Here is a 115,343-nt window from a genome sequence, read left to right as displayed (position 1 = left end):
TCTCTGAACGGTAACTTTCAGAATTCCTCCTTCATCGACCGTAAAAACAGATTTGAAAACGCAGTTTGAGCCTCTATCTTTTTCTGCAGTATATCATTCAGTGACTGGCAGATTGGCATCTCAATACCGGACGTTTCAGCTAAACGGCAGAGCGCTTTAACCGTATAAATTCCTTCACACAGTTTATTTGTCTCTATACCGTTTATAAAATTTTCACCAAACAGCCTGTTATTGCTGTACTTCGAGAAAAAGGTGGTTTCACATTCTCCCAGAAAGCATAAACCATAAACGCTTCTAATGGAACCGCCCAGACTTTCCACTAAACGCGATACTTCAACCGCAGAACGGACAATCATCGCGCCTTTTAAACTGCCATACCCCAAAGCATCCAGCATGCCTGCCGCAATACCATAGGCATTTTTTGCTGCTGCTCCGATCTCATTTCCGATTACATCAGTCCCAATATAGATGCGAATTAACCTGCTGTTTAGTAATTGAGCGAGCTCCTTTTTCAGCGAATCATTGTATGCGTCAACAAGCATACAGTTGGGTATACCAGTGACAAAATCCTGTATGTGTCCCGGTCCCACCCAGATGGCAACAGAATTTATATTTTCTACATATTCCGCCGCAACCTCTGTTAAACGCTTTCCTGAATATTCTTCTATTCCCTTCATACATAATACAATCGTCTTATCTTTTAAATCGTATTTTGAAATTTCCTGCATTAACATGCGCAGATTTTGCGAATTAATAGAAATGAATATATATTGATTTTTCAATGCCTCATCAAGCTCGCTGACAAGCCGGATCGCAGGGTCGAGCTTTACATAACTGTTTTGTCTTGTTTTAACCAGCTGCGCGAAATTGTCTGATGATTTCCTTCCATATAATGTGACATGATGGCCAATAGAATTCATATACCATGCCAAGAAACTGCCCCAGCGCCCATATCCTAATACCGATACATTCATCCTGTCTCTCCAATCCTTTAATTTAGAACTGTTCTTGGAGTTTTTATTTAACTGCTCCTGAAGTTCCTTTATGGTCTGGTTAAGAGATTCAACAGTTGCATTTAACTGAGCAAGCTGTTCAGATAAGTTTTCCCGTTATCCGCAACTTGTGCAAAATTTGCACAAGTTGACTCCTCTGATAATTCGCCACTTTCGTAAATGTTTTTGAGGTGCTTTGTAACAACGCTTCTATCCACATCAAAAAGCTGGCCAATCGCTTTTTGCGTTAGCCAAACATCGTGATCCTGCACACGGACTTCAATGCCGTCCTCATGGGCATCCTTTGTAAATACAAGAAAATCCACGGTGCTGTTTCGGATTTGCAATTTGTTATTTTCAGCCACTATCATTCACCCTCCCATCAATCATTATCCGATTTATTTTTCTTTGCCCTGCTTTTATAAACTTTATGCTGGTTTTTGCACTGTGGACTGCAAAATACAGGTTCAAGCGGGTCATAAATGCTCGGATGCGCCGTTTCCGTCGGGGTCAGGTGCAGTGTACCTTCCGCTTGTTTAATAAATGAGCAAATCCGTAAACTGTACAGTACTGCCCTCTTGAGGCCAGTGACCTGTACAGTATTCAGATTTGCTCATCATAAATCTTTTATTTGTTTCCATCCCTGCCAAATAGTCTAGAGTATGGTCTCAATTTAACTGATGCATAAGTTGACCCTACGGCCGTTTTTGTTCCACTCCACTAATTATCGGGCTTTACAGGGAGTTCCCGGAAACATTCGATGTTGTGCTCTCCGCCGGTGTGGAAGACTCTGTGGGAGCCTCGGTCACCGGTTCTGTGGAGGAAGGCTCTGTAGATTGTGTAGGCGCTGTGGAGGACTCTGTCTCGGAGCTGGATTCCTCAGTGGATTCCGTTTCAGTCTCAGTGGAAGAATCTGTCACATCCTCTTTTACCTCACCGCATACGGTGCACTTATAAGTACCGTCACTCTGCTTCTCCCACTTATGGGTTTTGCCCGGAGCCGGAATCACCTCTGTCTTAGTGGCGCCGCACTTGGTGCAGGTATAGGTCTTTACGCCATCCTTGCCGCATATGGCAGCGGTGGTCACCTTGCCGTCATCCCAGGTATGGTTTTCCGTCACAGCCGCGTCTTTAATCTCCTCTTTGCAGACCTTACAGATATAAGTCACCTTGTGGGTCTTATCATCCACCTTGGTATAGGTCGGAGTATCCTTGGTATGTCCGTTAACACAGCTGCTGCTTTCATCCACAAAGGTCACATAGTCCCTGCTGACATAGCCGGTCTGGCCGTTGTATTCAACCTGAATCCAGCTGCCGCTTCCTGTAGCTGTACATTTTAATACGGTATTCTTGGTCACCTTACCGAGCACTCTGGACGAAGTATTGTTAAACTCCCGCACATTGAGCGTGCTTGCGGTTACCTTCACCTGCTTGTTCACCCTGGTAAAGGTTTCATCGCCTACCGGGAAGGTGGTGCTGTCGTCCTGTCCGGGTTCCAGCACAAAGCTGGTGCTGTCCACATATTCGGCCTGGTACTTGGAGAAATTGACCTGTACGATCTTGCCTGTCTTTTTATATCCGTTCGGCACACCGCTGACCGTCACTGTATAATCGCCGAATGGCACATACGTAAATACGGCCGTACCTGTCTCATCCGTGATCGCGGAATTGGTGGTCGCGCCTGCCATCTGCACAGTTGCCCCCTTTACCGCCTTGCCGGAATTGTCTTTCACGACAAATTTCACATTCGTTACGGATGCGTCCGGGGTGCCCGTATATTTGAAATAGGCCACATTCATATCCACATTTCCGCTGATTCCCGGAACACTGCCCTTGCTAGTATACTGCCACATCTGATGCTTGCCTGTATAGGAGCTCTTATCCGTTACCGGATTCACAGATCCCGGATACTGCGCCACCCAGATCTTATAACGGTTGCTTAAACGGTCGGTTTCCCAGTTATTAGCATAGCCGTTCTTGCTGGCATACATCATCGGTGAATAACCGGCGCTCTTCACAGTCTCCATAAACGCGATCGCATAATCCGTTCTCTGGCTCTTCGTTACACCTGCCGCAGCCGTACGGTACTGGCCGATGTATTCACAGTCATATACAATCGGATAAGTAATCTGATACTTGCTCACATAATTCACTACCCAGGAAGCTTCTTCCACGGCTTCATACTCGTTGATCGCCTGTGAGAAGAAATATACACCGACCTTCAGACCGGCCGCAAGCGCGCCCTTCATATTGGCAGCGGCCTGACGGTCCTCATAGATCGTACCTGTATCGCGGCTTCGGTAACCTACGCGGATCATAGCGAACTCAATCCCGCTGTCCTTAACCTGCTGCCAGTTAATGCTTCCCTGATGATGGGATACATCGATGCCAAGAGACATGCCCTGGCTCTCATAATCGCCCTTGGCAATGTCGCTTATATCCACATCCGCAGCATTACCTGCATCGTCCGCACCGTCTCCCGGATCGGCCGCGTCATTTACCGGCGCTTTATCAACTTCCGGCAGTTTTTCCTTTTCAATTACTTTATGTTCCACTTCCACCGGTTCCTCGGCTTCGGTAGGAGCCTCGGTAGCGCCGATCACTCCCACGCTGTGAACCGTGGTGGGGTTAATCACCTTCATCGGCTCAGCCAGGTTGAAATCCGCCAGCTGGCGCGGGGACTCCTGTATGTTCTCCACCTGGGTATCCTCTGTGGGATCCGTATTCGCTCCCGCCACGGCCTGCGTGCCGTCTGTCCCTGCATTCATGGCGATGGGCACCGCTATTACAGCCGTAACGCCCAAAACAACCACCAGCACTCCGCAGAGAATCGGGATCTTATACGGTGCCATCTTTGCCAACAAAGAAGTAAGTTTTTCCTTCATGCCTGTCCTTTTTCCTTCCCTTTTACAACTCTCATCATTCTGTCAGCGGGACGCATTCGTCCCTGTTACCTGTATCTTTATTTCCATATTGTACCTGAATACCGGGCAAAAATCAACCTTCTGGGAATGGTAAATATTACAATTTGCTTACAGCGTTGTAACGGCATAACAGTCACTCCCGGACAAATCGAACAAATCCCTAAGCCAATGGGACTTAAAGCCGTAACTCATGCTTCAGCCCCATCGGTTCAGGGATTTACCGTTTTATTCCGCTGCCGGTGCGAGCAGCGCTGTCTTTAAGTTTGCGATATCCCGCTTATTGACCAGCAGCTGAGTGACTCCGTTTACCGTCATCTGATAGAAGCTGCTGTCATAAGGCGCATAGGATATAGTGATTTCGGGAAACGTCTCTGTGTTACGGTGGAATGTGAAGGTCAGCTCATCCGTGTTCTGGCTGGGAGCGGCATCCTCCGCCAGCACCTGTTCGGCTTTGATGCCGATGATCTGCTGGTACAGGGACTTGAATTCGTCTTCCGCCATTTCCGTTCCGTCTTTGTAATAGGTTTCTGTTTCCTCCGTCACCGCTTCACCGGTCTCGCTGTCGGTGCCGGCAACTGTCTCGCGTTTAATCGAGTATTCGATCGTGGTTCCGTCCACCACCGCCGTGATGCTGTCCACATCCTTGATATTGATAAGTGCCGCAGATTTATTGATGAAGGTGCGGTCTGTCAGGTTCAGGAAATATTCCGCCGTGGTCTGCGCCATCAGGCTGACACGGTTGGAAACGGATGTTTTTACATAATAGTCCCCCGATTCGGCCTGCTTCCCGATATACAGGATCAGCGTTTCGTTGACAGTGACTGTTTTCGCTTCCGACGTCTCTTTTGCTGTCTCCGCCGCAGCATCGGTGCTTTGAACGGATTCGGTCTCCTCCGCCTGTTCCTCGTAGGTCTTCACATAATGGACGGTAATCTGTGCGGCGGGCGCATCCAACCCATATGTTTTCAGCTCCTCCTCCGCAGGCTCATAGCTCACAAGGCTGCCCAGCGTGAGGCTTGTCACCTTTTCAATCAAATCGGACTGTGCCGTTTCATCCATGGGGATCCTGATGCCGTCCTCTTTTAATAAAAACCAGCTGTACATGCCGCTGTAATCCGCCTCTGTGTCCCCTGCCGATTCAAACAGCGCCATCATATGTCCGTTAGGAACTGAAAGCTCTATGCCGGTGAGTTCTGTCTGTGAAATCGCAGGCAGCGACTCCGCCTGCAGCAGATCATAAAGGCCTGTCGAAAAATCATCATTAATATAGGTAGAAACTGTGTATACAGCGCTGCCGCCTTCCACATACAGATAATAGTCTCCGGTCACTTCATTCTTGATTCCGAGATAGAGAGTCATCTCGCTGTCCGCAGTTTTAAAATGAATGACATTGGAAGGGGCATCCAGTCCGTAGGTACTTAAATGATCCAGGTTCTCTTCCACCACTCTTTTAGCCGTCAGCCCGGCAAGGGAACCGGTCATGGTGGTGAATTTGGACTGATTCAGCTCCATATCCTTGTTATCCTTATACTTCCAGGTATCGTCCTCCTTTACAAAGGTCAGTGTTTCACCTTCGCACTGATAGGAAAATTCCGTAATATCCGTGGATTTGATATCCCGGCTCACTATATATGTTTTCTCCTCTGCGGTTTCTCCGTCCGCCTTCTCCTCCTGTGCTTTATTCAGCGCCCGCAGACCAAAGAGCCCTCCGATAAGCACCGCCAGCAAAAGGAGCAGCAGACCAAGTGTGAGTCCCTTCTTCTTTTTCTTTTTTGCCATTATTTCTTACGCCTCCACAACCAGATAATCAAACCGGCGATTAAGAGGGCAGCCGGCAGAATGATGATGCAGACAGAGCTCCAGAGGTTCACCTGTGCGGCCGGCACCATGATGTATTCGATGCTCGTGGATTTCACAGGGATATTCACCGTGCTCTCCTGTTCACACATCCATCCCAGTGAATTTGCAAACAGATCCGTATTGGATATGTTGAATTGCGAAAGCAGAGTATCCTGAAGCAGCCATGCGCTGGTGCAAAGTACGATCTGCGTGGTATTGCCGTCACCCAGATCTTCCGAAATTGCCACTGCTACGGGGAAGCTTCCGGTGCGGTCTCCGTCCTCTTTTTCATAGGTGGTAAGTTTTCCGTCCACCGGAGTCTTTTCATAGGAGCTGTCCGATGTGGTCAGCAGATCCTTGATCGTTACGGTGCTTCTCACGGTTTCATTTTTATTGACCGCCTGTGCGTTTAAAATCAGGATCGGCGTCTGGCCTGACTTGATATCCGAGGTGATATCATGGGAATTAACGGTGGGCAGGATCGTCAGAGGGTCCATATAATAGGCTGACTGATCGCCTTCTACCACCACACCCTGGGACAGGGATACGCCGTAATTGTCCAGTATGCGGTTGAAGTTTGTCATATCCTCCGTGGTATAATTGGTCATGATAAACGCTGCTCCTCCCGCTTCCAGATAGGAGATCAGCATATCGGCCTCATCCGAACTGTAATCGGAGGTGGGCGCATAGATTAAAACCGCATCGGCGTCTTCCGGCACCGCGCCTTCCGACAGCAGGTTCAGATCCTTGACTTCCACGTTCTGCTTAAGAGCCACATCCGACGCCACCGTGCCCAGGGAAGACTCCCCATGGCCGGTAATGCTGTATACCATCGGCAGCGTTTCGCTGGTCACATAGGCGATCGCGCTGGTCAGCTGGCCCTCTCCGTCAAAATTCTCCTCAGTAGTGCCGGTCGAATAATAGCTGCTGTAATCCACCACATAGATATCGTTGTAGCTGACCACCTTATGGCGCTTCTCGCTTTCAACGATCAGGCTGTTGCTCGCTATGGAGGTTTCACCGTAATTGGAAGCGAATCCCGGTGACAATACCGGATCGACGTACTCCACGCTGATGTGATCCGACAGATCTTTATAACGGTTCAGGAGCTCCGATATCGTGCCGTCCGCGCTCTCTTCAGCAGCCAGAACATAGATTTTCACATCGGTATTCAGGTTTTTCACCACATTTTTAGTCTCATCCCCGATGGAATACATCTTGTTGGGGCTTAAATCCACGTTGGTATATTTCGAGGGCAGCTCTGCGACCACCAGGTTCACAATCACGGCGATAGCGATCACAATCACGGTCAGCAGAACGCTATAGGATCCGCTTTTTGATTTTCTGGTCTTAAACTGACTCTTGATTTCCGGTTTTTTCAGTTTTAATTTGCTCACGTCCGTTCCCTCCTAGCTCCATCTTCTTTTCTGGACTGCCTGCGCGGACAAAAATACAAAGACCGCTGAAAATGTGATATAGTAGACAATCGCAGAGAGATCAAATATCTGGTTGATAAAGTTATTGAAGCGGTCCGCCAGGGACAGACTGTTTAATACAGTCTGGAACAATCCTGAAAACAGCGCCGGTTTCCACAGGTACAGACCGGTCAGCAGGCCGATCCCCACCACACAGACTGCAGCGGAAAGAACCCAGTTTTTCGTAAGCAGATAAATCACCAGCCCGATCACCAGCATCATCATGCAGAAACCCAGAAACGTGCCCGCACTGGCGGAGGGAAGCAGGCTGCTGATATTAGACATCAAAAACAGCACGAGAAGCGCGCCGAAGGTGCCCACGCTGGCGATGATCTGGCTCTCGGTCAGTGAGGATATAAACATACCCATGGCAATGGCTGCGCAGCCCATCAGGAAAAATGCCAGAATGCTGCCATAGTCAGCCAGCTGCACTGAACCGCCGTAGGCAGACATGATCAACGGACAGAAGCAGGTCAGAAGGCAGACGATGCCGAATACCGTGATCATTGCCAGGTACTTGCCCACCACCACATCGGCCACTGTGACCGGCGCAGTTAAAAGCAGCTGATCCGTCTTGTTCTTCCTCTCTTCTGCCATGGAACGCATGGTGAGAATCGGCACGGACACAAGAAATACAAAAGTGATATTGGACAGCGTATACGCGAAATACGGCAGCCCGTTGTTGAGATTCAGAATAACAAAATAGATGCTGATGATCGCTACCATAAAAGCGACAAAAATATATCCGGTCATGGAGGTAAAATAGGACTGTACCTCTCTTTTATAAACTGCTTTCATCTTCGGATACCTCCTCGTTTTCTGCTGCTTCCTTCTCATCCTCATTCAGATCGGACTCATACGCCTCATCCGTCTGTTCCCCAAGCTGCGGTGCATGATCGTTCTCCGTCAGTTCGAGGAATACATCCTCCAGCGACATATCCGCAGATTTCATCATCAGGATCGGCAGCCTTGCCTCCGCAAAGGCATAAAACAGGCATTCCCGCAGATCCGTATCCTTGCCGGTCTGCACGGATACTTCCACAGTGCCGTCCTCCTGCCCTTTCTTCACCCGGTACTGATTGATATCCGGCAGTTTCTTAAGCACTCCTTCCGTTTCTGTTTTTCCGCCTTTAACCAGCAGCGTAAGGGAATGGGAGCCTTCCATCAGTCTGGACAGATTCTCCGGCGTATCGCTGGCCACCAGCTTTCCTTTGGAAATAATCATGATGTGGTCGCATACGGCGCTGACTTCTGACAGGATATGGGAACTTAAGATCACTGTATGTTTCTTGCCCAGATCCTTGATCACGTCACGGATCTCTATGATCTGTTTGGGGTCCAGTCCTACCGTGGGCTCATCCAGTATGATCACCTCCGGGAATCCCAGCACGGCCTGGGCCAGGCCGACTCTCTGCTTGTAGCCTTTGGACAGGTTTTTGATCAGCCGGGCGGATACCTCTTTAATCCTGGCTGTTTCCATCGCCTGCTCAATGGCCTCTTCCCGATCCTTTCTGGGTATTTTCTTCAGCTCGGCTGCAAATTTCAGATACTCGGTCACCGTCATGTCCATATAAAGGGGCGGCAGTTCCGGCAGATAGCCGATACATTTCTTCGCTTCCTCTGGCTCTTCAAAAATGTCATGGCCGTTTATTATGACATCGCCTTCAGTAGCTGCCAGATATCCCGTCATAATGTTCATGGTAGTGGATTTCCCGGCTCCGTTCGGCCCCAGGAAGCCATAGATCTGCCCTGTTTCCACAGTAAAGCTCAAATGATCTACCGCGATATGATCGCCGTACTTCTTGGTCAGATTCTTTACTTCAATCAATGGTGGACCCTCCTTAAACAGTTAAACTCATTTGTTAGTCAATTCTAGCACCTAAATGTGTTCTGTCTGCAAAAAATTTGTGAAAAAACTGTGTTCTGCAAACAACGGTCAAAAGGCTCACACAGGGAATTTCAACGCATAAATTAGAATAAAGCATGTTATTTGGGAGGAAAAATGCGCTCTTTTCTTTCGGTATTCCTGTTTGTGCTCTCGTCAAACCTTGACACTTTTGTCATCGTTCTGGCTTATCAGATAAATCGTATCCGGATCAGCTATTTAAACGGCCTTGTCATCGGAGCTGTGACCGCCGTTTTTACCTTTGCGGCAGTCCTGGGCGGCGATCTTATTTCCAAAACCTTTTTCTCCAGATACTCCGACCTGTTTGGCGGCAGTATCCTGATCCTGTTCGGATGTTATATGGTTCTTAAATTCTTAAAAGAAAGGAAGAAACAAGACACAGCGGATTCCGGATCCGCCCTTTCATCCGAAAAACGTCTCCCGCTTGGCGCAACCCTGGCTCTTTCAATGGCTCTGTCCATCAACAATATCGGGCTTGGAATTGCCGCCGGCATCGCTGACATCCCGGCTTTTACCACTGCTGTTTTCACATTTATCTGTACCTTTCTCTGCATCTTTCTGGCAAACCTGCTCGGAAAAACGGTACTGAGTAAATGGGTCCGCGGTTATTCATTATTGATAACGGGGATTCTGCTCGCAGTGCTGGGAATCTTTGAGTGTATATGAAAGAGAATTCCGCTCGCGGGATTCTCCGCCTGCGGCGGGTCGCTTTAGCGACATAATACCTTCCCGCCGCAGTGCGATCCTAAGCGGAGCGTTTTTATTCAATAGGTCGTATTTTCCTATTGAATAAAATATAGAAAAAAGGACGGTCCCGCACGCCGATTTTCGCAGCGGGACCATCCTGTTTCATATGCTATATAAGAGTAAATCCGGCGAATCCGCAGCGGCTGTATCAGGCATCCGAATCCTTCGGCACCCACACGCCGGCTTTATAATATCCGGCCGACAGGGCGGTTCCAATAACCCAGCCGATGGGCCAGGACAGCCATATACCCACGCTTCCCATTCCCAGGCCCTTTGCCAGTACATAAGACAACAGCACGCGCAGGATCAGATCAGAGAAGGTTGCCACCATAAAGCTTTTCATGGCTCCGGCGCCTCTAAGCACTCCGTCAGCCATCAGCTTGACCGAAATCACCAGATAAAACGGAGAAACGATCCTAAGAAACAGTGTTCCCTCCTTCAGCACAGCGCTGATATCCTCTTTGCTTGACAGGAAAAATTTCATCGCAGCAGAACTGAATCCAAAATACACCACAATGAACGGTATGCTTACGATGAAAATCATCTTCAGCCCCGCCTTAAAGCCCTCTCTCACACGGCCGGGCAGCCCTGCCCCGATATTCTGTGCCGTAAAACTGCTAAGTCCGTTGGCCAGTGTCGTAAAAGACGTGATGACAAAAGTATTCAGTTTGATAGCCGCAGAATAGCTGGCCATCACCACAGAGCCGTAGCCGTTAACCAGCCGTTGGATGAACAGATTGCCGATAGATATAAAGCTCTGCTGGAGGATGCTCGGTACCGCAATCATGCTGATCCTGCCAAGCATAGTCAAGGAAAAAACCGTATAGTTTCCTTCGGTTTTAACCGTCCGCAGCCGGATCAGCAGCGTAACCGCCGCCAAAACCGCCGCGATCCCCTGACAGAGAAACGTGGCCCAGGCTACGCCCGCAACACCCATATGAAATGCGCAGACAAAGACCACATCCATAATCATATTGCCAACGGAAGATGCGATCAGAAAATACAGCGGCGTCCTGGAATCTCCCAGCGCCGTAAATACGCCCGTACATATATTATATAGGAAGAGAAACAGCAGGCCCCATATGTAAATTCTAAGATACAGCGCGGAATCCGCAAATACATTCGCAGGCGTATCCAGCATGCGCATCAGCCAGTCGCAGGCGATGGCGCCTCCAACCGTCAGAACCAGCGCCACACCGATGACGGCCAGTATGGAGGTATACACCGCCGTTTTCATACTCCTGTAGTCTTTCGCTCCAAAGTACTGCGATATGACCACGGAGCTCCCGATGTTGGCTCCTGTTGCGACCGCGATAAAAATCATCGTAATCGGGTAGGAGGCACCCACCGCCGCCAATGCATCCACACCCACAAACTTTCCGGCAACCACGCTGTCCACGATGCTGTAGAGCTGCTGGAATACCACGGAAAACAGCAGCGGCATAGAAAAGCTCCATAGAATCTTATCCGGCTTACCCACTGTCATATCCTTTACCATATAATTGCCCTCTTCTTTCCTTACATTTTAGCCTCCGCAATTATACTATAAATTTTATTATTTATATAATGTTTCTTTTTTCCTTAACCATACGTTTTTTGCATGATTAAAATGGATATCCGTCTATATCCCGTATCATTCCTGCAGTTCGCCGTCAACGATCCTCACAACCCTGCTGGCGTTTTTCGCCACTCCCAGATCGTGTGTGATCATCACAATCGTATTTCCCAGCCTGTTCAGCTGACTAAAGAGCGCCAGAACTTCCTTACCAGTGCTGCTGTCCAGCGCTCCCGTCGGTTCATCAGCTAAAAGGATGGCAGGACGCCCAACAAGTGCCCTGGCGATAGCCACTCTCTGCTGCTGGCCGCCTGAGAGCTCGCTGGGCTTGTGCTCCATGCGGTTTTCCAGGCCCAGCAGGCGTATGGTATCCATACAGGATTCTGCTGCCTCCTGGTAGCTCATCCCCCTCATCAACAGCGGCATCACTATGTTCTGCATAACCGTATAGGTGGGAATCAGATGATATTTCTGGAATATGAATCCGATTTCCTGATTGCGGATTCTGGTCAGCGCCTTTTCTTTGGTCCTGTGAATGGCTATGCCGTCCAGATAGTACTCTCCGCTGTCTGCCAGATCCATGCAGCCGATCACGTTCATCAGTGTGCTCTTGCCGGATCCGGAGGGGCCGAGTATAGCCAGAAATTCTCCCTTGGACACCTCGAGGGAAATGTTTTTCAATATATGAAGCTCCTCCTGGGCCATGTGATAACTCTTATTCACATCCCTCAACCGAAGCATCGTACCGTCATCTATGCCCGCTTCTTCGCACTGTGGATTTTTCATTTTCCGCTCTCCTTCCTCACAGGCCGTAAGCCTATTGTTGATGACCTGTGCGCGCTTTCGTGCGCCTCCTTTATGATTCCTTATGTATTTTTACTCCACAATCCAGATAGCGGTAACAGTCTCGCCGCCTTCTATATCTTCCTCCACCACAAGCTTCAGCATATCATCCACCGCGATGCTGGAAAAAGTGGTCTGTGTTCCCAAAGGGGTAGTCACTGCGGTTCCCACAGGTATCAGCAGTGTTTTTTCTTCTCCGATGAGCTGATAGAAGGTGCGATTCTGCCCATTGGCCTCCTGTATGCCGCCTCGAAAACCCTGCCCTCCTCCGCTCCCATTTTGAACGTTCCCGCCAAGGGCTTCTCCTTCTGCGAAACTCGGCATCTCTCCTTCCGCAAAGCTCGGCATTTCTCCCTCCGCAAAACTCGGCACCTCTCCTCCTGCGAAGCTCGGCATCTCTCCTCCCGCGAAACTCGGCATCTCTCCCTCCGCAAAGCTCGGCATCTCTCCCCGGCTGTTTTCCTGCATATCAGTCTCCTCTGCTAACGCCAACACTACCTCATTGCCGTTGATTGCCGTCACCTGGCCGATGATCAGGGACTGCCCTTCTTCCAGATTTATCTCCGATTTTGCCGTACTGTCTGCATCCGCGGTTTTTCCGGAACAGGCGGTTAACAGCATGCTTGCGATCACAGCGGTCAATATCATATATCTCTTCATCCGTCTTTCATCCTCCCTCTGACCCGTTTTGATTTCAATATCTTATTCCTGATTCAGCGCTTCCACAGGTATCAGTCTGCTGGCCTTCCAGGCCGGATAAAAACCGAATACGGTTCCGGTAATCACCGCGAAGCATACCGCCATCACCGCTCCCATGGCAGAAAGCTCCACCCGTACCTGCAGCCGCTCCACAACGGGAGTGATGCCAAAGGAGAATCCCACTCCCAGCAGCCCGCCGATCACGCTGATCGCCGCGGCTTCAAACAGGAATTCCAGCAGAATATCCTTTTTTGTACAGCCCAGCGCCTTGAGTATACCGATCTCATTGGTTCTTTCCTTTACGGATACAAACAGAACATTCATGATGCCGATACCTCCCACGATGAACACGATGGCCGCCATAGCCACCAGAAGCATGGTCAGCGTATCGTTGGATGCGGATGCGGCTTCCATCTTGCTGCCGGCATCGTTGACCGTAAACTCCGCATTGGGATAGCTGTCGGCCAGCACGGTTTCAATATTGGCAATCACTGTTTCCACATCGCTTACATCCTCCGCAATCACCGTAACCGTAGGATTCGGGTTATCTCCTGCGATATATTTAATTCCGGTGCTGTAGGGTATAAAAATGGCCTGATCCGGACTTATGCCGGAAGAGACGGAACCCATCTCACTTAAAATCCCGTTCACCACATACGGCCTTTCATCTATATAAAGTATGCTGTCATAAGCATCCAGGGCGCTTCCGAAAATCTCTTTCGCTGCCTGGGCGCCCAGCACGCATACCTTCTCCGTATTCTCATCATTGCTGTCGGTGATGAATTCCCCCATCTCCAGCGTCAGATTGCTCATTTCGGCATAATTTTCCTTTACACCGGCCACCGTATAGGTCACAGCCTCCTCCAGCTCACCGCCTTCTACGGAGGTCCTGGAAGAATAGGATATGGATACCGCTGAAATCCCGGGCACAAACACCTCGATATCCTCCACATCCGCTTCCGACAGCGTGATCTGCTCCTGATTCATCCTATCACTCATGTCAAAGCCGCCGCTCATGATGAAGTCCGAGCCAAAGTTTCCGAAATCGCCAAAGTCCGGCCTTCCTCCGCCGTCCTGGCTTCCGCCCGGAAAGCCGCCTTCGAAGTTTCCCATATCCGGCAGGCCGCCCCCGCCAAAGGTGCCGGCACTTCCGCTGTCAGCACTTCCCGTGGCAAAAGCTCCGGGAAATCCTCCGCCCATATCCGGCACAGCCCTCTCCATACCGCCTCCCGCAGTCTGCCCGGATCCTGACTGCCTGCTCTCTCTGGCGTCTGCAGAAAGTTCATAGCTGATATCGATCGCACCGGCATTCAGATTTTTAAACTGTTCCGCCACCTCCATCTGGCCGCCGCGGCCGATTGCGATCACCATGACGATCGTGGCCGCCCCTACCACTATGCCGATGGATGTAAGCACCACTTTAAACTTATTCTGGATGATATTGATCCAAACAATGCGCAGCAATTCCTTCAGTCTCATGACGCTTTCACCTTGCTTTCGATAACCACGGTCTCCCCTTCGCTTAAGCCGGATTGTATCTCCACATTCACTCCGTCCGAAAAGCCGCAGGTGACCTCTGTCTTGATCAGGCTTCCGTTCTCCGCTTTCTTTTTCACATAAGTTCTGGTTCCTTCCGTTATGACTGCTTTATTGGAAACATAAAGGACATCATCCACCTCTTTTGTTACAAAAGTGACATTGCCGGTCATGCCATCAAATATTCCGGACACATCGCCCGCGAGGGTGACCGTCACGTTATAGCTGACCGTAGAAGAGGAGGAGGCCGCCGTTGCGACGGATGTGACGCTGCCCTCCCACTTCTGATCCTCATAAGCCAGCAGTTCCACCGATGCGGCTTTGCCGACAGGCGCAGCCGACACGTCTTCCTGCGCCACGGATACCGTAACCGTCACATTGGATGCATCCGCGTAATCCGCCATAGCGGTTGATGCGGACAGCGTATCGCCCGCGGCATATCCCACACTCATGATCTTGTCTGCATATTCGGTCAGAATAGTGCCGTCTCCCACAAACGCATCAAATTCGTCCAGCGCTTCCTGTGCATCATCCAGCGCATCCTGAAGATCCTGAAGCGTATCGTCCAGGCCATTGGTATCAATCGCATAAAGATTGGCCGCATTTTTATAGTTTAACATGGCCTCTTCGTATTTCTGCCTGGCGGTTATAGATTCCGTGGTCTGTTTTCTTTTTGCCTCATCCACATTCAGCTGCAGTGTGCTGTAGTTGTCATTCAGCTTTTCCAGTTCCTCATTCAGCGTATCGATTTCCTTTTGTATGGAAGTCTTTTGACTGTCATCCTCCGTATCAGAGAGTTCCTGCATCTTATCACTGATCTCCACAGGCAGCTCGGCGATTCTTTCCGCCGCTTCAGCCAATTCTTTTTCCGCATCGGTCACAGACTTTGCCAGCTTAGCGATGGCAGCGTCATATTCCGCCTGGGCGGTGGAACCCGATGTCAGATTGGACTGATACGTATAGTCAGCCTTCAGTTCCTGTTCCTGCAGGCTAAGTTCCTCCTGCTTCAGATTCAGTCCGGCCGTGGTCACCGCGTCCGAAAGCTCCTGCCGGTAGTCCGCAACACTGTCATCCGTCAGCTTCAGCAACGGTTCCCCTGCCTCCACCTCCTGTCCGGTGGTGACATATACCTCTTCCACCGTCAGCGTCTTAGAAGTGCTGCCGGCACTGCTCTGTCCCATCATCGCCCCACCGGCGTTTGCCGCCTGGCTGCCGCCGCCCAGATCAAAAGTTTGGGAGAGGATGCCGATGCTCATACTGCCGCTCTCCGTCACACCTACCACCAGATCACCGCGCTGCACGGTTGTTTCCTTATATACGGTCTCCTCTTCTTCTGCTCTGCCATTCATCTGAAAAAGCACCGTTCCTGCTATGCAGACCGTCAACAGCGCACATATGAATACTAACTGTTTATGCCCGCTTTTTTTCTTTTTTTCTTTCATCACAGTCTCCTTATATGATCTTTCCTGTCAGCCGTCATTCCTCTGCTGCAGAGGATTCATTCCTGCCATTTGCAGCAGCGCTGTCTGATTCCGGATTCCGTACCGCACCCGGCTGCATCAGAATCACTGCAGCCTGGTATCCCGCGCCTAAACTTCCGCTCTCATCCTCTATCGCAACTGTAACTGTATAATTTACCGATGATACGCTTCCTCCGGAATCCTTCTGACCGGCGATCTCACTGACCGTACCGCTGAAAGAGGCTCCGGAAACGGTTATCCTGGCTTCGTCTCCCACCGCCACTTCCGCAATCCGATCCTGAGCCACTGAAATGGATACTTTTATGTCGGACAGGTCCAGATAACTCACCAGCACGGCAGAACCGAATACACGGTCCGAGGCTTCATAGGCCACATCTGTCAGCTGTCCGTCATATTCCGCAGTGACAGTCCCCGTTTCGGCTATGCTTGAGATTCGTTCCAATATCCCGGTCACCTGATCATACGTTTCCTGCGCCGCATCCACCGCTTTCTGCAGTGACGCCACTGTCAGCTGATAGACGGTATCCGCGTTCTGGCCGATGAGCATGCTGCCATCATAGCTTTCCTTTAAACTTAAGTTCTGGCTGATCTGCCGGATCAGCGCTTCCTGATAGGCGGCCGTCAGATTCGCGTAATTATTCTGAAGGGATTCCAGCTCTGTTTTAGCTTTTTCCGTTGCCTGGGAACAGGCGCTATATGCCTGGTTATAGGCGTTGACCGCCTTCTGATATTCCAGCTTTGCCGTCTGCAGTTCCTTTTCTGCATTTAAAACCTCTGTCTCCAGGTCTTTCAGCTTCGCATTCTGTTCCTGCAGCTCTTTCTGCCTGGCTTCATATTCCGCCTCAAGAGTTTCCACTGTTCCCTTTGCATTTTTTACGTTTTCCACCAGCAGTTTCAGATCCGCATCGGTTGAAACCTGATTGTCCGAAACCGTGTTTCCCGACAGAGAACTGCTTTCCACGGTGTTGCCGGATACATCCGGCTGCTGCGTATTCTCCTCAAGAACTGCCGCAAACAGCGCGTTTAAGGCATCGTCATACACTCCCTGTGCGTTCTCCTGCTGCTGTTGACAGGAGGCGATCTCCTGCTTAAGCGCCTGTATGACCGGGTCCGCCTCCGCTTTCGCCGCTTCATAGCTGCTCTGCCTGGCCGTCAGGGCATTCTCCTTATCTGACGCAATGCTGCCTTTTTCCGTCTGTGTCTCCAGCAGCTCATCCAGCTTATATTCGGAAGCATAGGTGTTATTTTCCAATTTTTCGGTATAGGAGGCTATTTTTTCGTCCGCGCCGGCAATCGCTTTGGCTGCTGATTCCACCTGCTGCGCTAAGGCCTCCGTTTCGGCATTGTATGTAAGCTCCGCCGTAGTTTCCTGCATCCGGTCGGACTGTCTCTGATATTCCGCCTTCAATACACCGGCATCATAGTCGGTCCTGGCCGTATCCAGAGCGGTTTTATCACTCGCCTGCTCTTTCTCAAGCCAGGCTATGGCAGCGCTTAGGCTCTCATCCGTAAATTTATACAGAGCATCCCCCTCACTCACCGTGTCTCCTGAAGCCACATAGACCTCCTCCACCACAAGCGCCAGATTGTAGGCCAGGTCGGTCTCAAGTATCTGATCCTTCGTACCCGCCTCTGTCACGCCGCTGCCGTTTATCAGACCCGACTGCCCGCTATCCGTGCCGGAGGCCTGTAGTGTACTCCCGTTCTCCTTCTCCGCATTTTTGTTCTGCTCGGCATTTGCATATACGATCGGTACGGTAATGGCGCAGACAAGCGCCAGCACAAAAACGGCAGCGGTCACTTTCATCCATTTTGCCTTATGCGGACAGAATTCTTTCCACTTTTCCTTTAATAAACCAGCCATCCTAAACCTCCTGTCAATTAAGCTCATAGTAAGCGGCTAAAAAGAGCACGCGACACATCACTTACTAAAATGATAAAATCGCCAGGTGATTCCAACGTGATGAATTTGTGAATTTTTTTTGAACATCCATCCGTCTGTGCATCTGTGCCGGTTCCTGCACGGACTGAATAGTTTTTTTACGTCTGCATATACTCTTATTATATTTCACAGCTGTTTGCACAACTGTCAATCTATTCAAAAACAGGGTATAGAGACATTCTTACCCCCAAACGGAGGAAAACATGAAAAATAATCATTATCCTTTTGACCTGGAACCGCTGCCCTATACTTATGACGCGCTGGAACCCCACATCGATCTTGAAACGCTCCATTTTCATCATGATAAGCATCTGAAGACCTATGTGGATAACTTGAACCACGCCTTAAGCACTCTGCCGGAATTTCAGAGTATGACCCTGGAAGAAATTCTGACCAACCTGGATCAGGTTCCGGAAGCCGCGCGCACAGCGGTTAAAAACAACGCCGGAGGAGTCTACAACCATCAGATGTATTTCGCATCCATGAAGTCCGCTCCTTCCGAGCCAAAAGGCCCGGTCCTTAGTGCGATTGAGGAGCGTTTCGGTTCTTATGACGAATGGAAGGATATCATGAAATCCAAAGCTCTGGCCCAGTTCGGTTCCGGCTATGCGTGGCTGGTCAGCAGCCAGGACGGCCATCTGGAAGTCATCAACCTTCCCAATCAGGACACGCCGCTGGCGCTTGGACTGATCCCGCTGCTGCCGTTAGATGTCTGGGAGCATGCCTACTATCTTAAGTACCAGAATCTCCGCGGCACTTACGTGGATAACTGGTTTTCCATCATCGACTGGGACGCTGTCAACAGACGTTATGAAGAAAGCCAGTAACGCACTTTTTCTATGAAACGGGCGCACTGAAAAAAGCAGAGTACAGAAAGGTCAGTTTTCCTTTTCTGCACTCTGCTTTTTCTCATATCTCGGCCAGGGGCAGTTCAAACCAGAAAATGCTTCCCTCGCCCGGGCTGCTCTTCACTCCGTAGTCCGCTCCGTGGAGTATCAGTATATTCTTTACAATGGACAGCCCCAGCCCACTGCCGTTTACCGATCTCTTATGTGCCTTGTCCACCTTATAATAGCGCTCCCATATATAAGGAAGGTCTTCCTCCTTAATCCCTTCCCCGTAATCCTCCACTTCAATCCGCACGCGGTCCGGTATAAGCATCTGGCGCACTACCACCTTTTTATTGTCACCGGTATAGTGGATGGCGTTATTGATAAAATTATAAATGACCTGATATATTTTATACTCATCCGCCCTGATCCATACATGGCTTCCGTATTCAAACCGGATCTCGTATCCTTCCTGCTCCACCAGCTTCGCATACCGTTTTAATACTGCCTGAATGCTTTCCGTCAGGTCATAGGTCTGCATCCGGACGGACTCCGCCCCCGACTGCAGTTTGGACAGCTCCAGCAGATCGTTCACGAGCGCGGTGAGCCTTTTCCCTTCATCGATCACAACCTGGAGGTTTTCCGCCGTATTCTCCTCCGGGAGATCCTGTATGGCTTCCGCATAGGCGATGATCATGGTGAGAGGCGTCCGAAGATCGTGGGATACATTGGCGATCAGCTCCTGCTGTATCCGCTCCGCCTTTTTCAGCTCTGCGGCGGTGTGGTTCAGGGTAGTCCCAAGCTCCGAAATTTCCTTATAACCGGCCTGCGGAAATCTCACATCATAGTTGCCCTTTCCCATTTCCAGCGCCATGCTGTTAATCTCTACGATCGGCCGGGAGATCTTTTTCGCCATAAAAAGTGCGATCAGCAGGGACAGCAGAAATAAGATCAGGGCGATACATACAAACTGCACCCGGAGCGTCTGAACCGTCGCATCGATCGGCGTCACAAGGCTGCGCACGATCAGCAGCGCCTCTTCCCCGTTCCATTTCAGCAATTCCAGCGCTACGATACTCTCAGCCCCCATGCGCATATCAAACGGCATCATGAACCGGCCCGGGCCTTCGTCATGGGGCGGCTGTGCTTTTTCATACTGCGAGGGGTCCATGCCGCGCACATCCCCTTCCATTTCGATCTGGGCGCTGCCGCCGCCCTCTCTGGCCGCCTGCAGATACTCCCCAAACATCTCCGCAGTCAGCAGCGCGAACCGGCCGTTTGCAGGAGCGCTCTCCATGATGCTGCCCTGCATGTCGGCGAGGAGCACCTCCAAATCCGATTTTCTGGCCGCTTCTTCCATGGCCTCTGACAGGCTGCCTGACTGCGCCGATTTTAAAAGCTGTGTGCAGACTTGCTGCAGCTCATTCTTTTTGATGCCTTTATAGAAGGTATTCAGGTAAACAATCTGCATGAGCCAGAGCAGCGCCAGCAGTATGGCGACAAACGCCAGCAGGTACATAAATATTTTCCAACGGATGCCGATCTTACGGTTCTTCAAAGCGATATCCCACCCCTCTAAGCGTCACCAGGCAGTCCCTGTAGGGGCCCAGGCTGCCCCGAAGTTTTTTAACATGTGTATCCAGCGTACGGTCGTCCCCGTAATAGTCATACCCCCACACGCCGGTGATCAGCTGCTCTCTGGACAGCGCAATCCCTTTGTTCTGAATCAGGAAGGACAAAAGCTCGTATTCCTTCAGTGTAAGTTCTGTGCGCCTGCCGTCCACACTGACCTTTCTGGCGGCAAAATTGACATGCAGCCCCTTGTAGCTGTAGCTTTCCTTATCCTGACCGTTTTTTCTCTGATTGCGCGTAATTACCACCCGTATGCGCAGCATCAGCTCCCTGGGGGAAAAGGGTTTGACCACATAGTCGTCCACCCCCAGCTCAAAGCCGTGTATCCGGTCATACTCCTCTCCCCTGGCTGACAGCATGATCACCGGTGTGTCACAGTATTTATGTATTTCCCGGCAGGCCGCAAAGCCGTCCAGCATCGGCATCATCACATCCAATACGATGCAGTCAAAACTGCCTGCCCGGCAGAGGTATACCGCCTCCTGCCCGTCCGCCGCTTCACTCACCTCATATCCTTCATGCTCCGCATATTTTCGTATGATACTTCTGATTTTTTCTTCATCATCCACGATTAAAATCCTGGCCATCGCCTTCACCTTTGGAGGTCAGCCTCACCGCCGTTACCCCCTTACCTTTTTCAAAAATGCGCGCACTCTTTCTGTGCAGTCACTTTTCCTGTCTTCCGCTTTTCTCCAGGAATCAGAGCGGGGAAAATAAATCCCGTCATTCGCTTTAGCTCCAAAATCCCACTTACCGTTTTCATCTCTGTTTTCCTCTAACCAGTCCGCGGCAAATTTCAGCTTCGTTTTTGCCAGATCATATTCAGCCAGGACCTCAAGAGCGGCCAGATAATCACTCGCATCCCTTGAGGCAAAAACATCGGGCAATTTATTAAGCGGCTTTGCGTAAGTATAAAACATACCGTCGTTCCTTGATAAATAATAATCGAGAAACAGACTCTCTGTCTGATACTGCAAAACACCTTTGAGCAAAGCCGCATGATAAAACATGCCAAAGCCCGTTTCAAAACCGCTCTTTGGTTTTCTTTTGTGCTGTTCGGCGAATGCTTTCATGTCGCTGTCACGGTCATACCGGCCGTGCTCAAACGCCTTTTCCACCAAAGCTGCCCAGCTGTATGCAACTTCCAATGCGGCTTTATTTTCCGGTTCTATGATCCGGATCCAGGCCGCAAGCATCAATTTTTCAAACAGAGGCCAATCATGCGTTTTTTCATAGTAGCCGTCAATCTTTTTTTCGCCTTTAATGCACATTTCCATACGCTTTACAATTGTTTGAATTGGTTCATCTTCAATTGTATAACCTAAAATCAGCAATCTGCGCAAAGCTTGTTCTGTCGAATACTGTTTTTGGCCGACCGGACGGCTTAACGCGTGGAAATTTCCCCACATGCCGTCCTCGTGACGGCATTCAAGGATCTGTTTCGCCCATTTCCCGTTTTTATGGTCTTTTCCATCGCACATGACAGTCACCTCACAAATCTTCTCAATGTCTTAAGATATGATTGTTATTCATTATAAAGGCACAATGTGATCAATCTGTGAATAAAACGGATGATATCTATCTTCTCCGGATCCTTTTTTTCAGGTTTCTCCTTAAGTCCTTGTAAAAACCGGTGCCTTCCGTCACCTGCTCGGGCAGCGGAGGAACCCGGTCATAGAGCAGGCCATACAGCCTAAGCCGCTGCGGCCGGGATATCTCCACAAACGCGATACCATAACGCCAACCTGCTCCCTCCCGGTTTCGATAGACCGGCTTCGCCTTCATACGGCATTCATACCGTCCGCCGATCCCCAGCCTTACATTAAAGATATCGGGCAGCGTGATACAGGTGTTTAGCAGGAAAGCAGCTCCGCCTTCTGATAGGTCGCTGGTAACCGCATGGATAATCTGATCTTCCATTTCAAGGGCGATCTGTTCGGCGGCGCGGATCCGTTCCGATACGCGCCTTACCTGTCTGCCGGACAGAAAAAACAGAGCCATCAGCATATGATACGCATTCAGAACCAGCCAAAACAAAACCACAACCCAGCCGTAATTTTCCTGTAAAGCGGGAACAGCAAAAAGGCGGTACACTCCGGCCAGCGTAAATCCCAGTAATACCAGATAAACAGCGCGGCTCCATCGGATAAGCCCTTTGTCCCGCCTTTTTACTTCTCCAGTTCCTGCACCAGCCGGCATCTTCCCTTTTGCCGTGACAGAGAACTGTTTCTTTTGTATCCCCAGAGTTTCAAGGATCACGCCCGGTAACAACGCAGGAAACAGGATCGTGTCATAGATATTGCTAAGCCTTGCCGTCCGCATATCGCCCGCCAGCTTCGAAAGGGCAAAATAGTACAGCAAAACGGAAGGCAGCCACAGACAGATCAGGGGCAGAAGGCCGCAGCGGATCACCGGTATGCCAAACACAAAATATAGAATGGGGGACAGGATGAACATCAGCCGGCGCAGCGGCGTATACCAGTACAGCAGCGCCATTCCGTAATCCCTCTTCTGTCCCGCTGTCAGATCCTTCCGGCGAAGCAGGCGCAGTCTGCGGAAGGTCTGGATACAGCCTCTGGCCCACCGTTCTCTCTGTTTAAACAGACTTGTCAGATCCTCCGGCGATAATCCGCTCGCATGCACCTCGGATACGGCATAGCCTTTGTAACCTGCCGCCTGAATCAGCAGGCCGGTGGCCAGATCCTCCGTGATGGAGCCGGTGTAAAAACCTCCCGCGTCCATAAGCGCCTTTCGGGACAGGACCGTATTGGAGCCTCCATATATGGCTGCATTATTGCGGTTTCTGGCAAGCTGTACATAGCGGAAAAAGAAATTCTGCTCATTGGGCGCGCTTTCCTCCAGATACAGGTTATACTGAAACAGGTCATGGTTGTAGAAGCTCTGCGGGCTCTGAATGAAACCGATCTCGGATCTTTCCATATCACTTCCTGCTTCCGCAAAAAAATAGGGGACCAGGGCGGTGAGAAAATCGTGCATTGGAATCATATCTGCGTCAAAGGTAACGATCAACGGCGAACTGCTGTTGCTAAGAGCGTAGTTTAAATTGCCGGCCTTGGCGTGTTCTCTGCTGCCCCTTGCCAGGTAACGGATGCCCATACGCCCTGCCAACTCCCGCACCTGTACCCGCCCGCCGTCATCGCACAGATAGATATGCACTTTTCCTTTCTCCGGATAATCCATCTGCAGGCAGCCCTGGACCGTTTTTTCCAGTATGGGGACAGGCTCATTATAGGTTGCGATAAATACATCGACATCCGGAAAACGCTCAGCTGGAAGATCCGCTTTTGTGGGAAGGTAGATTTCCGAAACCAAGTGCGTGATATGCAGTATTTCCAGAAAACCGGCAGCCTCCGACAGGAGCAGCAGGATGCCGGCCGTTATGGCCATCCACCCTTCACCTGCGGGCAGCGTAAAAAACAGCCGCCATATGAGATAGACCGCTGAAATTACAGTCAACAGATAGAATAGGCGTATCTTACGCTTCAGCATAGTTATTCACTCACCTGCCTTTGAATTGATTGCGGAAACACTTACATATAGTCTGGGCGGATTGCGCATTACTATCCTTCTTTATCAGCAGATTCCTGCATATTTATGGTGCATCTTTTCTTTTCATTCTGTGGAATAATTTACACTCCAATGGTATAATATCGACAGATATTATACCCGCGTTGATTTCCTTCCGCGAAGCGGACAATTTCCTTAGGAAATCATGCGCATCCCCTTGAGGGGGCATGTCAGCCTGCTGATATGGTATAATATCGATAGATATTATACCCGCGCTGATTTCTGTCCGCGAAGCGGACAATTTCCTTAGGAAATCATGCGCATCCCCCTGAGGGGGCATGTCAGCTTGCTGACATGGTACAATGTTGGCAGACATAATGCCTGTTCACAAATATTAGAAATGAGGAGAATACGATCATGATGCGTGATGCGGAAAAAACAATTAGTAATCTCATTGATAAACAAGGCGTATCTTTTATAGCCTCTATTTCGGAGGATGGTTTTCCTAATATGAAGGCCATGCTTCCGCCCCGCAAGCGGGTGGGGATCCGGGAATTTTATTTTACAACGAATACATCATCCCTGCGGGTGGCCCAGTTTCGGAAAAATCCAAACGCCAGTATTTACTTTTACGACAAACGCTTCTTCCGGGGAGTCATGCTAATCGGCCGTATGGAGGTGCTGGAAGACCCCGCCAGCAAAGAAATGATCTGGCAGGAAGGCGACACCATGTATTACCCGGAAGGAGTGACTGATCCGGACTATTGTGTCTTGAAATTTATTGCAGACAGCGGGCGATATTATGCGAACTTCCATTCGGAAATCTTTGAGATAATTTAGAAATGGGTGAAGCTTTATGACCAGGCTTTTATTCATACAAGTACATATTTCTCCATTCGAGAACACGATGGAAAAATTATAGAAACCGTGCTGCAAAGAGTAAAATGGTGCCCGATTGGTGCCCAAGCGAACAAACAGGGGGATGAAAAGTAGCATGAAGTAATGAAACGAAATAAGCTGTTTCACATTTCCATATACTCATACTAAAATAAAAAAGCCAGTTATGGGTTTATACGCATTAGTGGAAAAAGACGAATATACGGTGAAAAATACGGAGGAAATAGAATGGAACATTTTGGATTTGATACAATGCAGAAAATTCAGAAAGAATTGCAGGAAAAGTATAAAAGTAAATGGGGGCCGCTTACTCCCCAAGGAGGACGGGACTCATTACTATGGATGATGATTGAGGCAGGCGAGGTAGCTGATATCATTAAAAAGCAGGGCGATGACAGGATTATGAACGATCCGGATGTGAGAGAGCACTTTATTGAGGAAATGTGTGATACACTGATGTATTTTAATGACGTTATGCTTTGCTACGGTATTACGCCAGAAGAACTGAAAAAAGTGTATTTGGATAAGCATAAAAAGAACATGAACCGATGGTAATTGCTCGCTTTCAGCTCTGATTTTCCCATTTTCCGTCTCCGCAAAGACCCAGTTTATCAAGGGCTTTAAGGATCTAACATACTCAGACACACATAAACCAGGAGCAAAACCATATCAGAACCGCCTGTTATGGTTTTGCTCCTTTACTTACTGTAATAAACTATTTCACATCTGCAGTTCTTCCACAATCTCCCGGATCAGCTTCACATACTCGCCGGAATGGGATCGTGTGATGTTTTCCAGCTCGCCCGGAAACAGGATTTCTCCGGATCCCTCCGCTTTCCTGCACGCTTTCAGCTCCGCCATGCGGTCAGAAAGTTCCTGATAAAACCGGCCGCTGTTTCCAAAGGCTTCGATATCCAGGGCTATAAAGAGCTGCGCCGGCCCCTGGCAGTCATCTCCTGCCCGCTCGCCTGTTGCGCCGCCAAACAGTATGCCGGAAAGGATATCGATGATGAGCGCCAGGCCGAATCCCTTATAGGTCCCAACCGGTATCACCGAGTAAACCTTTGACACATCTGTGGTCTCCCTGCCGTCTTCATCCAGAGCCCAGCCTTCCGGTATCTTGGGGATTCCCTGTTTGGCCAGGTTGGTGATCTTGCCGAAGGCGACCACACTCATAGCCATATCCAGAAGTATTGGTTCACCGTCCTTTACAGGTACCGCTACCGCCAACGGATTGTTGCCAATCATCCGCTCGGCGCCTCCCCAGGGAGCCATGGTGGGCGACCCGGTGGATACGGTGATGCCGATCATGCCCGCATCGGCCGCCAGTTCCGAATAATAGGCGCCGGCGCCAAAATGATTGCTGTTTTTAACGGCGACGGCCGCCATCCCATACTCCCTGGCGCGCTCAACCGCGTGCAGCATGGCGGCCTTTCCCAGCACCTGCGCATTGCTGCGCAGTCCGTCCCATACGCTGACTGCTCCGCTGTCCGTTACGGTTTCATACTCCATCTTTCGTTTCATGATCCCGCGTTTGATCAGGGATATATACCGTGGGAGGCATACCACACCGTGGGAATGCACTCCCCGCTGATCCGCTTCCACCAGAATATCCGTGATAATCCGCGCTTCTGTATCCGGCACGGAAACCTCCGCCAGCCGCTTCAGACACAGCTGCTTTAATTCGTCCACCGCTATCGTTACGATTTCTTCCCTCTGATCCATAATCTCCTCGCTTTTGCAGCCAATCTGCTGCTGTCAGTCCACACCGCTTAAGTTCAGATCGCCGCTGTAATGGCAGGCGCAGTAATGCCCGGGCGCAATCTCCTTATATTCCGGCACCTCTTTGCTGCATTTCTCCGCAGCGTACATACACCTCGGATGAAACGGACAGCCTGTGGGCACGTTAGCCGGATTAGCGGCCTCTCCCTCCAGTATGATGCGTTTTCGTTTCTCATCTATATTCACGTCGGGAGCGGCGCTTAAAATCGCCTCCGTATAGGGGTGGGCCGGATGGCTGTACAGCTCATCTGTGGGTGCCAGCTCCACAATCTTTCCCACATACATCACGGCTACTCTCGTGGAAATATGACGCACCACGCTTAAGCCATGGGATATGAAGATATAAGTCAGGCCCATGGTTTCCTGCAGCTCCTGCAGCAGATTGATGATCTGCGCCTGTACGGATACGTCCAGCGCGCTGACCGCCTCGTCACATACGATCAGCTGCGGGTCCGTGGCCAGCGCCCGGGCAATGCCGATCCTCTGCCGCTGCCCTCCCGAAAAAGCGTGGGGATATCTGCGGATGTATTTGGTCTCCAGCCCTACGATCTGCATCAGGTTCTGCACCTGCTCCTGGAGCTTATGCCCCGAGCTGATTCCGTTTACCTTCAGCGGCTCTCCCACGATATCCAGCACCGTCTTTCTGGGATTTAGAGAGCCGTAGGGATCCTGGAAAATCATCTGTATCTCCCGGCGCACCTCCCGCAGCTGATGATAATCCAGCTGTAACAGATCAAATTTACGGCCGCCCAGATTGTAATTCACCTCTCCGCCCGTTGCCTCATAGGCGCGCAGCAGCAGCCGCCCCAGCGTGGTCTTGCCGCAGCCGCTCTCCCCCACAAGGCCCAGCACCTGGCCCTTTTCCAGCGTGAAGGAGACATCGTCCACCGCCTTCAAGTCCCCGGCGGACTTTCCAAAAAAGCCCTTGTTCATCGGAAAATACTTTTTTAAATGGCGCACATCCAGCAGAATATTGTCCGCATGTTCAGTCTCCGTTCCCATCGCTACCGCCTCTCCTTTTTATGCTTATTCCCGGCATCTGTCTCCACCGGTTCCTCCGCCTCTTCACCGTAGAGAAAGCAGCTGACATAATGGCCTTCCCCCCGATCCACCAGCTTCGGATACGCCTTCTCACATAAGCCGCACAGTTTTACCGGACACCGGCTGCAGAATCCGCAGCTGGCCGGCAGATTGATCGGAATCGGCACAGTGCCGTTTATGGATTCCAGCCTGCCGCCATCCCGCTTCTGCTTCAGGGAAGGGATGCTTTTCATCAGGCGGTCGGTATAAGGATGGAGCGGATTTTTAAATATCTGTTCCCGCGTTCCCATCTCCACAATCCTTCCCAGATACATCACGGCCACATGGTTTGCCACGTCCGCGATGACCCCCAGATCATGGGTGATATACTGGATGCTCATGCCCAGCTCCTGCTGCAGGTTTTTCATCAGCTCCAGCACCTGGGCCTGGACCGTCACATCCAGCGCGGTGGTGGGCTCATCCGCGATCAGGAGGGACGGATGGCAGGACAGCGCCATGGCGATCATCACTCTCTGGCGGATGCCGCCGGAAAGCTGATGGGGGTATTCCAAAAGCCGCTGGCGCGGATTGCCGATGCCTACCTTGACCAGCATCTCATAGGCCAGTTCCTCCGCCTCTTTCTTATCCTTTGTCTGATGCAGCAGTATGGCTTCCATGATCTGGTTGCCCACTGTATGCAGCGGAGACAGACTGGTCATGGGCTCCTGGAAGATCATCGAGATCCTGCTGCCGCGAATCTCCCGGATTTCCTTCCCCTTGGGATCCATTTTGACCAGATCCACCGGCGGCTCTTTTGGCCGCTTCGGATCGTAGAGCAGGATCTGTCCGCCCACAATCCTGCCGGGCGGAGGCACAATTCTTAGGATACTGTTGGAAGCGGCGCTTTTGCCGCAGCCGCTTTCTCCGATGATCCCCAGAGTCTGCCCCTGGCCGATGGAATAGCTGATATTGTCCACCGCCTTTAAAACACCCTCATAAGTGAAGTAATATGTGCGAAGATTCTTCACTTCCAGCACTTTTTCCATAGTCGTCCTCCAACCCTACCGGTCCAGATATACCGCATACAGCCTCACATCCTCCGGCCGTATTCCTTCAAAATCCACCCGGATGCGCACCGGCTGACCGCAGGATACCGCCAGTTTCCGCTGCCAGCTGACCGGTATGCGATAGCCGTTTTCCATCACTTCATTGCATTCCTCTCTGCCGTAGCCGGGCAGCGTTTGAAAATTTTCATCCAGCACGGACACGCTGATCCTGCTGTAATCGCTAAGCCCGCTGACATTCAGCCAGACCTTGGCCGGCGCGTCCTCCAGATAGACCAGATCGCTGATGACAAAGCTGTCCTTGCCCGGACCCACATAGCTTTCCATATGCCCCAGACGGTCGCGCCCCCAAGTGGCGGCTCTGACCCCGTTGGAGTCGCTTTCCGGCCACAGTCCGAACCATACAACGGTTTCTCCGCCGATATTCTCCGCCCCCTGCCCCTGCATCAGCGCCGGGAAATGTCCGGCGGCCGGAGAATCATTTTTCATCTCTCCACCCAGAATGATGGGAAAATTGGGTACCGGTTCGTGATAATGCAGCCCGTCATGGCTGACCACCAGGCCCAGATTCATATAGATCAGGTGCCGGTCATTGGAAGGGTGCCCTTCCCACATGCCGTAAAATCCGAGAATCACATTGCCCCTGTCCCAGAGCCCCGCCCCCAGATGGACCTGTGAACCGTTGACACCCCCGTAATAAGTGGGTTTGGGCGGCAGCGACTCCCTGGTAAATCCCATACAGGCTGCCGGTGTCCAGTGAATAAAATCCGATGAGCAGTAGGTGGCCAGCTTACGGCTGCCCTTAGGGCTGTAGTGTCCGGTATCTCCCTGCCCTGTGACATAGTATACGCCGTCAATCTTAACTCCCCCGGACTGCTCGTAAAATACGCTGCCCACAGGATTCTTCCCGTACTCCTTCCAGTGTATACCGTCGCTGCTGAAGGCCACACCCATACATTTCTGATATTTGGGGGACTCAAAGCTCATCTTGAAGCGTCTCTCCTCTGTATCCTCCGGATCATAGAAGATCACACAGGCCTGGAGATGTCCGTCCAGAGGAAAATCGCAGACATTGTTATGTGTGCTCCCGTTATACTCATACACCCCGAGATCCGGTTTTTCCCAGTTCTTCCCGTCTTTGCTGACGGCCAGACAAAGCCGCTGATACCAGCCCGGCGTATCGTCATTGCCCAGGTACCACATCCAGTATTCATCCCCTACCCTGCGCACTGTGCCGTAATATGCGATGTTTCCGGAATCCGGAGCCCCGGGCTCTCCCAGCGGCACCACCACCCGCGTGCGGTAATCCAGATTGGAGGGAAACGAATGCAGCTTCAGCCGTACGCCGGTCTGAAACGGGAACGCGTAATCGTCGAAGGGAAACAGCACCAGTTCCTTTTGTCCTTTGCGTGAAAGATTATATTTGATATTCAATGATTTTGCACCTCGCTTTTTTCAGTTCAGGATATATGGTAAAATTCCATGCAGGCGTCCACCATGCAGGAGAATATGTAAGACCGCTCTCTAAGCAGCGCGCCGCCCATATGGGGAAGCAGAAGTACATTTGGCATGCCAAAAAATTCCTTGGAGACTTCGGGTTCAAATTCATACACTTCTAATGCCGCGCCGCCTATTTTTTTCTCCTGCAGCGCCTTAACGAGCGCTCTCTCATCGATCATACGGCCTCTGGCGGTGTTAATCAGTATAGCATCCTCTTTCATCTGATCCAGTTCCTGTTCACCGATAAAATGACGGTTTTCATCCACATCGGACAGATGCACAGTCAGATAATCGGAACACGCAAACAGCTCCTCCTTTCCCACCAGTCTGGCACCCATGCCTTCTATCTCCTCATTGGCCGCGATATCGTAATAAATCAGGTTCATACCGAACCCGCCGGCCCTGGCCGCCACCGCCCTGCCGATTCTCCCGGCTCCCAGGATGCCCAGCGTCCTTCCATGCAGCCCCTGCCCCAGCAGCAGATGATTGCTCTGCTCTGAATGGGAAAACCGCCCGTCTCTGATAAACCTGCTGCATTCCTGGAACCTCCTGCCTGCGTTTATCATCATACCCCAGACAAGATCCGCCACACCGTTTACAATCCAGCCATAGCTTTCAGGAACCCGGGCGATCGTGATCCCGTGACCGGCCGCCGCTTCTCTGTCAACGGCCCCGCCGCCCCAGTGATCCACAATCAGTTTCAGCCTGGGCGCAGCATCCAGAAGCCCGCTGTCGATCACGTCATTATAAGTGAACAGCACCTCTGTATCCTCCAACTGACGCAGCAGCTCTTCACGCCTGGGGGCCAGCCATGAGAAATTGCCTGCAACCTCAAAATGCTTCTTAAGCCGCTCCATCCCTTCTCCGGGAAAATTTCTGGTCAGATATACCTTCGTCATATTACCCGCCCCTCTCTTTTCTCATTTTTCATCCATTCCATGATCTGCGTCACCACTGACAGATAGATCCGGCTGCGTTCTTCTAGCAACGCTCCGTCGGAATGAGGTGTCAGCACCACATTGTTCAGCTTGATCAGTTCCGGATCGGCCTCCGGTTCCTTCTCAAATTTATCGAGGCCCGCACCGGCAAGCCTTCCGTCCTTAAGTGCCTCAACCAGCTCCGCCTCATGGATAAAGCGTCCGCTCGTCACATTTACCAGGAAAGCGCCCCTCTTCATGCGGTCAAACTGCGGGCGGTCCAGGATATAGCCGTCGCAGCCATTGGCCATCAGTATGATAAAATCGGAGACCGCTAGGAGCTCATCGAAATCCGTGTAAACAGCGCCGAATTCCTCCATCGCCTCGCCGCGGGCCTGATCCCAGTACCGGACCTCCATGCCGAAAGCCCGCGCTCTCTGCACCATCTCATCGCCGGACCAGTGCGTTCCGCCGATAATGCCCAGCTGTTTCCCGTGAAGCCCCGTGCCCAGCATATCCCGGTTTGCCTGCTCCGGCTCAACGAACCTGCCGGCCCTGACAAAGGCGTCCGCCTCCAGCAGCCTTCTGGTGACCGCCATCAGGAGCATGAGCGCGTGCTCCACCTCAGAGTAATTGATCCATTTCAGGGTGATCGGGCTGGTAAATACCGCGATATGTTTCTCCGCACAGTATTCTCTGTCCACATTTCTGGCCTTTCCCCATATGTCTGCAATCACCTTAAGCTTTGGCGCCGCGTCAATCACCTCCCGGTCCACGGTATCCTCCGAGATAACCAGAATCTCCTTATCCGCCGCCAGGGCCATCAGTTCTTCTTTAGGCAGTTTACCGATCTGGCCGCATTCGGTCACCTCACAGCTGTCCCTAAGAAGATCAATCGCGTCTCCGGGGAAAAATCTTGTTACAAGCAGTTTATATTTTTTCATATGCTTCCTCCTCTCCTGTCACCAACCGAAGGTTGATGACCTACGCACGCTTCAGCGTGCTTCCGCTTCTCCTGTCACCAACCGAAGGTTGATGACCTGCGCACGCTTCAGCGTGCTTCCGCTTCTCCTGTCACCGTCCAAAACCAATGACCTGCGCACATTTTTTATGCGTTCATCTGTTTTTATTATCCGTCTTATCATCCGCTGTACGGATCCGCCGCGTCCCTTAATCCGTCACCGATAAAGTTAAAGGAGAGTACGGTCAGAATCACAAAGATGCTCGGCAGAAGCAGCCAGGGCATAGTGGCGATGGAACGGAAATTCTGCGCGTCCCTAAGCAGCACGCCCCAGCTGACCGCCGGAGCCTGCAGGCCCAGCCCCAGAAAGCTTAAGGTGGTTTCGCCTATGATCATGCCCGGAATGCTTAAGGTAAGGCTTACAATGATATAGCTGATAAAAGACGGGATCAGGTGGGAACGGATCACATAAAAATCCGTCGCGCCGCATAGTCTTGCCGCCAGCACATAGTCCTCTTCACGCAGGCTTAGAAATTTGCCCCGGACCACTCTGGCTATATTGGTCCATCCGAAGAAGGACAGGATGATGGTGATGGCAAAATATGTCTGTGTGGTGGACCAATCCCTCGGTACCGCAGCGGCCAGCCCCATCCACAGCGGGATGGTGGGCAGAGACATGAATAAATCCACGACCCTCATGATACAGCTGTCGATACGTCCTCCGTAAAATCCCGCGATGCCACCCAAAAGCAGTCCGAACAGCATGCTTAAGAATACGCCCACCAGGCCTATGGACAGCGACAGCCGTCCTCCGTTCAATATCCTGGAAAACAGGTCGCGGCCCATGGAATCCGTGCCCATCAGGCAGACCGTGCCTTCTTCCACTCCGAACAGATGGACATCCGTCTCAATAAAACCCAGCAGCTTATAGGGTTCTCCCCGCTCAAACAGGCGGATCTTTAAGATCACTTCTCGGTCCTCTTCATAGATCTTCTGGAACGTTTCCGGATCCCTGACTGATTTCACCCCATAAACAAAGGGCCCTATGAGCCGTCCCGTATTGCTGTCATAAATATGCAGGGACTGGGGCGGCATGGCAGAGTATTCGGTAAAGCGTTCCGAAGGGCCGTACGGGGCGAAGAAATCGCTGAAAATGCACAGCAGATACATGAGGATCAGCAGGACCAGCGCCACCATGGCCAGCTTATGGCGTTTAAATTTCGCCAGCACCAGCTGTCTGTGGGTCATGAGCGACTGGGTATCACCGTCATATTTTCGTTTACTTTTTTTCGCTTCTTTCATTTCGTAATCCCCTGATATCTTATTCTAGGATCCAGCACCGCCAGCAGAATATCGGAAAATACCGTTCCGATCACGGTCAGCGTGCTAAGCAGAAGGATAAAGCTGGCCGCCAGATACATATCCTGGTTCAGCAGCGCATTTAACAACAGCGGCCCTGTGGTCGGCAAATTCAGCACGATGGCCACCACGCTCTCGCCGGATATGACGGAAGGCAGCACCCACCCGATGGTGCTGATGATGGGATTGATGGCCACGCGCACCGGGTATTTCATCAACAGCCTGACCTCCTTCACGCCCTTCGCTCTGGCAGTCACCACATACTGTTTCTTCACTTCATCGAGAACGCCGCTCCTCATGATTCTTATGATGGATGCCGTGCCGCTAAGCCCGATCACAAGCACCGGCACCCATACCCTCTCAAGCATATTTTCCAGTTTGGCTAAGGACCAGGGCGCATCCGCGTACTGTGCGGAAAACAGCCCTGTAATGGATACGCCCAGCTTGGAATAACTAAGCCACATCGCGATCATCGCGATTAAGAATCCGGGAACGGCCACCCCAATGAATCCGATCAGCGTGAACACATAGTCGAACAGCGTATTGGGCCGGACCGCCGAATAGATTCCGATGGTGATGGCCACCACGTAGGTGAACACCATGGTGATGAGCGAAATGATCAGCGTCAGTCCCAGCCGTTCCCAGATCAACTCACTGACGGGGCGGTTATACTGGAAGGATCGGCCAAAATCTCCTCTTGTTACAATTTTCGTGATCCAGTTCACATAACGGACCGGCACCGGCTTATCCAGGTCATACATGGCCCTAAGGCGCAGCGTATCCTCCTCTGTAACCTTCATGCCTTTCATTTCCAGGTCTGCGATGTACCGGGTGACATAGTCACCCGGCGGCAGTTCGATAATCAGAAAGGAAAGTACGGAAATGATGATCAGCAGCGGAATCAGCGCCAGCAGCCTCTTTCCTATGTAGCGCAGCATAGCATTCCCTCCCGTTCTATCTTGTAAGCAGATACGCGTATGTCATATTCATATTGGATACGATCATGTATCCTTCTTCTGTCACATTGGCGATCCTGTCCGAATAGATCACCGGTTTACGCACGTTTTCCACCGGTATGAACCAGATGCAGGAGTCATAGAGAAGCTGTGAAATCTCCTTCCAGCTGGCCGCCATCTCTTCCACCGATTTGGAGTTTTTCAGTTCAAACGTCTTCTGATAAATATCCAGCAGATCTCCTGTGGGCGCGTCTCCCGACTGACCGGAAGTATTGTAATAGGTCAGGTATTTGGAGCTGGCGCGGATTGGGATGGACCAGTCCCACATGACCGGATTGCTCTCACATACCGGGAAGTCACACCAGAGCATACGTACCTGCAGCTCATTGGCATCATATTTCTGCGACCAGAGGGAGCGGTCGATTTCCTTCGGTATCATGCGGATTCCAATGTCCGCCCAGTTCTGCCGGATAATTTCCACAAAATCGGAAAATTCCGTCCCGAGCTTCGCATATTCAAAATCGATCTGGAACTTGCTTCCGTCCGGCCTGGTGCGAAATCCCTCACTGTCTGCCTGATCCATGCCAATGCCATCCAGCAGGCTCTCAGCCTTTTCCAGGTCATACTCGCTTGGAACATGATAAGAAAGTTCGCCCTGATCCAGGTACAGGTTGCTTAAGATTTCCTGCCGGTTGATCGCCAGGTTGAGCGCCTGCCTGAATTCCCTGTTATTGACGATTTCCATCCATCCCTCATCTTCATCAAAACCGAAATTGAGATTGAAGTACACTGCGTCATGGGAATACAGCGGCACGGTGCGGTAACCGCCGTTGCTTTCATTTTCTTTTAACACCGGAATATCCAGCGTGGATACGGACTCCCGCAGATAATCGACTTCACCGGCCATGGCCTTCATAGTCAGCATGCTGGTTTCCGCCACCTGTTCAATGCGGATGCGGTCGATATAGGGCAGCTGACGCCCCAGCTCATCCACTTCAAAGTAATAGGGATTTCTCTCGGCCATCCATACCGTGGGGGACGGGTGATCCGTCACCACATAGGGCGTCAGAACCGGACACCCCATCATGGCGGTGGTCAGCTCATTCGGACCGTTGGGCCCCCAGCCGTAAGCCGTGAAATACTGTCCCCAGTCCTCTTTAGAATATCCTGCATCTGCCAGCGCCTTTTCGTAGGCGGAAGCTTCCGCGTAGTCCACATGGAACTGCTTCAGATAATGGGCAGGAAGAAAGAATATGGTATTGCTTCTCCAGGCCAGTGACAGCTGCCAGGGGAACAGCAGATACGTGGTTTTGAATTTACACCGAAAGGTATACTCATCCACAATCTCCAGCTCCATCAGCTCTCCGTTGGAGGTCCACATCGCGTCTACCGTGGGCGTAACAGCCGTATTGTTGATCACGTCCTCCCACCAGAAGCGCACGTCCTCTGTTGTCAGGGGTGCGCCGTCGCTCCAGCGCATCCCTTCCCGCAAGTGGAAGGTATACTCCGTGCAGTCATCGTTGATGTCGTAGCTCTCCACCGCATTGGCGTAGGGCAGTTCCTCCATGCTACCGATCCCGGGCTGATTTAAAACGCTCGCCCTGTTCATCCAGCCGTACTCCGAACAGCTGCTTCCCTGAAACGCCAGCTGCATCTCCCCGCCGTACACCGCATCGGCGCTTCCCAGCTCCGTAACTCTGGGCGTCTTAGGAAGCCGTTCCTCAAGTGCCGGCAGCTTGCCAGCTTCCACCAGCTCGGCAAGCATAGGCGACTCTTTGGCTGCTTCGTCAGTACCGCCTGCAGTATCTGTCTCTGCCGCTGAAGTCCCGCCGGATGCAGTGGCTTCGGTCTCTGCACCGCCCTTAGTCCCGCTCTCATCCACCGGATCGTAGGCTGAACTGCACCCTGCTGCCGTTACCGCAAGGGCCAGTAAAAGAGCCAGCATCCCGCCCCAGCGTCGCTTACCATGTTTCCACATATCCACTCCTCCTTTTCTTGTCACCAACCGAAGGTTGATGACCTACGCACGCCTCAGCGTGCTTCCACTTTTTTCTTGTCACCAACCGAAGGTTGATGACCTACGCACGCCTCAGCGTGCTTCCACTTTTTTCTTGTCACCAACCGAAGGTTGATGACCTACGCACGCCTCAGCGTGCTTCCACTTTTTTCTTGTCACCAACCGAAGGTTGATGACCTACGCACGCTTCAGCGTGCTTAAATGTGATCTACCGTGATGGTTTTATTTTATAAAAAAGCCATTTCCGATACTTGGATAGAATTGCCGCATGCGGCCAACTAATAAGACAATATTGCGTTTTATGCACTTTTAACTTATATATGCGGAACTTGTCCTACTAATTTCTGCATTTTTACTTTTATAAGGATTTTTTTCTGTCCATTGACAGTGACATTTTCGGATGTTATCATTATAGCGGAAGCCATGTTTTGTATATTCTGCCATAACAGTTCAGACGGTTTTTCCGGTCAGGAAGATGCGCCGTCTAAGCTGTTACATTCTGTCATTTAAAGAGGGGGCTTTATTATGACACAGCACAGAAATGCGGCATTTCCCATCACCGCTTTTGACAATCTGAACGAAAGCCGTCCGGCCAAACTGGGAATATCCGATCATCATCACGATGCCTGCGAGCTCTTTATGCTCCACCAGGGGCAGGTCCTGATGATAGTAGACGGCACATCACACTACCTGGAATCCGACCAGTGCATCTGTATCCTCCCGGGCACCGTGCACTGCGTGCGGTCGGTATCCGGCCATCCATTCTTTTACAGCACAATCCAGTTCCGGCTGGACCATCTCATGTCGGATGCCTGCGGCCTGCAGGTTTCCGTCTATTATCAGCGGCTCATGGATCACAGCTATCCGGCAGAAACTGTAATTCGAAAAGATACAGAATCAGGAGCACTGATCCTTGATCTTTACCAGAAGCTGCTTCTGCTTCTTAAAACCAGGCCTTACGGATATGAGCTCGGCTCAAGAGGGTATCTGGAGCTGATCCTGTTCCAGATCTATCAGAGCGAGGCTAAAACAGAACGGGCAGGTACGCACACAAAAGAGCTGCAGATGGTTTACGAATTCATCGACAGCAATTATATGAATAATATTACGGTGGATACGCTGGCCATACTCTCCAACATGAGCAAATATTACTTTATACGTTACTTTCGCAAGGCCACCGGTCAGACCCCGGTAGAATATGTGAACTATGTGCGGATACAGAAAGCTTGTGAATTTCTAAAGGAACATGATATGAAGATATTGGATATCGCGATGGCTGTGGGAATACAGGATTTGTCTTATTTCAACCGGATGTTCAAGAAAATTATCGGAGTCACTCCGACAAAATACAGGATGCAGCTGCAGCAGCAGCGGACAGAACAGAGAGCATTGTATTACGAAGAAGAGGAGGAAGATATTCCGTTTTACTCGTATACTTATTAATATGAAGGGATGATTTTATGAATCAAAAATTTCCGCTATAGCGTGTTTGAAAAAGATAAGACCGAGAGGGATTCATATCTTCCCTCTCGGTCTTTTACCTTTTCTGCTATATCAATCAAAAATCAATCTCTTTATCATAGAAGCATGCGGTCAAAAGCTTCTCCATCTCTTCCTGGGTAGGAATCCTGGGATTGGAGCCCGTGCATGCATCGCTGATCGCCAGAGCGGCCACATCATGCAGCTTCTCATTGAACTCTTTCTCGTCAATCAATCCGCCTTCATACTCCTTGATGCATGCAGGAATATTTAAAGAGGCATTCATGCTTCTGATCTCTTTGATCAGTTCATCGGTAAGCTCGGTATCCGTCTCTCCCTGCAGACCGATAAAACGGGCGATCTCGGCATAGCGTTTTTCTGCTTCCGGATTTTTGGAATTATATTTGATCACCTTCGGCAGATACATCGCGTTGGCACAGCCATGAACAATATGACCGCCGGAGTAAGCAGCGCCGGTCTTGTGCGCCATGGAATGCACGATTCCAAGCAGCGCGTTGGAGAATGCCATTCCGGCCAGGCACTGTGCGTTGTGCATGCGGTCTCTGGCGTCCATGTCCCCGTCATAGGATTTCTTCAGATCCGTATGAATCATCTTGATGGCATGCAGTGCCAGCGGATCGGTGTAGTCACAGTGCAGTGTGGAAACATATGCTTCAATGGCATGGGTCATGGCATCCATACCGGTATGCGCGGTCAGCTTAGCCGGCATGGTCTCAGCTAATTCAGGATCGACAATCGCCACGTCCGGCGTGATATTGAAATCAGCCAGCGGATATTTGATTCCCTTTTCATAGTCTGTGATTACTGCAAATGCGGTCACTTCCGTTGCCGTGCCGGATGTGGAGGGAATCGCGCAGAAATGAGCCTTGGTCCTAAGAGTGGGGAAGCTGAAAGGCGTGATCAGATCCTCAAAGCTCACCTCCGGATATTCATAGAAGGTCCACATAGCCTTTGCAGCATCGATGGGTGATCCTCCGCCCATGGCCACGATCCAGTCCGGTTCAAATTCTCTCATGGCCTGTGCGCCCTTCATAACCGTCTCTACAGACGGATCCGGTTCTACATTTTCAAATAATTTCACTTCCATACCAGCCTGCTCAAGGTATCCCACTACTTTATCCAGAAAACCAAACCGCTTCATGGAACCGCCGCCCACAACCACGATCGCTTTCTTTCCTTTTAAGTTAGCCAGCTCTGCCAGAGAGCCTTTTCCATGATATAAATCGCGCGGAAGCGTAAAACGTGCCATAATGAAACCTCCTGTATATGTATTTTTAACTTTGTTAATATTTTATCATTTATTTTTCCGGCGGAGTAATGTATAATACATATGCCGGCCATTACTTTTCTATATAGGTATGGCATACACCTATTGAATACAGCCAACAGCAGACATTGCGGAAAGGATACCATGAATTTTCAGCAGCTTCAATACGCGGTGGAAATAGCGAAGACAGGCTCCATATCGGCGGCCGCCAAGAATCTGTTTATGGGGCAGCCCAACCTTAGTAAGAGCATCAAAGAATTGGAAGAAGAAACCGGAATTGTCATCTTTCACCGGACCAGCAAGGGAGTTCAGCTGACCAAGAGCGGTCAGGAGTTCATCGGTTACGCCCAGACGATCCTCAAGCAGGTGGAAAAGCTGGAAAGCCTGTACAATAAGCCCAGCCAGTCCCTGCCCTTCGGATTTTCCGCCCCGCGGGCGGCATATATCTCTTCGGCATTCTGCAGCTATATGGGCAGCACCGCCGACCGGCCACGGCACATCTATTATCAGGAGACAAACCCTGCCTCTGTGATCCAGGATGTGGCCAGCGGGATCTCAGAGCTTGGCATCGTGCGGTTCGAGCCGATTCACGGGGACTATTATATGGGGCTTATAAAGGAAAATCTGCTGGAGCACATGCTGATAAAGGAATATCATATGGTAGTCCTGATGAGCCGGAACCATCCGCTTTCCGCCATGGATATAATCCCTGTATCCATGCTCCACTCCTGCACAAGGATCCTGCAGGGAGATATAAATCAGGACCGCCCGGAGCTAAGAGCCTCCAGGGAAACTTCGGAGCACCATTCCTGCATCAGCGTCTATGACCGGGGCAGCCAGTTTGACTTTCTAAGGCATATACCGGGAAGCTATATGTGGGTCAGCCCTGTGCCGCAAGAGGAGCTGGAAAGGCATGGGCTGATCCAGCGCCCCTGCAGCCTGTCGCCAGTCTGCCGTGATATCGTGGTTTACCACGCCGGTTCGCGTTTTCTCTCACTAATTCGGGAGCTGACCGAAGCGCTCCGGCAGGCCGCGGGAGAATTTACATAAATTCGTTTTTTACTTCTTTTTTTCCGTTTATATAGCGGTCGTTTTTATTGACAAAGGAATGCGTTCTGGCTGCCAGAAGCACCTTGCGGCCTTCCGGCGTCCTGGTATATACCAGACGGCAGCGCCCCAGCACCCCGCTCATGCAGTCCGCAAACAGGCCGGCATCCTCCTTCTTGCGTCCAAAGGCTTCCGGAACAGCAAGATACTCATTGGCGCCTACGGGCCCCCTGGTCTGCATCAGCAGATATCTGGGATTGTCTATCACCCCCCACAGCTGGGACATGCATACAGCGAACAGAGTTTTGTCCCTCACCGTGCCGCCCTTCAGATAGGAAGAGACCACAACGCCCTCATATTCCTTGGTTTCCGCCCGGACCGAAAGGCCGGTGCTCTCGATCTGCCCGGTGCGCTTCAGCGCTTCCAACAGCGCTTCTCCGGCGGCTTTCATCCGGCGGACCGGAGTGCACAGGCGCAGCACTCTGGTGCCGAACTTCGCTGTGCCGAAAACACCGGCAAATGCCAGAACACCGATCAGTATGAAAGCGGCTCTTCCGCCATGGCCCGCGGCTGCCAGAGCCAGTTCAAACACAATGGCCAGCACGGATATAATTCCGGACAGAATGGTCAGTAAGACCGCATTGAAAAATACGAATCCCGGCTCTAAAAGCTCCTGGTCCATCTCACTGACTTCTTCCACCGCTACGGTATCCCGGATCACATCCAGGGACTGCTTCCATCTCCGCCTTAGGGCGTCCCGATCCGCCGCTCTTGCGATCATCCTGCGGTTAATCCGTTCTATGCTCTTCTGCGAATAGAAGTCCTCTCCGATTCCCAGACGCTCAATGCCGTTTTCGATGGTATCTTCCTCAAAGGAAACGCCCAAAAAAGCTCTGAAGCGGCGCTTTAGCATTTCATAATCCTCTGAAGAACAGGGTTCTCCTTTCTTTCCCGGCGACACGCAGACCAGATGCCAGATATTGCTGGTTTTGTCCGGACATCCTTTTACGGTGCGGATCGCCCTTCCGCGCATCTGATTGCTTAACATGAATGAGCCCACAAAGGTGGCCAGAATCAGAGAATTGATGCAGGGGGAATCCCAGCCCTCCCCCAATAGAGCCTTTGTCCCGATCAGCGTGTTGATCCAGCCCTCCGCAAACAGCTCTGTCATCATCGCCACCGTATCATGCCCGCTTCCCTTGACATTGACCCTTACATAGCCGGACCCATTGATCGTAACGAAAGAGGCTTCTCTTTCACGTTCCCGCAGTCTGCTCCGAAATGCCTCCATCGCCGGTTCCGGCACCACCACCACGCTGCCGCTTAGAATGCCCAGACGCAGGCCCGCCAGATTCTTTCTGCGAAGATATTCAAACACCGGCACCGCGCCGATTTCATTGACCGGGCGCTCTTCATCGCCGATCAGCGAAAGGCTTTCCTTTTTTATAAAATCACACAGGATAAGGAGCCGAAGCTCCTCCCCCAGCGATTTGCTCTCCACTTCCACTATATCCGCTATGCTGTCAAGCTTGCCCCTGCTGTTGATCAGCAGCTTTGAAATTTTATCATTGCTCATCAGGCATACCTTGTTTTTCTGAATGCAGCCATAGGATTTCAGCTTTTCGATCAGCCTCTCACGGTATACCTTATAGCTTGCATAGGATTCGAAATCATCATACAGAAATCCCTGCAGCAGGATTTCCATCCACTTGGCCTCCATTTTGGGCAGACGCTTTCCCGTCCCTGTCAGCTCCTTTAAATACGGAGAAAAGGGGATCTGTTTTGCATTCAGGAAGATCAGCAGGGAGGAGAAATACGCCGGATGGTCCAAAAAGAACTCCGCGTTTTCCTCCTGAGCCGACAGGCCTTTGTGGCTGGCGACGGTTCGGGCAAATTCCTCATCCGTCATCAGTTCCTCCATACACCGACGGACTCCTTTCTTATACTCTTCCACGGATGCAAGCTCCTGTGCGGTGGGCCAGTTGAAATAGACATAATCCTGATGGGGACACAGGCTGTTCTCCTTCACCAGTTCCGGAGTGAATATCTCCTCATCGATCGGGCCGCACAGATCTATGTAGCGTTTCCACTGCGCAGGCGTGCTGTCATAGGGCGGGGTGGCAGTCAGCGATATCAGTGTGGCGTCCGGCAGATTCTTCATCAGATCCTCCAGCGCCTTCCACCATTCGCTTCGCAGATGATGGGCCTCATCCAGGCACACGGTGCGGATCCCCGCCTCTTTCAGCGTCCGGTACAGATCGAAATCGGAGAAATCCACTTCCTCCCGTTCCTCATCCTCCTCATCTTCCAGAGCACCGGCAAACCGTTTTTCAGCGCTGTGAAGCGCCTGATAGGTGACCGCGGTAATTTTCCCCGGTTCTTTCAACGAATTGGACAGCCAGAGCGCCGGATCTGTTCCCGGGTTTAAAAAACCCTCCTCCACGCGCTCCAGCCACTGCTGGCGGATTGTGATGCTCGGGGACAGGATCAGGCACGGTTCCCCCAGCCTCAAAATCAGCTCGATTCCCAATGTCGTCTTACCTGACCCCGGCGCCGCTACAATATGCAGCTTTTTGTCCTTAAGATATTGCGGCGCGCGGTCGAGTATGCGCTTCTGGTATGTGCGCCATGTACCTTTAAAGCAGAAATCGGATGCGTATAGGTTCATTTGAATGTTCTCCCTGTTCCACCGCAGCTTATGAAACGCTGCCTTATATTTTTTAGCAGGCGATGCTAGAATCAGCGCGGGTATAATATCTGTCGATTTAAATTATACCAAAATACACTCTGTTTTAAAAGATCCGGCTCGAAAGATCATTCAATTCTGTATTTCCAGATCCCCGCTGTACTTTCGCTCCATCTGGTGGCGTTTTTTGCGGTTTTCCACCGAATCAAACACGATGGAAAAATCATAATCCGGCGGATACAGCCGGCTGGCCGGAACATGGAGGCGCAGCCGTTTATGGCTGCAAAGCTGCTTTTCTTTCCTGATCTGTACCAATATCCTGCCCTGGTCATCCGCCGGTTCTACAACGATGCCGATCTTCTTTTCCGGATACACCATGACGCTGTCCCCCCTCACAAAGGATGCAGCCCGGTCGGATACCTTCTTTTTGTCCGGGATGCGCTCTATGCCTGGCACATGCTCTCTTTTAATTCTGCCTTTTCCGTACGCCTCAAGCGCCAGATCTCGGATATTCTCTTCATATGCCTCACCGTACGCCGCCTGTGCCGCCCGGCGCAGCATATCATCCGGCAGGCCCAGGCGTTTGGCGATGTAAAGCGCGCAGCTCTCTCCCTCCCTCCCGATCTCCAGCCGGTACAGGGGCCTAAGCGACTCCCGGTCAAAGGCCATTCTGGCATTTTGGATTCCCGGCCTGTCTTTTGCGTATTCTTTTACCTCCGGATAATGGGTGGTCACCAGGAAAAGACAGCCGCATTCCTTCAGCTGTTCCAGAATGGAAACCGCGATGCCCATGCCCTCTGCCGGATCGGTTCCCGACCCAAGCTCGTCTAAGAGCACCAGGCTTTCCGGTCCCGCCGACTTCAGTATCCGGATGATATTGGTCAGATGCGCGGAAAATGTGGAAAGATTTTCCGATATATTCTGTCCGTCTCCGATGTCGCAGAGCACCTGATTGTTCATACAGATCTTTGCGTAATCACAGGGGATATGCAGGCCGGAGCAGGCCATCAGGCAGAGCAGGCCCACCGTTTTGATCGCCACTGTCTTGCCTCCGGTATTGGGACCGGTGATGACAATGCCCTGTACCTCCCCTCCGATCTCAAAATCCAGCGGAACGCACTCTTTGGGGTCCAGCAGGGGATGGCGTCCCTTGCTGATCCTGATACAGCGGTCCGTGCTGATCTCTGGCTCCGACGCCTCCATCGAGGCGCTTAGCTTTCCCTTTGCAAAGACGAAATCCAGATTGACGATTGTCCTCTGGCTGTTTTGCATCCGCTGCGCTTCATCGGCAATCATCCCGGTCAGCGTATAGAGGATCCTTCTCTCCTCATTCTCCTCATCCAGCTTTAACAGGAAGAGCTCTTCGCTCATTTTCGCGATGGAAGCAGGTTCAATAAAGAGGGTCGCGCCTGTGGATGACTTGTCGATCACGCTGCCGGGGATTTTGGATTTCTGATCCTTTTTCACCGGCAGGCAGATATGGCCGCTGCGGTTCACCACAAAAGCTTCTGCCATACAGGACTTATTGTTTTTTAATATGGCATCTGCCCTGGCACGGATTTTATCTTCTAAAAACGATATCGACCGGCGGATATCCTTCAGCACTTTGCTGGCATAATCATCCACTCTCCCGCTTCTTATGCAGCGTACAATCTCCTGGCGCAGTTCCTCCATCTCACATAAATTCTCACTGTAATATGCGATTCCGATCTGAAGCTGCTGCCCTCTGATCAGGTAATCCCTCAGGCGTTTCACAGCGGCCAGGAACGTGCCCACATACTCAATCTGTTCGGCGGCAAGAAGTTCCCCCCGCACAGCGCTGTCTAAATACGCCTCCAATAGATCCATGGCCGGAAGGGAAGGTGATCCGAACGTATCCAGCATCCGCCTGGCCTGCGTGGTATCCCTCATAAGTCTGGTCAGTTCCAGTTCTGACAGGCAGGGCGTTAAACTGCGGATTCTCTCCCTGGCTGTTTCCGTTACGGCAAAATTTGCAAGTTGCTCCAGTATTGTATGATATTCCAGCGTTCTGTAATCTGTATTCAATGATGTTTCCTCCAATTATATTAATATTCATCCGTTATAATCTATGTTTTATTCATAGGCCATTCTTATTGATGAAACAGGATCCCATTCAATAGGTCGTATTTTGGACGCACCTCATTGAACAAAAAAACTGCACGCACTTCAGGTCCTGCATGGCCTGGTACGGGCAGCTTATCGGAAAATAAAAAACCTGTGCGCATCCGTAAACGGACTGATTGCGTCACAGGTTTGTTCTATACTGGTTGCAATGGGTCTGTTATGGATGCAAAATGGCGCGTCAACAAAACACCTCTCCTTTAACTCACAGAGAGCGTGCCTGCTTCACTGACGGGTCCACAGCAATCTCTGCACAGCGCCGCGACCGTCACAAGGCCATATTCACAGATTAGTTATTTTCCACAACAGATACAATTAACATACAACAATTCTCTTTTCATTTATTTACTGACGAAATTTTACCACAGGTCCAATGATATGTCAACCTCATATAATCGGCACGGCAAGCGTAAGATGCGCACCGCCCTGCTCCTCGTATCCATCCGTCAGTCCATAAACCTCATACTCGATGGGAAAATCCTGGCGTTTCAGCCCCTGTTCGGCGATATACCTGCGTGACCAGCCGAATACACAGCCGGTCACATACGGCATATCCTCATTCAGCTCTTCCGGCGCCAGCCCCTTTACGGTCTCATCGTCATAGCGGACTGGTATATACAGCCATCTCGATGCCGGCACCGCAAGGGATTCCATGTCGTCGGGCAAATCGGTGAGATCCGATACCTCTGCACCGATCATATAGGAACACAGGCCCCTCTCTCTTTCCGCGTGCCAGAAATCCAGGCTGATGCCAAAGAAATTCTGATCCACACGGTTGGGAATCGCTTTTAATATCTGGTCCATCTCTTCCCACAGCATCCCGATCTTTCCCACATCATCTCCCATAAAGGAAACTCTTTTACCGATAATCCTTATGATATCTTTTTCTACTATATACGGTTTCAGCATCAAATCCACCCCATTATCTGTATTTGGCATATATCCCATACTGACTAATTCCGGCAGCTGCTTTAAGAGCCTCATGGACAGTTTGGCTCTCGCCGCACGCTTCTTGAGCATTCCCAAAAAGGACGGCGGATACCCCATCTTATTACGGTAAGCTTTCGCAAATCCGGAATGTGTATCGAATCCGCATTCCAAAGCCGCGTTGACGATGGTCTCTCCTTCAAGGATCATTTTTGCCGCTTGGTACAGTCTCTGTTCCGTCACATACTCCTTCACGGACATTTGGGTCTGTTCCTGAAAAATATGCGCAAAACGTGAAACGGAATACCCTGTGACAGCCGCCAGCTTCTCCACAGAAAGATCTCCGCCAAGATTCTGGTCAATATAAGCTTTCGCCGTTTCTACCGTTGCCTGATAAACCCCGTTCAACCGATGCCCCTCCTTCTGTTTGATGTCAGATCACAGTTAAACTATACCATAGCTTAAGGCAATACGGCTATTCCATTTCTGCTGATATTTTACCCGTTTTCCGCTTAAACCTCATATACAAAAGGATATCCAGGGAAACAAAAATCAGATTCGCGATATAAAAAAAGAATACATAAGTGATGGAATGCCTCACTATTTTGCTGGCGGTTCCGAAGATATAACCGATCCAGATCAGAATGGAGAAGAGGATGCTCTTGCCCTCCACGCTTTTGCTTTTCAAAGTCTTCATGATGGAAATCGGCCACGATATGCCAAAGCTGATCACCATCAGCATTTCTAAAAATTCTCCCATTGCATTTCTTCTCCCGGGGTTCTCAAGTAATGTAAACCTTTTTTTCAAAATAATTTTTAACAAAGTCTAAGAACAGATAGCCCTGTTTCGTTATGTAACGGTTCTGCGGCCACGCGATAAACAGAGACCGCACGCACACGGGCCTCTTGATATGAAGATAGCTGATCCGGTTGTCGTCATCCGCTATGTTCCAGGAGTTTCTTGGCACAAAGGCCACTCCCAGCTCCGCCGCAATCAGGCTGCGTACCAATGCCGGATTGTCACATTCAAACACAATGTTGGGGCTAAAGCCTACGGCCCGGCAGAAGGTGTCTGTCAGCATCCGGAGCTGCTTGCCGATATCCAGACTGATGAAGCTGTCATCTCTAAGCTCACCGAGATCCACGGCCGTTTTCCCGGCCAGACGGTGGCTGTGCGGTACGGCGATGCATATCTCCTCATCCAGCAAAAGCGCGCCGTTTACAGGCTGTATATTATTGTAGGTGCTTGTGAAGCAGAAATCGTACTCCTCACTTTCCGCGCTCTGTACCAGCTTGAAATTGATGCCGGTATAGAGCGTCCGAAAGGAGGAGAGGAGCTCCGGAATCAGGCTGGAACCGCAGAGAATCTGTATGCGCAGCAGACCGGTTTCCCGTTTGATATGATCCTGCAGCTCCCCTTTGGCGCTCTCCATCAGGGCCAGAATCTGGCCGGTATATTTAAGCAGTATGCGTCCGTTGTCATTGAGCCGTATGCTTCTGCCGATCCGGTCAAACAGATTCACCCCAAGCTCAACCTCCAGCTTCCGTATGGACTGGCTTAATGCAGGCTGTACTATATTGAGTTTATCCGCCGCTTTCGTTATGTTTTCCAGATTAGCACAAACTTCAAAGTATTTAAGCTGGCTGATATCCACAAAAAATCCCCCCTCATTTCTATGCTATAGCGCCGCCCGCATGCCAATTACCGATATAGCCGCTGTAGTACATTGTCAGACTAAACATAAGCGCGTCAGCACACTAGTCTGCCGAATATCTTTCATACCCTTTCTGGACATACCCCATGAACTCATCCAGGCGCAGATTCTCAAACTCCGCCACATAGGCGTCCCACTCCTCGAGCGGACGGGTGCCCGTGATAAAAGCTGCTGTCATCTCATCCACATACGACTGTATATCTGTCTGCAGCGCTGTAATCTCCTCGTTCTCATCATAGGTGTAGTTAAAGGAGGACCATACATCCTTCGGTATATAATCAATATAATAGGGCAGTCCTTCCACCGCTGTATGATAGGTCTCAGCGCCTTTGAAATATTCATCCGACATGATGCCAGGGCCGGACTGGAAGGAAATATACTGTGCCCGGGCCTGTGTGAGCGTCAGGCCGTCCGGATTGTTCAGCAGCTCCTGGGTATAGGTCAGCTCTCCGTTCTCATCGTACTCATAGGTCACGCCTTCAAAACCCATGTTATACATAATCTGGCCTTCCACGCTGTAGAAATAGTCCGCCCACTGCAGTGCGCGTTCCGGATGCTCTGTCTTAGCCGAAACCACAAACGCGCCTATGCCATCCACCATGGGAAGCACACGGTTCCAGGTCTTCTCACCGTAGGCGTTTGTAAAAAGCGGCAGCGCCAGGAATTTGTCCTGAAGGTTTCCGGCATTGGTGGTATAATCCGCATGAACGCCCACAATATCCTGAGTAAGCTTCGCTACAATATCCCTGGAACTGCTCATGGTAAACACTTCGTTGTCCAGCAGTTTTTCTTCATAGAGCATATGCAGATATTCCAGCATATCTTTATACTCGGATGCGGAAGGGATAAAGCGCAGCGCATTGTCCTTTTCATTATAATCCACCAGAGTCTGATTGACACTGCCTCTGTTTCCCAGACCAAAAAAGCTCATTACGGTGGGAAGCAGATGGGATTTGCGGAAAGACAGCGGAATTTCATCCGAAGGGTCACCGTTGCCGTTCGCATCCTGATCCCGGAACGCGGTCAGCATATCGGTGAATTCATCTAACGTCTCCGGATAATCCATTCCAAGATTATTCAGCCAGTCCTGATTCACATACATTTCCATCAGGCGCACATTATCTCCCATCTTCAAAAACGGCAGGCTGTAGATATGACCGTCCGGCATGGTGATCGCCTGGCGGATCTGGGGATACTGCTCCAGCAGGCTGCTGAAATTCGGAGCATTTTCCAGATATTCATCCAGAGGCAGCAGCAGGCCCTGACTGCCATATCTGATCAGCTCTGAATTGCTGAAGGACAGGCCGTACATGATATCCGGCAGGGAACCGGATGCCATCACCGTGCTCTTTCTCTCCGCCAATATGTCATTGGGAACATTCTCCCACTCCATGTGCACATTGCTTATTTTCTCGTACTCATCCCATCCATAGCAGTCCGTATTGTCGCCTCCCTGGGGCGAAGCCCAGGCCAGACCGGTCATGGTGATTTTCCCGTCATCCGCAGCCCTGGTGCTGCTAGTGGATTCCTGCGCGCTTCCCGCCGTAGGAGCCGCCCCAGTTTCCGCCGCCTGTTTCCTGCCGCATCCGCACAGGCCCGTTAAAATCAGGCACAGCGCCGTCAGTACAGCCAAACATCTTTTCATCTTCATCATTCATCCTCCTAATCCTGTCACCAGCCGCAGGCTGATGACCTACGCACACATCAGTGTGCTTCCTATTATCCTGTCACCAGCCAAAGGCTGATGACCTACGCACACATCAGTGTGCTTCCTATTATCCTGTCACCAGCCAAAGGCTGATGACCTACGCACACATCAGTGTGCTTCCTATTATCCTGTCACCAGCCGAAGGCTGATGACCTGCGCACACATCAGTGTGCTTCCTGTTACTGCAACAGTTATCCTTTCACAGCTCCGACCATCACGCCTTTGACAAAATACTTCTGAAAAAACGGGTACAGCAGGATCATCGGAAGGCTGGAAATCACAATTGTGGAATATTTCATTCCCTCCGCAATCGCTAATCTCGACTCACTGTTGAGCTGATTCACATTGCCCATCATTTCCGTCAGCTCATTGGAGATCAGTATATCCCTTAAAACCACCTGCAGGGGCTGGGCCGATTTTTCCGTTATATACAGCAGCGCATTGAAATATTCATTCCAGTGGCCCACGCTGTAAAAGATCACCATAACCGCCAGGATCGGCTTGGAGAGCGGCAGCACTATTTTCAAAAAGATTCCGATATCGGAACATCCTTCCACACTGGCCGCTTCCTTCAGCTCATCCGGTATGCTGTTTTCAAACGAGTTTTTCATAATGATAAAATTGGTCACCCCGACCGCATTTGGCAGCACTATGCTCCACATCGAGTTAAGCAGATGGAGATCGCTCACCACCAGATAGGTGGGAATCAGCCCCCCGCTGAAAAGCATGGTGAACAGTATAAATTTTGTAAACACCCCTCTGCCCTTCAGTTTTCTGCAGGACAGGGCATAAGCGCCCGTAGCGGTCAGGGATATATTGATCGCCGTGCCCACCACCGTATAGACAATCGTATTAACATAGCCCCCTGTCAGACGGTTTTCCTTGATGACCGATACATAGGACTCCACATTGAATCCTTTGGGAAACAGTATGATGTCGTTTGTCAGTATGCGGGCGGGATCGCTTAAGGAACAGCTCACCACATACAGCAGCGGATAAGCGATCAGCACCAATATCACCGCCAGCAGAGCATACACCACGCCGTCAAACACGCGGTCGCTGTTTCCGGTTACGCTCCTGTCCTCCCTGTTATTTTTATGCTTCATTTTTCTCCACCCTTTCCTCCTGATCGTTACCATAAACTCGTATCGCTCACTTTTTTGCTGAATTTATTGACGATGATAATCAGCGCTGTGTTGATTACGGAGTTAAACAGGTTCACCGCCGTTGAAAAGCTGTACTGGTTATTGAGTATGCCCACCTTATATACATAGGTGGAAATCACGTCGGAAGAGGCGATATTCAGATCATTCTGCATCAGATACACCTTTTCATATCCGATGTTCATAACTTTTCCGCAGTTTAATATCAACATGGTAATCATAGCCGGAAGAATTGCCGGTATCGTAATATACAGGATCCGCTTCATACGTCCGGCTCCGTCCACCTTGGCCGCTTCATACAGCTGCTGATCCACGCCGGCCAGCGCTGCCATATAAACCACGGCCCCCCATCCCATCTCCTGCCATATCCCGGAGATGATGTAGAGCGGTTTGAACCACCCCGCTTCCGTCAGAAATTCTATAGGTTCTTCTATCAGGCCGGCTGACAAAAGCAGATGGTTGATCAGGCCGTTTCCCGTATTGAGCAGCGTCGACAAAAGTCCCACAAGAACAACCGTGGAGATAAAATGCGGCGCATAGGTGACGGTCTGTGCCAGCTTTTTAAATCTTTGGCTGCGCGCTTCATTTAAAAGCAGCGCCAGAATCACCGGAAGCGGAAATCCCAGTATCAGCTGCCCGAAGCTCAAAACCAGCGTATTGACGATCAGACGCTTCGCATAATATCCCTGGAAAAAACGGGTAAAATGCTTGAAAACAGGAGCAGCCCATGGGCTTTCCACGATGCCCAAAGCGGGCATATAGTCCTTAAACGCGATCTGAATGCCAAAAATCGGCACATAACGGAAGATGATAAAGTAGAGGAGGGTCGGAAGCAGCAACAGATACAGCTGCCAGCTTTTTAAATAGGAAAGATACTTGTTTTTCTTCACACCCTGTTTCATCGTTCCTCTTCCTCCGGGAAATGATACAGCCTGCGCGCATTGCCAACGAGCAGCTGCTCTGCCGTTTCATAGGCCTGTTCCTCGGATATGATCCCCTGTGCCGAAAGTCCCTCCATAATATGTTCCAGGCTCCTTCTCGCCAGATGCGCCGCCATCCAGGACATCTCCGGTATGCCGTGCTGTCCGGTTCCCAAAAGCACCCTGGAATGAACAGCAACTCCCAGAACCGCCTGCAGAATGTTCTCATAATCCATGGAGGTCCATGGGGATACCCAGGACAGATCCATCCAGATATTTGGAAACATATGGGTCATCAGTGCCGCGTTTCGGATATCCGGATAGCTTCCGTGCAGAAATACGATTTTTGTTTTCTGAAATTCCCTGTCGTTTAGAAATTCCGCCATCAGAAGCGGATTCAGCTCCCCGATCCGGCCGTTGCCGCTGCCGCCCGTGCATCCTGTATGGATATGGATCGGGATATCCTTCTCACCGCATAGCTTCATCATTTCGCAGAATATCGCGAAGTATACCAGTTCACTGGCCTTGGGGTCTCCCAGAATTGCGGAAGCGTACGCCTTTTCCGCTTCATACTCCGTCACGTAACGCACCTGAAGCGTATGTATTTCTCCGATATGACATTTGATTCCCGCGTAGCCTTCCCCCACCGCTTCACAGACTCTGTCCAGGAATGTCTTTTTTAATTCTGCATATGACTGGCATTGCCGTTTAAGCTCTGTCAGCACCGGATCCATGCGGAAAAGCCGGAAGGTTCTGCACGGAAATCTGGTTCTTAAATCCCCCATGGGGAAGCCGCTGTCAATCATGCAGCCGATGATGCCGGCCTCCCGGTAGAGTACTTTGGCATATTCTTCCTGCCCGGACAGAGTCAGGCTGTTTCGGTATTCCGTAACCGCATCCAGATTCGGAGCACATCCAAACCGTTTCGCCATCATGCATACCATGGTCTTTACCACACCGAGATTACGCAGATCCTGTGCCTGTCCTGCCGAGATCCAGTCCTCACCGTTTCCGGCAGCTGCCGGCATATCCCTGAATCCGTGCAGAAACGAAATACTTAATTCCTCCGGCGTGTAACCGGTTCTGTCATAATCCAATTCATGGGTATGGTTGTCAAAATAGGGGATCGCGCTGTAATCATATTTCACCATAACCGCCTCCTTCATTTCATCTGTTTATTGATCACTTTCTATAAACAATGTTAGCATCCGGGAGCTTTTTTGTGAAATACGAATAACTGATCAGCTAATAAGCAGTTTTTATATACAGTCAAATATTTAACATAAAAGAAGAAAAAAAGAGCAGCTTCAGGCTATCAAGCCCAAAACTGCTCCACACTGTACGCTCTATTTAATTATTTACAGGCATCTCTGCCCATATACCGCCAGCTCATTGTCCTCTTCTCCGGTCCCGCCGCTGACCCCCAGGCCGCCGATGATATGTCCGTTAGAATACAGCGGAACACCGCCTCCCAGCACGGACAGTTTTCCGTTATCCAGATTTTCCAGTCCGTAAAAAGTCTGTCCGGGCATTACCAGTTCCTTCAGCTCGATGGTGGGCATCTTGACCGCTACCGCCGTATAGGCTTTTTTCACCGCTACATCATAGCTGACCAGAAAGGCATCATCCATCACGTGGACCGCCACCGGGTTGCCCTGGTCATTGCAGACCGCCACAACCGCCCGCATTCCTTTCTCCAGAGCATGTTTCTCCACCGCTTCGATCAACCGTTTCGCAACATCCAGGTTCATGGTCAGAGGCGCTCCTTTGGATGATAACACCGCAGCATTTTTTGCCGCGGGCGCTTCCTTTGCCAGGGCGTCGGTATAACGGGCCAGCACATACAGATAATCGGACAGCCGGTTCATATACTGCCGGATCACCGGGTCACTGCCGTATTTTCTGTCCACAGGGGCCAGCCTGCGTTCCGCTCTCCTCGCAACCGTGCGGGCTACATCGATCTGGGCAGATCTTTGACACCCTCCCGGCAGTATGAACTGATGCTCTCTTAAAAAGGAGTTCTCCAGCCGGTCAATTTCTTCTTCCAGGACTTTTACTTCATCCGGTCCCAGCCGGTAACTGCGGTTGGAGAAATCAGCCTCCCTGGCCATCACAGTCATGAGGTTCTGCTGAATCCGTTCCAGAAACTCTTTGAGCCCGGCGTCATCGCTCGCAGCTTTCACGATCCCCAGATGGCTGGTGAGTTCATCGATGGTTCCCAGCAACTCTATCCGGTCATCGGACTTCGATATATGATTGGCATTGACCAGCGTCGTTGTTCCCTGATCGCCTGTTTTTGTATAGATTCCCATTTATAATGACCTCCTGCTGTGCCGTTTATATTCGAAAGGGCAGTCTTTTCACAGCCCGTGCGCTGTTGGCGCCGATGTTTCTGCACTCGAATTCAGCAGCGTCTGTATATGTAAAAACGTTTTTTCCTTTAGGACAGCCGGCAAGCTGCAGGGCAATGTCCTTTTGTATCATGCCGATGCCGGAGCCCAGCACGGATTCCTGTGCCGCCTCATAAGCCAGATTATCCAGTGTATCCTGCGACTGCAGCAGCACTTGCACAGGCACGCCCTCTTCCTCGATCCCCGCACAGACCTGTTTTAAGGCTTCCGCATCCGGACTCCATGCATAGATCAGTATCCTGGGTTCTTTCGCCGTCATCTAATTACCTCCCAGATGGGACAGGACCAGTCCTGTGGCCACCGCATTTCTCGGGCCCTGGGTCTTTCTGATATTGCCCCGGCCGCACACGATCTGATAATCGGCCAGGCTTTCCATCAGCATCTCCGGTATCTCGAAATCCTCGGCACAGCCGCCTACCAGCACTACGTTCGGTATCCTGCGAAGCTCGCCGCCGGGGGCGACTTTGGACAGCGCGCGCATAGCATTGGGCATAAAAACCTTGCGCTTGGCCTCACGCCGCACCGCCGCTATCTTTTCCATGGGAATGCCTTCGTCGATGCGGATCATCTCATCTCCGGCCAGCAGCACCACATGGCCGAAATACCGGGGATCGACCGCTTCCTCAAAAAACCTCATCAGGCCGTTTTCCATACGGATATGATAGAGGCTCTCCACCTTAGCCAGCGGGTAGCGTTTGATCTGCTCCGCCACCGCCCGCTCCGAAAGCCCCAGCTCCGTGCCGATCAGCATGGTCACCAGCTCGCCGGCGCCCGCCTGATGGGTCATGCGGATACTGCCGTTTTCATCAATCAGCGCGGCATCCGTGGAGCCGCCGCCCATATCCAGAATCGCCAGCGGCAGCTTTGTTCCCGGCGTAGTCAGCGCGCCCAGCGATGCCATCACGGCCTCCACACCGGCCACCTTGACTGCCACGCCCAGCTCCTGTGACAGGCGCGAAGCGATCTGCTGCATCGGCAGCTTCTGTGTCTTAACCATTGCGGCAATGCCCACGGCCTTTTCCATACAGGTTTCCCCCGCCAGAGCGCCGCCCACTTCCACCGGCGCCAGCGTATCCACTGCCAGAATATCTGTTATGCGGATCTCTTTCTCCGGTTCATGGCTGACTTTTGCCATGCCTTTCTTAATGCCGCTTAGCATATTGCCCACATTGGTATCCGGCTCACCGTCTATATCCGTTACCGCGCCCGCCGTCTTTAACAGCTCCATGATCCGATCCGCGCCCTCATCGATATCAATTACATGGCGGCGGTCGGATTTGATAAACAGTTTGCCTGCAGGCAGTTTATTTTCCTGTACATTTCCGTGAGGCGTCTTTATTACCACCGCGCTCTGCTTGCCAATCAGGCTTTTCGCGATAGGGATGACGGTCTGGGTCTCTTCCGGCGTAAGCTCCAGAAGGGTTGCGATTCCGTAGGGATTGGATAGCATGCGCACCGGCTGTCCCGGCAGCGCCACCTCGATGGCCGCCAGCTTTCCTTCCGGGACCATACCGATCTCCCGCACCTCATCCAGTATGGGGATCTTTTTGTTCAAACGGTTTTCCACCAGTACCGCTTCATCGGCCTGCAGGATCATCCCCTCAATCTGAAGAACGCCCTGTAAACGGTTGATTTCTCCCGCCACCTCTTCATAACCGTGCTTTGCAGAGGCCGTCACAATATAGGGGGTACCCTGTTGCCCCTGCATAAGATGCTCCAGGCTGATCAGATACCCCACCGCCTGACCCGCTCCCGCGGGGGTAGAGGGGTTATGGCCGATCATGGACGATTCGGTTATGACAGTCTGAGTGATGGTCTCCATCGCCGTATCCCCGATCACCGGCGCAGCTTCATTGATCCGAATCAGCTCCAGATCCGACACCGGATAGCCGGCGCGGCTCATGGCATCGTCCAAAGCCGCCTTTATGCCGTGTACATTCGCCTCCGTACCTTTGGTGCCGGTGGTCCTGCGAGAGGCTTCCGAAAGGAAACGTATCCTGCCGTCTCCGGCCGCTTCGCCCACACAAACTTCAGTTGTAGAATTGCCTATATCAACGCCTGCAATCAATCGCAACGAAGGATTCCTCTTTTCTCATAGATCTCTGCGGCTTCCATAACCAGTTTCGCACAGTTTTTCGCGTTATACTTCGACAGCAGTTCATCCGCCATCATCACCAGCTCCAGTTTAGTGGAACGGTGAGGGCGCAGTTTATTATACATGGACAGGATGACCTCATCCGGCACGTCCACCAGTTCAGCGGCCCGTTCAAAATTTTTAGCCATGGGCTCATTGCCGGAAGCTAAGGATACCTCTCCCTGCTTCTTCAGCACGTCCTTGGATATCTTAATATCATCGGCCCTGATCTCTCCTCTTTTCACCGCGTCCAACGTGATATCGGACAGTTTCTTCCCGGTTCTGGATGTGATCTGCTCCGCTTCGTATTCTCCTAAGGGATAACGCATCTTATTTTCCCTCCCATTCAATGATTCCGGTCTGCTCGTCCACCTGTTCTGTCTCAATGATATGAAGCAGCGCCGCCTTCACCTGATACTTGGCCCTGACCATGGGGTCATTGGTGCTGGCGATGGGGGTTACCGGCTCGCCCTTCACATATTTCGCCGCGTTCTGGCCGATCTTGCGGTACACCTCAAGCGTCATCAGAGGGGCCTGGGGAAACAGCTCCAGATTGGACAGCGGATAGAGATCCTTCTGATGGATCACCGTAGTACCCTTGGACTGGATTCCGATGCCGATGCCCGATCCTGAGAGCTTGGCCGCTTCCAGCGCCATGAAGCAGACATCCGAGGTCTTTAGCACCTTCACCACTCTGGGCACCATGCCCTCTTCCTCAATCCCTGCCTTCAGATTATCCAGCACCTCTTCCAGGCGGATGCCGCAGATGGTTTTAGTGATCTCTTTTTGAAACGCGGGTCCAACGCCGATCACAACTTCCTTCGGGTCCGTCCCCTTTTTCGCCCGGGGGTAGGAAGCATAGGATGTTTTCTCCGCATTGATCCGCTCGCCGCCTGTAACGGCGGGCCGGCCGGATTGCCCTTCCTTAGGACTCTGTATCTGTTTAACGACCGCCTCCGTAATACGGCGGACCAGTTCTTCATTTATATTCATAGGAGCCTCCCTCGTATACTACAGCTCATCGGGATTGATCCGGTGAGGAATATTTTTAATCTCTTCCCATCGGCTGCCTTCCACCCGGTACCCTGTTCCGGGGCCCATATAATCATTGGGTGTATTGACGCCGCTCATCACGCGGAAATGGGAATCCAGAATCGCCGCCGTCTGCATATAATCTCCTACCACGCGCTGTTTCAGCATGTTGAGAATGCTTTCAGCCAGTTCGGTAAAACCGCTGTCTAAAAGCGCTTTCACCACGTCCACACCTGTGATCCCGCGCTTCATCAGCTCTTCCGCTGCAATCAGATCCGCAGCCACATCCCTGGAGAGAGTGTCTTTGCTTCCGTGGGCATAGGTTACAGCCTCCACCTGCTCGTCCGTCACCTCTGTAAGTCCCAGCTGACGGAAAACCGCCTGCACCGCCCTGCCGGCCTCCCGGCGCACACGGATCACATCCTCTTCCTTCACCGGTTTTAAGCCGCCGTCCACCTGCATATCCCTCTGCAGGACGTTATAATCGTCGAAATCTTCCGCATCAAAGTTGGAGCCCGCGAACAGGTTGTCATAATTGGGTTCTGCCGCATACCCGGAAAATATGAAATCCGTCCCCGGGAAGAACTGCAGCATGGTTCTGGCCGTTCTTCTCATATCGGAATGTGAAAAACTCTGATCGTTGGAGGATGCGCATTCCAGGCCAAGCAAAGCAGCCACCAGATTTTCTCCCAGCACTTCCCTAAGGCCGGCCGGCACGGATGCTGCCACGCCGATACAGCTTACAGACCCGTTCTGGATACCTTGGGAACCGGCTCCTTTGGTTACATAGAGGCAGCGGCACTCCAAATAGAGCATAGATTTCTTCTCACTGCTGCCCATCAGCACCTCAGAACCTGCGCCGGAAGTAAAACGCACTTTCAGCCCCCTGGAAGCGTAGGCGGAATTGAGAAACGCCTTGGAATAGGGGGTGTCGTCTCCGTCGATAAATACTTTTTCCGTACCGTATACGGAAAGGGTCTCCGCGTAGGTAGTGAGTCCGCGGATTCCCAGCTCCAGCTCCGTAGCCTCTTCCACCGCACACTGTGTCAGCACGCCCTTACGTCCCACCTGGGAACCGATCAGTAAAGCGATGGCGTTAAACGGCGCATATCTCGCGATACCCGTGGTCGTCTCTTCCTCCGCAAAGCCGCGCAGCGCGCCTTCCGCCGCATCCGCAGCGATCTGCACCGGATCGTCCTTCAGATTTGTGATATGCGCCTGATTGCCGGGCACCTTTCTGGCGCGCATCTTCTGCATGCCCATCATCATTTCCACCACATTCAGGCAGTTGATGACTTCCGCCATCTTCGCCGGAGTGATGCCGGATATCACCTTTAATACCTCCTGCCTGGAGACATGGATATCCACCACCATCCTGGCTATCTCCACGGAATCCATCGCCATAGATGTATCGGCCTGAGCCAGATCAATGGCATAGTCCGCGATAAACTGATCCAAAAAGTCAAACTCTTCCCTCTTCTTACCATCTAATTCCGTCACTCTGCCGTTTTCCACAAGCAGGGATGGCGCCGGGTCATAGGGACTTTTCATCGCGATAAAGCCCATCTCCGGCCATTCGTCAATATAGCCGTCCTGATTGACAGGGCGCCTGTCAAGTATTTCCATTCTCTTTGATTTTTCCATGTTCTCACCCATTACCGATCCTGGACTCACCGTGCCATAAATTTAAAACCAGCGCACAGTGCCGCCATATGTATTCAGATACTTATAGGATAGTACAAAACCATAAAAAAGTCAATCCAATCCACACACTTTTCGCAACAATCTCACATAATTCAACACTAATTTGTGTGGTTTTTATTGATCAAACGCCGCAGAGACTAAAAAGTCCACAAACGGTTTGAAGTGAATCTCGTGTGCGGGATTCTCTTTCGAAAAACAAAATCCACCGGCAGCCGTGTGTTCCCGGGATTATCAGTGTGAGACCGGACACCGGCTATACGCTTCGTGAACGCACTCTTCCCAGAACCGGTGGATTCATACCTTATTATAAATCTGATGAAGGTATTTGGCAAGGGAACGGCTGCGGTTATGTCCGTCTGCAATGTTCAGGGCAGCAGCTTTCCTTTCACGGAATCCCACAGTTCTTTCCTCTGTGCATATTGCTCGTTCAGCCATTCTATTGCCTGGGCATATCCCTCTTCGGAAAAGGGGAATTCTCTTGTGACGATCTTCTCTTCCGGGGTTTTTTCATAATTAAACGGTTCCGGATATGTATGGGCGGCCATCCGGCCATCTTTTTTCTCCAGCATGTAACGCATGCCGCAGTAACTGCCGGTGTAGTTTAATTTTTTGATCGCGTTGATGGATACCGGCTTTTCTATAACGTTCATATATAATGCACCTCCGTATATCGCAGGATTTTTCTGATACCTGCTGGTTCGAAATACGCCTTACTTTCTTATTATAATACAGCCGGCAATTGGAGTAAACCTTACGTTGCTGTTCATGGCAACCGATAAAGCAGCGCAAGACAGGGCAGGGTATATTCCTCATGGGGATCCTTGAAGCCCGCCGGTACTTATGCTGTGTATTTTACAGCATTAGTGCCGTTGCGCGCTTCACGGAGCGAGAGCGCGTCCCAATGAGGACCATACCCTGCCCTCTCATACGCGGGAATTTTACGGTAACTGTAAAGCGGTAACTGTAAACAGTTCAGACAGCTTCCATTTATATATGTACTGATGTATAATAGGGATGCCAGTACATACAACAGGAGGTTTTAACGATGAACTCTGAAGAAGCGAAAATAAGAATGGCCGAGGGCCGGATCTACCAGCCGGGCGATGAAGGGATACTGAAAGAACAGTTTGTCTGCATGGAGAAACTCTATGACTTTAATGCCACAAGACCGTCCGAGCAGAAAAAACGTCAGGATATGTTAAAGGACATGTTTGCTGCAATAGGCGCAAACTGCTATATTGAACCGCCTCTGCATGCCAATTTCGGCGGAAAACACGTGCATTTCGGCCGAAACGTGTATGCGAATTATAACCTCACCCTTGTGGATGACGGTCATATCTATGTAGGCGACTATGTGATGATCGGCCCCAATGTGACCATCTCTACTGCCGGCCATCCGGTGGAGCCGCATCTGCGCAGGCAGGGCCTGCAGTACAATATCGATGTTCATATCGGCAGCAATGTCTGGATCGGGGCGGGCGCTGTCATCCTGCCCGGTATCTCCATCGGTAACGATACCGTTATCGGAGCCGGGAGCATTGTCACTAAGGACATTCCTGCAGGCGTGGTGGCTGTGGGAAACCCCTGCCGCATACTCCGGGAAATTGGGGAACACGACCGGAAATATTACTTCAGGGACCGTTTCATCGACGTGGAGATACCGCAGGAGTAAATATCCTGCGGTTCTTCCCGCCGCCAGACCGGCCTCACAGGCTCTCCTGATTCACTTTCCGGTACACCCCGTCCTTTCTTGTCAGCAGACCGTCGCCGATCATATCCCGCCGGAGCGTGCAGAAATCAGCATAAAAATCAGCGATAATGAGATTTACTTCCCGCTCCGTGTACTCTCTGCCGTATTCAAAGGCTTTGGCGATCTCCTCCAGCAGGATATGCTCTTTTTTCCGCTGGGCGGGGATGGATTTTATCCTTCCGTATTCCATAAAGGCGCTTATAACCTTTCTGCGGTAGGCTTCCTCGCGGTCCGACTGTTCTCTGGCATAAGCGGACTCCTCGCTGATGATATCTATGATATTCGTCATGAATACCTCACGGCACAGGGAATACATTGTATAATACTGATCTTTATAAGACTTTACGGCCCCCGCATCTTCCAGTTTTTTCAGGTGAAAGGATATCGTCGCCGGTGTCAGGCCCAGCCTTTCCGCCAGCCGCTCCACATACATATCCTCTATAATCAGAGATTTCAGGATCTGCATCCTGGACTTATCCGCCAGGCACTTAAATAATTTGATCGCATCAGTTTCCGTCATATCTGTTCCTCCCAGATTTTCATAAATACGTTTCGGATTTCCTTCACCGTGTCCAGCTTGGTCTCCTCCACCAGGATTTTCACAGCATCCTGATTGCGCCTGGCCAGATCATAGGATTTCATCCAGTTCTGTGGGATCGAGTCCAGCTTTTTTAAAAACGCTTCGCTGATCCCTGCCGGATCCCTGGGCTTATTTTTGACAGACAACTGAAACATGCTTTTAAAGATATCGTAAATATTCGCCTTTACTTTCATCATGTTCGCTTCATCCTTGCGGCTGTCCGCAATCAGCTGCTGCTCCTGCTTAACACAGGATTCCATGGATTTATCAAGGTACTGTATAAACTTCTTTTGCTTATTTTCCATAAGAATGCTCCTTTTAATATCATAGTTATCTAATTAGATATAAGCATTATACACCTATGAAAATATTTTTTCAATACTATTTTTATATTTATCTAATTAATTTACAAAAATTCAGACGGCGCGTCTTCTTGACCGGCTTATTCTGTCAAGAAGACGCGCCGTCTCTTACCATGCAGGAAGTTTACCGCCCTCCTAACACTTTATCCAGCGCATGATGGCGCAGGCCGTGCTGTATCCGAATCGAAAAGCCAGGGCAGCATACGCTGAAATATATCTTCATTGTATCCTCTTTCGGGCAGAATGTCTCCAGCAAATGATTCATGACGGTGCGGATGCACGCTTCCGTTTCTACACCGCTTTTTCCTTCCAGACAGTAACCGATCCTGTCATAATCCTCCCGATCCAGCTTAAGCAGCCCCACAGGTTTATGTGCGATGCCGCAGCCAATCGCTGCTAAGAGAACCGCCTGCGCAATATTATCCATATAATTGTTCTGATAATCCGGTGTCAGTCTCTCAAGCAGTGATTCCACCGCCGGCCTTTCAAATGCGTCCAGAAATTTCTGCTCAAGGCGGATCGCCCGGAGATACTTAAGGATCAGATCAACGCCGCGCGCATCTCCCAGCGCGCCTGCGGCCGGATAGTCCAGCGTCAGCAGATGATCCTGCGGACAGAATCGGGGATCATAGCGTAGGAAGAACTGCATCATCCCTTTTCCTACCGTATCCCGGTAATTGCGGCAGCCATAATCATAATAGTCTTCCAGTATCTCTTCATAGACAGCTTTGGCCTGATGGGCCTTCTCCAATACAAGCGCACAGCCTGTTTCGTAAGCCTTTCGGGCCGGGATTTCAGACCGCGCTGCCGGGACCCCTGCGGCCCCATCCGCCTGATCCGCATTTTCCTGCACACAGTATATGACTGCATCCATCAGCATGCGCGCCGTATCATAGGTAACCGAACTGCTCTCACGTCCTGTATATTTCTCCGCCAATTCCTTTACGATCGGCAGCAGATCTTCCATCGTATAGTCCATATGCTTCTCCCTCCCGCTGACACACTGGTTGCCCCATTCAGCTCCAGCATAAATCGTGCAGAACCTGCAGATACAATTCCTTATCCCATCTCTGTTCTTCCGAAAACTGTTCGTAATCTCCCAGACCGTCCGAGCTCTCATACCCTCTGTATCCGGCGCGGACAGCCCGTGTAAAACGCTCCAGACAGGTATCCGCCAGATAGTCCAGATCCCCTCTGCATACCTCCTCAAACTGTTCTTTCATGAAATTCAGCAGCTCGGTATCGGTCAGCATGTCGTTGGACTCATTCTTAAACTTATAAAAGATTTCCTGCAAGGCGGCCAGTGTGTCCGGATACTCATCCTGGCTGATATACTCTGAATCACAAAAAGTCAGGACCAGCCGGTCCAGCATCCCCCTTCCGAATTCCACACGCTCATACTTTTTTAAAGTCTCATTCCTCGCTGCTGTCAGCTCTGCCGCATCCTCTGCGGTCAGTGTCAGCCCAAACTGCACCGTGCTGTCATTGCATGCCAGAAGCTCTCTCTGCTCATTTTCCTGTCTCTGCCTGTTTAACACCGCAAACATTTCCTGTTCCATAGAACGCCTCCCCGTGAATGTGCATTTGCCCTGCAGCACGATGATCTTCTGCGAGGCAGAGCCCCATTATACCCCTACGTTTCCCCCGATACAAGACTTGAAAAAAACAGGAAAATATGCTATAGTATATACAGATGAAGAAGGGGTGACCGCATGGCGGCCACCCCTTCTTCATCTGCATTTATACACCGATCCGGTTCCAAAATTCATCGCATAAAAACAGCGATGCATAGCTTAGCGTGAGATGAAACAGCGATGTGTTCCATTTCGTATCCTTTCCCCAACCTTCAAAGGTGGTGGTCGCATCCTCGCAAAGCATCCGTTTCCACGCTTTGGGATGCAGCAGGATCCGTTTCACCCTCTCCAGCTCCCCATGGCGCTTAAGCCCAAACAGCAGAGGAAACGTGATGAAGAACATGGAGGAGGTCACCGCCTTCTCATCCGACATCTTCAGTATGTTCTGCCTGCATTCCTCATCCGGGCACAGATCAAACGCATATGCTACGGCATTGGACGGAAAGCTGATGTGGTCCGTCTGTGTGCTGTCCCGGAACAGTTTCTTTTTATCATCGTAGAACGCACGCACATAGTTTTGGGTCATGAGCTGCGTATCCCGGTAAATTCCGTATCCCAGTTTTTCCGATATCCGGTTAAAGGCTTTTACCGCCGCAATATACCAGGCATTGATCACGTTATGGGGTGTTCTGCAGATCTGCCCTTCCGTAATATCCACATCATAGCCGTCCCGATACGGCTGCGGCCATTCCACCACACACCATTTGTCCAGATCAGATAACAGCCCGTCACTGTTTTCATACTGCAGGCGGTAAGATTCCAGAAGGCGCATAAGGCCCTCATACCGTTCTTCCAGAAATCCCTCTTCGCCGTATAACCGGTCATATACCAGCACCAGCGGCACAAGCATGAGGGAGTATTCCGCAATTTCCTGCATGAACGAACAGTCCAGGCATGTCACGAGGCCGTCCGTGATAAAGGCGGAGCGCAGCGCATCGTCGATCAGTTTGCGCATCAGTGAATCATCACCGGTCAGTATGCTGTGGGCCAGCACCGTATAACACCCGTCCCCGAGATAAAAGCCCTTTTCCCGCTCCATACAGTCCTGAATCACTTCCTGCGCGCCATATTTGAGCGTATGCACACAAAGATCCCAAATCCGCAGCAGCTCCGGATCATCCGTATTGGGCGAGACCTTCAGTTCAAACGGATAATGGCGGGCATGAAGAAAGACTGAGCTCTCGTCCAGCTCGCATCCATCCGGCAGAATCAGTTCCATATAGCGGAACGATTTATAATCGTAGAAGCGCACGGTATCCCAGCCGCCGGACAGCACCATCTCTTCCTCGCAATTGCAGTTCGCCCTAAGATGCCAACGCACTTCCTTCTCCTGTGTCAGCTCCTGGCCGCAGTGTACGGTCACCGCAGTTTTCTTTTCTCCCCTGGCGGTAAACACCGGGTATCCCACATAGTTGCTCCCGAAATCGATGAAATACCCCTGTGCCGTACGTTCTGTCAGAACAGGGCGTATCTCTTCAAACACAAGCATGGATGTATTCTGTTCGTACAGCGTATAGTCCGCAAATTCCCTGTATTTCGCATTCTCCCAATAGCTGTCGTCAAAATCGGGCTGTTCAAAGCCGACTTCCCGTGCGCCCGCATCATACCGTTCCGCAAACTGCGTATCGTATCCGAATCTGCCCATCGCGCTGTAGGACGAGTGTATGGCACACCGAAAGGATTCATCGGAAGAAAGCGCCACCTCTTTGCCGCATTCCAAATCCAGAATCAGGCCGTGCCTGTCATCCCCGCTGGTCCACACGCGGTTGATCAGCCCCTGATAATAGGTATGGACCGCTATCGTGTTCTCGCCGGGTATGAGATAATCCGTCACATCCACCTTATTATAATTGTAGTGCATCCAGTAAGACGGCGCCGGTCCCTGGGTCACAAACTTCCCGTTTATGTACAGCTTATAGTAGTCGTCGGCTGAAATATACAGCCATGAGCGCTGCAGCTCATAAAGCCGGAATTTCCTGCGAAACAGTATGTGTTTATTCACATAGGCAGTCGGACGCAGAGGCGTCTTATCCAGCTGTCTGTGAAATACGTGGATCGGTTCCAGAGAACAAAATTCATCTCCGGTGATCCAGCGGCCGGTAAATGTTCTGGTTTTCTCCGCTCTCATATCTTCCTCATTTCTTCCAATGTTTCAGACCTCTTATTTTGTCTCCATCATAGCATATGCGAAGAAATGAGACAACGTATTTAAAACAGCAGCCCTCTCTTTTTATAGATCACAGCGAATGCCGTGATCCCCGCAAGTGCGTTTACCGCAATGACTGCAAAGCTCTGCCAGCCTGCGGCGCTCTTACTGATCAGATCGTTTATCTGCTGTGTATAAATCCATCTGGATACCAGAGCCACCGGCCGGTTAAACATGGCGATCATCGGCAGGAAAGAAAAGATCATCATAACCGGTACCGTTACAGATGTGGCCGCCATCTGATTCCGGCTGCCGATTCCAATCACGCCTCCTATGACTGTGGAGGTCAGAATGCCGCAGAACATAATGCCCATAAATCCGGCCAGTTCCAGCCCGCGGTATCCCCCCTGAAGCCCGAAGATGAAACTGCCGGCCATACAGACAGCCAGCACATATGCGCCCAGCCCCAGCAGATACTCGGTTCCGCGTACATTAGACATCATCAGCACGCGCAGCGTATTCTTTTCCTTTTCCTCGGCAATCACTGCCGACATGCAGGTTAGCGGCGCCATGCCCACGTACATCGTGGCGAACATGTGGACAAAGAAATTTGCCGGCATATCCGGCACCGTCATCGCATTGCTCATGATGACGGACAGCACCGGAAACATCAGAAACTGTATCAGTACTTCTTTATTCTTCAGCGTATCCTTCAGCTGTTTGCGAAAGACTGCCATCACTCGTCTGCTGCTCATATCAGTCCAGCCTCCTTCCTGTGAGTTGGATAAATACATTCTCCAGATCCGGCTCCTGGGAATGGATGGATACGATCTGCTCCGCCTCGAAATAGCTCCGAATCTGTCCGGCACTCGCCTTCATATTGGGTACAATCACCTGCTCCCCGCTTTTAAGCAGGACTGAAATGCTGTGATTACTGTCATATTTCCTGCATATCTCCTCCGGCACGCCATATTCAATAATCTTTCCCCGATCCAGCAGCGCGATGTGACCGCAGAGCCGGTATGCCTCTTCCATGTTATGGGTGGTCAGAAATACGGCCGCGCCTTTCTGCTGGCTCCGGCTGATCAGATCCCATATTGCCGCAGCAGTTTTTGGGTCCAGACCGCTTGTAGGTTCGTCCAGAAACAGCAGATCCGGTTCATGCAGTACCGCCCTGGCTAATACCAGGCGCTGTCTCATTCCCTTAGAAAGCCGGCCGGCCGGTTTTTTCGCAGCGTCCGCCAGCCCCACCGTCTCAAGCGCCTCAGCAATCCGGTCCGGCTTAAGCCCATAGATCCTGGTAAAAAGCAGCAGGTTATCATAGCAGCTGAGCCGATCATACAAGCCGGCAGCATCCATCACCGCACCGATTCTCCGGTAATCTGCCTCTTCCAGTTTATCCGAACGTTTTCCCCATATCAGCGCTTCCCCGCTGTCGGCTTTGAGCTGACCGGTCAGGATGCGTATCAGCGTCGTCTTTCCGGCGCCTGAGGGTCCCAGCAGGCCGAAGATTTCTCCGCCCGCCACGTCCAGATCAATTCCGTCAAGCACGTTTTTTCCGTTAAATCCGCGGAACAGGTTTCTAACTCTTATGCATTCAGACTTCATCCTTCTCTTCCTTTCCCATGCTTTCCTTCAGCCTTCTAAGTCCCTCCGCCATCTGACGGTTTTCCAGCCTGGTCTTAACAATCATTGTGACGGTTCCTCCCGCAAAACACAGCAGAAAGCAGGCTGCAAATGCTGCCCAGGGCTCCCACATATCCGCCGGAAACCATCCGAACAGATTTGTAAAAAGGACGATGCACGCCACGATCAACACACACATGAACAGCACCCGAAGCAGTGGGGGAACCCTTTTTACCATCCAATCCATGCTGAACAGATAGCGCAGCCCCGTCGTCAGAAAGGCCACCGCCAGAAACTGTACCAACGCGCTTAGAGGAATCCCCTGGCTCCCCAACCGAAACAGTGTGGAGATTTCTCCCGCCTCATCGCCTGTCACCGCAGCCGTTATGGTTAGAATTATGACTGCAATCGAATACGTACAGAACGCTTCTCCGATAAAACTGAAAATATTTTTCTTTTCTTCCATCATTTCACCCCCAGCCTCTGTTTCAGGATCCCTGCGTACTGCCTGGATACCACCAGCTTTTCTCCGTTTGACATTGTGACGCGGATCCGTCCGTCTATTTCCGACCTCAAGGACATGATCCGCCTAAGGTTTACGATGCTGGATTTGCCCGCCCGGATAAAATCCGCTCTGGCCAGCTGTTCTTCCAGTTCGTACAGCCTAAGGTCCGACTCATAGACCTCATTCTCAGTATAGAGGAATGTTTTTTTATCCGCCGAATCAATATACAGCACCTGGGATACATCCAGTATATAGGTGCTGCGTTCTTTCTGCCCGGTAAGCTTCATATCCAGTGTCCTAAGCAGGGAGATCACCTTTTCCAGTTCCGGTGTAAGCCCCGGACACCGGATATCTACGGCGATCTCTGTTTGTGTTTCATCCGTTTGAATTGTAATCTTCATAGGAAAGACTCCTCGCTGCCTTGATTGATAAAGCTGAAATAAGTATGATCCTTGCGGAGCATTTTGTATCATAGTATGTACTGTTCTATGAAACATAGTATAGCGGCCGGCTGCAGGATATGCAATGCCGGCCGCCCTAAGCTGCGGATTTTGGGGTATAAGCTGCAGGAGATATACAGCTCATTCGACTGCTATTCGTTCTTGCAGACGTAAAAAGAGACCGCATCGGCAATTCGAAACTTCTCGTCTGCCGGTGCAGTCTCTCTATGCATTTTCTTTTGTCAACCGTTTCAGTACCTACCTAATAAATCTTATGTTACTATTCACGGCTGTCGTAAACCTACCGCGAATGACAGGGCAGAATATGCTCACGGATTCTGCAGAACCTGCCGGCATATATTCTGCATCTGCTGACAGGGATCCGGCATACAGGCCTCCATGCTTTTTTCCTCTTCCTTTTCCCTGGCCTCTTTCTTGGCTGCATCAGCAGCCGCCCCTACCATATGCCGGCTGGCATACTCGGACGGAGTCATCCCATAGCAGCGCTTAAAAGCCCGGTAAAAGGTGCGCGTGCTCTCGAACCCGACACTCATCGCGATATCCACCATCGACAGCTCCTGACCGGTGATGGCTTCCACCGCAGACCGGCAGCGCAGGTCATTGACATATTCCGATATGCCGCTACCAAAATACCGGTGAAAGAGATGGGAAAACCGGCTTTTGCTGTAACCGAAGGTCTGCGCCAGCGAATCCAGCGTGATTTCCTTCTGGTAATTTTCCTGCAGATACGAAAGGATATCCCTGGCCAGGGACGCGTTGGGGCTCTCCGTAAAATCCCGCAGGCCGGTCTCTTCGATCACATGTCCAAGCAGCACATAGATATATCCCTTGACCGTATTTCTGCCCGAAAGCGATTCCATCTTTTCCGTATCCGAGGTCAGGCTGCAAAGCCGTTCCAGGCAGTGCAGGATCTCCCCGTCTGAATGGTCACGGCTGCAGCAGTCCGTAAACGTTTTTTTGGCCAGCAGCGCCTTATAGGAGGGAATCACCTCCAGGGGAACCGTCAGCACATACGCGCTGGAATGGCCTTCCGTCTGATAATAATGCACCGCATAGCTGGGCGAGATTAAAAAACATCCTTCCTCCACCTTCGTCGGCCAGCCGTTTAACGCTACATGGATCTCTCCTTTTGTCACATATAATAGCTCTATGCTGCTGTGAAAATGCGGTGCGCACGCATTGTCGACCGCCTTCCAGCAGGAAGGCACACGGTAATTGTCCCTTGAATATTCATAATATCCCTGCAAATCATACCCCCGTCAAGCACTCTGGGGACGCATGGCATAGCCGCGTCCCGGCTGCCGTCAACACAGTAATATTTGTCACTAAAGAAACGTAAACTGGCAAGACAAAGCCAACTGACTTTATTATAATCGCAGTAGAAGGAAACCTCAATAACCAATTTTGCAAAGGAGCAGCGCATATATGGAAACAAAAAATATCCGTGTCACAGTATGGAATGAGTATCTCCATGAAAAGCTGGACCCTGCAGTGGCGGCAGTATACCCGGATGGGATACATGGCTGCATCGCCGGTTTCCTGCAGAAGGCAGGAATGTCTGTCAAAACAGCTACGCTGGAAATGCCGGAACACGGTCTGACGGAAGAGGTTTTAGACAGCACCGACGTGCTCGTCTGGTGGGGCCATATGGCCCATGACCGGGTGGACGATTCGATTGTAAGCAGGGTCTATGACCGCGTTCAGAATGGGATGGGGCTGATACTTCTTCATTCCGCCCACGCCTCCAAAATATTCTGCAGGCTGTGCGGCACCAATACGTTCAATCTGAAGTGGCGTGAATCCGGCGACCGGGAGATTCTCTGGACGATCGAGCCGGGCCATCCGATTGCCGAAGGTCTGGGAGAGCACATCATGCTGGAGGAAGAAGAGACTTATGGCGAGCGTTTTGAAATACCCCGTCCGGACGAACTTGTGTTTATCAGCTGGTTTTCCGGAGGCGAGGTATTCAGAAGCGGCTGCTGCTATCACCGGGGACGGGGACGCATATTCTATTTCCAGCCGGGTCACGAGACCTTCCCCACCTACTATAACCCGGATATCCAGAAGGTGATCTGCAACGCGGTCCGCTGGGCAGCACCGGTAGACGGGCCTGTACCGAAGCAGGGCAGGGTGGATTCAATCCTTTAAACAGTGGTTGTGTGTCTGTACTATGCGCCTATACCATCAGCTTTCGGCCGGTGGCATAAAGAGGAAGCACACTGATGTGTGCGCTCATCAGCCTTAGCTGGTGAAATAAGAAAGGAGAATCATCATGAGTGACAAAATTAAAGTAGGAATTATCGGCTGCGGCGGGATCGCAAATGCCAAGCATCTCCCCGCCCTCTCCCATCAGAAAAACCGCGTGGATATCGTGGCATTCTGTGACCTGATCCCCGAGCGTGCAAAAAAAGCCGCTGAAAAATACGGTACGGAAAATGCGGACGTCTATACTGATTACCGCGAACTGTTAAAAGATGAGAGCATCGAAGTAGTACATGTGCTGACCCCCAACATCTCCCACTGTGAGCTGACTGTGGCCGCATTGGAAGCCGGAAAGCATGTTATGTGTGAAAAGCCCATGGCAGCAACCCCTGCAGATGCAAAAAAAATGCTGGAAGCCAGGGACAAAAGCCAGAAGCTTTTGACCATCGGCTACCAGAACCGCTACCGCCAGGACAGCCAGGTGTTAAAGCACATGTGTGAGGCCGGCGAACTGGGTGAGATCTACTACGCGAGAGCACAGGCCATCCGCCGCCGCGGCGTTCCCACCTGGGGTGTATTCCCTAATAAAGCGCTGCAGGGCGGCGGACCGCTGATCGACATAGGGACCCATTCTCTGGATCTGACGCTCTGGATGATGAATAATTACGAGCCGCAAAGCGTTATGGGCGCAAGCTTTGAAAAGCTTGGCCGCCTGTTAAAGCCCGGCGAACAGGGCAACGGTTTCTCCCCCTGGGACAATGAGGATTATCAGGTAGAAGACTCCGCTTTCGGTTTTGTAACGATGAAAAACGGCGCCGTTATCACGATCGACGCTTCCTGGGCGCTCAATACGCTGGATGTCGGCGAAGCCATGACCATGCTCTGCGGCACAAAGGCCGGCGCCGATATGAAAGACGGCCTGCGCATCAACCATATCGTATATGACAAGCAGACCGTGACCAAACCCGAGACAGCCACACCTCAGGGTGTCGCATTCTTTGAAGGTGCGTCCGTGATGTCTGCCGAAGATTTCGAATGCAATGTCTGGCTGGATGCTGTACAGGGCAAGGGCGAGCTGGTAGTGAAACCAGAGCAGGCCTTTGTGGTGACGCAGATACTGGATGCCATCTACGAGAGCGCGCGTACCGGCAAAGCCGTTTATTTCGATTAATGCCAAAGGAAAGGAGCGGGGAACCTGCAAATAAGACGCGGGTTCCCGAACACATACTATGAAATTAGGCGTTTTAACCGTTCTTCTGGGGGATCTCTCCCTCGACGAAACACTGGCATATTTAAAAAGCCTGGGAGTGCAGCAGGTGGAGATCGGCTGCGGAGGCACCCCCGGCACCGCTCACGCGGATGCCGTCAAGTTTATGGAGCATCCCGAGCTGATCGACCAGTTCATGGAAACCATCGATAAATACGGGCTGGATATCGCCGCCCTGGCCTGCCACGGAAACCCTGTCCATCCGAACAGGGAGATTGCCTCCGCTTATCATGAACAGTTCGAAGCCGCTATCTGTCTGGCGGAAAAGATCGGGGTAAATACGGTGGTAGGTTTCTCAGGCTGCCCGGGAGACTGCGAAAATTCCCAATACCCTAACTGGTCCATCGCCAGCTGGCCGCCGGATTTCCAGAAAATCCGCGACTGGCAGTGGAACGAAAAGCTGATTCCCTATTGGAAAAAAGAAGCCGCGTTCGCCCAGGCACACAACGTGAATCAAATCGCTTTCGAACTTCATCCCGGTTTCTGTGTTTATAACCCTTCCACACTGCTGCGCCTGCGCGAAGCAGTTGGGCCGGTGATCGGTGCGAATCTGGATCCCTCCCATCTGTTCTGGCAGGGCATCGATATCCTCGCGGCCATCCGCGCCCTGAAGGGGGCCATCTACCATTTTCATGCCAAGGATACGGCCATTGATGCTTACAATACCGCGGTAAACGGTGTGCTGGATACGCCGTCCTTTGACAGGATTGAAGATCGTCCCTGGGTATTTCGCACCGTGGGATATGGGCATGGCGAGGATACCTGGCGCGCAATCTTCAGTGAACTGCGCAAGGTCGGCTATGACGGCGTGATCTCCATCGAACATGAAGACGGCCTGATGAGCACGCGCGAGGGGCTGGAGAAAGCGATCGAAGTGCTGAAGCGCACAATCATTTTTGAATCCCGCGAGGGGGATATGTACTGGGCCTGAACCCATAACCGCATCAAAATATGGACTGGAGAAAACGCAATGTATGAAATAGCGATCATCGGCTATGGCGGCATGGGTGCTTATCATGCCGAACAGCTGCTCACACTGCCGGAAGAATTTCATCTGGCAGGCGTATATGATATCAACCCGGAAAGAATCACCCTGGCAAAAAGCAAGGGAATACATGGATACGACACCCTGGAAGAGCTTCTTGCAGACCCTTCCATCCGCACTGTGATTATCGCGGTGCCGAATAATTTTCATAAATCACTCTCCATACAGGCCATGGAGGCCGGCAAGAATGTCATCTGTGAAAAGCCGGTCATGATGAATGCCGAAGAGCTGATAGAAGTGCTGGCAGTGAGCCGCAAAACCGGCCGCCAGTTCACCGTACACCAGAACCGACGCTGGGACCGCGATTTCCTGATCGTTAAAAAAGCGGTGGAGGCCGGCACTCTGGGTACTCCCTTTTATATAGAATCCCGCGTACAGGGAAGCAAGGGCATACCCGGTGACTGGCGCTGTGTAAAGGAAGCCGGGGGCGGCATGCTGCTGGACTGGGGCGTACATCTGATCGATCAGATCATGTGGATGGTCGACAGCCCTGTGACGGAAGTCTACGCCCACCTGCTCTCCGTGAAATTCCCGGAGGTCGACGATAATTTCAAACTGCTGCTGCGCTTTGAAAACGGGCTCTCCGCCCTGGTGGAGGTGGATACCTACACCTTTATTAATCTGCCCCGCTGGCATGTCTCCGGAGATGCGGGAACGCTGCAGATCGACAGCTTCAGCTGTGACGGCAGGATTGTCCGCGCAAAAAACAGCGAGATGCACTGGGAATCCGGCATCGTATACACCGCGGCCGGCCCCACACGTACCATGGCTCCCCGTCCCAAGGAAACCATCGAGCAGATAGAGCTGCCGGAGGTTGCCTGTGACGCCAGGGATTATTACCGCAATTTCCGAGACGCGGATCTGGGACTGACCGAGCTCATTGTCAAACCGGAAGAGGCACTGCGCGTCATGCGCGTGATCGACGCGGTCTTTGAATCCGCGCGGACCCATGCCAGCATCTCTGTCAGACTGTGACGGGTTAGGTGCATAGATCAAAATATTAATGAGCCGGAGACTGATTATGCATAATCAGCAGTCTCCGGCTGGTGACAGGAAACACACTGAGGTGTGCGCAGGTCATCAACCTGCGGTTGGTGACAGCAGTAAAGAGGAAGCACACTGAAGTGTGCGTAGGTCATCAACCTGCGGTTGGTGACAGGAAAAGGAGGGTTTACGATGAAAATCGGATTGCAGCTTTATTCCGTGCGGGATTGCATACATTCCGGCGAGGATTTTAGAAAAGTATTAAAAGAAGTAAAAGGAATGGGCTATGAAGGTGTTGAGTTTGCAGGCTACGCCGGGCTGACGCCGGAGGAGATTAAAGATGCGCTGGATGAGTCCGGGCTGATCGCAGTTTCTTCCCATGAAAGTGTGGACCGTCTGGAAAACAATCTGGAGGAAATCATCTCCTACACTCTGGCCCACGGCGCCAAAATTATTGCCTGCTCCTACTCCCCCACCGGCAGCGAAGCAGACCTTGAGAGGCTTCAGCGCGTGATGGAGGCGGCAAAGGCTGCAGCAGAGCCCCACGGCATCACAATGGCTTATCATAACCATTCCCATGAATTTCTGCCCCTGCCCGACGGCATCCGTCCCATCGACCGCATCCAGCAGTTTTCCCGGCTGGAGCCGGATACCTACTGGGTATACCACAGCGGTGTCTCACCCGCACAGTATCTGCTGGAGCATGCGAAAGACATCGCCCTTGTACACTTAAAAGACGGCGATGAAAACGGCCACCCCTGTGCAGTTGGAGAAGGAAAAAACGATATCGCCGACATTCTTAAAGCATCTGAAAAAATCGGCACGGAATGGGTGATCGTGGAAAATGACAATCCGGTACCTGATGGGCTGTCCGATGTCCGCCGCAGCATGGAATGGATCAAAGCTGCCTGTATGCGTCCGGCATCTCCTCTTTAAGCCTGCTTTTGCACCGGCTTTCACACAGAATGAAATACGGCACGTCATAAACAACGTGCCGTATTTTAACCGCTATTTTATCGGGCGCCCGATCTGCTTATCCTGCCTCCACTGCGGTGCAGCACCATCGTCTCCCCAATACTCATCTATGGAAATAATCTTATCTTCCTTTAACCGGATAAAGGATACCACATGAAACGACAGCGACTTATCCTTTGTAAATACATGGGTTACAGTTATGATCCGATCTTCCGTTTTTTCCACCCGTTCCACAATTCCATCCCATTGGCCGGGATATTCACAGTTCGCCCGAATGAATTCATCCACTGTAAAAAGCTCGTTGGTATTATGCCATCTGATGTGCGCATCCGGATGAAAGTATCTTCTCATCGCAGCAGCATCCTGCCTAAGCGTGTCCGACCAGTATCGGTATAGATCCATTTTTCTTCCTCCCGTGTATGCGTTCATGTATCCATTCGGATCAGTTCACTGATATTCTTATTGCGGTAGACCAGATCTTCCCGCACCGAAAAGCCCTGTGATTCCCAAAAAGCATTGCCTTCCAGGTTGCGTTCAAATGCCACCAGAGCAACTTTATGAATACCCTCACGCTTCAGCGCCTCCATAGCATGAGACACAAGCCCGGCCGCTATTCCCTTACGCCTCGCCTGTACAGCAACCGCTGTATGATGGATATACCCTCTCCGCCCGTCATGGCCGCTTAATATTACCCCTACAATTTTGCCGCCCTGCAAAGCCGCAAAACAGGTCGTGGGATTCCGCTTAAGATATCTCGCAATGCCATCTCTGGAATCATCCAGATTATTTAGTCCCATTCCCGGCGTATGTATCCATAAATCATAGATCTGGTCATAGTCGTCGATTGTCATCACGCGTATTGTTACATCGCACATAGAGCCCTCCTATTCTTTACGGTGTCCGTGCTTATCAAAGTTTTTTCTAAGAAAATCAATTCTTGTTGGGTATATTCTATTGCTATACGATTTAGTTTTAATGACGCTACTTTTAATCATATACAAACATATTTTGTCGAATCTTGTCACCACCATCTCCGCCACCCTTATGTTAACAAAAATTATCACTTAGTAAAGAAAAGAGGGCAGTTTCCCGTCCTCTAATCGTCATAATGTCCCCGGCATGAGATAACCACCACCGCACTATCCTCAACCGCATAAACAAGCCTATGTTCTTCGTCCACACGGCGGCTCCAAAAGCCAGTCAAGTTGCCTTTCAACGGCTCCGGCTTTCCTATCCCTTCAAACGGATTTCGGCATATGTCCTTTACAAGCTGATTGATCCGCTTCAGTATCTTTTTGTCTTGTCCTTGCCAATACAAATAATCTTCCCATGCGTCAAAATCCCATTGTATCACTCTTATCTGCATTGTTATTCCTCTATCAGTCCATGTTCGATTAAATTAAGCCGCCCTGCCTTGTAGTCCTCCATTTTTTTTTCCAGATAACGTACATTGCTTTCGGAATAGAATGGATCTGCAGACAATTCAAAGGGTATGCGCCGCTCTCTGGCAACCTTTTTCAAAAAGATGTTGATTGCAGTTGACATACTCAAGCCAATATCATCAAAGGTTTGCTCAGCACCGCGCTTCACATCATCATCAACACGCAAGCTAATCTGTGCCATAAAATCACTCCTTTCCTTGTGTTTTAATTGTACTACATTAAAAAGCAAAATACAAGCATTTTTATATACATATGCTATCACAATATAATATGCTCGTCTCTAAACGTTTGATACTAAATAATATAAATAACTTTTTTTAGCAGTAACCATATTGATTTTCTTCATTGCTTTATTGCTATACTCTTATTTAATGTATATATAATACATGCTAAAATATAAGCAAATACTTCCTGTTGATATCTATAGAAATGAGGTCTTCTATGGGGCAGAATAAAATAAAAACAATAATTAAAAAACAAATTGCAGGCAGTATAATATGTCTGATCATTCTAACCCTAACCTGTGGCTGCAGCAGTACAGCCCAAGCAGGTCCAAAACCAGAAACCCTATCCATATATCCCGAAGCATCACTCACCAAGCCGGATACCATACTCATTTGCAGAGGAGACAAAGAAATTACATTAACACCTGCATCTGAACTTTATGAAAAATTATACTCTGAAAAATTTAGATCCCCATATTCATATTTCCCAAATTCACTAATTGGAACCAGTTCATACTTTCCGCTGTTCATCTGCTGCCTGTAGCTGTTGATATAATAATGCACCAGATCGTTATCGCCGGTCAGAACTTCCATGACTCTCATCTGGAAATAACAGGTAAACGCCTCATCAAAAAATCTTATTCGCTGCACTATGCCTTCTGCCTTTGCATTCCACCCCAAATGTATAAACTCATGGATGATCATTCCCATCGCCCGCGCAGATGCAAATGTGGATTCCTGCACATATACAACTCCAGCATCAGCGGATGCAAAGTTTCCAAAATTCTCCGGAATAGCCGCATACACAGTATCTGCGGCTATATTGCGCACGCCGAAATGGCTGTTCATAAACTCATGAGCCTTTTTCATAATATCTTCAACATCAATATTCAAGCAGTCATTGAGCAGGAAAAAGGTTCCGACAGTTGTAGTCACCTTTTTATAGGGGGCAATTGAACAATTAAAGTTATTGACAGCAAGGCTTCCTTCATAAGCAAACTGCACGCTGTCTGCCTGAACAATCCGGCTCTTTAGTCTCTCTGTAGCGATCACCTCATAACCGTCGGGGACAGTTACAGATAAGCGGCCGGTATAGAATATCTCCAGATTTTTAAAGTTTCCCGGAACCGCCACCTTCTGTACACAATATTCCATATACCATCCGTTAATCTAAACCTGGGTTATCTCAGGAACAACTTTGGTGCCATCGCATCGGATCTCATGTATGGCAAAATCACGGTTCAATAAAAAATGCTGCTCTGACAGTTCTTCCCTGTCATAGGAAGCTGCTGCTTTTAAAATTCCTTTGTCAGGATATATTCTGCAATTCCATTTCATCTTAATCCCTCCCCCTGCTCATTCAACCTCATCTCAGAGTTCGCGCCGCATCACAACAACTGTATAATCCCCGTTTTCCCTCTCTGCGCCTGTCGGCACGAATCCGTTCTTACGCCAGAAGCTGCCGCTCTGATTGTTTCCTTTGACATATCCCAGGCCCGCATACATAAATCCGGCTGATTTGATATAGTTCAGCATATCCGCAACAATGCCGGAACCGATTCCTCTTCCCTGCAGCTTCCGATTCATCATAAAGAATCCGATCCAGGCCGTCTGGAGGTCCGGATAACCCAGGATCAGATCCGTAACAGCAACCAGCTTACCGTCCTGATAGTGGCCAATATAGAATTTATCCTCCCATTCAACTCCAGGCGGCAGTGCCTTCATATCCTCACGGATACTGTCTGCTGAAACCGGGGATTTCATATGTTCATAGTAAACCGGATTTCCCAAACACAATTCGTGAATCTCTTCAATATCCTTTTCCTGAAGCCGTCGCACTTCAAACTTTCCTGAAAAGTCCTGTACATTTATCTCCATTTTTTTATAATCTCCTTATATTCTCCTAAGACTGATCAGCAATTTATCCCTTGTTTACAGTGATGAACTAATCCGCTCTGTTTCAGGTTGAAATAAATTCATATCCTTTATAATGTAGAAAAGGCGGTGACACAATGTTTAAAATCGGTGAATTTTCTAAATTGACACAAGTTTCGATCCGTATGCTCCGATATTATGATGAAACGGGGCTGCTGACGCCCGCTAAAACGGATCCCTGGACCGGCTACCGGATGTACTCCGCAGAGCAGATACCTGTGCTGAACAGAATCATCTATCTTAGAGACAGCGGTTTTCAAGTTTCAGAAATCGCAGCAATACTTAACAACGAATTCAGCGGCCTGACCGAAGAAGAGCTCGACCGTAAATCTGCCGAGATTCTTAAGCGGATACAGGAGGACCGGGAAAAACTGCGCAAGATAGAAATTGCAAGGAAAGCTGTGAAAGCCGGCAGTAAGGACGAAATGCACTGTCAAATTCTCATGAAATCCATACCTGCCTGCCAGGCACTCACCCTTCGCAGAACCATTCCCGATTATTATGCTGAAGGCGAATTGTGGAAAGAACTCTCTTCTTTTATTTCCGAACATCCGGTGCAGATCACGGACTGCGTGTTTTCGGTTTATCATGATCCTGATTACAGAGAGCGTGATGTGGATGTGGAGCTGTGTGTGCCGGTCAAACATGCCGGAACAAGTGCAGGGCGATTCCTATACCGCACGATTGAGGCGGTGCCGGTTATGGCCAGCACCATGGCATATGGCCCATTTTCCAATATTGCCGGTTCCTATGCGGCTTTTGCCGGATGGCTCCAGCAAAACAGCCGTTACAGGATGTCCGGGCCAGACCGGCAGATCGTACACAGAGGACCGTGGAATGAAGACGATCCTGCCCGTTATCTGGTGGAACTGCAGATCCCCTTGACTCTCACATGATGTGAGGGTTTATACTCCATTTACTAAATCGAAATGGAGGAAATAATTTATGACAGAAATGAAAGTAAATCCCATCGGAGTGATCCGAAACAGTGAGGAAGGATGCTGCATAAAAATACAGGAGAAGTTTGTCCCGGCTCTGCTGGCGCTGGAAGGGTTCAGCCACATCCAAGTCATCTGGTGGTTCAGCGGCTTTGACGATGAGCTGTCCCGCTCCCTGCTGCAGGCTCAAAAGCCCTATAAACACGGCCCTGACACTATGGGAATCTTCGCTACCAGATCCCCGCTGCGTCCCAATCCCATCGCGCTGACCACTTCAGAAGTAATTGACATCGATCACGAAAACGGCATCATCCGAATTGCCTATACCGATGCGGATGATCACACGCCTGTGCTCGATATCAAGCCCTATACACCAAGCCTTGACAGGCCAGACCGGCCCTCAGTTCCCGTCTGGTGCCGCCATTGGCCGGACAGCATCGAATCCTCCGCCTTCTTCAACTGGGAAGAGGAATTTAACTTTGAATAACGTTTCAACCGGATACATCACTCAAATATAATTTCCACACTGTCGCTCTGAAGCCCCGCCGCATTCATTTTCACTGTACATCTGCCGGCTTCACCGCTGGAACGGATCACGGTAAATGCGCGCCCGTGGAAGGCACGGATACGGTCGGACCGCAGGCTTTCATGGCTGTCCGGCCTGCCGTTATCCACTCCGATCACCTCCGCCGGCCCATCCGCTTCAAACAGTATCTCGCGGTCCGCCTGGGGGCACCAGAACCCTCGGGCATCCACCACTTCCACCTCGATCTGCCCCACATCCAGGCCATCCGCCGCGGCATGCTTCTGATAAACAGAAGCCTTCAGCGCATAGGGCTCCCCCGCGGTATGTACAGTATGCCTGCATACCTCCGCGCCCTGCCTGTAACCGATCAGCTCAATGCAGCCCGGTTCATACGGCACATCCCAGCTAAGGAACATATCATCCGTATTGACAGCAATCAGCTCCCGGTCAAAGTGGCCGTACCTCTGCGTCATCCCATAGGACGGATAGGTACCTGCTTTTCTGCCGTAGGATTTCCCGTTCAGAATCAATTCCGCGCTTTCACAGTTGGTAAAGCCCAGCACCGGCACAATACTTCCCTCCGGCACATCCAGGTTCCAATGTGGAATTAGATGCGCCATCGCATCCTTTCTCTTCCAGATGCTCTGATAAAAATAATATCCGTATTTTTCAAAGCCGCAGGTATCCATGACTCCTGCGCTGGAGGACCGGTTAGGCCACTGCGCCTCTCCCAGGTAGTCTATTCCGGTCCACATGAAATCACCTGCCACATAATCATGGGTCATCGTAAATTTCAGCAGTTTTCCCACTGTGACCGGCATGCTGTAATACGGCTGCCGCCACCAGCCCATCTCTCCCGGCAGAGGATACTCATCCCTCACATCTCCACAGCTGCGGTGCTCGGTGCCGATCATACACCGCTTCGGGTCAGCCCGTTTGTCATCATCATAGAAATTTTCCGCTCTGGTCCGCCACCGGTCCACATAGTTATAGCCGACCACATCCAGCTCATCTAAAAATTCCTGCCTCGCAGCTCTCGGTTCCGCACAGATCTGGTCATTTGCCGCGGTTACAGGGCGGTCCGGGGCCAGACGCCGGCAGATTTCTTTCAAATGCCGCGCGGTCAGATGCCCGTTCGGATCGGTCTGATCCGGGACTTCATTGCCGATGCTCCAGATCACTATGCAGGGATGATTGCGGTCCCGGCGAAGCATGGCCTCCAGATCCTCCTCATGGCAGCGCTCGAACCATTCGGAATACCCCCTGCTCTCATGTGTATTGCTGCCCAGCTCTTTCCCCTTCAGGATGCACCACTCATCAAAAGACTCGTCCATAACCAGAAATCCGAGTTCGTCACACAGATCCAGCAGGCCGGGATCCGGCGGATTATGGGACATTCGGATACCGTTTGCCCCCATAGCCTTTAATCTCTCCAGACGGCGTTTCCAAATCTGGCGCGGCACCGCCGCACCCACGCATCCTCCGTCGTGATGCAGGCATACGCCATTTATCTTGACCGGCTCTCCGTTTAGCAGAAACCCTTTATCGCAGTCAAATACAGCCTGACGCAGACCGATTCTCGTCCGCACCTCATCCAGTATGTTTCCTGTGCCATCGTACAGCCTGGTGATCACGCAGTAAAGAGCCGGTTCATCCGGCGACCATAACTTCGGCCCGGATACAATTGCCTTTGCATCACCGTGCCCCTTCACCTCTTCACAGACACAAACCGATGCTGCACTGCCGTCCGGACAGAGGATTGTATGCTCTATCTTAACCGGGCTGCCGGCCGTTATATCCGTTTCTATAGAAAGAATTGCTTCTGTTTTGGTCACCTTTTCCTGACGGACATATATGCCATTCGTTTTCACATGGGTCTCACCCACGCTCCTGATCCATACATTCCTGGTGATGCCGGAACCGGAATACCAGCGGGAATTCGGCTGTGCCGAATTGTCGATGCGCACATCCAGCACATTCACCGCATCCGCTCCGCCCTCTAACAGCTCCGTAACATCCCATTCAAAAGGCGTATATCCATAGATATGCTCTCCCAGATATTCCCCGTTCAACCATACGCAGGCACGCATATACGCGCCCTCAAAGCTTATAAAAACGCGGCGGTTTTGCAGAGCTTCCTCTTTAACCGCAAACAGCTTTTTATACCATCCGATCCCGGTTTCCACATATCCGCCTGATCCGCAGGATTCTGCCGTCTCACGAAACGGATAGTCCAGGCTCCAGTCATGAGGCAGTTTTACACCTCGGTAACCGTTAAGGTTTAAGCTGCCAGGCTGTTCCGGCGCCGATTCCCCATGATAGAAAAACCAATCCAGATTAAATTTTTCTTCCTGTCTGATGTCATTCCCTGTTAGATACATCCGTCATTCCTCCTTACGGCCCATTTGCCGTTTCACTGCCGATCGAGCTTCTGTCTCTGCCTTTATGACTCCGCTGACAGCAAAGCCAGCAGTTTCCTAAGATCTGCTATCTCATAGTCCGGTACAGTCTGTGCAGATGCCTGCTTGTGATTCGGATTAAACCAGCATGTATGCATGCCGGCAGAAGCTGCCCCCGCAATATCCGAGGTCAGCGAATCTCCGACCATCAGGCATTCTTCCGCATTTTCTATTCCCTGCTCGTTTAAGATTCTGGTAAAAAAAGCCCGTTCCGGCTTAATCATCCCCATTTCCTCTGATATATATATGTGTGAAAAATAGCTCTGAATTCTCTTCAGCCGGGACCGCTGCACAAAGGCCAGCCCATTTGTGGCGACAAACAGCCTGTGGCTGCGCGCCAGCATCCTTAGGACCTGACGCACGTGAGGCAGAACCCCCCTTTCCAAAGCAAACGCGTCCAGATACCGGCGGCTCATCTCCTCCGCCGTCATAGCCGTGCTGATCCGTTCTTTCAGCACCTCAAACCGCTTGACGGAATATTCGTAATAACGTTTGTGATAATCCTGCTGCACCTCGCTGTCAGCCGTTTCGTCCATCTTGTAACGGCTCCATTCCATGAGACAGATGGCCGCAAATTCCTCAGCCAGCCGTTCCCCATCCGATATGCCACAGGCATCCAGTACCTTCTTCAACGCATCCGACTCCGCACGCCGATAATCCAGCAGCGTATCATCCACATCAAAAATTATATATCTGTAATCCATGGGATCTCTTCCCTCCTTCGCAGTTTCATGTCACCAACCGAAAGCTGGTGGCCTACGTACACTTCAGTGAACTGGCGCTTTATCCCGTACTTACGCTGAAACTTTTGTCGTTCTCCTACAGATGCTTCTCACACCAGGCTTCCAGCACACAGTTTTCGCAGTGGCATTTTCTGGCCGTGCACACCGTTCTCCCGTGGTAAATCAGCTGAAAATTAATCCTGTTCCAGTGCTCTTTGGGAAGCGCCTTCATCAGCTCCTGTTCGACCTTAACCGGATTATTGCCCTTTGCCCATCCGATCCTTCGTGATATGCGGAACACATGTGTATCCACGGTCACACCGGGGATGCCGTAGGCATCCGCCAGAAACAGAGTGGCTGTTTTTCTTCCCACTCCCGCCAGGGTCAGCAGCTCTTCCATAGTAACCGGTACCTTTCCGTCATGCTCTACGATTATCTGCGCACAGCACTTTTTCATGTTCTTTGCCTTGTTTTTATAGAGGCCGACGGAACGGATCGCCTGTTCAATCTCTTCTAACGGAGCCTCTGCGACAGACTCCGCTGTGGGGAATTTTTCCCACAGGGAGGGCAGCATCTCATCCACCTGCTTATCCGTGCTCTGCGCGCTTAACATGATGGCTAAAAGCAGCTGCCAGTCCTGGCTGTGCACAAACCCCTCCTTGGTTATTCCGTAAGTCTGATCCAGGGCAGCAAGTATCCGCCCGGTTTTGTCTTTCGTCACCGCTCTTTACCTCCCCGCCTATCTCTTGCGCCCGATATACATCGCATGCTCGGAATATGTCAAAAGCTCCGGTATCTCCAGAAACTTTTTGGCGGTTTCCACCCACAGATCGATCTCCGCCTGCGGAAATCCCAATATCTGATTTTCATTGGGGGAAAGGATTCCCTCCTGGCCGAAGAGATGCAGCTGATCCAGTGCAAAACGGCTCATAAACGGTACGATCTGCCGCGGGCTGATAAAGCAGACCGGCGCGAATGCGGGGCCTGCATACTCTGTCCCTGTGACAATGGAATCCAGAACCTTCCCAAAAAACTCATTTTTTATATCTTCTTCCAGGCATCCCGGCCCATTCTTCATATCGAATATAATTCCGGCAAAATTCATGATAAAAGAACAGTAGAGATTGCCCCCAGCCTTCAGTTTCTCCAATGCCAGCTTTACCGCCAGCTCTCTCTCCTTCTCTTCACCCAAATGATAGAGCGGGCCCATCAAAAATACATGGTCATACTCTCCCAGATCCAGCTGTTCTAGTTCCAGGCAGTTCTTTGCGACAGCCTGAAGCGGGACCTGTTTTTCCTGCGCCATCTTTTTGGCAAATTCTATGTTGCCTTCCGAGAGATCCACCAGGGTGACTTCGCAGCCCTTCTGCGCATAGTATACGGAATATCTGCCTGGACCTCCTCCGATATCCAGCACACGGTCCCCCGGCCTTATGTATTTATCCATCATATAGGTGGTGAGTATAAACTCGAACGGATGCTGATCGAGTCTGTCCCACTCTGTTTGCGGGCCATCATCATAATACTTCTTTACTTTTTCAATGTCTTCTTTCAACTGTTTTCCTCCTGTAGCTGCCAGCCAGTCCCTGCTGTGCTTCCTGTTTTTGTCTGTGTTCCCCGCCAAGCAATCCGAACTCTCATCGGCAACTCCTCCGTTCCAATGTCTGAAAAAAAGAATTATGTATATTCTATCATATCACAATAGAATTTGACAGATTATATTATCTTAATTTTATATGTCTTTCGGCTTCTGTTGCTGTTCGTAGCCATCCGCGCATGACTGGTCTTGGCGTGGCTTAAAGACCTGATGATAGAATAATTAGAAGGCTCTACCGATATATTTATCATCAACCGGCGGCAGGCGGCATAAACTGTCAAATGAGTCACTGATATCCCAGCAGGAACATTCATATCATTGAACAGGTCATTACGAGACTAAAGCCGGCCGCAGATCCTGTAACGGATGAAAGAATCTGTATTCGGATCTGTGGGCCGTCTCATCGAACTAATAGAAATCAGGTTAAAGGAGCGCGGTAATATCTAATGATCAGACAACTTTTATTAAACCGAACAAATGACAACCGCATCGGCATCATGGACGACGAGGAAACTGTCTCCTACCGGATGCTCTGCCAGAAGGCTGCTGCGCTGCAACAGCAGCTGCATAACATTTCACAGGGCTGCGCGGCGGTATTACTGCCCGACGATGCGGATTTTATCGCCGCCTTTTTTGGGGTACTGATGTCTGGCAGAGCTGTATTTCCGCTCAATTTCCGTCTGACCGGATATGAGGTCGCAGGGCTGCTGAAACAGGCATCCGTATCCGCCATAATAACCTCCCTTAAATTCCAGCCGCTCTTTGAACAGATCTATGAATGCGCTTCCGGGCGGATACCTGTAATTTATATGGAAAATCAGCCGTCCTGTACCTGCAAAAATATTGATCCGCCGCCGGACACAGGTGCGGATCAGCCTGCAGTCCTGCTCTGTACATCGGGCACCGCCGGCAATGCCAAGATCGTACAGCTGTCAGAACAGAATCTGGATTCCTGCATCCTCTCCTATCTGGATAAGATGGATTTTGAGAAATATGCCGGGCAGCACATCCGATACGTAATCGCCACACCGTTTTTCACGGCATATGGCATAATGATTCTGGCCGCCTGTATATACAGGGCATTTCCGATTGTCCTGCTAAAGGACGGGTTTACGCTCGATCTGCTTTACCGCGCGGTGGAAACACATCGGATCACGCACTATGAGGGCGGTGTTTCCACCGCCACACTCATGGACCAGCTGGCCGGACAGCCTATTCCCTATGATATCAGTTCTCTGAAATACCTGGGCTTTGAAGGAAGTAAAGATCTCATATCATAGTCGCAAACGCTCCTATTGAAAAAGAATCCCGCTTGCGGGATTCTCCTCCAACTGTTTGAATCTGAGCGCCGCTAAGCCAGCACTCTTTTACATGAAACCTCTTTGAGACACCTCATGAAACGTTCTCGGCCGAATATGATGAATTTGTATTGTCTCCCATCTTTCAAACCAATTTTCACTGCGGGGAACATCCTAAGCGAACGACACCGGTTCACGCTTTTGATATCCGCATAACGGATTGCGATTCTTTTTAACTCCTGCGGCAACACAGCTTTCTGGCATCTGTAGAGGATCCCGTTTTCGTCCACTCTGATGCCGCCTCCGTGCGCGCCTTTGTAACACAGACTGGCTGAAAATGTTTTTCTCATTCCTTCTTCCTGCTCCTCTCTTCTGTCATCCGCCGAAAGCGGATTACTTGAACACACATCCGTATTCCTCCTATTGAACTGGCATTTCCGTAAAGGTGAGTGTAACCGCCACCACCAGTTCGTGCCCGCCCAGCCGTTCCGGCTCAAAATAGGCCTCCGTCCCATAGGTGCGTATCTCATTGGAACTTGTCTCAATCAGAACGGCCAGCGGGATCTCCTCTCCGTCAGTAATTGCACTTTCCGTAAGCCATGAAGCCGCTTTAGCCGTGCTCTCTTTCCAGGCGTCAAGATCCCCAAGATCTATCGTCACGGCCTGAATCCCGCTCTCATCCTGAAGTGCCAGCCGGACATTTTCCTCCAGACTTACCGCGATCCTTCCCTGGGAGTTTGCCGCCTCTCCGGACATGCCTCCGTAATTCTCCCAGGTCAGATCCTCCTTCAGCACATAGAGGTTAATGCTCATCGCCTTTATCTGGCTGTTTATCTGATAATCGAATATATGCCCGATATCCGAAATGCCGAAAAGCTCCAGTATCTGCTGTTCTTCCTTTGTAAGCCCACTCTCACGGACCTGCATATCCGTGACTTTCCCTGTTCCGGCGCCGCATGCTGTAAGAGATACGGTTAACAGCAGAGCCGCCAGAATCATACTTATTTTTTTCAAACTGTTTCCTCCTTAAGTTTAGCTTAAATTTTAAATTGTTATCTGCCATTCACCTTTTTAAAGTAATCGATCAGTATATCCTTTATATGCTGGTACCGCCTGGCATAGGTGTTATCTATGCGGATCAGCTCAAAATTGTGTGCGCGGCAGATCTGCTGTTTTTTCTCATCCCGCCGCCTCACAACCCAGTCCTCCTGATGTTCCTTCCCGTCCAGTTCGATGGCCAGAATGGGGATCTCCTGCTTTGCATAGTTTCTCTGATATACGACGAAATCAAACTGACCGGTATAAAACAGATCCAGATACGGCACATTTTCCTCAAAAACCTGTTTGATCGGCACTTCCTTTTTAATCGTACAGCGGCCTTCCCCATTTAACACATTGTCCAGCGCATGATTTAAATTCTCCAGGAAAGCCTCTTCTGTTTTTGTGCTGTAGGGCTTGATGCCCAATGCCCGGGAGCTGCTGTTTCTGGGCGTAACGGTGGTCTCACCGTTATGCTTTACATATTGGAGCAGCTCATAGAGGTCGTCCTCTTCCTCCGGCTTCATCCCGTGCAGACGCTGCATATTTATGTCGTCCGCCAGGATGATCAGCTTTTCCCTGGCTCTGGAAATGGCCACATTGATCAGTTCTTTATTGTTTTTCAGCCAGCTATAGGTCCCTTCCCCGGTTTTGTCCGTCACAGCCAGTGAGAACAGTATGACATCCTTCTCATCCCCCTGAAAGGCATGTACGGTCCCGCAGGGTACATTCTGCAGCTTATGGTACTCCAGCATTTCCCGAATGCATTCCTTTTGGTTTGTAAAGGGCGTAATGATGCCGATCTTCTTTTCCGGATGGCGGCTGACATAGTTCACAATCTCCTCGGCCTCAGCGGGAGAAGTATTGCGCAAGGCGGTGGATGACGGAAGGATCTTGCGGTATTCCAGCGGTGCATCGGACTCTGTACGGCTGTCTATCTTCAGCCTTCCGTGGTAGTATTTCTGGTTATTGAACTCTATGATCTTTTTGTGGCACCGGTAATGGTGGCTAAGAAGCACTTCATCACTCACCGAATCGCAGGCCAGATAGGTCTTATAAATGGAATTTTTTATATAATCATACTCATCCGTCACATAATACATCCGCTTCAGCACATCATTGGTCCTGGGATTCAGCGTGATCACAGGATTTAGCTGCTGCGGATCCCCCACCAGCATCAGGTTGTTCCCGCGTATCGCCGGAATCAGGGAAACAGCCGTATTGCACTGGCTCGCTTCATCCAATATAACCATATCAAAATAAGGCTTGGGCTTTCCGATCTTATGCGCGGATATACAGGTGGTCGCCACGATGGGAAATATCTTAAGAAACCGTTCCACATTATCCTCACGGGACAGATAGATGTTAAACTGCTCCACCCGGTCTTCCCCGCCGGAGAGGATGATTTCTTTTAACTCTTCGTTCTTCGGTTCATCCAGCCGCCGGATACAGCGTGCGGATGCAAAATAGAAGTATTGGAACAGATACTTTTCATCCTGGGGCAGCAGCCCAAGAGCCGTCTCAACCGTTATGTCGCCCAGCTGTTTCATACGCTGTTCCAGTTGACTCTTCTGCCGGTCATGCAGATCCGCATAAAAGTTGAAATGCTGCATCTGAGTTACTTCCAGCTTATCGATGGCGTCCCTTCTCTCCTGGAGATCGATATATTCCTCATATCTTTTCAGAAGCTCCGACAGCTGTTTTAGCTTCTGGGCTTCCCGCTTCCTGTTCTTATCCAGATTTTCTTCCAGTATGGTGATGTCCTGTGTTTCCAGATAAATATCCTTCATATAATCCAGGGCCGCCTCCACCTTATCGTCATTGCCCAGCCGGACGATGGGAAATGGGATGCGCCCATACCTGCAATGAAAGCCGCACATTTCTTCAAATACGCTGTCAATCGGATGATTGTTATAGGAAGCAAAAAGCACCGTCCTGCCGTTAAAGAAGGCGGTGGTGATCGTGTTGATGATGGTGGTGGTCTTGCCGGTTCCCGGCGGTCCCTGGATATAGGCCAGCGGGTACTTCATAGCGTTGTTGACAGCCAGCAGCTGATCCAGATTCACACGCTTATTCAGCAGCGCAAAAGGATAATCCTTTCTTCTCACAGGCTTGGAGGTCAGATCGCCAAAGAACGCCCGGATCGGAGCGGCGGCCTGATCCTTTCCCCTGCTGTAACTGCGGATCACCGCGTCATACTCCCGTTTCAAATCTACCTTCGGGAAACGGCCAATGGCGATCATATAGGGCATATCATCCACTCCGTGCAGATAGCGGTTCTGACGGGTGATCTTATCTTTGATCAGTTCCGCATTTTTTTCGAAATCCTCCAGCAGCCCAAAATCCTCTGCATCCAAAAACTGGCGTATGCTCTGTCTGGACTCCAGTATTTCATACTCATAGCAGATCGTAATATCCTCCGCGGGCCTCAAGCATCTGCCCTTTATATCAAACAACAGCCTGCGGTATGCCAGGACATAGAGCTCCTTTTTTCCCGGGAGATGCACGCTTAACAGATTCAGCCCCAGCTCTATCTGACGGAGTCTTCCGGGCTTATGTCCCTCCCGGCCGAATTCCTCCATCAGGCTCCCGAACTGCTGGGGAGACAGGGTGTAAACGCCGATGCCGCCGGACTCCAGTTGTAACTTCTGGCCGTCAAACTGGTGCAGAAGCGCATAATCGCTGTAATAGGGCGTGGTGTCCAGCCGGTTGCATTCCGCCAGATAGTTCAATATCTTCAGATTCGCCACATTGCCAAAGATCCGCTCGTATTTCTCCGGTTCCTCAGCGATGTTACGGATCAACCGTTGGTTCTTTTCCTGATAGGAACCTTCGATCACATAGCTGGAGCAGATCGCATCGATATAGATTCTGTCAAATGCGGCTACGGTATGCTTCACGATGTGAAGTCCGTCCACGGACAGCGACATATCCTGCGGATCCAGATCCCGTATGCCGATCCAGTATTTCGTGATCTGATCCTGCTTATTCTGGTATTCAATCTGCAGCCATTTCCCTTCATGTATGGCCCTGAAGAGATCCTTTCCGATTTTATCCATAGGTACAGTCTCCTGTGATAGCTGGCTTTATAATTATATTGTACCAGCATCCGGAGAAATTTCCAGTTTTTTGTTCGTACTGCCCTGAAACTTATAATAAATTTCTGTATTTTCCGGGAGAAACGCCTTTAATCTTTTTGAAATTGCGGATATAGGTGGGCGTGTGCATATAGCCGACCATCTCCGCGATGCGGTCAATAGACAGGGACTGATCCTTCAGCAGCTCTATGCTGTACTCTATACGGCGTCTGGTGATATATTCCACGAACCCCTCGCCGATGCTTTTCTTAAATAATTTTGACAGATATGTATAGGAGACCCCCAGGGCATCCGCAATATTATCAAGGGAGAAATCGTCCGCCAGATAATTTTCTTCAATAATTTCCATCGCACGGCCGATGACCTCGTCTTCCCTGGATATGCCGGAAGACTTTTGATACTCAAGCAGACGCTTAAATACATGGAGCAGATAATCTCTGTCATCGTCCAAAGTCCGATCCGCATTTTTCCACAGGACAAAATCCGTCTGGTCTTTCAATATCCCGGCAAGGGCAACGTGATATCCGCCGGCAACCGCCTCTGCAAAAGCATACAGGCTGTCTACCGTTTTTTCTACAAAAAAGAACGGCGTATCTTCGTGTATATAACCCTCGACCAGATTCTGAATCAGTCGGTACGCATTGTCATATTCCTTTAATTCAAGGCAGTTTTGGTACTGCTCTTCATAGTGAACAGGCAGCTTATATTTAGAAAAATCCCGCTCTACGGTCTCTGTGATCCCAAGATATTCAAAACATTTACGTGCTATGCGGTACTGCAGCGCATAGCGGGCCTGTCCGTAGGATTTAGCTATATCTTCAGCAGAATCGTATACCTGCCCCTGTGCGACCGCATAGGGACAGCCTTCAAATCTTTTTTTAATCTGATCCAGATCATACTCATTGTAATTGAGAAGAACCACTGTAAAACAGTCTTCTTCCACCGCATAGTAATTGGTAAAGCTTTCCCTGAATACCTGCCGGATATGTTCCGTGGCGCTCCCCTGCTCTTTGCTGTAAAAAAGGAATACCACAAAATTGCGGTTGGGCAGGCTGATCTGGTACATATCCATCATCTGGATCAGATCCCCGCCGCCAACCTGACGGTGAAAGAGTTCTTTGAGAAAACTCTGTCGGAGCATGGGTACAGTCTTTAAAATCCGATATTGAAGATCCTGATTATCATAGATCATCCGGTCAATGTTGGCCGTAATAAAGGAAAATTCATCGGCGGCTTCGTGTTCCCGTCTAACGGGCATACTCGAAGCGTTCTGCATTTTATGCATGAGACTTCCAATGGGGATGTAAAGCCAGCGGCTTAAAAACATGGAGGCGCAAAACGCGAGAAAGATCATGACGATTCCCAGCACAACCGTCATCAAAGCGATATTCTGCGTCTTATCCGTCACTTCCTGATAGGGAATCAGCGACAGGTATCTCCAGTTTGTGACGGCCGAAGAAGCCGCTATGCACATATACCGGTCCCGTCCGATATAAACATCTGATTTTTCCTCCGCTTTTTCCAGAATCGGGGCTACCGATTCCCAGTCCGGACTGCCGTCAGGAACATAACCCACCACCGGAATATCGTTTTCATCGATTACATAAATTCCCCCGCTTTTCATCAGGTGAAACGCCTCTATATCCTTTAGAAGGCGGTTTTTATCAATGACAACTGCCAAAAAAACATTTGATTTATCAGAATTGATCGGCAGTGAGGTATAAAACAGTACCGCGTCAAAGGTGTCCGACATGGTCCGGTAGTCATCCATATAATAACTTTTCCAAAAACCGGTGGAATTCACCAGCTGCGAAAAATCCCTGTTTTGAAAGCGGTCAAAATAAAATTCCGAATGCATGCTGCCTTCACAGTTCATGATAAAATTTATATCCCGGATATATAATACAATATCTTCCACATACTCGTGATTGGACTTGATCTGGTTCATATCCGCCAGCAGATACGATGTCATGTAAAAATCCTTCGGGTTGCTTTTATATACAAAGGAGTTGATGCGCGAATTATAGGTAACATAGTTGAGTATATCATCCCGTATATTTTCAATGTTGGAATCCAGCTTTTCTTTCAGCTGATTCTGCATCACGCCGATCGAATGATTGATTTCCTCATCCAGCAGTTTTGAAGAATATGCTGAAGTGAGCACAGCCAGTATAATCATCGGCACAGCAGAAAAAAACAGCAGCGTACTGAAAAGACGCAGGAAAAATTTTCTTTTCTTTATCCTCCTCTTGATCAGCTTCATCTCTTCTCCCCCCTCCTAAACGTCAATAGGGAGGGCGGCCATACGGCTGCCGCCCCCCTGCGATTTCTGATATTACTGCGATATAATCGCAACAGATTTTCTTATTTCCGCCACCTCTTGAAGGCCTGCGGATTTCAGTCTGTCAAGATACTCCTGCCAGGTCTCGTCACTGGAGGGATCCAGGCTGCCTGTAATAAACCGCAGTGTATACTCCTGATAGATATCATCGATCTATGTTTCCGGATCAATCAGCTCTTTCTCCTGATCCTCTGTGAGCGCATAGCTGACAAACGCTCTGTACGGTTTGCCCTCCACTTCTTTTGACAGCGCCAAATCATCCGCGTAACCGGTCTGCTCTAACGATTCCCGGGAACGGATCAGGTAATAGCCATATCCTAACTCTGCAATCTCTTTCCCGTCCGGATTCGTTACGCTGTAAATATCATCCTTAAATACAGGCTTACCGTCTGCCATTTCATAGGTGATCCCTTCTTCTCCCATGCTGAACCACCGCTGCCCCTCTTCGCTGCAGCTCCAGTCGATCACTTCCAGAAATCTCTGCAGCTCTTCCTCTGTCATTGCCTTGGTCAGCACAGATCCCCACGGCTGATAAGGGAGCTCTTTCGGCACCAGCTCTCCTTTTTCAGGATATGCGGTTACATATTGGCTGGTCCACTGCCAGTCCGCATCCGGATCTGCATCTTTCATTACATTATTTGCCCAAACAGGCCGGTTCGTATAGCTGTACTCCAAAACATTCAGCCCGTTTGCGTACACCTCTTCCCACTGTGTATCTGTGGCTGTCTGCAGCTCCGGGTCCACCAGGCCTTCCGCATATAATTTCGATACATAGATCAGCATTTCACGGAATTTATCCGTGGCCGGTCCGTATTCCAGCTGGCTGCTGTCAGGATCGTACAGGAAGGAGGTACCGGTCCGGAAGGCAAGCGCAAATCCTTTTAAAAAGTTAGAAAATCCCCAGCGGTTCGCAATCGGAATCGAGTCCGGATATTTTTCCTTATATGCCTTCAGCAGGTCGTATAATTCATCCGTTGTGGCCGGTATTTCCTTATCAAGCTCTTTAAGTATATTCATTCGGTACATCCATGCTTCCGCAGCGGACCGGTAATTTTTCGTGGGGACATAATACAGTTTACCGTCGGCATTGGAGGCATATGTATGGGTGGTATTCCATTCCTCATCGCTGAATAAAGCCCGGTAATTAGGCAGATGGTCCATATACTCATCGATGGAATACAGGTAGCCTTGAGTGGCCCAGCGCTTTATTGTACCCTCGCCGTTGTAATTCCATATCAGATCCGGATACTGTCCTGTGGAAAACAGCAGGTTTAACTGTTCATCTGTCGAAATATCCGTCCATTCGGCTTTAATATTAAATTTTTCTTTCAGCAGCCTGGTAACAGGCTCATGGTTGGGCGCAATATCTTTCCCGATTATGGATGCGATTGTAAGCGCAATCTCCTCTTTCGCATCGTTTCCCTGGCTGGCAGTTCCTGGCGTTTCCGCACTCTGGCCGGGGGCTGTGCCGGCTGCTGCCGATGTTGGGCCCTCTGCAGCATTACTGCACCCGGCAATAAGGGATACGAACAGAATACAGGTCAATACAGTTGCTATTACTCTTTTTTTCACACGAATTCCTCCTTAAGGTTATTATTATACTATATTTTAAAACCCGCGCGCCATAATAAATTTGCGCCGGCGGATTAAAAAATCCTGTCATCCTTTTAAAGAACCGATCATAACGCCTTTGACAAAGTATTTTTGTATAAAAGGATAAATAAACATCATGGGGACGATAGAAAGAAACAGCGTCGCATATTTAATGGAATTAACGGATACCTGGCCGTACATCGATTCCGCTGCGCTGGCCTGTCCTGCAGCTGCCAGCTCATTCGCCATCTGCCCCTGTATTACGATATTGCGAAGTACAAGCTGAAGCGGATATTTATCCGCCGACCGCAGATAGATCATTGCGGAATAAAAAGAATTCCAGTGGCCGACCAGATAAAACAGCGCGATGGTGGCCAGCCCCGCTTTGGACAGAGGCAGCACAATCCTCCAAAAGACCGTGATATCATTTGCCCCATCCAGGCGCGCCGATTCTTCCAGTTCCACCGGCATGGCCGCAAAAAAACTGCGCAGCACGATCAGGTTGTATGTTGAAACGGCTCCCGGGAGCACCAGCGCCCATATGCTGTCGTACAGTCCAAGCGCGTTCACCAAAAGGAAGGTGGGGATCATGCCGCCGCTTAAATACATGGTCAAGAGCACCAGTTTTGTAAAGAATGAGCGGAACGGCAGCTGAGCTTTTGACAGAGCATAGGCCATGGTGGATGTAAACAGCATATTTATAGCCGTTCCGATCGCCGTATACACGATGCTGTTTATAAATGAATTCGGTACCGTACCCGTGGAGAGCACCTGTCGGTACGCCTGCAGAGTAAATTCCTTCGGCCATATGGATACGGTATTTTTCGATACGGCGCCGCTGCTGCTGAAGGACAGCGCCATCAGATGCAGCACCGGATACAGCGTGATTACTACGACAATCAATGCAGCCGCATAGCAGATGATATCCATCGCTTCTATTTTTTTTCTTTTCCTTCTTCTCATCTTTTCCTCCTAGAACAGACTTTCATCCGTGACCTTTCTGGAAATCCAGTTTGCCGAAACAAGCAATATGATATTCACAAATGAATTAAAAAGTCCAACCGCTGTCGTATAAGAAAATTCTGCGTACTGCAGGCCTCTTCTGTAAATAAACGAGCTGATCACATCCGCAGTCTCATAAGTATTGGGCTGATACATCAATATGACCTTTTCTCCTCCTACCGAGAACATGCTTCCGATATTGAGAATCAGTAAGATCATGATTGTAGATTTCAGCGAAGGCAGCGATATGTACAGTATCTTCTGCCATCTCGATGCCCCATCCACCGTCGCGGCTTCATACATCCCCTGATCCACATTGGAGAGTGCCGCAATATAGACGATCGCGCCCCAACCCAGACTCTGCCATATCCCGGATGCCACATACAGAATCCTGAACCACCCCGGTTCCGCCATGAAATAGATGGGCTCCATATGAAACAGCGTAGTGATAATCCTGTTAATAAAGCCCGAGCGGGGCGATAAGAACAGGGTGAGCATGGATACAACCGCTACCGTCGATATAAAATGCGGCAGATAAGACGCTGTCTGTACGAATTTTTTAAAATGCTTACCCCTGATTTCATTCAGGATCAATGCGAATATAATGGGCAGCGGAAAGCCGAACACCAGCGAATATAGGCTAAGCAGCAGGGTGTTGCGCAGCAGCTGGGTGAAATTATAGCTGCCAAAAAACCTTCTGAAATGCTCCAGCCCCACCCAGGGGCTCTCCATTATATTTTGAATGAAACCTTTTCCATACTCCGGCGTATAATCCTTAAACGCAATCAACGCGCCATACATGGGCACATAGCAGAAAATAATATAGTATATCAGTCCGGGCAAAAGCAGCAACAGCAGGTATCGGTTTTTAACGATTAAGTTCACCCATGACTGCTTTTTTGCTGTTTTTATCTCTGTTTTTTCTGACCTTCTTGCTTTCATAAAATCCTGCGCTCCTCTCTTCCTGCGATACTTCGATTCTAGCGGCAGACCGCTTAAAAAGATATGGCCTGTTTTTGCGGCGTTTACGATTCTTGTACTTTTTTCTATCTAAAACACTAAAAATGATAATGCGGCAAAAAAGGGCTATTGTGTTTAACGTCCGTCCTGTCTGAATATATCCCGAAGAGCGTAATAGGCCAGCTTCGGCCTGCGAAACTCGTCCACGATGCCTTTATTGTTCCTGCTTAACGGCCGTGTCATCGGCCAGTTTCGTTCCCCCTCCTGTGATACCCTCACATCGCAGAACTGCCATACAAAGATGCCAGTCACATCTTCCTGTTCCAGGAGCTGTGCTGTAACAAGCTTCAGCAGATCGGCCTGGTATTCTTCACTCCACTTTACACGCATGACATCGTGGAAATTGTAGATGGCACCTCCGCCGAATTCACTGACGATTATGGGCTTTCCATCATTTCCGGTTTCTTTGATCCGGGTACGGATTCTCTTCATCGCCTCCTCTGCCGTCTCATCATTGTACCAGCAGGGATACATATTAAACGAACAGATATCTTCCATGCCAAGGCATAGATCCCCTTCTGTCTTATTGCTGGCAAACGTACACAGCCTGCTCCTGTCCGAAGCCAGATACTCCAGATGTGTGCGGTATACTTCGCTGCCCTTTTCGCAGTCCGACGCAGCCTCATTCAGGCAGCCCCATATGATGATGGACGGATGGTTATAGTGAGTTTCCAGCATTTCATGCATCACTTCCATGGACTGTCTCACAAACTCCGGATCGGTAATCCGTTTCTCATCTCCGCCGCGGTCATGGCTTTCTTCCCAGACAAAAATGCCGTTTTCATCGCATAAATCAAGGAAAAGTTCATCATTGGGATAATGACAGGTTCTTACCGCATTCGCTCCGATATCCCTGATCAGCTTGATATCTCCGTTTATTGCAATCCGGCTGCCCTGCCGTCTCACCGTGCGGAAACCAACGCGCTCTATCAAATCATCCGCCCGTTCATCATCCACCCATAATGCTGCTTTCAGATAATACAGACTCGGCGATTCATGACTCCAAGCCTGTGCCGCATAAAATTCCATAGACAATGCCATCTCTGTGATCTGATTGGCGAAAGCCGTACCCTGTACCGCGCCATCACAGCCCGCACAGGACAGTCTGACATTCACAGATTTAGAAAGGGCCGACAGATTTCGTACATACACGCGAATCCGGGCCGACCATTTTCCCTCTCTTAGATCCGGTTCGAATTCCATCCGTTCTATGAAGCAGTCCGGCACGATTTCCATAAATGCATTCCGTGTGATCCCGCCGTAAGTAAAATAATCGTTGGGTATGTGCAGCTTAGATCCCTCCGTAAAACGGTTATCCACCAAAACTTCCAAGGTATGTTCCCCTGCGGGGACGTTCGATGCAATCGCACTGAAAGGCGTATATGCATTATAATGCGATCCAATCCTTTGTCCGTCCAGATAAACTGTTCCGGTATGGCTTATGCCTTTAAACAGGAAACGCAGATTTCCCTGTCTGTCGGTATGGATCTCTTTTTTATAGGCCGCCAATCCCCTGTATCTGCAATACGGCAGCGTCATCTCCCAGCAGGAGGGAACGGACATGGTGTCCGTATAGCGCTCCGGCAGCACCGGTTCCTCAAGCGTCTGAAACTGCCACATACCATTCAGGTCCGTCTGTCTGCGTATTTCATGTGTCTGGAATAATCTCTCTGTGCTCATATGATCCTCCTGTATCAGTGCGCATTTATTTGCTTAGAGGCGGCCGTGCGATTTTTTCCATAGTACCACCGGAAACAGTATACGAATATAGCTCTTTTTTTCCGGGTTTTCATTTTTTGACTTTTACATAGTATTGCAGCCCGATCCTCACGGAGGGCTTTTGTTCAATAGGGTGTATCCTGCCGCCAAGCGCAGCGCAGGGGACCAATAGAAATTACGAAGGAATTTCCTACTAAATGAAGAAAGCCGCTGTGAAGATGTTCAAAAATAAACATCTCCACAGCGGCTTTCTTGCCGGTTTTCGAATTGCTGCCGGGTACGCACGGCGGTCTTACGGTTCACCGATCATATTGGAAACCAGTTCTCCCGCCCGATCCAGATCCCTCTCATCCACAAACACATCTTCTCCAAAAGTAGAGTTTCCGGCATAGATATCCATAATACCGCCGGCTCCCACGCTCTGCCGGTATGCCTGAATGCCGTTCTGATTCAGTATATCGATCATCATATCCGCTTCTATGCGGTCGGAAGCGCTGCACAGCCTGACAGGCTTCATCGCTGTAACCGTCTCCTCACACGCACTCTTTTTATGATCCGCTTTCTTCATCATACTGCCTTTCCCTCCTTGCTTTCATATAATTTGAACACACACCGAGTATCAGGGTCACCGCAAAGCACAGGATGGCCATTCCAAGAAAAAAGATTCCCACATACGGTTCCACTGCTGCTCCCGGCCTTGCTTTTCCACGCAGCGCGATACAAAACAGAACACTAAAAATTCCTGAAAGGATCACGCTGTACAGGGCCGACTCCTTTATGCCGGGCTGTCTGCCGGCGGTGAGAAACAGGCCGTGCCTTATGCCGCGCACCAGGTAAATGAGCCCTCCGCCCAGCAGAGCGGCGGTCTCTCCCGCCACATCCGCAAAGCCGGAGCCTAAAAATACGAGCTGCACAATGACCGAAACCGCACACAGGAAAAATATCACATAAAAGCCTGCCGTCCCCGTCCGGCTCATCTCTTGCTGCTGTCTCTCATCCAGATACCGTTTCATCGCCTATGCTCCCTCCCAGAATAAATCGTCCAGCGTCTTATCAAGCTCTCTGCAGATGGAAATGCACAGGTTCAATGTCGGATTGTAGTCTCCCGCCTCAATCATCCCAATGGTCTGCCTGGTCACGCCCACTTTAGCGGCAAGTTCAATCTGCGAAAGGCCCTTTTCCATCCGCGCCACCTTCATCTTCAAGTTTTTCATGAGCTGCTCCTGCATTACGTCTTCTTAAGCGTATTATAGACCTGGGAAAGGCAAATGTCAAATATATATTACATATGCAAGGTAGATATGGCATCAGTAGTTATTTTACCGCATAAATTATGGTTGCACCGTTGATGCTGTCCGCTGCAGTGATGCTCGCAAAACCTGCATCCTGCAGCAGGCCGGTCTCATGCTCCAGCGTCAGCGGAATATCAAAATGTATGAACTGGCTGTCCGGGATCTTAAATTTTTCCCGTTTATCTGTATACACCTGCCGCAGCAGCTGTTCTTCCTCTTCACAGCATGCAATATAATCTCCCAGCAAAAACACGCCGCCCTTCTTCAGCGCATCATAAATTTTACGGTAGAGCTGCCGCTTTTTGTCCGGCAGAAAATGATGCAGGCTTTCGAAGGAAATGACTGAATCCCATTTCTCCGATCCGAAGTTATACTGGCAGTAGTCCGCGCATACGGTCTCCAGATTCCGGTGGCCATGCTTTTGCTGCAGCCGATCCAGCATATCCTGGCACAGATCGATGCCAAACACCTTCGCATCTGGATAACGTTTGAATATCTCATCCAGCTCCAGGCCTGTTCCGCAGCCCAGATCCAGGATGCTGCGGGAATCCGCCGGAAGAAGCTGTGCAAACCGCTGATATGCCGGCTGCCACACGGACATATGCTGCTCATAGCCGTCGATTCGGGCGGTGAAGAAGGCGGACATCTCCTCCGGCCCGCTGTCCGCGATCTCAAGAAGCCACTGCTTTAGTTCCTGCATATGCTGCTCTGTATTCTCTCTGATTTTTAGTTCCACTGTTTTCACCTCATGCTCCCATTATTATCCGTCTCTTATTGTATCGCATTTTACACGGAGCATCTACCTCAACATTTTTTTCAATCAAATGAGTCGTGTTTTCTCCGGCGCCACCGCATATAATCGCAAAACATCGCCAGAAACCAAAGTCCGATTAGCAGCGCAACCGCTATACCGGATCTGCGGGTAGCAACCTCAAATATCAGCACCATTGCAAACACGATCAGAACCGCCAGCCACAGATATTTTCCCAGATAGAAGTACTTCCCCAATATCGGGTCCAGCGTATGAAAGAGCGTGGCATTGTCAATAAATTCCGCAAATTCACTGATCGAATCCTTAAACTCTGCAAAACGCGTGCCTTTCTTTTCCTGCTCCGTCACATAATCCAGATACCGGTCCGCATCCATATGCAGCAGATCTCCCTCTCGCTCCAGGGATGCGCACAGCTCCAGAGATCCCTGCAGATCCTGCAGCTGGCTCTGCAGTTTTTGCTGCTGTTCCCCAAGCACTGTTTTTACATCCGCCTTTTCGTCAAAGATATCACGGATCTCTTCTATAGAAAGTCCGGCTTTTCTCAATACCACAATCCGCTTCAGGCATTCGATGTCCTGATCCGTATAGTCTCTGTATTCATTCTGCTGTTCTCTGCCGGCAACCAGCAACTTCTTTTTTTCGTAAAAACGGATATTGCTTGCGGAAAGTCCTGTTTTTTTCGCCGCTTCACTGATTCGCATATTCATCACCCTCCTGTTGTTTTCCCGAATATATACCTTAAACCAGGTCTAATGTCAAGGATTTCATGTGCTTTTTGGGAACTTTTTGTTACTATTCACGGCTGTCATCAGCTGCTTTATCGGCAGCGTGAACAGACAGTAACAACTTTTTGGAACGGAAGGCACAATGCCAGCAAAACAAGGCAGACAATATGTGGGGAATATGATATAATCTCGACAGACAATGAGGATTTGCCGTAACTAATATACAGCCTGACTAAGGTTGACATGAGCGATATTATCTATACGACGGAGGAAAAAGATGACCAAATTACAGAATATGAGAATCATCGAGATTCCCGAATTTCGCGCTGTTTCATCTGGGTTAAAAACATTTGAAGAAATTTTTGGAGCAGGTGGATTCAGCGAGTGGATCGATGTCAGAAATGTTCATCTGATTCAAAAACAGATCTATGACGAAGCGGGCTTCTTATGGCATGAAGGAGATAAAAATATACTGATACGTGCTATAAAAGATAACATTACCGAACATGACACTTATCCATATGAGATCATCAAATTTCCGGGAGGCATGTTTTTAGTCGCAACAGCGGATGAAAACGACAGAGATGACCTCGAAGAAACCGTAAGCTGTATGATGGAATGGATAAAACACAGTGAAATTTTTGAATATGGAGACTTTCCCAAAAGCGGAATGTGTAATATGCCAAATGCCGATGGCGTTATTGATAAAGCACTTGGGATTGCCCAGCAGCAAATCTTCCTGCCCTTAAAATTCCGCACTAGATGAGCCCGCTTCTTCTAAAACAATCGACTGTGCGGACAGTCAGAAGTGGGCTCAAATACCTTACGCAATCAGCGCGGTGATGCCTATGGACGGCACACTGCGCATCCCCTGGAAGGGCCTTGTCAGCTTGCTGACATGGTATACTATCGGCAGATATTATACCGCGATAATTTACGCCTGTGGCAGACAAGGAGGATATACCGTAAATGGAAGTCAAAATCGAATCAATTTTATTAGAACAGAAGTCCGTTCTCATTCAGATGATGGAGCTATATAATTACGATTTTTCAGTATATTCCAATGATGATATAAATGAGCACGGTTATTACGGATATCCGTATCTTGACCATTATTGGACTGAGGACACCAGATTTCCCTATTTTATCAGAGTGGACGGCAGGTTAGCGGGATTTGTTTTAGTGCGGAGCTGCTGTGAGTATCACAGGATGGCAAACCCGCACAGCATAGCAGAAATTCTTCGTCATGAAGAAATATCGCAGAAAGGGCGTAGGAAAAGCCGCCGCCATTACCATTTTTGACATGCACAAAGGCGGCTGGGAGGTCACCCAATGGACAAATAATACGCCCGCCCAACTGTTCTGGAACTCTGTAATTGAGGACTATACAGGGGGTGCATACAGAACTTTCGGCTCTTTAGAAGAGGGGCATGTGGGGTTCACCTTCGATCATGCTATGATATGAGGTCAGGAAATGCAGGAAAGCAGACTGTTTAAACTTTTATACTATCTTTTGGAACACGGAAAATCCACGGCTCCTGAACTCGCCGAGCAGTTCGAGGTATCCGTAAGAACCATTTATCGGGACATCGATGCGCTAAGCAGCGCAGGGATTCCTGTCTATGCCGTGCAGGGTAAAGGCGGCGGTATTTCCATACTGGATCATTATGTATTGGAAAAATCCCTGTTTTCAGAGGCCGAACGGGATCATATATTAATGGCTTTGCAGGGAATCATTGCGGCAGAGGGCAAGGATTCAGATGAGCTGTTGACAAAGCTTAGCGCCCTATTCCGGATAAAAGCCACAAACTGGATTGAAGTCGATTTTTCAGGCTGGACTCAGAATAAACCGGGACAGGACGTGTTCAATTCTGTAAAACATGCGATTCTTCATAAAAATGTCCTGTCCTTTCGGTATTTTAGCGGAAGCGGCCAATATTCGGCGCGAAAGGCTGAGCCCGTTAAGCTGATTTTTAAAAGCAGGGACTGGTATCTGTACGGGTATTGTCCGGAACAAAATAATTTCCGCTTTTTTAAGCTTACCCGCATCAGAGATCTGGAGATACTATCCGAGACCTTTTCACATGAATTTTCATTACCTGCGATTGAGAAACAAATCCGGCCTGAAAAAACAGTAAAAGTGAAGCTCAAATTTGATGAGCGCATAGCCTTTCGCGTATACGACGAATTCACGGATGAGGCTGAAGCTGACGGCCATGGAAACCTGTATGTGCAGACAGAACTGCCTGACAGCGACATGCTGTTCAGCTACCTGTTATCCTTTGCGGACTGCGTGGAGGTCATAGCTCCGGCAAGCGTGCGTGAACGGATGATGAAAAAACTGCGGGATATCCAGTCTAAATATATAACCTGACTTATGTTGGCAGGTTATATATTATATAATTATAAGCAGTTACCAAAATAACAGGAATGAGTGCATTATACGGAGGTATCCCTTATGAAATACGAATGGAAGAAACAGGAGAAAAGCTTGTACGGTGTCGGAAAATCCCCTATTCTGGTAAATGTGCCGCAGCAGCAGTTTATAATGATTAGCGGGAAGGGAAATCCGAACAATGCGGATTTTTCAGACAGGGTTTCTGCATTATACTCACTGGCTTACGCGGTCAAAATGAACTATAAATCCGCAGCCAACGCCTGCGCAGGGGATATATCAGATTATTCTGTCTATCCCTTAGAAGGAATCTGGATGCAGAGTGAAGGCACAGAACTCATAAAAGAAAAACTGGAATACACCGTTATGATACGCCAGCCGGATTTCATCACAAAGGATCGGTTATGTGCCGCTCTGAATTCTTTACAGGTCAAAAAACCAAATCCGTTATATGAAGAAATCCGTTTTGACGTGATGCAGGACGGTACATGCGTGGAAATCCTGCATATAGGTTCTTATGACAGTGAACCTGCCTCTTTTAAAATCATGGATGAGTTTGTGAAGGCCAGCGGTCTGGAACGCGTCCGGGACTGCCACCGGGAAATATATCTAAATAACGCGGGGCGGACAGACCAAAGCAGGCTTAAAACAATTTTACGCTATCAAGTAAAGCAGCCGGATCCAAACGCTGACCGCCTGTAATTTTAAGGGTGAATGCACTGCTCCGCTCTCTTAAGCGCCTCATCGATATGTCCACAGAAATTATCGGCTCCGGCTTTTTCAATAAAGCCGGCCTTTTTCATGGCATTCATGGGCTGCTCATTTACATGTGAGAATACAACCGTGATGCCGTTCTTCTTGCATTTCTCATACAGGTTTTCCAGCGCGATCAGCGCGGTGGTATCTATGGCTGGCACGCTGCGCATGCGCAGAATCAGGCACTTTGTATAATCCTTCACATAGATATCGGCAATGCGGTCCGCCACGCCGAAAAACAGCGGCCCATTGATTTCATATACACGAATATGTTTCGGCACATGCCGCAGGGACATACGGTCCGGATCTTCTTTCCCGTCCGCATATGTCCAGCCTCTGACATCGGTTTCATCGCTCATGCGCTTCATGAACAAAAGACAGGCCAGCACCATGCCGATCTCAATCGCCACCACCAGATCAAATACCACGGTCAGTATAAACGTAACAACCAAAACGGCAATGTCGCTCTTCGGCGCAGTTTTTATCAGGCGCACAAACGGACGCCATTGGCACATATTATATGCCACCATAAACAAAATAGCTGCAATGGTCGGCATGGGAATCAAAGCCGCATACGGCATAAGGATAATCAGTATAAGCACAAGCACGGCTGAATGCACCATCCCTGCAACGGGAGTACGCCCGCCGTTTTTGATATTAGCCGCAGTTCTGGCAATCGCGCCTGTGGCGGGTATGCCTCCAAATAAAGCCGATCCAATATTACCCGCCCCTTGTGCAATTAGTTCCATATTGGAACGGTGACGGGTTCCAGTCATGCCATCCGCAACCACACAGGACAGAAGCGACTCAATCGCTGCCAGCACAGCTATCGTAAATGCATCCGGCAGCACGCTCTGGATCATATGAAAATTAAAGTGAGGCAGCGCGATCCCCGGCAGACGGCTGCTGATGGTATACAAAGAAATATCCCCGCCATGATGGTGGCAAGCGCCAGCCCGCTCATGCCGCTTTTAGCCACAATTCCCGCCACGATCGTAGCAAAAGCCGCAGTGGGGCCTGCGATTTGTACAGTACTGCCACCCAGAAATGAGATGATAAAGCCGGCAATAATTGCCGTATAAAGCCCCTGTTCCGGGCCGACCCCTGAAGCCAGAGCCAATGCAATGGACAGCGGCAGTGCGATAATCGCTACTATGACGCCCGATACTGTATCCTTCAGAAACTGTTCACGGGTATAGCCTTTAAGTGTGGTGAAAAACATCGGTTTCATTGCATTTAATCTCCCTATTTCATATTTCGCTCAAAACAGTTCCCATAATACGACGAAATCGGGATAAATGCAATAAATCTAAAGTTCTTTTTGAGATACAATCCCGGCATAATCATATCGCCCCTTTCCGGCGCGCCGCAGCCAGCTCCGACCCTTCCTTGCCTGTCATGTGTTCGATCGTAAATTCCAGCATACACAAGGGTTCCCAGTCCTTCCTTATGGCTTCGTCTATTTCAGACGCATCCGCATCCGGATTATATCTCACAGCCAGCTTTTCAATTGCGTCCCTTTTTTCCGCATCGTCTTTCAATATGCGTATCTTTCCAAACGCAACGACGCTCCTGTAAAGCGAAGTATACTTTTCCGGTACAATCTGATCCTGACCGATCACACAGAAGGACGCTTTGCTGCAATTTCTCACAGCATCTATTTTATGGCCGCTTTTCGCAGCATGAAAATAGATCTTGGAATCATGATACACATAACTTAGCGGCACCGTATACGGGTAACCGTCATCTCCTGCGACAGCAAGCACGCCCGACGTCCCGTTCTCCAGGATTTGGAGGCTCTCCTCCGGTGACAAAAGCTGTTTTTTACGGCGCATATCTCTGAACATAATCTATACCTCCCTATTTTTAACCTACCATTTATTTACCAGATGCAGTCCTCATTGTCAACGGAAAACGCTTAAATCTAGTGTAAAGGAAAAAGCTTAACAGCGATACGATCCCCTCCGTCACCGGAAATGCAGACCATACCCCGCATAACCCCGCAAGCCGGGACAGCAGAAACGTCACGGGAATAATCACAATCAGCCCTCTAAGCAGAGAGATCATCTGGGCGGGCAGAGCCCTTTCTGCGGAAGTAAAATACATGGATAAAATGATATTCGTCCCCACAAAGGGAATCGCCAGGAAATAGATCCTTAGGCCCTCCACCGCAATCTGCTGCAGCTGCTGATTCTTCTCACTGTTAAAAATGCCAGCCAGCGGATCCGCAAAGAAAAATACACAGATATAAATAGCAAACGAAACAAACAGCATCACGGTGAACGCATAACGGAGCATCTGCCGCATCTGTTTACCGTCTCCATGCCCGTAAGCGCGGCTGACCAGCGGCTGCATTCCCTGCGCAATGCCGGTACACATGGAAACCACAACAAGGGACAGATTCGCGATCACCCCATATGCCGCCACCCCCACATTCCCGCGGATATTCAGGATAATCATATTAAATACAAGCATCACGGCTCCGGAGGCGACCTCCGATATCAGGGAGGGAATGCCAAGGGAAACCACAGATCCGATCACCGCCGGCTGTAATCTCGACGGCGCCAGATGAAAATGCGCCTTCTTTTTCCTGTGCCCCGACAGAACCGCCATACTGATGACAGGCGCAAACCCGGTGGCCAGCACCGCGCCGAATATTCCCATGCCGAGCGGAAAGATAAAGAGATAGTCCAGCACAATATTTGACAGGCTTCCAATCAGCATAGAAAGCATGGACAGTCTGGGATTTCCGTCGTTTCTGACAAAGCAGATCAGCACATTGTTCATGATAAATGCAGGCGCAAAAAGCAGGATCACCCGTAGATATGTGTTCGTCATGTCAAAGACCGCAGCATCCGCTCCCACAAGCCGTGTGATGCGTTCCGTAAGGAAGATTCCCGCGAACACATAGGCCGCTGCCAGTACGGCCGCTGCATACAGCGTATTTGTAAACACATTATCCGCTGCGCGGTCAGCCTGCTGCCCTTTGAAAACAGCATATCTGGTCGCGCCGCCCATTCCCAGCATCAATCCGCTGCCATGAATCAAGCTGTACACCGGAATCGCCAGATTCAGCGCGGTCAGACCGTTGGCCCCCAGTCCTCTGGAGATGAAGTAGGTATCCGCCAGGATATAGCAGGACAGCCCGATCATCCCCAGAACGTTCAGCGATGTGTAGCGGGCGAATTCCTTAAAATATGCTTTCTGTTTCAAACTTAAACGCTCCTTTATACAATAGAGCGCCGGCACTTCCCGTCTGCAGGAGCATGCCTGAAAACTGCCTGTTTCAAGCATGCTCCGGGACCTGACGACAGAAAGTCCGGCGCTTAACTTCGTTACCCGGTGGCAAAGAAGTATCCGTCATTTAAAATTTCCCACATAATATAGCACAGTTTCGTTTATAAAGCAAGCATATATTAATTCAGTGCGACACGGCGGATGATCTCATTGACCACAGAAGTGAATCATATTATACTGTTACCGTAACCAACCGAATACGCTGTCTTAATGTCTCTTCTGGAGGAAACAACAATGCTATATTCTATTGTAAATGATTATAGTCATCTGGAACCGCATATGAATGTAGCGCTGGTTCCTGTCAAGGATCTGAACGTAAGTGAAAAATACTCCATTGCCGGTAACATAACGGTTTATCCAAAGAATTCACTGAATACGGAAGCTCTGCAGGGCGGCGTATTGGACTTTGACTTTCTGGAAATAAAGAATACTTTTTATGATGCGGCAATAATCGCAGTTCCTGCCACATCGTCTCAAGCTGCATTTACCCTTGGGATGATGCCCGGTGTAAAGGATGAACTTATCAAGCGAATCCTCAATAAGACGGAGGAGATTGCTAATATTTTTCGTTATATCTATTTTAATTTTGACGGAACATCGGGCCTTTTTCAGAGAGCCGGATACATTGAGGGAAATCTTTGCGGTTTTTTGCTGTATTCATGCGCGATGCAGTCCTCCATCTTCATATCCGGCAAGAACTATATATCCAGCCGTACAATCAGCAGCTCTCTTTCTATTGATATCGCCTTTATGCGGCCCTCCATAGACTATCTCTTTAACGCCATTTACAGAAACAGTACCGCCGTTTCTAATATTTTAAAACATGCATTCCGCCTATATTCCGATATTCTCTACCTTCCAACCTCAACCGGTAAATTTATGCAGGCCATGACTTTAATCGATTACCTAGGCAATCCCTTTGAATATCAGAAAATGCAGAAAAACAAGACAAAAATAGCACCATTTTCCGCTGATAGCAGGCAGCAATATAATCACATATGTGAACGATTCAAATATTTAACTTCACTCAAAGATGAGAACGGTAAGGAAATCGGCCTCCGCACCAATATCGTGCACAACGGCAAAAGCCTCGAGGATCTTCTCTTTGAAGGATATAAAGTCAATCTCGTATTGCGCGAGCTACAGCTGTATATCTGCAATTTTATCAATGGAATATTAGACTTTACCGACAAAAATGACTGGTCCTGTATTGAGATAAAAATACAGGAAAAATATAATGAGATACAGGCAATTCCAAAAGGTTACGAAGGCAAAACAGAATGTGATGCAGTTATCATAATCGATTTTGATTTTCTTAATGATGCAATAAGAGAAGTTTATCAATTATATCCCAACTATCGAAATAAAAAGTTCGATATTGCCCGTTTTCTTCAGCTCGTTTTAAAACAGACGGACATAAGCAGGCCGGACTACCAGATCCCGGTCAATTTTGTCTATTCCAAAGATACAGCTGTATACAATGCTGCTTCCGCGATCCGGTTAAGCCAATACAACGGGCTCGGCTTTCAATGCCCGGACGGGGAAATCAGCATATGCACATTATATACGGCCAATCAGCATTCCAATAATCTGGAGATTCTGTTAAGGAACTGCATACAAGAAAAAAATTATTGTTATAATGACGCGGCCAAATACACCCATATAGTATTCATCTCCGATTATAATCAAATAGCGGATGATCTCTATATGAAAGCTATAAATTCATATAAATCCCTGATACTCGGCCGTCTGGACAGTCAGCGTACAAAATGTTTTGGGAACTGTACTTATTTCGATATTGAAAACCTGATTATGACAGCATTGGGAATCCCTCTGCATGAGGAATGCACTGCCGATTTCTTCTTCACTGAGACCGGCAGATATCCAGATGCATAGGATAGCATTCAATTATGCCCTTTGTTAAACGTTGGAGATTTATTGGAGCCAGAATGTCTTAATCAAATATGAAAATCTCTTCAATAGGTGCACCAACTGCTCTGGAGATATCAACGGCCAGTTTCAGGGACGGATTATACTGCGCCTTTTCCAGACGCATGATCGTCTCCCTGCGCACCCCGACCTTTTCCGCCAGCTGCTCCTGTGTCAGCTCCTTCAATTGGCGGAATTGTTTCAGTCTGCATTCGAATTCACCCATGATTTACCCCTCTGTCTCCTCATACTGCTCATGATCATCATGATCGTAACGGTACAGCAGATATTCGCTTAAGAATAAACCCAAAGCCAGCGCAAGCGCTAGAATAACGGTTGCAACGATCAGCGTATAATGAACGTTTCCGAAAAGCTTCCCCTGGCAAAGCACAGCAAACGCCAATACCGTAAACGAACACATAACTTTCAAGGCTGTAAGCTGCGCGCGGACCGCATTTTCCCGGAAACGCTCATCCATGAACGTGCCCGACATTTTGCCTTCATAGTAAAAGCCAAAGAAACCGAAGAACAGGAAAAAGGCGAAGGGGAAGACCCTCTGGTCCACATGATAGGTCCAAAAGCCGCAAAATCCCAGCAGGCCCAGAAAGCCTAAATATCCCAGCCTGGGATTGAGCCTGCGCGTTATATTGCTTTCATTTGCAGCTTGATTTCTCTTCACAGCCGTAAGAAACAGCGATATGAACAAATAGAATATATAAACAGCGAAAACAATAATGGAGAGAATCATCGGAAGATCCTTTATCTGAAACGAGTAGCTCGAGAAATCCATCGGAACAACCAGACGGGAATCGTTGTAAACAACCGAATACCAAGATGAGAGGACGAGCACCAGCACGCAGACGGCCCCGATGATCATCAGCCGTTTTCCGTGAACATGGCCTCTGGGATTCTTTTTTAATTTGTCTTTCATAAGATACGCCCCCAAAAGTGATATATTTATCTCTTATTAAGACAAATATATCACTTTCAGATGCATACGTCAATAGGAATGTGATCATCCGCGTCTCATCGGTCTGCCATTCCGTATTCCCTAAGCTCTCCGTGAAACGCGCTTCGGCGGGAATACAGCTTTTTATACTCCAGGAGTGTTTTCTGCTTTCCGTCCGATTCACCTAAAGACTCCCTGGCCTCTCCCAATGCCGCGGCGAATCCTGCGCACTCGTTATAATAGTTGCGATGGCTCTTTCCCATAATGCCATCCACCCGTTTTGCCACCAGTTCTTCAACCCACTTTAAAATGTTCTGTTTTTCCCCGTCCGATATGGAAACGGTGCTTTTCCAGCGGCAAAAGCACTGCCAAAACCAATCCCGGCTGCTTGCATCAATTGTTCTTTGTGTGCCTTTCTGATATTCTTCCTTATCAAAATCAACCGCAGCTGTTATGATGCTGCACATTTCCCGTCCGCCCTGCAGCAAATGTTCGGCATCTATAAGGAGCAGCAAAAAGGCAGCCAAGCCGCATTTCATGAAGGTGGAACTCCATCCTAAAGACTCTTTCACCTGCATGGCCGTATCCCTGACATATTGAAACTCACCGCCAAGAAAAGCAAGCATGTAGACCGAAGCGGCACCCGCCAGATTTTCCTTCAGCTCGCCGTCCGTAATGCGGCTTTTCTTACCGACTTTCGTATACATATCATGATATATGTCCGTTGCCTCATCCCTTATTTTAGAAAATTCCACACATTCCATAAGCAGGCGCAGATAATTTACAACCCTCGTATCCGATCGGAACGCTTCCAGCCAGCTGTTTTCGGCTTCGGGCTTATTCTTACACTTAAGCGCAATCTCACTCGTAAGCAGTGCAATACGGCTTCTCACTATGTATTTTGTATCTACGGCAGCCAGCGCTTCTTTCCCGATCTCTAATAATTTCTCTCCGTCTTCTTTATCCAAATTATCAATTAGATACTGCTCATAAAGTGCCGGATGCCCTGCGCTGAATTTCCTGGCATTTTCCAGAAACAGTTCCGGGCGGTCTATCATCCCGAGCGCTTCTGCCATAAATTTCTGCGCCTTTAGAGAAGTGCTATTTCCCAAATATGCGATCCACAGCTCCAGGAATTTATCCACTTCCGGCAGTTCCTCGGCATTCTGCATGACCATCTCCAGTGTAATATCCGACCTTCCGCAATTCATTATCACTGTGAATAACGCGTCCGCCCTCTCCGGCAATGCATTCCCCCGGTATGCAGCATACATTGCATCCATGACGAACCGTTCATAATCAAACTCACATAAACCATGGCCGGGCAGATCACCAATTAAAAAATATTCTTCTCCAAATTCACCGGCTATCGTAATCCGCAGTCTCAAAAGCATATCCGCGATTTCATATCCGACTTTGTATTCTTCCCAGTCCACACACCGATGTACGAAAGCACAGGCCTCGTTTATCACCTCTCCCACACCGTCCGGATCGTAATAGATCAGTTCTTCTTCCTCACTGTCATACCATTCATTATATTGCGGATTATAAGAACTCTCAATACACAGTTCTTCCTCTTCGATGCTATTAAACTTTTCCTTTATGCGTTCACATGGTTGAAGGATTTCCTTGTCTCTGTCAAGCTTTTCTGTGCAAACTTCCTCTTTTATCCCGATTAGCCGGTTCAGAAAATCGACCCGTTCAGATTCCGGCAGCAGTCTTGCGAGATCATGTATAAATCCGGTCAGTTCCTCCAGGTTCTTACTCTTAGCAGCGGTGTCCACTTCTTTTAAAAATTTCAGCAGATTCAATTTTAATCCTCCTCGTACTTTGATATGTCGCATGCGGATATTTAGTCTTATTTCTTATGTTTTGATTTATATAAAATCCAGGAATGAGCACGGCCAGGGAGTTCGCAGGGCTCAAACCTCAAACTTTTTTGCAAGTTCGGAGGCCGGGACCTTTCCGTGATTTAGAAGATAAACGGTGATTGCATAGAGCCTGTCAGTTTTCATATAATTCTTTTCCATGTCTTGAGAGTGATATCGGTTTTAAAAATATATCCATAGGACTATCATACATCACCGGTTTGATTTGATCAATAAACTATCTTCCTAATATGACTCTCCATCTTTCATACCGCTGTTTCAAATATCTTCCTTTTCTAATGGTACATGTGCACCATTTAATATGACCTCTCTTAAGTCACATATCTATTTGAGCAAATCCTCCCTATTCATTTTGTCAAAATCCGTTGTATCTACAACAATATGAGGGCCATTTGCCACAAAACTGTCCATCCCTCTATTTATGATTCCTGATACAAAATTATCATATGAAATTGTTTTACCTGTACTATTTGTTTTACTTTCAGGATAACTATCATTTACAACGTGACCCCGATGTCTGTCCGGACTGGCATTCCGTTCTAAAAACCGCTGATATATTTTCTCATAATCCCCTGTCAAGGTCAGTGTAATCGCTTTATATGAATATTTTTCGAGTATAGAAACAACTCATTTTTTGATCTGTTTTCAAAATTATTTTCCAATATGAATGCCTGATGATTTTTCATTAGCTGCTCAGCCATATAATACATAATATTCATACTGGCAATTCCTAATTTAACTTTCTCTTCTCTCGAATTAAACCCAATATCATCAAACATTATCTCTTTAATTTTATCTTTTGAAATAACCGTAAGCTCAAGATCTTCCGCCAAAGCTTCTGCCATTGTACTTTTGCCCGCAGCGGGAATCCCAGTAACCAATATACAGTACATCTTCATTCCTCCCTATTTTCCAGAACGTTTCCTATGGTCATCCTCAATATTTTTCTTCCAATTGGCCGGCATCGATACATCAGCTGCACTCTGTCTGAATTCGCATACCGCTTCGCTAAGCTCATGATATAAGAGGCGTGTACCTTCTTCATCGCATTCATAATTAGCTGCTCTGTCTTCCCGTATACCAAATCTAGCTGCTTCCTTGATCGCATCCATATTCGCACCCAGAAAGAGGAATTCCCATCCATAGCACTTCTGTTGTCTCTCCACCATCTGCCTCACTTTTTTATAATCATATCGACGGCTGGCATTCTCCTGCCCATCAGTGGTTATAATGAAGATTGTCTTTTCCGGTCTATCCTCTTTTCTTGCATATTTATGTACATTTCCGATATGATGGATAGCACTGCCGACCGCATCCAATAATGCAGTGCATCCTCCGACGCAGTACTGACGATCGGTCAACGGTTTTATCCTTGAAAGCGGTACACGGTCAACAATAACATCCGGGGCATCATCGAATAGCACTGTTGATACGTATGCTTCTCCCCCTTCTTTTCTCTGTCTCTCCAACATGGCATTGTAACCGCCTATCGTGTCCGTTTCTAAGCCGGACATGGAACCGCTCCGATCCAATATAAATACAATTTCTGTTAATCCTTTTCTCACAGCTGTTACCTCGACTTTCTATGAACTGTTACTAATTTCTTGTTATGTATATAGTATAGAGAGTTCGAGTGTGAAAATGGTCTCCTGACAGGCGACATTTTTTCGCTGCCTGAAGACCAATTCATTTTTCCTATTCACCCAGCATTGGCTGCTGATACTTAAACAGAGCCATAGGATTGGTAGTAGCATAAACATTTACAGTCGGGGTTCCATTAAGACTTCTCATTTCTCCAGTCTTCTTTTTGCTGAAACATCATTTTTTTAAATGCGCCCGTAATCCCTGAAAGCTCTCCAACGCGCTCTGTAGATTTTCAATAATATCTACCGCAATTTCATCCGGAGCAGGTAAACTGTCGAGGTCTGCAAGTGATTTATCCTTTATCCAGAACAAGTCAAGGCTTGTCTTATCACGTTCCAAAATTTCTTTTACATCGAATCGGCGGAACCGCCCATCTGGATTCTCCTCTGACCATGTTTCCTTACGCTCATGACGGTTCTCCGGATTGTAACACTGAATGAAATCCAAAAGGTCTGCATCAGACATCGGATGCTGTTTCAGTGTGAAATGGATATTGGTACGAAAATCATATATCCATACATCTTTCGTCTGCATTTCGGCACTGGCTGGGCGTTTATCAAAAAAGATAACATTTGCCTTTACCCCCGGCTTGTAGAAAATACCTGTCGGCAAGCGAAGAATGGTATGTAGGTCCGTGGTTTCCAACAGCTTTTTACGCACGATTTCTCCTGCCCCACCCTCAAACAAAACATTATCCGGCACAACAACGGCAGCCTTGCCCGTGGCTTTGAGGATGGTATTGATATGCTGTACAAAGTTTAGCTGTTTATTGGAGCTGGTTGTCCAGAAATCCTGTCGGTTGTATACGAGGTCTTCTTCCTCCTGCTCTCCCTCTTCATTCGTAAAGGTAAGTGCAGACTTTTTTCCGAATGGAGGATTGGTCAGTACATAATCCACACGGTAGCCGGGATCGGTGAGCAGTGCATCACCATAGGCAATCGGAACATTGCCGTAAATATCACCGATATTGTGGAGATACAGATTCATCAATGCGGTTTTGTAGGTAGCAGACACAATTTCATTGCCGTAGAAAGTTTCATTTTTCAAAAATTCTTTCTGTTCACGGTCAAGAGAATAGTTCTCGGGGTCGGCAATGAACGACTGCGAAGCGAGGAAGAATCCTCCCGAACCGCAGCAGGGATCCGCGATAGTTTTCATAGGCTCCGGGCGGACACATTTCACCATTGCGTGAATCAGTGGACGAGGGGTAAAATACTGACCTGCGCCGCTCTTAATATCTTCCGCATTCTTTTGCAACAAGCCTTCATAGATTTCGCCCTTGACATCGGAGGACATAGCTACCCATTTTTCATTGTCAATCATCTGCACCACACGATACAAAATGGCGGCACTGCTGATTTTGTTGCTTGCACCTTTGAAGATTTTGCCGAGAATACCACCTTGCTTGCCCAGCTCCTCCAGCGTGGATTTATACTGTTCTTCCAATTCCGCACCCTTGAGGGTGTTCATATCCGACCATGTGTATCCAGCAGGAATGCCCGTTTCTTTTTTATAAGGTGGTTTGGAATACTCATCTGACATTTTCAGGAAGATAAGGTATGTAAGCTGCTCCAGATAATCTCCGTAGGAAACACCGTCATCACGGAGCGGATTACACATTCCCCAAACCTTTGATACGATTGCTGATGTTTGTTCACTCATTTTCTTCCTCCCCGTGCCATTTATTCAAGACACGCTCCACTTGTGCAAGCAATTGTTCCTTTTCTGGCATATAAAGCACATACCTGGAAACAAAGATCTGATTTGACAGACCCCCCAATGCATACTGCACATCCAGATTGTTCTTATCTGTACACAAAATAAGACCAATCGGCGGATTATCATCAGGATCGTTCACTTCCTCCCGATAGTAATTCAAATACATATTCAATTGCCCGGCGGCCTCCGGCATAAACTCCTTCGCCTTTAGTTCAATCAGCACATAAGCGCGGAACATTTTATTGTAAAACACCATATCCACATAGCGCATGGTGTTTCCAACCGGAACTCTCTGCTGTGTACCAACGAACATAAATCCTCTTCCCAGCTCCAAAAGGAAGTTTTCTATATTGCGCACCAGCGCCGCTTCCAAATCGTTTTCCATGATTGGCTTGTTTTCGGGCAATCCAAGAAATTCAAACACATACGGATCACGCACAATATCGCCGGGTTGCGTATATTCTACTCCCTGCTGCGCCAATGAGAGGACTTCATTTTTGTTGGAATCCCCACGGGAAAGCAGGAGCCGCTCAAATAGCATACTTTCCTTTTGACGCTTCAATTCGCGAATAGACCAACCGGAAGCGATGCATTCCTTTTCATAAAAAGCTCTTTTATCAGGATCTGAAATACTCAACAGTTCACAGTAATGCGACCATGACAATTTTCCAGACACTGTCTGGAATTTTTGATAAGTCTGATAGAACAATCTCATATTATAAACATTAG

At 49.7% G+C, this 115,343-nt stretch carries 107 protein-coding genes and 1 pseudogene (1 of these 108 only partly in view); 20 read left to right on the top strand and 88 right to left on the bottom strand.

From position 1 onward, the window contains the following. Positions 1-17: 17 nt before the first annotated feature. The 7 genes from DWZ56_RS03530 to DWZ56_RS03500 form a co-directional block, all read right to left on the bottom strand. On the bottom strand, positions 18-974 hold the full coding sequence (locus DWZ56_RS03530; RefSeq protein ID WP_118555012.1) for an NAD(P)H-dependent glycerol-3-phosphate dehydrogenase: 957 nt from the start codon (positions 972-974) through the stop codon (positions 18-20). Between the two features lie 101 nt (positions 975-1,075). After that, the gene (locus tag DWZ56_RS03525; protein WP_330424824.1) at positions 1,076-1,363 is read right to left on the bottom strand and encodes a hypothetical protein; all 288 of its coding nucleotides are present in this window, start codon (positions 1,361-1,363) and stop codon (positions 1,076-1,078) included. Between the two features lie 363 nt (positions 1,364-1,726). Continuing rightward, a complete protein-coding gene (locus DWZ56_RS03520; protein ID WP_118555011.1) occupies positions 1,727-3,877 on the bottom strand; it encodes a GH25 family lysozyme in 2,151 nt (716 codons plus the stop codon). Between the two features lie 264 nt (positions 3,878-4,141). Further along, entirely contained in the window at positions 4,142-5,695 is a 1,554-nt protein-coding gene (locus DWZ56_RS03515) for a DUF4340 domain-containing protein (protein WP_118555010.1), read from the bottom strand. Further along, positions 5,695-7,152, bottom strand: a complete 1,458-nt coding sequence (locus tag DWZ56_RS03510) for a GldG family protein (RefSeq protein ID WP_118555009.1) — start codon at positions 7,150-7,152, stop codon at positions 5,695-5,697. Before DWZ56_RS03510 ends, DWZ56_RS03515 begins: the two co-directional genes overlap by 1 nt. 12 nt (positions 7,153-7,164) lie before the next feature. Beyond that, a complete protein-coding gene (locus tag DWZ56_RS03505; RefSeq protein ID WP_118555008.1) occupies positions 7,165-8,028 on the bottom strand; it encodes an ABC transporter permease subunit in 864 nt (287 codons plus the stop codon). After that, on the bottom strand, positions 8,012-9,058 hold the full coding sequence (locus tag DWZ56_RS03500; protein WP_118555007.1) for an ABC transporter ATP-binding protein: 1,047 nt from the start codon (positions 9,056-9,058) through the stop codon (positions 8,012-8,014). Before DWZ56_RS03500 ends, DWZ56_RS03505 begins: the two co-directional genes overlap by 17 nt. A 174-nt stretch (positions 9,059-9,232) precedes the next feature. On the opposite strand from DWZ56_RS03500, the gene DWZ56_RS03495 reads away from it, so the two are divergent. Then, positions 9,233-9,802 (top strand): manganese efflux pump MntP, encoded by a 570-nt coding sequence (locus DWZ56_RS03495; RefSeq protein WP_118555006.1) that lies wholly within the window; start codon positions 9,233-9,235, stop codon positions 9,800-9,802. Between the two features lie 229 nt (positions 9,803-10,031). On the opposite strand, the gene DWZ56_RS03490 is transcribed toward DWZ56_RS03495, so the two are convergent. The 6 genes from DWZ56_RS03490 to DWZ56_RS03465 form a co-directional block, all read right to left on the bottom strand. Further along, positions 10,032-11,381, bottom strand: a complete 1,350-nt coding sequence (locus DWZ56_RS03490) for an MATE family efflux transporter (RefSeq protein WP_118555005.1) — start codon at positions 11,379-11,381, stop codon at positions 10,032-10,034. Between the two features lie 135 nt (positions 11,382-11,516). Next, complete coding sequence (locus DWZ56_RS03485) at positions 11,517-12,224, bottom strand: ABC transporter ATP-binding protein (RefSeq protein ID WP_243095043.1); 708 nt, start codon at positions 12,222-12,224, stop codon at positions 11,517-11,519. 90 nt (positions 12,225-12,314) lie between these two features. Further along, on the bottom strand, positions 12,315-12,941 hold the full coding sequence (locus tag DWZ56_RS03480) for a hypothetical protein (RefSeq protein WP_118555004.1): 627 nt from the start codon (positions 12,939-12,941) through the stop codon (positions 12,315-12,317). Between the two features lie 42 nt (positions 12,942-12,983). Then, the gene (locus DWZ56_RS03475; protein WP_118555003.1) at positions 12,984-14,459 is read right to left on the bottom strand and encodes an ABC transporter permease; all 1,476 of its coding nucleotides are present in this window, start codon (positions 14,457-14,459) and stop codon (positions 12,984-12,986) included. Beyond that, positions 14,456-15,958, bottom strand: coding sequence for an efflux RND transporter periplasmic adaptor subunit (locus DWZ56_RS03470; RefSeq protein WP_118555002.1), 1,503 nt, complete (start codon positions 15,956-15,958; stop codon positions 14,456-14,458). The genes DWZ56_RS03475 and DWZ56_RS03470 overlap by 4 nt, the downstream gene beginning before the upstream one ends. Positions 15,959-15,992: 34 nt before the next feature. Then, on the bottom strand, positions 15,993-17,861 hold the full coding sequence (locus tag DWZ56_RS03465; protein ID WP_158584426.1) for an HlyD family secretion protein: 1,869 nt from the start codon (positions 17,859-17,861) through the stop codon (positions 15,993-15,995). Positions 17,862-18,142: 281 nt separating this feature from the next. Here DWZ56_RS03465 and DWZ56_RS03460 point away from each other — a divergent pair, with 281 nt between their 5' ends. Beyond that, complete coding sequence (locus tag DWZ56_RS03460; protein ID WP_118555000.1) at positions 18,143-18,766, top strand: superoxide dismutase; 624 nt, start codon at positions 18,143-18,145, stop codon at positions 18,764-18,766. Between the two features lie 82 nt (positions 18,767-18,848). On the opposite strand, the gene DWZ56_RS03455 is transcribed toward DWZ56_RS03460, so the two are convergent. The 4 genes from DWZ56_RS03455 to DWZ56_RS03440 form a co-directional block, all read right to left on the bottom strand. Continuing rightward, a complete protein-coding gene (locus DWZ56_RS03455; RefSeq protein ID WP_118554999.1) occupies positions 18,849-20,327 on the bottom strand; it encodes a sensor histidine kinase in 1,479 nt (492 codons plus the stop codon). Next, complete coding sequence (locus DWZ56_RS03450; protein WP_118554998.1) at positions 20,314-20,988, bottom strand: response regulator transcription factor; 675 nt, start codon at positions 20,986-20,988, stop codon at positions 20,314-20,316. Before DWZ56_RS03450 ends, DWZ56_RS03455 begins: the two co-directional genes overlap by 14 nt. 33 nt (positions 20,989-21,021) lie before the next feature. Continuing rightward, positions 21,022-21,882 (bottom strand): hypothetical protein, encoded by an 861-nt coding sequence (locus tag DWZ56_RS03445; RefSeq protein WP_118554997.1) that lies wholly within the window; start codon positions 21,880-21,882, stop codon positions 21,022-21,024. A 97-nt stretch (positions 21,883-21,979) separates the two neighbouring features. Beyond that, complete coding sequence (locus tag DWZ56_RS03440) at positions 21,980-23,911, bottom strand: glycosyltransferase (protein WP_118554996.1); 1,932 nt, start codon at positions 23,909-23,911, stop codon at positions 21,980-21,982. Between the two features lie 438 nt (positions 23,912-24,349). On the opposite strand from DWZ56_RS03440, the gene DWZ56_RS03430 reads away from it, so the two are divergent. Both DWZ56_RS03430 and DWZ56_RS03425 read left to right on the top strand, forming a co-directional pair. Then, positions 24,350-24,769: a pyridoxamine 5'-phosphate oxidase family protein gene (locus tag DWZ56_RS03430; protein ID WP_334294775.1), complete on the top strand. Its 420-nt coding sequence runs from the start codon at positions 24,350-24,352 to the stop codon at positions 24,767-24,769. Positions 24,770-25,054: 285 nt separating this feature from the next. Then, the gene (locus DWZ56_RS03425) at positions 25,055-25,381 is read left to right on the top strand and encodes a nucleotide pyrophosphohydrolase (protein ID WP_118554993.1); all 327 of its coding nucleotides are present in this window, start codon (positions 25,055-25,057) and stop codon (positions 25,379-25,381) included. 165 nt (positions 25,382-25,546) lie between these two features. Here the strand turns inward: DWZ56_RS03425 and DWZ56_RS03420 are convergent, their stop codons facing one another. From DWZ56_RS03420 to DWZ56_RS03380, 10 genes are read right to left on the bottom strand one after another with little or no spacing between them, the layout of a single operon-like run. After that, positions 25,547-26,551, bottom strand: a complete 1,005-nt coding sequence (locus tag DWZ56_RS03420) for an Ldh family oxidoreductase (RefSeq protein ID WP_118554992.1) — start codon at positions 26,549-26,551, stop codon at positions 25,547-25,549. Between the two features lie 33 nt (positions 26,552-26,584). Further along, on the bottom strand, positions 26,585-27,610 hold the full coding sequence (locus DWZ56_RS03415; protein WP_118554991.1) for an ABC transporter ATP-binding protein: 1,026 nt from the start codon (positions 27,608-27,610) through the stop codon (positions 26,585-26,587). Positions 27,611-27,612: 2 nt separating this feature from the next. Further along, entirely contained in the window at positions 27,613-28,674 is a 1,062-nt protein-coding gene (locus tag DWZ56_RS03410) for an ABC transporter ATP-binding protein (protein ID WP_118554990.1), read from the bottom strand. A gap of 15 nt (positions 28,675-28,689) precedes the next feature. Beyond that, complete coding sequence (locus tag DWZ56_RS03405) at positions 28,690-30,126, bottom strand: hypothetical protein (RefSeq protein WP_118554989.1); 1,437 nt, start codon at positions 30,124-30,126, stop codon at positions 28,690-28,692. Between the two features lie 26 nt (positions 30,127-30,152). Beyond that, positions 30,153-31,091: a 2-hydroxyacid dehydrogenase gene (locus tag DWZ56_RS03400; protein ID WP_118554988.1), complete on the bottom strand. Its 939-nt coding sequence runs from the start codon at positions 31,089-31,091 to the stop codon at positions 30,153-30,155. Beyond that, positions 31,088-32,053, bottom strand: coding sequence for an NAD(P)-dependent oxidoreductase (locus DWZ56_RS03395; RefSeq protein WP_118554987.1), 966 nt, complete (start codon positions 32,051-32,053; stop codon positions 31,088-31,090). The genes DWZ56_RS03400 and DWZ56_RS03395 overlap by 4 nt, the downstream gene beginning before the upstream one ends. A 51-nt stretch (positions 32,054-32,104) precedes the next feature. Continuing rightward, entirely contained in the window at positions 32,105-32,254 is a 150-nt protein-coding gene (locus tag DWZ56_RS22665; RefSeq protein ID WP_158584425.1) for a hypothetical protein, read from the bottom strand. Continuing rightward, entirely contained in the window at positions 32,251-33,372 is a 1,122-nt protein-coding gene (locus DWZ56_RS03390) for an ABC transporter permease (RefSeq protein WP_118554986.1), read from the bottom strand. The genes DWZ56_RS22665 and DWZ56_RS03390 overlap by 4 nt, the downstream gene beginning before the upstream one ends. Next, the gene (locus DWZ56_RS03385; protein ID WP_118554985.1) at positions 33,369-34,367 is read right to left on the bottom strand and encodes an ABC transporter permease; all 999 of its coding nucleotides are present in this window, start codon (positions 34,365-34,367) and stop codon (positions 33,369-33,371) included. The genes DWZ56_RS03390 and DWZ56_RS03385 overlap by 4 nt, the downstream gene beginning before the upstream one ends. 16 nt (positions 34,368-34,383) lie before the next feature. After that, positions 34,384-36,363, bottom strand: coding sequence for an ABC transporter substrate-binding protein (locus DWZ56_RS03380; protein WP_118554984.1), 1,980 nt, complete (start codon positions 36,361-36,363; stop codon positions 34,384-34,386). 564 nt (positions 36,364-36,927) lie between these two features. Between DWZ56_RS03380 and DWZ56_RS03375 the strand changes: the two genes are divergently transcribed. Then, a complete protein-coding gene (locus tag DWZ56_RS03375; protein ID WP_118554983.1) occupies positions 36,928-37,845 on the top strand; it encodes a helix-turn-helix domain-containing protein in 918 nt (305 codons plus the stop codon). 115 nt (positions 37,846-37,960) lie between these two features. On the opposite strand, the gene DWZ56_RS03370 is transcribed toward DWZ56_RS03375, so the two are convergent. After that, on the bottom strand, positions 37,961-39,151 hold the full coding sequence (locus DWZ56_RS03370) for an iron-containing alcohol dehydrogenase (protein WP_118554982.1): 1,191 nt from the start codon (positions 39,149-39,151) through the stop codon (positions 37,961-37,963). A gap of 162 nt (positions 39,152-39,313) precedes the next feature. Here DWZ56_RS03370 and DWZ56_RS03365 point away from each other — a divergent pair, with 162 nt between their 5' ends. Further along, positions 39,314-40,219 carry a LysR family transcriptional regulator gene (locus DWZ56_RS03365; protein ID WP_158584424.1) on the top strand — a complete coding sequence of 302 codons (906 nt, stop codon included), beginning with the start codon at positions 39,314-39,316 and terminating at the stop codon, positions 40,217-40,219. On the opposite strand, the gene DWZ56_RS03360 is transcribed toward DWZ56_RS03365, so the two are convergent. The 16 genes from DWZ56_RS03360 to DWZ56_RS03285 all read right to left on the bottom strand — a co-directional run bounded on the left by DWZ56_RS03360 (position 40,212) and on the right by DWZ56_RS03285 (position 59,408). Continuing rightward, positions 40,212-42,884: a DEAD/DEAH box helicase family protein gene (locus DWZ56_RS03360; RefSeq protein WP_118554980.1), complete on the bottom strand. Its 2,673-nt coding sequence runs from the start codon at positions 42,882-42,884 to the stop codon at positions 40,212-40,214. The genes DWZ56_RS03365 and DWZ56_RS03360 overlap by 8 nt on opposite strands. Positions 42,885-43,034: 150 nt before the next feature. After that, positions 43,035-44,948: an endonuclease MutS2 gene (locus tag DWZ56_RS03355; RefSeq protein WP_118554979.1), complete on the bottom strand. Its 1,914-nt coding sequence runs from the start codon at positions 44,946-44,948 to the stop codon at positions 43,035-43,037. 483 nt (positions 44,949-45,431) lie between these two features. Further along, on the bottom strand, positions 45,432-46,379 hold the full coding sequence (locus DWZ56_RS03350) for an AraC family transcriptional regulator (RefSeq protein WP_118554978.1): 948 nt from the start codon (positions 46,377-46,379) through the stop codon (positions 45,432-45,434). 67 nt (positions 46,380-46,446) lie between these two features. Continuing rightward, the gene (locus DWZ56_RS03345) at positions 46,447-46,731 is read right to left on the bottom strand and encodes a hypothetical protein (protein ID WP_118554977.1); all 285 of its coding nucleotides are present in this window, start codon (positions 46,729-46,731) and stop codon (positions 46,447-46,449) included. A 22-nt stretch (positions 46,732-46,753) separates the two neighbouring features. After that, positions 46,754-47,626 (bottom strand): LysR family transcriptional regulator, encoded by an 873-nt coding sequence (locus tag DWZ56_RS03340; protein ID WP_118554976.1) that lies wholly within the window; start codon positions 47,624-47,626, stop codon positions 46,754-46,756. A gap of 103 nt (positions 47,627-47,729) precedes the next feature. After that, positions 47,730-49,340: an extracellular solute-binding protein gene (locus DWZ56_RS03335; protein WP_118554975.1), complete on the bottom strand. Its 1,611-nt coding sequence runs from the start codon at positions 49,338-49,340 to the stop codon at positions 47,730-47,732. Between the two features lie 245 nt (positions 49,341-49,585). Next, positions 49,586-50,500 carry a carbohydrate ABC transporter permease gene (locus DWZ56_RS03330; RefSeq protein WP_118554974.1) on the bottom strand — a complete coding sequence of 305 codons (915 nt, stop codon included), beginning with the start codon at positions 50,498-50,500 and terminating at the stop codon, positions 49,586-49,588. Between the two features lie 26 nt (positions 50,501-50,526). Then, complete coding sequence (locus DWZ56_RS03325) at positions 50,527-51,459, bottom strand: ABC transporter permease (protein WP_118554973.1); 933 nt, start codon at positions 51,457-51,459, stop codon at positions 50,527-50,529. Continuing rightward, on the bottom strand, positions 51,456-52,628 hold the full coding sequence (locus tag DWZ56_RS03320) for an amidohydrolase family protein (RefSeq protein ID WP_158584423.1): 1,173 nt from the start codon (positions 52,626-52,628) through the stop codon (positions 51,456-51,458). The genes DWZ56_RS03325 and DWZ56_RS03320 overlap by 4 nt, the downstream gene beginning before the upstream one ends. 207 nt (positions 52,629-52,835) lie before the next feature. Further along, entirely contained in the window at positions 52,836-53,789 is a 954-nt protein-coding gene (locus DWZ56_RS03315) for a cob(I)yrinic acid a,c-diamide adenosyltransferase (RefSeq protein ID WP_118554971.1), read from the bottom strand. Positions 53,790-53,814: 25 nt separating this feature from the next. Continuing rightward, on the bottom strand, positions 53,815-54,147 hold the full coding sequence (locus DWZ56_RS03310; RefSeq protein WP_118554970.1) for a glycerol dehydratase reactivase beta/small subunit family protein: 333 nt from the start codon (positions 54,145-54,147) through the stop codon (positions 53,815-53,817). After that, positions 54,148-55,962: a diol dehydratase reactivase subunit alpha gene (locus DWZ56_RS03305; RefSeq protein WP_118554969.1), complete on the bottom strand. Its 1,815-nt coding sequence runs from the start codon at positions 55,960-55,962 to the stop codon at positions 54,148-54,150. Beyond that, positions 55,953-56,351 (bottom strand): diol dehydratase small subunit, encoded by a 399-nt coding sequence (locus tag DWZ56_RS03300; RefSeq protein WP_118554968.1) that lies wholly within the window; start codon positions 56,349-56,351, stop codon positions 55,953-55,955. The genes DWZ56_RS03305 and DWZ56_RS03300 overlap by 10 nt, the downstream gene beginning before the upstream one ends. 1 nt (position 56,352) lies before the next feature. Beyond that, a complete protein-coding gene (locus DWZ56_RS03295; RefSeq protein ID WP_118554967.1) occupies positions 56,353-57,015 on the bottom strand; it encodes a propanediol/glycerol family dehydratase medium subunit in 663 nt (220 codons plus the stop codon). 18 nt (positions 57,016-57,033) lie between these two features. Then, positions 57,034-58,698, bottom strand: coding sequence for a propanediol/glycerol family dehydratase large subunit (locus DWZ56_RS03290; protein WP_118555215.1), 1,665 nt, complete (start codon positions 58,696-58,698; stop codon positions 57,034-57,036). A gap of 425 nt (positions 58,699-59,123) precedes the next feature. Next, the gene (locus DWZ56_RS03285) at positions 59,124-59,408 is read right to left on the bottom strand and encodes a hypothetical protein (RefSeq protein ID WP_118554966.1); all 285 of its coding nucleotides are present in this window, start codon (positions 59,406-59,408) and stop codon (positions 59,124-59,126) included. A gap of 395 nt (positions 59,409-59,803) precedes the next feature. On the opposite strand from DWZ56_RS03285, the gene DWZ56_RS23580 reads away from it, so the two are divergent. Then, positions 59,804-60,430, top strand: a complete 627-nt coding sequence (locus DWZ56_RS23580) for a sugar O-acetyltransferase (protein ID WP_118554965.1) — start codon at positions 59,804-59,806, stop codon at positions 60,428-60,430. A gap of 34 nt (positions 60,431-60,464) precedes the next feature. Here the strand turns inward: DWZ56_RS23580 and DWZ56_RS03275 are convergent, their stop codons facing one another. From DWZ56_RS03275 to DWZ56_RS03230, 10 genes are all read right to left on the bottom strand, one after another. Then, entirely contained in the window at positions 60,465-61,028 is a 564-nt protein-coding gene (locus tag DWZ56_RS03275; RefSeq protein WP_118554964.1) for a DUF2087 domain-containing protein, read from the bottom strand. Continuing rightward, on the bottom strand, positions 61,025-61,393 hold the full coding sequence (locus DWZ56_RS03270) for a hypothetical protein (RefSeq protein ID WP_118554963.1): 369 nt from the start codon (positions 61,391-61,393) through the stop codon (positions 61,025-61,027). The genes DWZ56_RS03275 and DWZ56_RS03270 overlap by 4 nt, the downstream gene beginning before the upstream one ends. Before the next feature lie 181 nt (positions 61,394-61,574). Further along, positions 61,575-62,429 carry a DUF6179 domain-containing protein gene (locus tag DWZ56_RS03265; RefSeq protein ID WP_118554962.1) on the bottom strand — a complete coding sequence of 285 codons (855 nt, stop codon included), beginning with the start codon at positions 62,427-62,429 and terminating at the stop codon, positions 61,575-61,577. Between the two features lie 37 nt (positions 62,430-62,466). Beyond that, positions 62,467-63,009 carry a DUF6323 family protein gene (locus tag DWZ56_RS03260; RefSeq protein ID WP_118554961.1) on the bottom strand — a complete coding sequence of 181 codons (543 nt, stop codon included), beginning with the start codon at positions 63,007-63,009 and terminating at the stop codon, positions 62,467-62,469. 181 nt (positions 63,010-63,190) lie between these two features. Then, entirely contained in the window at positions 63,191-65,212 is a 2,022-nt protein-coding gene (locus DWZ56_RS03255) for a family 78 glycoside hydrolase catalytic domain (RefSeq protein WP_118554960.1), read from the bottom strand. 80 nt (positions 65,213-65,292) lie between these two features. Beyond that, positions 65,293-65,985, bottom strand: coding sequence for an ABC transporter permease (locus tag DWZ56_RS03250; protein ID WP_118554959.1), 693 nt, complete (start codon positions 65,983-65,985; stop codon positions 65,293-65,295). 1 nt (position 65,986) lies between these two features. Next, on the bottom strand, positions 65,987-66,838 hold the full coding sequence (locus tag DWZ56_RS03245; RefSeq protein WP_118554958.1) for an ABC transporter ATP-binding protein: 852 nt from the start codon (positions 66,836-66,838) through the stop codon (positions 65,987-65,989). Next, on the bottom strand, positions 66,828-67,325 hold the full coding sequence (locus DWZ56_RS03240; RefSeq protein WP_147369378.1) for a hypothetical protein: 498 nt from the start codon (positions 67,323-67,325) through the stop codon (positions 66,828-66,830). The genes DWZ56_RS03245 and DWZ56_RS03240 overlap by 11 nt, the downstream gene beginning before the upstream one ends. Further along, on the bottom strand, positions 67,322-67,762 hold the full coding sequence (locus tag DWZ56_RS03235; RefSeq protein ID WP_118554956.1) for a LytTR family DNA-binding domain-containing protein: 441 nt from the start codon (positions 67,760-67,762) through the stop codon (positions 67,322-67,324). Before DWZ56_RS03235 ends, DWZ56_RS03240 begins: the two co-directional genes overlap by 4 nt. Positions 67,763-68,130: 368 nt before the next feature. Next, positions 68,131-69,069 (bottom strand): helix-turn-helix transcriptional regulator, encoded by a 939-nt coding sequence (locus tag DWZ56_RS03230; RefSeq protein WP_118554955.1) that lies wholly within the window; start codon positions 69,067-69,069, stop codon positions 68,131-68,133. A gap of 178 nt (positions 69,070-69,247) precedes the next feature. Between DWZ56_RS03230 and DWZ56_RS03225 the strand changes: the two genes are divergently transcribed. From DWZ56_RS03225 to DWZ56_RS03205, 5 genes are all read left to right on the top strand, one after another. Then, positions 69,248-69,970, top strand: coding sequence for a ThuA domain-containing protein (locus tag DWZ56_RS03225; protein ID WP_118554954.1), 723 nt, complete (start codon positions 69,248-69,250; stop codon positions 69,968-69,970). A 124-nt stretch (positions 69,971-70,094) separates the two neighbouring features. Next, complete coding sequence (locus tag DWZ56_RS03220) at positions 70,095-71,195, top strand: Gfo/Idh/MocA family protein (RefSeq protein WP_118554953.1); 1,101 nt, start codon at positions 70,095-70,097, stop codon at positions 71,193-71,195. A gap of 58 nt (positions 71,196-71,253) precedes the next feature. Further along, positions 71,254-72,222, top strand: coding sequence for a sugar phosphate isomerase/epimerase family protein (locus DWZ56_RS03215; RefSeq protein ID WP_118554952.1), 969 nt, complete (start codon positions 71,254-71,256; stop codon positions 72,220-72,222). A gap of 39 nt (positions 72,223-72,261) precedes the next feature. Next, positions 72,262-73,311 (top strand): Gfo/Idh/MocA family protein, encoded by a 1,050-nt coding sequence (locus DWZ56_RS03210; RefSeq protein WP_118554951.1) that lies wholly within the window; start codon positions 72,262-72,264, stop codon positions 73,309-73,311. 201 nt (positions 73,312-73,512) lie between these two features. Next, positions 73,513-74,256 carry a sugar phosphate isomerase/epimerase family protein gene (locus tag DWZ56_RS03205; protein ID WP_118554950.1) on the top strand — a complete coding sequence of 248 codons (744 nt, stop codon included), beginning with the start codon at positions 73,513-73,515 and terminating at the stop codon, positions 74,254-74,256. 72 nt (positions 74,257-74,328) lie between these two features. Here DWZ56_RS03205 and DWZ56_RS03200 read toward each other — a convergent pair whose 3' ends face one another. The 7 genes from DWZ56_RS03200 to DWZ56_RS03175 all read right to left on the bottom strand — a co-directional run bounded on the left by DWZ56_RS03200 (position 74,329) and on the right by DWZ56_RS03175 (position 77,839). Beyond that, a complete protein-coding gene (locus DWZ56_RS03200; RefSeq protein ID WP_118554949.1) occupies positions 74,329-74,697 on the bottom strand; it encodes a nuclear transport factor 2 family protein in 369 nt (122 codons plus the stop codon). Positions 74,698-74,720: 23 nt separating this feature from the next. Further along, positions 74,721-75,170 carry a GNAT family N-acetyltransferase gene (locus tag DWZ56_RS03195; RefSeq protein WP_199679541.1) on the bottom strand — a complete coding sequence of 150 codons (450 nt, stop codon included), beginning with the start codon at positions 75,168-75,170 and terminating at the stop codon, positions 74,721-74,723. A gap of 221 nt (positions 75,171-75,391) precedes the next feature. Beyond that, complete coding sequence (locus DWZ56_RS03190) at positions 75,392-75,661, bottom strand: Txe/YoeB family addiction module toxin (protein WP_118554948.1); 270 nt, start codon at positions 75,659-75,661, stop codon at positions 75,392-75,394. 2 nt (positions 75,662-75,663) lie between these two features. Continuing rightward, positions 75,664-75,918, bottom strand: coding sequence for a type II toxin-antitoxin system RelB/DinJ family antitoxin (locus DWZ56_RS03185; protein ID WP_118554947.1), 255 nt, complete (start codon positions 75,916-75,918; stop codon positions 75,664-75,666). Between the two features lie 481 nt (positions 75,919-76,399). Further along, positions 76,400-77,116 carry a hypothetical protein gene (locus tag DWZ56_RS03180; RefSeq protein ID WP_118554946.1) on the bottom strand — a complete coding sequence of 239 codons (717 nt, stop codon included), beginning with the start codon at positions 77,114-77,116 and terminating at the stop codon, positions 76,400-76,402. 15 nt (positions 77,117-77,131) lie between these two features. After that, complete coding sequence (locus tag DWZ56_RS22660) at positions 77,132-77,299, bottom strand: hypothetical protein (RefSeq protein ID WP_158584422.1); 168 nt, start codon at positions 77,297-77,299, stop codon at positions 77,132-77,134. A gap of 33 nt (positions 77,300-77,332) precedes the next feature. Further along, the gene (locus tag DWZ56_RS03175; protein ID WP_118554945.1) at positions 77,333-77,839 is read right to left on the bottom strand and encodes a GNAT family N-acetyltransferase; all 507 of its coding nucleotides are present in this window, start codon (positions 77,837-77,839) and stop codon (positions 77,333-77,335) included. Positions 77,840-77,973: 134 nt separating this feature from the next. On the opposite strand from DWZ56_RS03175, the gene DWZ56_RS03170 reads away from it, so the two are divergent. Further along, complete coding sequence (locus DWZ56_RS03170) at positions 77,974-78,792, top strand: MerR family transcriptional regulator (protein ID WP_118554944.1); 819 nt, start codon at positions 77,974-77,976, stop codon at positions 78,790-78,792. 49 nt (positions 78,793-78,841) lie between these two features. Next, the gene (locus DWZ56_RS03165; protein WP_118554943.1) at positions 78,842-79,321 is read left to right on the top strand and encodes an SAM-dependent methyltransferase; all 480 of its coding nucleotides are present in this window, start codon (positions 78,842-78,844) and stop codon (positions 79,319-79,321) included. Positions 79,322-79,338: 17 nt separating this feature from the next. On the opposite strand, the gene DWZ56_RS03160 is transcribed toward DWZ56_RS03165, so the two are convergent. From DWZ56_RS03160 to DWZ56_RS03145, 4 genes are all read right to left on the bottom strand, one after another. Next, positions 79,339-81,741 (bottom strand): glycoside hydrolase family 2 TIM barrel-domain containing protein, encoded by a 2,403-nt coding sequence (locus tag DWZ56_RS03160; RefSeq protein ID WP_118554942.1) that lies wholly within the window; start codon positions 81,739-81,741, stop codon positions 79,339-79,341. Between the two features lie 62 nt (positions 81,742-81,803). Continuing rightward, positions 81,804-82,523 carry an HAD family hydrolase gene (locus DWZ56_RS03155; RefSeq protein WP_118554941.1) on the bottom strand — a complete coding sequence of 240 codons (720 nt, stop codon included), beginning with the start codon at positions 82,521-82,523 and terminating at the stop codon, positions 81,804-81,806. A gap of 115 nt (positions 82,524-82,638) precedes the next feature. After that, positions 82,639-83,262: an endonuclease III gene (nth, locus tag DWZ56_RS03150; RefSeq protein ID WP_118554940.1), complete on the bottom strand. Its 624-nt coding sequence runs from the start codon at positions 83,260-83,262 to the stop codon at positions 82,639-82,641. An 18-nt stretch (positions 83,263-83,280) separates the two neighbouring features. Beyond that, positions 83,281-84,096, bottom strand: a complete 816-nt coding sequence (locus DWZ56_RS03145) for a class I SAM-dependent methyltransferase (protein ID WP_147369377.1) — start codon at positions 84,094-84,096, stop codon at positions 83,281-83,283. Positions 84,097-84,584: 488 nt separating this feature from the next. On the opposite strand from DWZ56_RS03145, the gene DWZ56_RS03140 reads away from it, so the two are divergent. Then, a complete protein-coding gene (locus tag DWZ56_RS03140; RefSeq protein ID WP_118554938.1) occupies positions 84,585-85,418 on the top strand; it encodes an AMP-binding protein in 834 nt (277 codons plus the stop codon). Between the two features lie 71 nt (positions 85,419-85,489). Here DWZ56_RS03140 and DWZ56_RS03135 read toward each other — a convergent pair whose 3' ends face one another. From DWZ56_RS03135 to DWZ56_RS03075, 13 genes are all read right to left on the bottom strand, one after another. After that, positions 85,490-85,843: a hypothetical protein gene (locus tag DWZ56_RS03135; RefSeq protein WP_118554937.1), complete on the bottom strand. Its 354-nt coding sequence runs from the start codon at positions 85,841-85,843 to the stop codon at positions 85,490-85,492. Positions 85,844-85,856: 13 nt separating this feature from the next. Continuing rightward, positions 85,857-86,450, bottom strand: a complete 594-nt coding sequence (locus tag DWZ56_RS03130; protein ID WP_118554936.1) for a hypothetical protein — start codon at positions 86,448-86,450, stop codon at positions 85,857-85,859. Positions 86,451-86,488: 38 nt separating this feature from the next. Then, positions 86,489-89,533: a DEAD/DEAH box helicase gene (locus DWZ56_RS03125; protein ID WP_118554935.1), complete on the bottom strand. Its 3,045-nt coding sequence runs from the start codon at positions 89,531-89,533 to the stop codon at positions 86,489-86,491. A 91-nt stretch (positions 89,534-89,624) separates the two neighbouring features. Further along, on the bottom strand, positions 89,625-91,835 hold the full coding sequence (locus DWZ56_RS03120; RefSeq protein WP_118554934.1) for a helix-turn-helix domain-containing protein: 2,211 nt from the start codon (positions 91,833-91,835) through the stop codon (positions 89,625-89,627). 231 nt (positions 91,836-92,066) lie between these two features. Beyond that, positions 92,067-93,485, bottom strand: a complete 1,419-nt coding sequence (locus DWZ56_RS03115; RefSeq protein ID WP_158584421.1) for an extracellular solute-binding protein — start codon at positions 93,483-93,485, stop codon at positions 92,067-92,069. Positions 93,486-93,572: 87 nt separating this feature from the next. After that, the gene (locus DWZ56_RS03110; protein ID WP_118554932.1) at positions 93,573-94,469 is read right to left on the bottom strand and encodes a carbohydrate ABC transporter permease; all 897 of its coding nucleotides are present in this window, start codon (positions 94,467-94,469) and stop codon (positions 93,573-93,575) included. Between the two features lie 9 nt (positions 94,470-94,478). Further along, positions 94,479-95,450: an ABC transporter permease gene (locus DWZ56_RS03105; protein ID WP_118554931.1), complete on the bottom strand. Its 972-nt coding sequence runs from the start codon at positions 95,448-95,450 to the stop codon at positions 94,479-94,481. A 153-nt stretch (positions 95,451-95,603) separates the two neighbouring features. Then, the gene (locus DWZ56_RS03100; protein WP_118554930.1) at positions 95,604-97,208 is read right to left on the bottom strand and encodes a glycoside hydrolase family 2 protein; all 1,605 of its coding nucleotides are present in this window, start codon (positions 97,206-97,208) and stop codon (positions 95,604-95,606) included. A 331-nt stretch (positions 97,209-97,539) separates the two neighbouring features. Beyond that, positions 97,540-97,818, bottom strand: a complete 279-nt coding sequence (locus DWZ56_RS03095; RefSeq protein WP_243095042.1) for a putative signal transducing protein — start codon at positions 97,816-97,818, stop codon at positions 97,540-97,542. Then, positions 97,796-98,260 (bottom strand): DUF6773 family protein, encoded by a 465-nt coding sequence (locus DWZ56_RS03090; RefSeq protein WP_118554929.1) that lies wholly within the window; start codon positions 98,258-98,260, stop codon positions 97,796-97,798. The genes DWZ56_RS03095 and DWZ56_RS03090 overlap by 23 nt, the downstream gene beginning before the upstream one ends. A gap of 3 nt (positions 98,261-98,263) precedes the next feature. After that, positions 98,264-98,461 (bottom strand): helix-turn-helix transcriptional regulator, encoded by a 198-nt coding sequence (locus DWZ56_RS03085; RefSeq protein WP_118555212.1) that lies wholly within the window; start codon positions 98,459-98,461, stop codon positions 98,264-98,266. Positions 98,462-98,561: 100 nt separating this feature from the next. Then, positions 98,562-99,275 (bottom strand): class I SAM-dependent methyltransferase, encoded by a 714-nt coding sequence (locus DWZ56_RS03080; protein WP_118554928.1) that lies wholly within the window; start codon positions 99,273-99,275, stop codon positions 98,562-98,564. Between the two features lie 80 nt (positions 99,276-99,355). Next, positions 99,356-100,012, bottom strand: a complete 657-nt coding sequence (locus DWZ56_RS03075) for a MerR family transcriptional regulator (protein WP_158584420.1) — start codon at positions 100,010-100,012, stop codon at positions 99,356-99,358. A gap of 301 nt (positions 100,013-100,313) precedes the next feature. Between DWZ56_RS03075 and DWZ56_RS03070 the strand changes: the two genes are divergently transcribed. From DWZ56_RS03070 to DWZ56_RS03055, 4 genes are all read left to right on the top strand, one after another. Next, positions 100,314-100,802 carry a hypothetical protein gene (locus DWZ56_RS03070; protein WP_118554926.1) on the top strand — a complete coding sequence of 163 codons (489 nt, stop codon included), beginning with the start codon at positions 100,314-100,316 and terminating at the stop codon, positions 100,800-100,802. A gap of 480 nt (positions 100,803-101,282) precedes the next feature. After that, positions 101,283-101,501: a hypothetical protein gene (locus tag DWZ56_RS22860; RefSeq protein WP_176928598.1), complete on the top strand. Its 219-nt coding sequence runs from the start codon at positions 101,283-101,285 to the stop codon at positions 101,499-101,501. 9 nt (positions 101,502-101,510) lie between these two features. After that, the gene (locus DWZ56_RS03060) at positions 101,511-102,410 is read left to right on the top strand and encodes a helix-turn-helix transcriptional regulator (protein WP_118554925.1); all 900 of its coding nucleotides are present in this window, start codon (positions 101,511-101,513) and stop codon (positions 102,408-102,410) included. 84 nt (positions 102,411-102,494) lie between these two features. Then, positions 102,495-103,133 carry a GyrI-like domain-containing protein gene (locus tag DWZ56_RS03055; protein ID WP_118554924.1) on the top strand — a complete coding sequence of 213 codons (639 nt, stop codon included), beginning with the start codon at positions 102,495-102,497 and terminating at the stop codon, positions 103,131-103,133. Between the two features lie 2 nt (positions 103,134-103,135). Here the strand turns inward: DWZ56_RS03055 and DWZ56_RS03050 are convergent. The 3 genes and pseudogenes from DWZ56_RS03050 to DWZ56_RS03040 all read right to left on the bottom strand — a co-directional run bounded on the left by DWZ56_RS03050 (position 103,136) and on the right by DWZ56_RS03040 (position 106,400). Beyond that, positions 103,136-104,418 (bottom strand): annotated as a pseudogene (locus DWZ56_RS03050) (SulP family inorganic anion transporter). 112 nt (positions 104,419-104,530) lie between these two features. Then, a complete protein-coding gene (locus DWZ56_RS03045) occupies positions 104,531-105,034 on the bottom strand; it encodes a pyridoxamine 5'-phosphate oxidase family protein (protein WP_118554923.1) in 504 nt (167 codons plus the stop codon). Positions 105,035-105,065: 31 nt separating this feature from the next. After that, a complete protein-coding gene (locus DWZ56_RS03040; protein WP_330424821.1) occupies positions 105,066-106,400 on the bottom strand; it encodes an MATE family efflux transporter in 1,335 nt (444 codons plus the stop codon). Between the two features lie 318 nt (positions 106,401-106,718). On the opposite strand from DWZ56_RS03040, the gene DWZ56_RS03035 reads away from it, so the two are divergent. After that, entirely contained in the window at positions 106,719-108,380 is a 1,662-nt protein-coding gene (locus DWZ56_RS03035; RefSeq protein WP_118554921.1) for a hypothetical protein, read from the top strand. A gap of 58 nt (positions 108,381-108,438) precedes the next feature. Here DWZ56_RS03035 and DWZ56_RS03030 read toward each other — a convergent pair whose 3' ends face one another. The 7 genes from DWZ56_RS03030 to DWZ56_RS03000 form a co-directional block, all read right to left on the bottom strand. Next, positions 108,439-108,639 carry a helix-turn-helix transcriptional regulator gene (locus DWZ56_RS03030; protein WP_118554920.1) on the bottom strand — a complete coding sequence of 67 codons (201 nt, stop codon included), beginning with the start codon at positions 108,637-108,639 and terminating at the stop codon, positions 108,439-108,441. Positions 108,640-108,642: 3 nt separating this feature from the next. Further along, positions 108,643-109,344: a DUF3796 domain-containing protein gene (locus tag DWZ56_RS03025; protein ID WP_243095041.1), complete on the bottom strand. Its 702-nt coding sequence runs from the start codon at positions 109,342-109,344 to the stop codon at positions 108,643-108,645. Positions 109,345-109,439: 95 nt separating this feature from the next. After that, positions 109,440-111,173, bottom strand: a complete 1,734-nt coding sequence (locus DWZ56_RS03020) for a hypothetical protein (RefSeq protein ID WP_118554919.1) — start codon at positions 111,171-111,173, stop codon at positions 109,440-109,442. A 659-nt stretch (positions 111,174-111,832) separates the two neighbouring features. Then, positions 111,833-112,144: an AAA family ATPase gene (locus DWZ56_RS23030; RefSeq protein ID WP_243095040.1), complete on the bottom strand. Its 312-nt coding sequence runs from the start codon at positions 112,142-112,144 to the stop codon at positions 111,833-111,835. A gap of 12 nt (positions 112,145-112,156) precedes the next feature. Next, complete coding sequence (locus DWZ56_RS03010; RefSeq protein ID WP_118554918.1) at positions 112,157-112,816, bottom strand: vWA domain-containing protein; 660 nt, start codon at positions 112,814-112,816, stop codon at positions 112,157-112,159. 253 nt (positions 112,817-113,069) lie between these two features. Next, positions 113,070-114,557 (bottom strand): class I SAM-dependent DNA methyltransferase, encoded by a 1,488-nt coding sequence (locus tag DWZ56_RS03005; protein ID WP_118554917.1) that lies wholly within the window; start codon positions 114,555-114,557, stop codon positions 113,070-113,072. Further along, positions 114,550-115,343: the 3' portion of a PDDEXK nuclease domain-containing protein gene (locus DWZ56_RS03000; RefSeq protein WP_118554916.1), read on the bottom strand. 262 nt of this gene lie beyond the right edge of the window; 794 of the gene's 1,056 nt are visible here — the last part of the coding sequence; the start codon falls outside the window, past its right edge — the gene reads right to left on this strand; the stop codon is at positions 114,550-114,552. The genes DWZ56_RS03005 and DWZ56_RS03000 overlap by 8 nt, the downstream gene beginning before the upstream one ends.

The organism is Lachnotalea sp. AF33-28, from assembly GCF_003477885.1.
GTDB lineage: Bacteria > Bacillota > Clostridia > Lachnospirales > Lachnospiraceae > AF33-28.
The sequence above is the reverse complement of the archived record's forward strand: the minus strand, read 5'-3'. Positions and strand labels throughout refer to the sequence as shown.

Excerpts from the sequence above, each read along its gene's own strand:
- DWZ56_RS03235 (WP_118554956.1), bottom strand. The coding sequence starts at position 67,762 with ATGAAGATTACAATTCAAACGGATGAAACACAAACAGAGATCGCCGTA.
- DWZ56_RS03375 (WP_118554983.1), top strand. The coding sequence starts at position 36,928 with ATGACACAGCACAGAAATGCGGCATTTCCCATCACCGCTTTTGACAAT.
- DWZ56_RS03035 (WP_118554921.1), top strand. The coding sequence starts at position 106,719 with ATGCTATATTCTATTGTAAATGATTATAGTCATCTGGAACCGCATATG.
- DWZ56_RS03290 (WP_118555215.1), bottom strand. The coding sequence starts at position 58,698 with ATGGAAAAATCAAAGAGAATGGAAATACTTGACAGGCGCCCTGTCAAT.
- DWZ56_RS03160 (WP_118554942.1), bottom strand. The coding sequence starts at position 81,741 with ATGTATCTAACAGGGAATGACATCAGACAGGAAGAAAAATTTAATCTG.
- DWZ56_RS03255 (WP_118554960.1), bottom strand. The coding sequence starts at position 65,212 with ATGAGAGCGGAGAAAACCAGAACATTTACCGGCCGCTGGATCACCGGA.
- DWZ56_RS03530 (WP_118555012.1), bottom strand. The coding sequence starts at position 974 with ATGAATGTATCGGTATTAGGATATGGGCGCTGGGGCAGTTTCTTGGCA.
- DWZ56_RS03180 (WP_118554946.1), bottom strand. The coding sequence starts at position 77,116 with ATGGAATATTGTGTACAGAAGGTGGCGGTTCCGGGAAACTTTAAAAAT.
- DWZ56_RS03100 (WP_118554930.1), bottom strand. The coding sequence starts at position 97,208 with ATGAGCACAGAGAGATTATTCCAGACACATGAAATACGCAGACAGACG.
- DWZ56_RS23030 (WP_243095040.1), bottom strand. The coding sequence starts at position 112,144 with ATGTACTGTATATTGGTTACTGGGATTCCCGCTGCGGGCAAAAGTACA.
- DWZ56_RS03335 (WP_118554975.1), bottom strand. The coding sequence starts at position 49,340 with ATGATGAAGATGAAAAGATGTTTGGCTGTACTGACGGCGCTGTGCCTG.
- DWZ56_RS03195 (WP_199679541.1), bottom strand. The coding sequence starts at position 75,170 with ATGTGCGATGTAACAATACGCGTGATGACAATCGACGACTATGACCAG.
- DWZ56_RS03295 (WP_118554967.1), bottom strand. The coding sequence starts at position 57,015 with ATGAATATAAATGAAGAACTGGTCCGCCGTATTACGGAGGCGGTCGTT.
- DWZ56_RS03060 (WP_118554925.1), top strand. The coding sequence starts at position 101,511 with ATGCAGGAAAGCAGACTGTTTAAACTTTTATACTATCTTTTGGAACAC.
- DWZ56_RS03365 (WP_158584424.1), top strand. The coding sequence starts at position 39,314 with ATGAATTTTCAGCAGCTTCAATACGCGGTGGAAATAGCGAAGACAGGC.
- DWZ56_RS03110 (WP_118554932.1), bottom strand. The coding sequence starts at position 94,469 with ATGAGAAGAAGGAAAAGAAAAAAAATAGAAGCGATGGATATCATCTGC.
- DWZ56_RS03270 (WP_118554963.1), bottom strand. The coding sequence starts at position 61,393 with ATGGAAAATAAGCAAAAGAAGTTTATACAGTACCTTGATAAATCCATG.
- DWZ56_RS03410 (WP_118554990.1), bottom strand. The coding sequence starts at position 28,674 with ATGGAAAAAGTGCTGGAAGTGAAGAATCTTCGCACATATTACTTCACT.
- DWZ56_RS03085 (WP_118555212.1), bottom strand. The coding sequence starts at position 98,461 with ATGAAAAACTTGAAGATGAAGGTGGCGCGGATGGAAAAGGGCCTTTCG.
- DWZ56_RS03120 (WP_118554934.1), bottom strand. The coding sequence starts at position 91,835 with ATGAAGCTGATCAAGAGGAGGATAAAGAAAAGAAAATTTTTCCTGCGT.
- DWZ56_RS03450 (WP_118554998.1), bottom strand. The coding sequence starts at position 20,988 with ATGGCCAGGATTTTAATCGTGGATGATGAAGAAAAAATCAGAAGTATC.
- DWZ56_RS03420 (WP_118554992.1), bottom strand. The coding sequence starts at position 26,551 with ATGGATCAGAGGGAAGAAATCGTAACGATAGCGGTGGACGAATTAAAG.
- DWZ56_RS03165 (WP_118554943.1), top strand. The coding sequence starts at position 78,842 with ATGACAGAAATGAAAGTAAATCCCATCGGAGTGATCCGAAACAGTGAG.
- DWZ56_RS03125 (WP_118554935.1), bottom strand. The coding sequence starts at position 89,533 with ATGGATAAAATCGGAAAGGATCTCTTCAGGGCCATACATGAAGGGAAA.
- DWZ56_RS03030 (WP_118554920.1), bottom strand. The coding sequence starts at position 108,639 with ATGGGTGAATTCGAATGCAGACTGAAACAATTCCGCCAATTGAAGGAG.
- DWZ56_RS03395 (WP_118554987.1), bottom strand. The coding sequence starts at position 32,053 with ATGAAAAAATATAAACTGCTTGTAACAAGATTTTTCCCCGGAGACGCG.
- DWZ56_RS03360 (WP_118554980.1), bottom strand. The coding sequence starts at position 42,884 with ATGAACCTATACGCATCCGATTTCTGCTTTAAAGGTACATGGCGCACA.
- DWZ56_RS22665 (WP_158584425.1), bottom strand. The coding sequence starts at position 32,254 with ATGATAAGACGGATAATAAAAACAGATGAACGCATAAAAAATGTGCGC.
- DWZ56_RS03495 (WP_118555006.1), top strand. The coding sequence starts at position 9,233 with ATGCGCTCTTTTCTTTCGGTATTCCTGTTTGTGCTCTCGTCAAACCTT.
- DWZ56_RS03260 (WP_118554961.1), bottom strand. The coding sequence starts at position 63,009 with ATGGAACAGGAAATGTTTGCGGTGTTAAACAGGCAGAGACAGGAAAAT.
- DWZ56_RS03440 (WP_118554996.1), bottom strand. The coding sequence starts at position 23,911 with ATGCTGAAGCGTAAGATACGCCTATTCTATCTGTTGACTGTAATTTCA.
- DWZ56_RS03400 (WP_118554988.1), bottom strand. The coding sequence starts at position 31,091 with ATGACGAAGGTATATCTGACCAGAAATTTTCCCGGAGAAGGGATGGAG.
- DWZ56_RS03090 (WP_118554929.1), bottom strand. The coding sequence starts at position 98,260 with ATGAAACGGTATCTGGATGAGAGACAGCAGCAAGAGATGAGCCGGACG.
- DWZ56_RS03225 (WP_118554954.1), top strand. The coding sequence starts at position 69,248 with ATGGAAACAAAAAATATCCGTGTCACAGTATGGAATGAGTATCTCCAT.
- DWZ56_RS03520 (WP_118555011.1), bottom strand. The coding sequence starts at position 3,877 with ATGAAGGAAAAACTTACTTCTTTGTTGGCAAAGATGGCACCGTATAAG.
- DWZ56_RS03215 (WP_118554952.1), top strand. The coding sequence starts at position 71,254 with ATGAAATTAGGCGTTTTAACCGTTCTTCTGGGGGATCTCTCCCTCGAC.
- DWZ56_RS03240 (WP_147369378.1), bottom strand. The coding sequence starts at position 67,325 with ATGATGGAAGAAAAGAAAAATATTTTCAGTTTTATCGGAGAAGCGTTC.
- DWZ56_RS03385 (WP_118554985.1), bottom strand. The coding sequence starts at position 34,367 with ATGCTGCGCTACATAGGAAAGAGGCTGCTGGCGCTGATTCCGCTGCTG.
- DWZ56_RS03055 (WP_118554924.1), top strand. The coding sequence starts at position 102,495 with ATGAAATACGAATGGAAGAAACAGGAGAAAAGCTTGTACGGTGTCGGA.
- DWZ56_RS03485 (WP_243095043.1), bottom strand. The coding sequence starts at position 12,224 with ATGAAAAATCCACAGTGCGAAGAAGCGGGCATAGATGACGGTACGATG.
- DWZ56_RS03155 (WP_118554941.1), bottom strand. The coding sequence starts at position 82,523 with ATGGATTACAGATATATAATTTTTGATGTGGATGATACGCTGCTGGAT.
- DWZ56_RS03465 (WP_158584426.1), bottom strand. The coding sequence starts at position 17,861 with ATGGCTGGTTTATTAAAGGAAAAGTGGAAAGAATTCTGTCCGCATAAG.
- DWZ56_RS03430 (WP_334294775.1), top strand. The coding sequence starts at position 24,350 with ATGCGTGATGCGGAAAAAACAATTAGTAATCTCATTGATAAACAAGGC.
- DWZ56_RS03320 (WP_158584423.1), bottom strand. The coding sequence starts at position 52,628 with ATGGTGAAATATGATTACAGCGCGATCCCCTATTTTGACAACCATACC.
- DWZ56_RS03475 (WP_118555003.1), bottom strand. The coding sequence starts at position 14,459 with ATGAGACTGAAGGAATTGCTGCGCATTGTTTGGATCAATATCATCCAG.
- DWZ56_RS03490 (WP_118555005.1), bottom strand. The coding sequence starts at position 11,381 with ATGGTAAAGGATATGACAGTGGGTAAGCCGGATAAGATTCTATGGAGC.
- DWZ56_RS03070 (WP_118554926.1), top strand. The coding sequence starts at position 100,314 with ATGACCAAATTACAGAATATGAGAATCATCGAGATTCCCGAATTTCGC.
- DWZ56_RS03075 (WP_158584420.1), bottom strand. The coding sequence starts at position 100,012 with ATGCGAATCAGTGAAGCGGCGAAAAAAACAGGACTTTCCGCAAGCAAT.
- DWZ56_RS03220 (WP_118554953.1), top strand. The coding sequence starts at position 70,095 with ATGAGTGACAAAATTAAAGTAGGAATTATCGGCTGCGGCGGGATCGCA.
- DWZ56_RS03415 (WP_118554991.1), bottom strand. The coding sequence starts at position 27,610 with ATGGGAACGGAGACTGAACATGCGGACAATATTCTGCTGGATGTGCGC.
- DWZ56_RS22660 (WP_158584422.1), bottom strand. The coding sequence starts at position 77,299 with ATGAAATGGAATTGCAGAATATATCCTGACAAAGGAATTTTAAAAGCA.
- DWZ56_RS03275 (WP_118554964.1), bottom strand. The coding sequence starts at position 61,028 with ATGACGGAAACTGATGCGATCAAATTATTTAAGTGCCTGGCGGATAAG.
- DWZ56_RS03095 (WP_243095042.1), bottom strand. The coding sequence starts at position 97,818 with ATGATGAAGAAAGCGGATCATAAAAAGAGTGCGTGTGAGGAGACGGTT.
- DWZ56_RS03310 (WP_118554970.1), bottom strand. The coding sequence starts at position 54,147 with ATGACGGCGAAAGAACCCAGGATACTGATCTATGCATGGAGTCCGGAT.
- DWZ56_RS03005 (WP_118554917.1), bottom strand. The coding sequence starts at position 114,557 with ATGAGTGAACAAACATCAGCAATCGTATCAAAGGTTTGGGGAATGTGT.
- DWZ56_RS03325 (WP_118554973.1), bottom strand. The coding sequence starts at position 51,459 with ATGAAACAGGGTGTGAAGAAAAACAAGTATCTTTCCTATTTAAAAAGC.
- DWZ56_RS23580 (WP_118554965.1), top strand. The coding sequence starts at position 59,804 with ATGAACTCTGAAGAAGCGAAAATAAGAATGGCCGAGGGCCGGATCTAC.
- DWZ56_RS03425 (WP_118554993.1), top strand. The coding sequence starts at position 25,055 with ATGGAACATTTTGGATTTGATACAATGCAGAAAATTCAGAAAGAATTG.
- DWZ56_RS03245 (WP_118554958.1), bottom strand. The coding sequence starts at position 66,838 with ATGAAGTCTGAATGCATAAGAGTTAGAAACCTGTTCCGCGGATTTAAC.
- DWZ56_RS22860 (WP_176928598.1), top strand. The coding sequence starts at position 101,283 with ATGAAGAAATATCGCAGAAAGGGCGTAGGAAAAGCCGCCGCCATTACC.
- DWZ56_RS03105 (WP_118554931.1), bottom strand. The coding sequence starts at position 95,450 with ATGAAAGCAAGAAGGTCAGAAAAAACAGAGATAAAAACAGCAAAAAAG.
- DWZ56_RS03025 (WP_243095041.1), bottom strand. The coding sequence starts at position 109,344 with ATGAAAGACAAATTAAAAAAGAATCCCAGAGGCCATGTTCACGGAAAA.
- DWZ56_RS03265 (WP_118554962.1), bottom strand. The coding sequence starts at position 62,429 with ATGGACTATACGATGGAAGATCTGCTGCCGATCGTAAAGGAATTGGCG.
- DWZ56_RS03210 (WP_118554951.1), top strand. The coding sequence starts at position 72,262 with ATGTATGAAATAGCGATCATCGGCTATGGCGGCATGGGTGCTTATCAT.
- DWZ56_RS03185 (WP_118554947.1), bottom strand. The coding sequence starts at position 75,918 with ATGGCACAGATTAGCTTGCGTGTTGATGATGATGTGAAGCGCGGTGCT.
- DWZ56_RS03370 (WP_118554982.1), bottom strand. The coding sequence starts at position 39,151 with ATGGCACGTTTTACGCTTCCGCGCGATTTATATCATGGAAAAGGCTCT.
- DWZ56_RS03200 (WP_118554949.1), bottom strand. The coding sequence starts at position 74,697 with ATGGATCTATACCGATACTGGTCGGACACGCTTAGGCAGGATGCTGCT.
- DWZ56_RS03480 (WP_118555004.1), bottom strand. The coding sequence starts at position 12,941 with ATGAAGAGATATATGATATTGACCGCTGTGATCGCAAGCATGCTGTTA.
- DWZ56_RS03380 (WP_118554984.1), bottom strand. The coding sequence starts at position 36,363 with ATGTGGAAACATGGTAAGCGACGCTGGGGCGGGATGCTGGCTCTTTTA.
- DWZ56_RS03345 (WP_118554977.1), bottom strand. The coding sequence starts at position 46,731 with ATGGGAGAATTTTTAGAAATGCTGATGGTGATCAGCTTTGGCATATCG.
- DWZ56_RS03445 (WP_118554997.1), bottom strand. The coding sequence starts at position 21,882 with ATGTGCGATGGAAAAGACCATAAAAACGGGAAATGGGCGAAACAGATC.
- DWZ56_RS03285 (WP_118554966.1), bottom strand. The coding sequence starts at position 59,408 with ATGAACGTTATAGAAAAGCCGGTATCCATCAACGCGATCAAAAAATTA.
- DWZ56_RS03390 (WP_118554986.1), bottom strand. The coding sequence starts at position 33,372 with ATGAAAGAAGCGAAAAAAAGTAAACGAAAATATGACGGTGATACCCAG.
- DWZ56_RS03140 (WP_118554938.1), top strand. The coding sequence starts at position 84,585 with ATGATCAGACAACTTTTATTAAACCGAACAAATGACAACCGCATCGGC.
- DWZ56_RS03315 (WP_118554971.1), bottom strand. The coding sequence starts at position 53,789 with ATGGGAATCTATACAAAAACAGGCGATCAGGGAACAACGACGCTGGTC.
- DWZ56_RS03515 (WP_118555010.1), bottom strand. The coding sequence starts at position 5,695 with ATGGCAAAAAAGAAAAAGAAGAAGGGACTCACACTTGGTCTGCTGCTC.
- DWZ56_RS03250 (WP_118554959.1), bottom strand. The coding sequence starts at position 65,985 with ATGAGCAGCAGACGAGTGATGGCAGTCTTTCGCAAACAGCTGAAGGAT.
- DWZ56_RS03300 (WP_118554968.1), bottom strand. The coding sequence starts at position 56,351 with ATGCGTTATCCCTTAGGAGAATACGAAGCGGAGCAGATCACATCCAGA.
- DWZ56_RS03470 (WP_118555002.1), bottom strand. The coding sequence starts at position 15,958 with ATGAAAGAAAAAAAGAAAAAAAGCGGGCATAAACAGTTAGTATTCATA.
- DWZ56_RS03460 (WP_118555000.1), top strand. The coding sequence starts at position 18,143 with ATGAAAAATAATCATTATCCTTTTGACCTGGAACCGCTGCCCTATACT.
- DWZ56_RS03045 (WP_118554923.1), bottom strand. The coding sequence starts at position 105,034 with ATGTTCAGAGATATGCGCCGTAAAAAACAGCTTTTGTCACCGGAGGAG.
- DWZ56_RS03330 (WP_118554974.1), bottom strand. The coding sequence starts at position 50,500 with ATGAAGCATAAAAATAACAGGGAGGACAGGAGCGTAACCGGAAACAGC.
- DWZ56_RS03190 (WP_118554948.1), bottom strand. The coding sequence starts at position 75,661 with ATGCAGATAAGAGTGATACAATGGGATTTTGACGCATGGGAAGATTAT.
- DWZ56_RS03205 (WP_118554950.1), top strand. The coding sequence starts at position 73,513 with ATGAAAATCGGATTGCAGCTTTATTCCGTGCGGGATTGCATACATTCC.
- DWZ56_RS03170 (WP_118554944.1), top strand. The coding sequence starts at position 77,974 with ATGTTTAAAATCGGTGAATTTTCTAAATTGACACAAGTTTCGATCCGT.
- DWZ56_RS03505 (WP_118555008.1), bottom strand. The coding sequence starts at position 8,028 with ATGAAAGCAGTTTATAAAAGAGAGGTACAGTCCTATTTTACCTCCATG.
- DWZ56_RS03175 (WP_118554945.1), bottom strand. The coding sequence starts at position 77,839 with ATGGAGATAAATGTACAGGACTTTTCAGGAAAGTTTGAAGTGCGACGG.
- DWZ56_RS03525 (WP_330424824.1), bottom strand. The coding sequence starts at position 1,363 with ATGATAGTGGCTGAAAATAACAAATTGCAAATCCGAAACAGCACCGTG.